This window comes from Paracoccus sp. IB05, from assembly GCF_016405985.1.
GTDB lineage: Bacteria > Pseudomonadota > Alphaproteobacteria > Rhodobacterales > Rhodobacteraceae > Pseudogemmobacter.
Window position 1 is genome coordinate 1 of sequence record NZ_JAEFCF010000024.1, and the last position, 84,762, is coordinate 84,762.

At 64.1% G+C, this 84,762-nt stretch carries 66 protein-coding genes; 37 read left to right on the forward strand and 29 right to left on the reverse strand.

The features are described from left to right. Positions 1-224 precede the first annotated feature (224 nt). On the forward strand, positions 225-665 hold the full coding sequence (locus JC607_RS15640) for a hypothetical protein (RefSeq protein WP_198837836.1): 441 nt from the start codon (positions 225-227) through the stop codon (positions 663-665). A gap of 55 nt (positions 666-720) precedes the next feature. Here JC607_RS15640 and JC607_RS15645 read toward each other — a convergent pair whose 3' ends face one another. Continuing rightward, entirely contained in the window at positions 721-1,710 is a 990-nt protein-coding gene (locus JC607_RS15645; RefSeq protein ID WP_233092939.1) for a phage portal protein, read from the reverse strand. 865 nt (positions 1,711-2,575) lie between these two features. Between JC607_RS15645 and JC607_RS15650 the strand changes: the two genes are divergently transcribed. Continuing rightward, positions 2,576-2,932 (forward strand): roadblock/LC7 domain-containing protein, encoded by a 357-nt coding sequence (locus JC607_RS15650; protein WP_198837837.1) that lies wholly within the window; start codon positions 2,576-2,578, stop codon positions 2,930-2,932. Positions 2,933-3,040: 108 nt separating this feature from the next. On the opposite strand, the gene JC607_RS15655 is transcribed toward JC607_RS15650, so the two are convergent. The 8 genes from JC607_RS15655 to JC607_RS15690 all read right to left on the reverse strand — a co-directional run bounded on the left by JC607_RS15655 (position 3,041) and on the right by JC607_RS15690 (position 10,388). After that, on the reverse strand, positions 3,041-3,712 hold the full coding sequence (locus JC607_RS15655) for a DUF1523 family protein (RefSeq protein ID WP_198837838.1): 672 nt from the start codon (positions 3,710-3,712) through the stop codon (positions 3,041-3,043). 4 nt (positions 3,713-3,716) lie between these two features. Beyond that, positions 3,717-3,986, reverse strand: coding sequence for a hypothetical protein (locus JC607_RS15660; protein WP_233092940.1), 270 nt, complete (start codon positions 3,984-3,986; stop codon positions 3,717-3,719). 115 nt (positions 3,987-4,101) lie between these two features. Next, positions 4,102-5,520 (reverse strand): DUF6638 family protein, encoded by a 1,419-nt coding sequence (locus JC607_RS15665; protein WP_198837839.1) that lies wholly within the window; start codon positions 5,518-5,520, stop codon positions 4,102-4,104. Then, on the reverse strand, positions 5,517-5,867 hold the full coding sequence (locus tag JC607_RS15670; protein WP_198837840.1) for a hypothetical protein: 351 nt from the start codon (positions 5,865-5,867) through the stop codon (positions 5,517-5,519). Before JC607_RS15670 ends, JC607_RS15665 begins: the two co-directional genes overlap by 4 nt. Beyond that, complete coding sequence (locus JC607_RS15675) at positions 5,867-7,795, reverse strand: ATP-binding protein (RefSeq protein ID WP_233092941.1); 1,929 nt, start codon at positions 7,793-7,795, stop codon at positions 5,867-5,869. The genes JC607_RS15670 and JC607_RS15675 overlap by 1 nt, the downstream gene beginning before the upstream one ends. 145 nt (positions 7,796-7,940) lie before the next feature. Further along, on the reverse strand, positions 7,941-9,065 hold the full coding sequence (locus JC607_RS15680; RefSeq protein ID WP_198837842.1) for a hypothetical protein: 1,125 nt from the start codon (positions 9,063-9,065) through the stop codon (positions 7,941-7,943). Further along, on the reverse strand, positions 9,058-9,321 hold the full coding sequence (locus JC607_RS15685; RefSeq protein ID WP_198837843.1) for a hypothetical protein: 264 nt from the start codon (positions 9,319-9,321) through the stop codon (positions 9,058-9,060). Before JC607_RS15685 ends, JC607_RS15680 begins: the two co-directional genes overlap by 8 nt. Beyond that, a complete protein-coding gene (locus tag JC607_RS15690) occupies positions 9,318-10,388 on the reverse strand; it encodes a hypothetical protein (RefSeq protein ID WP_198837844.1) in 1,071 nt (356 codons plus the stop codon). Before JC607_RS15690 ends, JC607_RS15685 begins: the two co-directional genes overlap by 4 nt. A gap of 450 nt (positions 10,389-10,838) precedes the next feature. On the opposite strand from JC607_RS15690, the gene JC607_RS15695 reads away from it, so the two are divergent. The 7 genes from JC607_RS15695 to JC607_RS15725 all read left to right on the forward strand — a co-directional run bounded on the left by JC607_RS15695 (position 10,839) and on the right by JC607_RS15725 (position 18,044). Next, positions 10,839-11,726: a LysR family transcriptional regulator gene (locus JC607_RS15695; RefSeq protein ID WP_198837845.1), complete on the forward strand. Its 888-nt coding sequence runs from the start codon at positions 10,839-10,841 to the stop codon at positions 11,724-11,726. A 128-nt stretch (positions 11,727-11,854) separates the two neighbouring features. Continuing rightward, complete coding sequence (locus JC607_RS15700; RefSeq protein ID WP_198837846.1) at positions 11,855-12,322, forward strand: formate dehydrogenase subunit gamma; 468 nt, start codon at positions 11,855-11,857, stop codon at positions 12,320-12,322. Continuing rightward, positions 12,322-13,857, forward strand: coding sequence for an NADH-quinone oxidoreductase subunit NuoF (locus JC607_RS15705; protein ID WP_198837847.1), 1,536 nt, complete (start codon positions 12,322-12,324; stop codon positions 13,855-13,857). Before JC607_RS15700 ends, JC607_RS15705 begins: the two co-directional genes overlap by 1 nt. Beyond that, complete coding sequence (locus JC607_RS15710; RefSeq protein WP_198837848.1) at positions 13,854-14,078, forward strand: DUF4287 domain-containing protein; 225 nt, start codon at positions 13,854-13,856, stop codon at positions 14,076-14,078. Before JC607_RS15705 ends, JC607_RS15710 begins: the two co-directional genes overlap by 4 nt. Position 14,079: 1 nt before the next feature. Next, on the forward strand, positions 14,080-16,989 hold the full coding sequence (gene fdhF, locus JC607_RS15715; protein ID WP_198837849.1) for a formate dehydrogenase subunit alpha: 2,910 nt from the start codon (positions 14,080-14,082) through the stop codon (positions 16,987-16,989). Positions 16,990-17,008: 19 nt separating this feature from the next. Further along, on the forward strand, positions 17,009-17,821 hold the full coding sequence (fdhD, locus tag JC607_RS15720; RefSeq protein WP_370584829.1) for a formate dehydrogenase accessory sulfurtransferase FdhD: 813 nt from the start codon (positions 17,009-17,011) through the stop codon (positions 17,819-17,821). Further along, positions 17,811-18,044: a formate dehydrogenase subunit delta gene (locus JC607_RS15725; RefSeq protein ID WP_233092942.1), complete on the forward strand. Its 234-nt coding sequence runs from the start codon at positions 17,811-17,813 to the stop codon at positions 18,042-18,044. Before fdhD ends, JC607_RS15725 begins: the two co-directional genes overlap by 11 nt. 6 nt (positions 18,045-18,050) lie before the next feature. Here JC607_RS15725 and JC607_RS15730 read toward each other — a convergent pair whose 3' ends face one another. From JC607_RS15730 to JC607_RS15750, 5 genes are all read right to left on the reverse strand, one after another. After that, positions 18,051-18,575 carry a 4'-phosphopantetheinyl transferase gene (locus tag JC607_RS15730; RefSeq protein ID WP_198837851.1) on the reverse strand — a complete coding sequence of 175 codons (525 nt, stop codon included), beginning with the start codon at positions 18,573-18,575 and terminating at the stop codon, positions 18,051-18,053. Between the two features lie 145 nt (positions 18,576-18,720). Next, on the reverse strand, positions 18,721-23,451 hold the full coding sequence (locus JC607_RS15735) for a MupA/Atu3671 family FMN-dependent luciferase-like monooxygenase (protein ID WP_198837852.1): 4,731 nt from the start codon (positions 23,449-23,451) through the stop codon (positions 18,721-18,723). A gap of 3 nt (positions 23,452-23,454) precedes the next feature. After that, complete coding sequence (locus JC607_RS15740) at positions 23,455-24,477, reverse strand: glycosyltransferase family 2 protein (protein ID WP_198837853.1); 1,023 nt, start codon at positions 24,475-24,477, stop codon at positions 23,455-23,457. Between the two features lie 3 nt (positions 24,478-24,480). Next, a complete protein-coding gene (locus JC607_RS15745) occupies positions 24,481-31,008 on the reverse strand; it encodes a type I polyketide synthase (protein ID WP_198837854.1) in 6,528 nt (2,175 codons plus the stop codon). Between the two features lie 265 nt (positions 31,009-31,273). After that, positions 31,274-32,671 carry a hypothetical protein gene (locus JC607_RS15750; RefSeq protein ID WP_198837855.1) on the reverse strand — a complete coding sequence of 466 codons (1,398 nt, stop codon included), beginning with the start codon at positions 32,669-32,671 and terminating at the stop codon, positions 31,274-31,276. 215 nt (positions 32,672-32,886) lie between these two features. Between JC607_RS15750 and JC607_RS15755 the strand changes: the two genes are divergently transcribed. Then, positions 32,887-33,639 carry a WecB/TagA/CpsF family glycosyltransferase gene (locus JC607_RS15755; protein ID WP_233092943.1) on the forward strand — a complete coding sequence of 251 codons (753 nt, stop codon included), beginning with the start codon at positions 32,887-32,889 and terminating at the stop codon, positions 33,637-33,639. Here JC607_RS15755 and JC607_RS15760 read toward each other — a convergent pair whose 3' ends face one another. Further along, positions 33,640-34,665 (reverse strand): glycosyltransferase family 2 protein, encoded by a 1,026-nt coding sequence (locus JC607_RS15760; RefSeq protein ID WP_198837856.1) that lies wholly within the window; start codon positions 34,663-34,665, stop codon positions 33,640-33,642. 413 nt (positions 34,666-35,078) lie between these two features. Here JC607_RS15760 and JC607_RS15765 point away from each other — a divergent pair, with 413 nt between their 5' ends. Both JC607_RS15765 and JC607_RS15770 read left to right on the forward strand, forming a co-directional pair. Next, on the forward strand, positions 35,079-36,005 hold the full coding sequence (locus tag JC607_RS15765; RefSeq protein WP_198837857.1) for a CpsD/CapB family tyrosine-protein kinase: 927 nt from the start codon (positions 35,079-35,081) through the stop codon (positions 36,003-36,005). Positions 36,006-36,017: 12 nt separating this feature from the next. Beyond that, positions 36,018-37,274, forward strand: coding sequence for a Wzz/FepE/Etk N-terminal domain-containing protein (locus JC607_RS15770; protein ID WP_198837858.1), 1,257 nt, complete (start codon positions 36,018-36,020; stop codon positions 37,272-37,274). A gap of 404 nt (positions 37,275-37,678) precedes the next feature. Here the strand turns inward: JC607_RS15770 and JC607_RS15775 are convergent, their stop codons facing one another. The 7 genes from JC607_RS15775 to JC607_RS15805 all read right to left on the reverse strand — a co-directional run bounded on the left by JC607_RS15775 (position 37,679) and on the right by JC607_RS15805 (position 44,098). Next, entirely contained in the window at positions 37,679-38,338 is a 660-nt protein-coding gene (locus JC607_RS15775; protein ID WP_233092944.1) for a sugar transferase, read from the reverse strand. Positions 38,339-38,861: 523 nt separating this feature from the next. After that, complete coding sequence (locus JC607_RS15780; RefSeq protein ID WP_198837860.1) at positions 38,862-39,050, reverse strand: hypothetical protein; 189 nt, start codon at positions 39,048-39,050, stop codon at positions 38,862-38,864. 194 nt (positions 39,051-39,244) lie between these two features. Continuing rightward, positions 39,245-40,129, reverse strand: coding sequence for a glucose-1-phosphate thymidylyltransferase RfbA (gene rfbA / locus JC607_RS15785; RefSeq protein ID WP_198837861.1), 885 nt, complete (start codon positions 40,127-40,129; stop codon positions 39,245-39,247). Then, positions 40,126-40,980 (reverse strand): dTDP-4-dehydrorhamnose reductase, encoded by an 855-nt coding sequence (rfbD, locus tag JC607_RS15790; RefSeq protein WP_198837862.1) that lies wholly within the window; start codon positions 40,978-40,980, stop codon positions 40,126-40,128. The genes rfbA and rfbD overlap by 4 nt, the downstream gene beginning before the upstream one ends. Further along, complete coding sequence (rfbB, locus tag JC607_RS15795) at positions 40,977-42,026, reverse strand: dTDP-glucose 4,6-dehydratase (protein WP_198837863.1); 1,050 nt, start codon at positions 42,024-42,026, stop codon at positions 40,977-40,979. Before rfbB ends, rfbD begins: the two co-directional genes overlap by 4 nt. Further along, positions 42,023-42,592: a dTDP-4-dehydrorhamnose 3,5-epimerase gene (rfbC, locus tag JC607_RS15800; RefSeq protein WP_198837864.1), complete on the reverse strand. Its 570-nt coding sequence runs from the start codon at positions 42,590-42,592 to the stop codon at positions 42,023-42,025. The genes rfbB and rfbC overlap by 4 nt, the downstream gene beginning before the upstream one ends. A gap of 162 nt (positions 42,593-42,754) precedes the next feature. Next, the gene (locus JC607_RS15805) at positions 42,755-44,098 is read right to left on the reverse strand and encodes an oligosaccharide flippase family protein (protein WP_198837865.1); all 1,344 of its coding nucleotides are present in this window, start codon (positions 44,096-44,098) and stop codon (positions 42,755-42,757) included. 182 nt (positions 44,099-44,280) lie between these two features. Between JC607_RS15805 and JC607_RS15810 the strand changes: the two genes are divergently transcribed. Next, complete coding sequence (locus JC607_RS15810) at positions 44,281-45,543, forward strand: glycosyltransferase family 4 protein (RefSeq protein ID WP_198837866.1); 1,263 nt, start codon at positions 44,281-44,283, stop codon at positions 45,541-45,543. Here JC607_RS15810 and JC607_RS15815 read toward each other — a convergent pair. Genes JC607_RS15815 through JC607_RS15825 form a run of 3 tightly spaced genes read right to left on the reverse strand, consistent with a single transcriptional unit; the run spans position 45,527 to position 49,013 of the window. Beyond that, positions 45,527-46,360 (reverse strand): glycosyltransferase family 2 protein, encoded by an 834-nt coding sequence (locus tag JC607_RS15815; RefSeq protein WP_198837867.1) that lies wholly within the window; start codon positions 46,358-46,360, stop codon positions 45,527-45,529. The genes JC607_RS15810 and JC607_RS15815 overlap by 17 nt on opposite strands. Further along, entirely contained in the window at positions 46,354-48,051 is a 1,698-nt protein-coding gene (locus tag JC607_RS15820; protein ID WP_198837868.1) for a hypothetical protein, read from the reverse strand. The genes JC607_RS15815 and JC607_RS15820 overlap by 7 nt, the downstream gene beginning before the upstream one ends. 2 nt (positions 48,052-48,053) lie before the next feature. Next, positions 48,054-49,013 (reverse strand): hypothetical protein, encoded by a 960-nt coding sequence (locus tag JC607_RS15825; protein WP_198837869.1) that lies wholly within the window; start codon positions 49,011-49,013, stop codon positions 48,054-48,056. A 266-nt stretch (positions 49,014-49,279) separates the two neighbouring features. Here JC607_RS15825 and JC607_RS15830 point away from each other — a divergent pair, with 266 nt between their 5' ends. The 13 genes from JC607_RS15830 (at position 49,280) to JC607_RS15890 (ending at position 65,884) form a co-directional block, all read left to right on the forward strand. After that, positions 49,280-51,040 (forward strand): heparinase II/III family protein, encoded by a 1,761-nt coding sequence (locus JC607_RS15830; RefSeq protein WP_370584826.1) that lies wholly within the window; start codon positions 49,280-49,282, stop codon positions 51,038-51,040. Between the two features lie 21 nt (positions 51,041-51,061). Beyond that, positions 51,062-52,675, forward strand: a complete 1,614-nt coding sequence (gene purH, locus JC607_RS15835) for a bifunctional phosphoribosylaminoimidazolecarboxamide formyltransferase/IMP cyclohydrolase (protein WP_198837870.1) — start codon at positions 51,062-51,064, stop codon at positions 52,673-52,675. A 1-nt stretch (position 52,676) separates the two neighbouring features. Beyond that, complete coding sequence (lspA, locus tag JC607_RS15840; protein WP_198837871.1) at positions 52,677-53,171, forward strand: signal peptidase II; 495 nt, start codon at positions 52,677-52,679, stop codon at positions 53,169-53,171. Between the two features lie 130 nt (positions 53,172-53,301). Beyond that, positions 53,302-53,901, forward strand: coding sequence for a DUF3035 domain-containing protein (locus JC607_RS15845; RefSeq protein WP_198837872.1), 600 nt, complete (start codon positions 53,302-53,304; stop codon positions 53,899-53,901). A gap of 175 nt (positions 53,902-54,076) precedes the next feature. Further along, entirely contained in the window at positions 54,077-55,498 is a 1,422-nt protein-coding gene (locus tag JC607_RS15850) for a pitrilysin family protein (protein WP_198837895.1), read from the forward strand. After that, positions 55,495-56,808: a M16 family metallopeptidase gene (locus JC607_RS15855; protein WP_370584827.1), complete on the forward strand. Its 1,314-nt coding sequence runs from the start codon at positions 55,495-55,497 to the stop codon at positions 56,806-56,808. The genes JC607_RS15850 and JC607_RS15855 overlap by 4 nt, the downstream gene beginning before the upstream one ends. 172 nt (positions 56,809-56,980) lie before the next feature. After that, on the forward strand, positions 56,981-58,891 hold the full coding sequence (gene mutL, locus JC607_RS15860; protein WP_198837873.1) for a DNA mismatch repair endonuclease MutL: 1,911 nt from the start codon (positions 56,981-56,983) through the stop codon (positions 58,889-58,891). Continuing rightward, positions 58,888-60,060, forward strand: a complete 1,173-nt coding sequence (locus JC607_RS15865; RefSeq protein WP_198837874.1) for a DNA recombination protein RmuC — start codon at positions 58,888-58,890, stop codon at positions 60,058-60,060. Before mutL ends, JC607_RS15865 begins: the two co-directional genes overlap by 4 nt. 203 nt (positions 60,061-60,263) lie before the next feature. Continuing rightward, complete coding sequence (locus JC607_RS15870; RefSeq protein WP_198837875.1) at positions 60,264-61,151, forward strand: DMT family transporter; 888 nt, start codon at positions 60,264-60,266, stop codon at positions 61,149-61,151. A 96-nt stretch (positions 61,152-61,247) separates the two neighbouring features. Next, the gene (gpmI, locus tag JC607_RS15875; RefSeq protein WP_198837876.1) at positions 61,248-62,783 is read left to right on the forward strand and encodes a 2,3-bisphosphoglycerate-independent phosphoglycerate mutase; all 1,536 of its coding nucleotides are present in this window, start codon (positions 61,248-61,250) and stop codon (positions 62,781-62,783) included. Further along, entirely contained in the window at positions 62,780-64,030 is a 1,251-nt protein-coding gene (locus JC607_RS15880; RefSeq protein WP_233092945.1) for a murein hydrolase activator EnvC, read from the forward strand. The genes gpmI and JC607_RS15880 overlap by 4 nt, the downstream gene beginning before the upstream one ends. Before the next feature lie 7 nt (positions 64,031-64,037). Continuing rightward, complete coding sequence (locus JC607_RS15885; RefSeq protein WP_198837877.1) at positions 64,038-65,378, forward strand: S41 family peptidase; 1,341 nt, start codon at positions 64,038-64,040, stop codon at positions 65,376-65,378. After that, positions 65,375-65,884, forward strand: coding sequence for an RNA pyrophosphohydrolase (locus JC607_RS15890; protein WP_198837878.1), 510 nt, complete (start codon positions 65,375-65,377; stop codon positions 65,882-65,884). Before JC607_RS15885 ends, JC607_RS15890 begins: the two co-directional genes overlap by 4 nt. Before the next feature lie 159 nt (positions 65,885-66,043). Here the strand turns inward: JC607_RS15890 and JC607_RS15895 are convergent, their stop codons facing one another. Continuing rightward, a complete protein-coding gene (locus JC607_RS15895) occupies positions 66,044-66,994 on the reverse strand; it encodes a 1-phosphofructokinase family hexose kinase (protein WP_198837879.1) in 951 nt (316 codons plus the stop codon). 461 nt (positions 66,995-67,455) lie between these two features. Between JC607_RS15895 and JC607_RS15900 the strand changes: the two genes are divergently transcribed. From JC607_RS15900 to JC607_RS15925, 6 genes are all read left to right on the forward strand, one after another. After that, entirely contained in the window at positions 67,456-69,132 is a 1,677-nt protein-coding gene (locus tag JC607_RS15900) for a formate--tetrahydrofolate ligase (protein WP_198837880.1), read from the forward strand. A 157-nt stretch (positions 69,133-69,289) separates the two neighbouring features. Further along, a complete protein-coding gene (locus tag JC607_RS15905) occupies positions 69,290-69,607 on the forward strand; it encodes a chorismate mutase (protein WP_198837881.1) in 318 nt (105 codons plus the stop codon). Positions 69,608-69,655: 48 nt separating this feature from the next. Beyond that, a complete protein-coding gene (gene folD / locus JC607_RS15910; protein WP_198837882.1) occupies positions 69,656-70,546 on the forward strand; it encodes a bifunctional methylenetetrahydrofolate dehydrogenase/methenyltetrahydrofolate cyclohydrolase FolD in 891 nt (296 codons plus the stop codon). Further along, positions 70,543-71,433 carry a bifunctional 5,10-methylenetetrahydrofolate dehydrogenase/5,10-methenyltetrahydrofolate cyclohydrolase gene (locus JC607_RS15915; RefSeq protein ID WP_198837883.1) on the forward strand — a complete coding sequence of 297 codons (891 nt, stop codon included), beginning with the start codon at positions 70,543-70,545 and terminating at the stop codon, positions 71,431-71,433. Before folD ends, JC607_RS15915 begins: the two co-directional genes overlap by 4 nt. Before the next feature lie 132 nt (positions 71,434-71,565). Then, positions 71,566-73,935: a DUF1989 domain-containing protein gene (locus JC607_RS15920; protein ID WP_198837884.1), complete on the forward strand. Its 2,370-nt coding sequence runs from the start codon at positions 71,566-71,568 to the stop codon at positions 73,933-73,935. Positions 73,936-73,976: 41 nt separating this feature from the next. After that, positions 73,977-74,381, forward strand: coding sequence for a group II truncated hemoglobin (locus JC607_RS15925; protein WP_092896008.1), 405 nt, complete (start codon positions 73,977-73,979; stop codon positions 74,379-74,381). Between the two features lie 3 nt (positions 74,382-74,384). Here JC607_RS15925 and JC607_RS15930 read toward each other — a convergent pair whose 3' ends face one another. The 3 genes from JC607_RS15930 to JC607_RS15940 form a co-directional block, all read right to left on the reverse strand. Next, positions 74,385-75,662, reverse strand: coding sequence for a glycerate kinase (locus tag JC607_RS15930; RefSeq protein ID WP_233092946.1), 1,278 nt, complete (start codon positions 75,660-75,662; stop codon positions 74,385-74,387). Between the two features lie 3 nt (positions 75,663-75,665). Next, positions 75,666-76,640 carry a CoA ester lyase gene (locus tag JC607_RS15935; RefSeq protein WP_198837885.1) on the reverse strand — a complete coding sequence of 325 codons (975 nt, stop codon included), beginning with the start codon at positions 76,638-76,640 and terminating at the stop codon, positions 75,666-75,668. A 73-nt stretch (positions 76,641-76,713) separates the two neighbouring features. Next, positions 76,714-77,388: a response regulator transcription factor gene (locus JC607_RS15940; protein WP_198837886.1), complete on the reverse strand. Its 675-nt coding sequence runs from the start codon at positions 77,386-77,388 to the stop codon at positions 76,714-76,716. Between the two features lie 220 nt (positions 77,389-77,608). On the opposite strand from JC607_RS15940, the gene JC607_RS15945 reads away from it, so the two are divergent. The 5 genes from JC607_RS15945 to JC607_RS15965 all read left to right on the forward strand — a co-directional run bounded on the left by JC607_RS15945 (position 77,609) and on the right by JC607_RS15965 (position 84,643). Beyond that, positions 77,609-78,802 carry an aminotransferase class V-fold PLP-dependent enzyme gene (locus tag JC607_RS15945; RefSeq protein WP_233092947.1) on the forward strand — a complete coding sequence of 398 codons (1,194 nt, stop codon included), beginning with the start codon at positions 77,609-77,611 and terminating at the stop codon, positions 78,800-78,802. A 95-nt stretch (positions 78,803-78,897) separates the two neighbouring features. After that, on the forward strand, positions 78,898-80,097 hold the full coding sequence (locus JC607_RS15950) for a malate--CoA ligase subunit beta (RefSeq protein WP_198837887.1): 1,200 nt from the start codon (positions 78,898-78,900) through the stop codon (positions 80,095-80,097). Further along, positions 80,094-80,981 carry a succinate--CoA ligase subunit alpha gene (gene sucD / locus JC607_RS15955; protein WP_092895998.1) on the forward strand — a complete coding sequence of 296 codons (888 nt, stop codon included), beginning with the start codon at positions 80,094-80,096 and terminating at the stop codon, positions 80,979-80,981. Before JC607_RS15950 ends, sucD begins: the two co-directional genes overlap by 4 nt. A gap of 21 nt (positions 80,982-81,002) precedes the next feature. Continuing rightward, on the forward strand, positions 81,003-81,977 hold the full coding sequence (locus tag JC607_RS15960; protein ID WP_198837888.1) for a D-glycerate dehydrogenase: 975 nt from the start codon (positions 81,003-81,005) through the stop codon (positions 81,975-81,977). Between the two features lie 11 nt (positions 81,978-81,988). Then, positions 81,989-84,643 carry a phosphoenolpyruvate carboxylase gene (locus JC607_RS15965; RefSeq protein ID WP_198837889.1) on the forward strand — a complete coding sequence of 885 codons (2,655 nt, stop codon included), beginning with the start codon at positions 81,989-81,991 and terminating at the stop codon, positions 84,641-84,643. Positions 84,644-84,762: the final 119 nt, after the last annotated feature.

Below are 84,762 nucleotides of genomic sequence, written 5' to 3' on the forward strand. Positions count from 1 at the left end.
ACTAACAGACTGGATTCGTGAGGTGAATCCTACGCTGCATTTGCGCAACAAAGCCCCGAGGCAGCGACAGTAAGCGTTAACACGATAAGGAATATGGAAGCGGCGCCTGCCGAGACAGTTAAGACGCGTTTCGACACACTCAACAAGGCCCGCACTGCCCTGGAACTTGCTGGTATAGAGTTCATTTCCGAAAACGGCGGCGGAGTGGGCGTGAGGCTGCGTAAATGATGGAGTTACTATCCTTCTTTACAAAAATTTTCGAGCTTGGTGGAACACACCGGGCGAAAATTGATGAATGCCGACAGAAGATTTCAGAGCTCAATTCTGAAATATGGATAATTATATCGCGCGTCAGAAACGAAACTAGCGAGGCGCTTGTAGATTTGAGCTTACGGGCATCTGCCATTGACCCGGCGCTTCTACAGACCGAGGCATTCAGGCAGCTTAAAGAATATCGGGAGGCTGTTGATCAAGTTTTGTTCCAAACACAGGAACACCGGCAGCATATGCTGGCCGCAACGGCGTCAGACTTGCAGTCCTGGCGAAAGCTCCATTCGATGATGATGCAAAGGAAATCGCTCGCCGTTCAGGGGCAGGAGTGGACGGCGTCTTTGATTGCACAAATGAACGCGGTCCTAAAGCATGCCGCGAGCGCCAGAGATTAAGCTCTATAGAACGGGTAATGCCCGGCAATATAGATACCGCCGCACACATCCTGCCCTATTCATCCGCCCAGTCGATGAAGGCCAGCGCGTCTTGCAGGGTTGCGCCCTCGATCCCGGCTTCCCGTGCCTGCGCCAGCGCCGCCACCATGGTTGCCAGCGCGCGGGCCTTGCCGCCCGCATCATAGGCCTGCGTCGGGCGCGCAATGTCGATCAGGACACGCCCGCCGAGTTTGGCACTGGCTTCCTCGGCCATCAGCATGGCGATGGGTTGCAGGATCAGTTGCGCCAGATGCCGTTGCGCTTCGCGGACCATGGGGCCTGTCGTGGCGGGATATTGCAGGCCGGGCAGCACTCCGAAGGCGGAAAACACCGCGCCCCTGGCCTCGGTCAGGAATTTATCCGCCATCGTCCTGGACAGATCGGGCGAGAGCTGATCTTGGCTTTTGCCAAGCTGCGGGTGCATCCCTGCGCCAACCGCCTGCGCCACGCCCTCGACAACCTTGGTTGCGCCGCGCTTGCCGACGAAGGCAGAGCGCAAGCTGGCCATATCCTCGGCCGATCCTTCCGGCATGGGAACGATCTGTGACCCAAGCGGCGCATCGCGGAATACATCGCGGATCGCGGTTTCCAGCTCGGCCAGAAGCTGCGCCGAGAGCGAGGCCCGCCGCAGGGGTGCCGATCCGGCCCATGGGGTGTAAGCGTCAGACCCGATCCTGAAATGCAGAACCTCGCCCGCCAGCGCGATTTCAGACCGCCCGCCGCCCGCCTCGGAGATTTGCAGCCGGTATGAGTGCGGGTCGCCATCGCGCGTGGTCAAATCCCAATCGCTGGCCGGGATCAGCCGATCCCGGATCAGGAATACTGCCTCGCCCCGAAGGGCCAGAGAGCGGGCCGTCAGCGCCAGCGCGCGGCGGGTCAGCAGGGCGGTGCCGTTCACATCGGCCAGCGCCAGGCCGCCTTCCCAGAGGGTGACACAGGACTGCACAGCCGAGGTCAATTCCCCGAGGCCCGCCGCGCCGCCAATATAGGACGCGCGGGCCTGCATCACCTGCGCCGCGTAGCCGGTGCCGCGTCGGACAGGCTGATCTCCAATGGCGCCATCCTGCTCATTCCCATGCTTTCCCCTGCGTCATTTCATCTCACAGGGAACCAGACCCCTGCCTGCTGGTTTTCCCCGTGACAGCCGATGAACCCCATCGGATCGTCGTTTTCCCTGTTGGACTTGCGGGGCGCTCAGGGAATGGGGCGCCCCGCTTCTTTTGCGCTGCATCGCTCCCCCTTGCCTGACGGGGGGCACGGGGCGCGTCAGAGATGCCGGGGACGTCGCGCTATGGGCGTGAATGGCGGGCAAGCACCTCACGCCGGCGACCAGCAGCAACCCGACCTGTGCTGCACTGACTGGCCCGGCATGGCTTTTCCTGCCCCGGCGGCGTCCCCTGTGGCATGTCACGCCGGGACGTCCCGGGCTGGCACCGCCTGCGACGGTTCAGATTTCAGACGGCAGCAATCACCAGGCCGGTGCCGTCAGACGGCCACTGACTGAAAGCTCGTGGTGCAGCGCCGCCCCCTGCAAATGCTGTGCGCTGAGCGCCGCAGTCCCCCGGGCAGACGCACGGGCAGACGCACGGGCGGATAAAATAAGTATCATGGTTTCGCCCCCTGCGGCCGGCCCGCGCAAAGCCTCAGACCCCGGGGAGATGCGATGCAACCCCGGGGCGACCCTGGGCTGTGCCATTTCCCTCTGCCCCGGTTCCGCCATCTTTTCCGGAGGTTTCTGCCGTGAAAAACGGATGAAATCACCCCGAAATTCGGATAAAAAGGTCGATTACCTGCCGTTTTTTTGTCTGTTTCCGGGCTCAGATCCTGAGCGTTCACAACAAGTGAGCGTGTACCTTAAAAGGTTAAGAGCAATGGCGACCAATATCTCGGCACTCAAAGACATTTCCGGTTTCATCGGCGGCTGCCTCGTAGACAGCGAAACCGGGCTGATGCTCGTTTCAGAAAAGAAATCGGCGAAATTCGACATCGACACGGCGGCTGCCGCCAATACCGAAGTCGTTCGCGCCAAACACCGGGCGATGCAGGCTCTGGGCCTCGACGACAGCATCGAGGATATTCTTGTGACGCTGGGTGACCAGTTCCACCTGATCCGCCCGCTGGCCTCGAACCCGCTGGTATTCCTTTATGTGGCACTTGACCGCAGCACCGCCAATCTCGGCATGGCGCGGATCGCGGTCAAAGGCGTCGAAAACAAGATCAGGATCTGACAGAGACCACCCTCTGGCCTGGGGCCCGGCATCACGCCGGGCCTTTGTCTGGCCGGCCCCTGCCCGCAGACCCCTGCCCGCAGCCCCGTGCCGGCAGCCCCCTGTCCGTCAGCGTTTCGGCTTTGACCTCCAGCTGTCGCGCCAGGCGCGCAGCCTGCCCCAGATGCCCTTTGCCCCCGCCCGCATGTCATCAACGCCGGCATCGACACGGTCTAACGCCTGTTCCGCCCTGACCATGGCCGGGTCGATCATCCTTTCGCGAAACTGCATCCACATCCGGCGGAGCATGAACAGAAGGAAGGCCAGCACCAGAAGGATCACAATCGAGACCCAGGGGATCACGGTCACATCCGGGCCCGCCACCCGCTTTGCCGAAACGGCATTGGGGAAAATGGTAAAGAATTTGTTGCGCCAGCCGTAATGCGTCACCTCGACCCAGACCGGGTCGGCGGGGGTCGAGACCAGATCCTTTGCCCGCGTCTGCAGCCCGAAACTGTCGATCTTGAAATAGGGCGGCCAGCCCCAGCCGGTATCCTCGTTGCGATATTCCATCGGGCTGCCGCCCGGCGTCACGGCATTGATAAAGAACACATCGCGCGAGGTGGAGTTGGTCATACCGACCTCTGCCCGGCTCCAGAACAGGGAGTTTTCGCCAATATCGACGCGGCGGTTCTCGGTGCCAACGATGCGCACGATGTCATGTTGCGGCAAATTGTAATGCAGGAAGCTGCCCAGCAGAAGAATGACAGCCAGCCAGAGGGTCCATTTGACGTAACGCATAGGGTCAGAACCAGTTCACATAAAAGAAGATCGCGTTAAAGGCGACCATGGGCAGGATATAGATAAGCCATAAAAGCCGCCGTTTCAGCCCCCTTTCATAGGCCTGCATTCCGCGCTCGATAAAAGCGGCGCGGTCGCCTTCCAGCGCGCGCGCCTCCCAGTGCTTTTCAAGTTTTTCGCGCCGGACCGAGCGGGAATAGACGGATGCAAGAAAATAGGCGATCGTCAGGCCGATCAGCATGAAGAAAGCAAGTCTGATCCAGCCGATGATCATGCGGGTTCCCGGTCTCCGTTCTGCATCCTGCGCCTCTTTGTCTGGCCAGACGGCCCGGCCTCAGTGACATGGCGCGGCGCCCCTGTTCCGGAGACCTGCGCCTGGCCTGCCCGGGTCACCGTCTGGCGCCCCCTCCGGAGAGGGATTTGCCCCATGGCCCCGCCGAAATCCGGTTCCCCTGCATCCCCGCGACTTTCCCTGTTCCGGCCCGCGTCCCGGGTTTCATCTCGGGCCGCGCAAGCTCGTCCATTTTCGGCTCTGGTCCGAACAATGTCTCACGCGCGCCCTCCTTGTCGACCATATATTCGCGTGCGAGGAAATCGGCCACATATTGGCGCTTTACCTCGGACCAGCCGCGATATTCCTCATAAAACCGCTCTTTATGGGTGATGAAGAGCTGGCGGATATCCATCACGGAAAGCTCTGAGAGAAGCATATTGACCAGGTCGCGATCCGGGCCGGGCCGGGCGCGGATCGTGTAGAAATAGGCCGCATGCTCGCTGGAAATCCGCGGCCATGGCCCGGCCTCTTCCACCCAGGACAGCATGGCGGCAAGGCCAAGGAATTCCTCGGGCAGCGCCTCACCCAGGCGGTAAGCCAGCTTGCGCAATTCGGTCCGCCGTGCCGCGCCGACCTCGATCCCCAGCTGATCGGCAACGCTGACCAGGATAAAATCCATCTTCTGCCGGAGGATCGCCCCTGCCCCGGCGCCGCCCGGCCCACCGCCCCTCGCCTGCACCACCGGTTCGACCAGCTGATTGCGTTTCAGCCAGTCGGCGATGTGATTGCGATGGCTGAAATCCATCACCTGCGCGATGGGCAGAGTGCCGAATTCCATCATCGGACGCCGGGTAATGGCCGCGGGAAACTTCTGCCCCTGGAAGATATAGATGCCGCCAAACAGGGCCGACCAGAAATCGGGCTGCTCAAAGGTCATCGCCGGCAGATTGATCGGCACCCGCGTCACATCGCCGGTGCGCGCGGCCAGAGCGATCATCTCTGCGATCAGCGCCTCGTCGCGCCAGCCGTCGGGCTCAGCCCGGAACCGCTCGATCAGGGTCGTGAGCTTTTCCGCATCGGCAACATGGCCGCCGATCGTATCGGCCTCGACCGTGACGCGGCGCATGCGGAACAATTGTTCGGGCTTTTCCACCGAAAAGACCGATCCCTGCAATTCACCTGCTACGACATCGCGGGCAGTAAGGGCAAAAAGCTGCGCCTCATTGGCCTCGATGAATTGCACAAGAATGCCGCGCGAGGTCGAGAAGCGGATATTCAGCAAAGGCGCAGATTTTTGCGCCGTGGTCAGCAGGATGAATTGCCGGTTGGCGCCATTCGGGTTGAGATACCAGGGATCATTGAATTCATCGCCGATCTCGGGCGAGAATCCCGACAGATCGATATGAAAATCGGTCAGGCTGGTTTCACGCCCGATCAATGCCTTCAGCGCGCGGTTATAGCGGGCCACAAGCTGGGGCGAGGAAACCTCGATCAGGTTTCCATACATCAGCCCTTTTTCGATGAGGCGCTTCATGGTTGACGCCCCTCAGCCGGGCGTCTTCTGTTCGCAACCGTGCAGATGACGAGGCCGGAGATAATGCCAAGAACAATTCCGGAAACGATGGCTGGCCCGGCAATCCCCACCGGACCTTCCGGCCCGGAGCTGCCCATCGCAAACAGCATCAGCATGACAAAAAACCAGGCCGGAGCCGCTGCTATTGCCGCCATAAATACACCGAGAACATATCCCCCGACCCAAATCCGGCCTTGCATCCCGGGCAGAGCCCGCAAGACTATCCATGTCAAAGCCAGCCAGATCAGAGCGATGATCGCCCAGATCACCATGCTTTCGAATGCGCCGGAATAGGTCTGCCGCTCCATCAGCTCTTGCTCTCAAGATAACGCCGCTTTGCTTCTTCCTGGCGCGAGAAGTCGCGCATCATATTCTGCACCGCGACTTCATCCGAATTATCGGCATAGCGGAATTCGCTGTCGGCATAGCGGTTTATTTCCTGCACCACCATATCAACCGTGATCGGGGTCATAAGCTCCCGTATCATCTTCATCTTTTCGTCATAAGACCTGAAAAGGAAGCGGTCCGGCTCTTCCATCCAGTCATCCGGCAATTCGAAATCCATTGCCCGGACCTTGACGGCATCGGTGATGTTCTTGATCGCGCGACCGGTGAACCGCTCATCCGCCAACTGGATCGCCTTCAGATAGGCGCCGATCTTCGCAATCGTATCAAGCGGCCCCAATTTTGCGCCAACATCTTCCCAGACCTTCACCAGACCAGCCTCATGCGGGCGGGAATGGCCCGCAAAACTGGCCTGCACCGCTTTTTTGATTTCCTGCGCCGCAAAAAGATCATGTTCGCCCAAAGGGATGGAGTGGTTTTTTCCCAGAAGCAGCGACAGAATGTCGATATAGTCCTCACGCGTTTGCGGCCCATCGACCAGAAACCGCGCCCCCGCCCTTTGCCGCAGCGCGTCATCGACATTCTCCGGATAGTTCGAGAACATGCCAAAGGTGCAATTGCCGCGCACCACAGTTCCGGATCCGGCAAAGGCGCCCATGAAAACAGCGGTCACCTCCTGCTGCCCGGCGCTTGACTGCCGGTCGCCACGCTTCCCCGCGACCTGGTCAATATCGTCAATCGTGCCAAAGCCAATGGCCGACGGATCAAGAATAGTGTCGACAAAGGCCTTCGCATTCTGCCCGGATTTGCCCTGATAGGAGTCTATCTGGTCGATCGAGAAATTCTGATAGCGGAACGGATATCCCGCAACCTGACAGTAATCATTCAAAAGCCCCGCCATCATCTGGATCAGGGTGGTTTTCCCGGTGCCGGGCTTGCCATCCCCCATGAAGGTGAAAATAAACCCGCCCAGTTCCGCAAAGGGGTTCAACCGGCGCTCAAAATCATAGGCCATCAGCATCTTTGCAAGGCGCAGGCTCTGATATTTCGCGATATGATTGCCGACCACCTCATATGGCTTTTTAAACGCCATGGTGATCTGACCACCCTTTGCCGCCCGCGCAGGGCGGAAGCCGGCAATCAGCAACCCATCGGCTTCGACCTTCCAGGACCCGCCGGAATAGGCGGCAAGGCGCGGTGCCGTCTCGGCCCGGAGCGCCACTTTCTGCATCAATGCTTCGGCAAAGGCCGAAATCACCGCGACCAGCCGCTGATCGTCCGAGGCCAGAACGGCGATGTCCTGATCCAGCTCCCAGAGCGCGCCCTGCAAGGCGAGCGGCGCATTGTCGCTCAGCACCTCTTCGACCTCGCCGAGTTCGACGGTCTGGCTGCCAAGATGCGGCGCGATCAGAAATGCCGTCGCATTGGCGAATGTGTAAAGCACCGCAAGCGCTTCGGCCTGAAGCAATTCCCCAAATTCCGCGCGCCGCGCCTCGGGAAGCCGGCCTTCGAGATTGGCACGCTTCAGCTCCGCCAGGCCCGATTGCGCCGCAAAGGTCTCGCCCATCGCCAAAGCAACCGCCAAAGCCCGCCGGAGCGCATTCAGCGCCGCCGCCTGCCCCGGAGAGAGCAACCCATCCGAAAGCGCCTCGATCCGGTCAAGGATCCGCACGCCGCCTGGCCGCGCCGCCGGACGCGCCGCCATCCCCGGCACCGTCGAGCGAAACCGGGGCCGCGCCCCGATCCCGGGCGAGCGCTCGGCAAGCGGCGCCGCCTCCAGCGGCTTTGCCAGCCGTGGCGCGTGATCGAACCCGGAAACAAGCCCGAGCGCCGCCTCATACTGGCCCCGGATCGCCTCTTCTTTCAGTTCCATCGTATCGCGCGCAACCATCACTTACCTTCCTGCCGGATCACCCGGCTTCAACCGCTCATGCCTCCGGCGGGGATATTTAAGGACAGAAAATAGCAGCCTCATTTTCTGTCTCTAAATATCCCGGGGGAGCCCACGCCGCAGGCGTGGGCGGGGGCAGCGCCCCCTAGCCCGGGATCAGCCTGCCCCCGGCGCCAACCACGAATTTCCGGATCCCGCGCAGGCCCGGCGGATCCTGTTCGACAAGCACCTGATAGGGCCGCTCCGGCAGCACGATCATCCGTTCAGTCGCCGTCGTCCCCGTATCGGCCCCGATCACCGGCGCGAGACGCCAGATCTGCCCGGGCCGCGTCGAGAACCAGCCGTCTTTCACCGGCTCCTCGCGATCCGAGACCAGATCTTCCAGCGTCCAGACCAGCGCCCAATCCTCGCCTTCCGGGGCGCGCGCATCTTCCAGCACGTTCGAGATCGGGCCCGATTGCAGCGTGAAGCCCGAGGAATACATCGGCCCCAGCGTGATACGGCGCAGCCGTTTCGGACAGGCGTCCTCGAAATCCTTGTCAAAGCCGGTGGCCATGGTCACCAGCTTCAGCCCTCCCATGCTTTGCGCCAGCAGTTTTTGCCGGATCCCGGGCCAGCGCAAGGCGTCCTCGGGCAGCGAGCGGCGACCGGTATCCTCCATCTCCAGCAGATAGACCACCGGCAGGTTCAGCCCGGAATCCCAGACCGCCCAATGGATCAGATAGCGGCGGCGGTCGCCATTTTGCCCCAGCCATTGCGCCTCCGGGTCATTCCTCGCGTGAAACAATCCGCCCGCGCGGACCGCCTCATAGTAAAGCCGCTGGCTCAGCGCGAACTGGAGCTGCACCGGCACTTTGCGCTCGCCCAGAATGGTGCGGATCATGCGGTCGCGCAGCTCGTCTGCAGAGGCCATGCCCGAGAGATGACGTTCGGCCTGCTGGGCATCGACCGCCATCATCATCAGTTCCTGCACCACCGGAAAACCGCTTTCATGGCGGTCGATGGTCAGGCGTGGCGCGCCTTCGGCAAGGCCCGACATCAGGTATTTATGGCTCAGCGCGCTGAATGTGCCGATCACGCCGTTCAGATAGGCGGCCAGCACCCGTGTCTCGACCCGACTGAAGCGGCCTTCTTTCTCGAATTCCGCCGCGACCCTGGCCAGATAGCCGCCGATCCGGCCGAATTTCGTGAAATAGCGCCGCGCTTGGGCGGTATCGTAGATTTCGGCGTGATCGCTGACCAGCGCTTCTTTCACGCTGTTATCAGCCATCCGCGCCTCCATCCTCTCCCGCAGCTGGCCCCGAAATATCGCCATCGCCGCCGCCCATCAGCACAACCAGCACCGCAACAAGCGCGAGAATACTGCCTGCCCCCAGCACAAAGAGGCCGCTTTCGCCGATATACCATTCGGCCCGGGTCATATCGTAGTGGTCAAGCACCGCGCCCAGCCCGATCATGACGATCCCAAGCGCGATCAGGGCAAGTCCTGCCGGGAAGGCCCGACCTGGCAGCCGGCCCCCTCTCATCCCCCGTAACTGCTTTTGTCGTGTTTCTCGACAATAGCGGCAAAGCGGCGGGCGAAACGTTCATCCGCCCTGGCTTTTTCCTCGAGGATCTTACGAGCGAAGACCATATTGCCCTCATGCGCCTCGAGCATATCGGCCATTTTCGCATTGGTGGCCGAGCCGATCGCCGCCATGGCCGCCTGGGCCTCCTGGTCGGTCTTGACCCCGATCTCGTTGATCCGGTGTGCGACATCCTGCTGTTGTGCGGTTTTCAGGGACGAGGTCAGCGCGTCATACAGCACCACGCGCTGGCGGGTATCGGTTTGCAGCTTGTTGATCAGCACCAGCTGGGTTGCGGCCTGGTTGGTCAGACTGTCGACCCAGGTCTTGCCCTTTTCGATATAGCGCTCGAGCGTCTGGCTGCGGGCAAGCTTGACCTGTTCATCCTGGATCAGCGCATTGTGTTTCGCGTTCAGCCCGGCAAGCTCGGTCTCAAGCCGGGTCCGCGCCGCCGCATCCATCTCGACCGAGATGCGGTTCTCCAGCTCGATCAGGCCCGGGTCCATTGCGGCCACCTCACGGCGCACCGCTTCAAGGTCTGCCACAGTCGTTTCGCGATCGGTCAGGGTCGCGGAAAGATTGGTCTCGACCCTCGCCTTCTGCCCGTTCAGAAGCTCCAGCTGGCCTTGCAGCAGCTTTACGATCACATCCGATTTCGAGATCAGATCCTGCAGCTTGTCATCGATGGTGGCCGAGCGCAGCCGCTCCTGGCGCAGGCTTTCCGATTTCCCCGAGGAAAAGATGCCGACAAAGCTTTCCCAGCCGGTCTTGGTCCGCATCTCGTCGAAATCTTTCGAGAATGCGGCGGTCACATCGTCAAGCCCCATGATCAGCTCGGCGATATTGGCGTTCATCACATCGGTATGTTTGTGGACATCTTCCAGCGTGGCATTTTCCACATCGATCTCGATGCCCTGATCGGCCTTGGTCCGCGCGCTTTCAATCACCGATGTGATCGCGGTGATCTTGTCCTGGGCCGCCCGGACCTGTTTTTCACTCTCAAGGATCTGAGCTTCAAAATTCGACAATCTGCCCTCCATCAAACAACCGGACCACTCTGCCCCTGACATTGGAGCCTCGCGCGGATGCTACGCGTATGGACCAGGTTGCGGAAGCAGAAAACAAGTAAGACAAGCCAGCTTTCGCGCGCCTGTGACAGGTCGGAATTCCCCACCTGCCCGACATAGAGAGCTCGGGCACTGGCCTTCCACTAGTCTTGGCTTTCCACGGGCATTGGCATTCGCGCGGTGCTTGCGCAGGGCGGCCGGCAGGACGCGTTTCTTGCCGGACCTGCTGTGCCATTTGGTCAGGATCGGTCCGCCGTGGCGCATGACCACCGGCGCGGCCTTGCGTTTTGGCGATGTTCAGGGTTCTGTATGAAGCGGCGTGTGACGGGGCAAGTGCAGGTCTGCGGACAGACCACAACCCAGCAACCACATGAAAAAATCAGCAAATAAGAATAGTGGCCGGAAACCGGAATGATCGACAAGCTGCAGATGTTCATCGCATTGGCGAAAGAACGGCATTTCGGGCGCGCGGCCGAGGCTTGTGGCGTCACCCAGCCCTCGCTGTCTTCTGCGATCCGCCAGCTGGAAGAGACGCTCGGGGTGCAGCTTGTGCATCGCGGTTCGCGCTTTCAGGGGCTGACGCCCGAAGGCAAACGCGTGCTGGAACGCGCGGTGCAGATCGTCGGCGATGTGCGCGCTTTGCGCGATGAGATGCGGGTGGTGCGCTCTGGCCTTTCGGGGCATCTGCGGATCGGGGTGATCCCGACGGCCCTGCCGATGGTGGCAGAACTGACCCGCCCCTTTCTCACCCGCCATCCCAATGTCACCCTTTCGGTGCTGTCCAGAACATCGACCGAGATCCTGACCGGGATCGAAAGCCTCGATCTCGACGCCGGCATCACCTATCTCGACAATGAGCCGCTGGGGCGCGTGACCCAGGCGCCGCTTTACCCGGAATTCTACCGCTTCATCTGCGCGCCCGGGTCGGAAATGGCGGGGCGCGACCGCATCTCCTGGTCCGAAGCCGCGACACAGCCGCTTTGCCTGCTGACCCAGGACATGCAAAACCGCCGCATTGTCGACCAGAATCTCGCCGCGGCGGGGGGGCTGCGCACGCCAGGCGTTGAAAGCAATTCCTCGATCGTGCTGGTGAGCCATGTCTTGACCGGCAACTGGTGCTCCATCGTCTCGAAACGGCTGGCCGATATCTTTGCCGGCGGCGGCCAGATCGTCACTGTGCCGCTGGTCGAGCCCGAGGTCGAACATATGGTCGGCCTGATCTGCGCGCGGCGCGATCCACAAACGCCCGTCATCGCAGCGCTGATTGACGAGGCGCAGAAGTACCGTTCGCGGCGCTGACATCCGAAAAGCGAAACCAACCAAATCCCTCGGGATTTGATAGAAAAATCCTATCGTATAACGGGCAATATGAATTGATTGACCTATCATAAGGGTTACAAATCAACGGGCCAGCGAAAGGCCCGCATATGCTTGATTCTGTAGACATCGCCGCCCGTGTAGAAGAGATCCTCGCCGCCCATTCGGGCACCGAGGGCGCGCTTTTGCCCATTCTGCATTCGGTGCAGGAAAGCTTTGGTTACGTGCCGGAGGAGGTGCTGCCGCAGATCGCGCAGCATCAGAATATCTCCAAGGCCGAAGCCTATGGAGTGATGACATTCTATCATGATTTCAGGGCGAAACCCGCCGGAACCCATGTGCTGAAACTGTGTCGTGCCGAAAGCTGCCAGACCATGGGTGCGGACCGTGTGGCGGCCCATGCGAAAGAGACGCTGGGCCTCGACTGGCATGAGACGACACCCGACGGAAAGATCACGCTGGAGCCGATCTTCTGCCTTGGCCTTTGTGCCTGCGGCCCGTCGGCGCTGGTCGACGGCAAAGTGGTTGGCCGCCTGACCGAGGCGAAACTTGACGCTATCGTGAAGGGTATGCGCTGATGAGGATCTGGATCCCCCGCGACGCAAGCGCAAAGGCGCTTGGTGCTGAAGAGGTTGTAACGGCTGTGAAGGCCGAGGCAGCGCGCCGTGGTGTTGAGGTGACGATCACCCGCAACGGCTCGCGCGGCATGGTCTGGCTGGAGCCGCTGGTCGAGGTGGAAACGCCTGAAGGCCGCGTGGCCTTTGGCCCGATGACGCCGGAAGACGTGGCGCAGATCTTTGATGGCGGTGAACTGGCGCTTGGCCTCACCGAAGACCTGCCCTGGCTCAGGGCCCAGACCCGGCTGACCTTCGCCCGCTGCGGCATCATCGATCCGGTTTCGCTGGATGAATATCGGGCCCATGGCGGCCTCAAAGGCCTGACCCGGGCGCTGGCAATGACCGGCGCCGAAGTTGTTCAGGAAGTGCTGAATTCCGGCCTGCGTGGCCGGGGCGGCGCGGGCTTCCCCACCGGCATCAAATGGAAGACCGTCCATGATGCGCCCATAAAACCGGAACTGGGCGAGAAGAAATACATCGTCACCAATGCCGACGAAGGCGACTCGGGCACCTTCGCCGACCGCATGATCATGGAAGGCGACCCCTTCACCCTGATCGAAGGCATGATCATCGCCGGGATCGCAGTCGGCGCCACCAAGGGCTTCATCTATTCCCGCTCGGAATATCCGGACGCCAATGAGGTGATGGCGGCGGCGATCGCAGTGGGCCGCGTTGAGGGGCTTCTCGGGCAGAACGTGCTCGGCTCGGGCAAAGTGTTTGAGCTGGAACTGCGCGTCGGCGCCGGCGCCTATGTCTGCGGCGAAGAGACGGCTCTGCTGAACAGCCTTGAAGGCAAGCGCGGCACCGTGCGCGCCAAGCCGCCGCTGCCGGCGCTGCAAGGGTTCATGGGCCGCCCGACGGTGGTGAACAACGTCATTTCGCTGGCCTCGGTGCCGGTGATCCTGGCGGAAGGCGCCGAGCATTATGCCAGTTTCGGCATCGGCCGCTCGAAAGGCACGATCCCGCTGCAGATCGCGGGCAATGTGAAACATGGCGGCCTCTTTGAGATCGCCTTTGGTCTGACGCTTGACAGGATCGTCAATGAGATCGGCGGCGGCACGGCGTCCGGTCGCCCGGTCAAGGCGGTGCAGGTCGGCGGGCCGCTGGGCGCCTGGATCCCGGTCAGCCAGTTTGACACGCCTTTCGGCTATGAGGAATATGCCGGCCAGAATGCGCTGATCGGCCATGCAGGTCTGACGGTTGCCGATGACACCGCCGATATGATGGCGATGGCGCGGTTCGCGATGGAATTCTGCGCGATTGAAAGCTGTGGCAAATGCACGCCCTGCCGGATCGGCGCGGTGCGTGGCGTCGAGACGCTTGACCGTATCGCGCGCGGTGACACAGCGGCGATCCCGCTGCTGACGGATCTGTGCGAGACGATGAAATCCGGCTCGCTCTGCGCGCTTGGCGGCTTCACCCCCTACCCCGTGATGTCGGCCCTGACGCATTTCCCGGATGATTTCACGGGCGCCGCCCGCGAGGCCGCCGAATGAACACCGCCCCGATCAGCGGACAGGTTAAGGGGCCCGCCTCTTACTTTCCCTCGATCGAGGCGAAATATGGCCAGCCAGTGCAACATTGGCTGGACCTTATTGCGACACAAACCGGCCAGCCCCATATGAAGATTGTCGGTTGGCTGAAAGAAACCCACGGTCTTGGCCACGGCCACGCCAATGCGCTTGTTGCTCATGCGCTGAGCCAGAAGGACATATGAGATGAAAGATTTCATCATCCCCGCCCCGATGTTCTCCGACCGCGACATGGGCACGCCCGCGTCGAAGTCGAAGACGCAAGTGACGCTGGAAATCGACGGCTTTGAGGTCACCGTGCCCGAGGGCACCTCGATCATGCGCGCCGCCGCCGAGCTTGGCATCACCGTGCCGAAGCTTTGTGCGACCGACAGCATTGATGCTTTCGGATCCTGCCGGCTTTGTCTGGTCGAGATCGAGGGCCGCAACGGCACCCCCGCCTCCTGCACCACGCCGGTCGCGCCCGGGATCAGGGTCAAGACCCAGACCGGCAAGCTGAAGCAGCTGCGCAAAGGCGTGATGGAGCTTTACATCTCCGACCACCCGCTGGACTGTCTGACCTGCGGCGCCAATGGCGATTGCGAGCTTCAGGATATGGCCGGTGCCGTTGGCCTGCGCGATGTGCGCTATGAGGCGGAAGCCAATCACTTCCTTGCGAAAAACACCTCGGGCGAAGCCAATATCGACTGGCTGCCGAAGGACGACTCGAACCCCTATTTCTCTTATGATCCGTCGAAATGCATCGTCTGCAACCGTTGCGTTCGTGCCTGCGAAGAAGTTCAGGGCACTTTCGCGCTGACCATTGAAGGCCGTGGCTTTGAGAGCCGCATCCATGCCGGCGTCAAGGATGACAGCTTCCTCGCCTCGGATTGCGTCTCCTGCGGCGCCTGCGTCCAGGCCTGCCCGACGGCAACCCTGATTGAGAAATCGGTGCTCGAGATCGGTACGCCGGATAAGTCTGTCGTCACCACCTGCGCCTATTGCGGCGTCGGCTGCCAGTTCAAGGCCGAGATGCGCGGCGACGAGCTGGTGCGTATGGTGCCCTATAAGCATGGCAAGGCGAACCGCGGCCATTCCTGCGTCAAGGGTCGTTTCGCTTACGGCTATGCCAGCCATAAGGACCGGATCCTCAATCCGATGATCCGCGACAGCATCAACGATCCCTGGCAGGAAGTGTCCTGGACCGAAGCGATGGATTTCGCGGCCTCGCGCATGAAGGCGATCCAGGAGAAATATGGCCGTCAGTCGGTCGGCGTGATCACCTCCTCGCGCTGCACCAATGAGGAAACCTACCTCGTTCAGAAACTGACCCGCGCCGTCTTCCAGAACAACAACACCGATACCTGCGCCCGTGTCTGCCATTCGCCGACCGGCTATGGGCTCGGCCAGACCTTCGGCACCTCGGCCGGCACCCAGGATTTCGACTCGGTCGAAGCGGCTGACGTGATCCTGGTGATCGGCGCCAACCCGCATTCCGGCCACCCGGTCTTTGCCAGCCGGATGAAAAAGCGCCTGCGTAAAGGGGCAAAGCTGATCGTCGTCGACCCGCGTCGTACGGAATCGGTCGAAGGCCCGCATTACCGCGCCAAACATCACCTCGCGCTGAAGCCCGGCACCAACGTGGCCGTGGTCACCGCGCTGGCACATGTGATCGTGACCGAGGGTCTTTACAACGAAGAGTTCATCCGCACCCGCTGCGACTGGGATGAATTCCAGGACTATATGGAATTCGTCGCCGACCCGCGTCATTCGCCCGAGGCGATCGAGATGCTGACCGGCGTTCCGGCCGCAGAAGTGCGCGGCGCGGCCCGTCTCTACGCCACCGGCGGCAATGCGGCGATTTACTATGGCCTCGGCGTGACCGAGCACAGCCAGGGCTCGACCACCGTCATCGGCATCGCAAACCTCGCGATGCTGACCGGAAATATCGGCCGCCCCGGCGTTGGCGTGAACCCGCTGCGCGGGCAGAACAACGTGCAAGGCAGCTGCGATATGGGGTCCTTCCCGCATGAACTGCCGGGCTATCGCCACGTCAAGAACCCGGAAGTCCGCGCGATCTATGAGACGCTCTGGGATGTGAAGATCGACCCGGAACCCGGCCTCAGGATCCCGAACATGCTGGACGCGGCGGTCGAGGGCACCTTTAAAGGCCTCTATTGCCAGGGCGAAGACATCCTGCAATCCGACCCGGACACCCATCACGTCGCCTCGGGCCTTGCTGCGATGGAATGCGTCATTGTCCATGACCTCTTCCTGAACGAGACCGCGAATTACGCGCATGTCTTCTTCCCGGGGTCGTCCTTCCTGGAAAAAGACGGCACCTTCACCAATGCCGAGCGCCGCATCAATATGGTCCGCAAGGTGATGGCCCCGAAACAGGGCTATGCCGACTGGGAAATCACCCAGATGTTCGCGAACCGCATGCTGGAAGACCAGGGCCGGGCAAAATGGGGCTACACCCACCCTGCCCAGATCATGGAAGAGATCGCCATGACCACGCCGTCTTTCGCCGGTGTGAGCTATGAGAAGATCGAGACCATGGGCTCGGTGCAATGGCCGGTGAACGATAAGGCACCGGAAGGCACGCCGCTGGTCCATGTCGACGGTTTCGTGCGCGGCAAGGGCAAGTTCATCCGCACCGAATATGTCGCGACCGATGAAAAGACCGGGCCGAAATTCCCGCTCTTGCTGACCACCGGCCGCATCCTCAGCCAGTATAACGTCGGCGCTCAGACACGGCGCACCGACAACACCGCCTGGCACCCCGAGGATCTGCTGGAAATCCACCCGCATGACGCCGAGAACCGCGGCATCCGCAACGGGGACTGGGTGCGGCTTGCATCGCGCGCCGGTGTGACCTCGCTCAGGGCCGACATCACCGACAAGGTCTCGCCGGGCGTGGTCTATACCACCTTCCACCATCCCGACACCCAGGCTAACGTCATCACCACCGATTTCTCGGACTGGGCGACCAACTGCCCGGAATATAAGGTGACAGCGGTGCAGGTCAGCCCCTCGAACGGGCCATCGGACTGGCAGGAAGAGTATAACGCTCAGGCGACCCTGTCGCGCCGCATCCTGCCCGCTGCGGAGTAAGGCGGAGGCTGAAATGACCATGGGTGCAAAGCCCGTTCCGCGCCTCTTCTTCGGGGCGCGGGATGGCACGGAAACAATCGAACAGGGCAATCGCACCCTGCCGCAGGAATTTGCGGTGGCCTTGTCTTTCAATGGCACCACCCAGGCGGTGATGATGGCGACCCCTGCGGATCTGGTTGATTTCGCTTATGGTTTCGCGCTGACCGAAGGTATTGCCCGCCCGCATGAGGTCGAAGAAATCACCGTGGTCGAAGGCGAGCGCGGCATTGACGTGCAGTCCTGGCTGGTGCCTGAGGCCGAGGCGCGGCTGGCCAAACGCCGCCGCACCATGGCCGGCCCGGTCGGCTGCGGGCTCTGCGGTATCGACAGTATCAACGAGGCGCTGCGTGAACTGCCGCCCGTAGCGCCCTCCCCTTTCCGCATGACCCCGGCTGAGGTGCGCGAGGCCATCGCCGCCCTGCCCGCGCATCAGCCGCTGCATGACGTGACGCGCGCCGCCCATTGCGCCGCTTACTGGGTGCCGGGCGGGCTTTTCGCGGCGCGCGAAGATGTCGGGCGGCATAATGCGCTCGACAAACTCGCGGGTCATCTGATCCGCCACGATCATCCCGAAGGCGCGGTCGTCCTGACCAGCCGCGTCTCGACCGATATGGTGCAGAAGGTCGCGGCCATCGGCGCCGGGATGCTGATCGCGGTCTCGGCCCCGACTGCTGACGCCGTGGCGCTGGCCGACCATCTCGGCATTACCGTAATCGCGCTCACCCGCCCGGAGCGGTTCGAGCTTTTCACCCATTCTGACCGCATCGTGACGGAGCAATCCCATGCAAACTGACGGCATCAACCCGAAAATCTCGCGCATGGCAAACCAGATCGCCATGTTCATGGAGAGCAAACCCGAGGCCGAAGGCATCGAGGGTCTTTCCAGCCATATCAACGACTTCTGGGAACCCCGGATGCGCCGCCAGTTCTTTCAGCTGATCGATGCCGGCGGCGAGGGCCTGCGCCCGCTGGTGATCAAGGCCTCTGAAAAGATCCGCCGCCCCGATCCGGCCTGACCCTGCTCAGGCGGTGGCCCGGGTCGCGATCCAGGCCACTGCCAGCACATGCCCGGCACATAGGGTGATGCGCCCTTCGATCCCGGCACCGCTTTCAAAAGGCGCAACCGCCGCGAGAAATCGCGCCCGGAACACCGCGCCTGTGATGGTCACAGCCAGCATCTCGGGCCCAAAAAGCCGGCGCGTCAGCGGATATTGCGCCTTATAAGCCGCCTCCTTTGCACAAAATACCAGCAACCCCGGATCACCCTCTGCAACGACCTGGTCCTGCGGCCCCCGCACCAGCGCCGCAACAGCGGGGTCCAGCGGGCGCAAGGGTTCCAGATCCAGGCCGAGACCGGCGAGACCGGTCGAGACCGCCGCGATACAGGCCAGATCCGAATGGCTGATCGAACCCGCAAGGCCAACAGGCCAGACCGGCGCCCGGTCCGGCGCCTTTGGCACTGCAACCGGCCGCAGCCCTGCCGCCACCATTGCAAGACGCGCCGCATACCGCCCGGCGGAAAATTCCGCCAGGCGCCTCGGAACCATGCCTTTGCCCTCCTCACCCGGCCATAGCGGCCATGTGCGGCGCGGGTCGGCAGAGGCGGTACAACACCCCGCCGGCAACAATTCTGCCGCCCGCGCCGCCAGGGTCTCGCCCGGATCAGGCCTCCCTAGGTCAGGCATCCCCGGATCAGGCATCCAGGCCCCGACGCGCCAGCCGCATCGCCCGGCGCCGCGCCATAGTCTCGTCAAGCCCGGTCGCAAGCGCCACCGGAGCGGGCGAAACCTGAACCGGAGCCACCGGCGCCGCCGCGGCAGAAGCGGGCGCAAAAACCGGCGCCCGCACCGGCATAACCGCAGTAAGTGCACTGCCCGAGATATGCGCAACCAAAGCGTCGAGCACCGGGAAGCGGAAGATATCGGTGATCGAGACCTTCACCTGCGGCAGGCGCTCGCGGATCTCGCGATGGGTCTGAACCGCCAGCAGCGAATGGCCGCCAAGCGCGAAGAAATTGTCCTTCGGCCCGACCCGCGCCACCCCCAGCACCCGCGCCCAGATCTTTGCGATCTCAGTGCCGATCGCCGGGTCATCCCCAGAACCGTTCGTGGGGCCGTTCGCGGGGCCAGTCGCGGGATCAAGGGCGCGATCCCCCACGCCCTGCTCCAGGCCGGGCTGCGACGGCGCGACAGCAGACGCCGCCACAGGCGCCAGGGCCTCCGGCGCTGCTGGCCCGTCCCCGGGCAAGAAGCGCAGCGGCGCCGGCAGCGCCTTACGGTCCACCTTGCGGTTCGGTGTCAGCGGGAAGCGCTCCAGCGCAACATAATGCACAGGCCTCATATGCTCCGGCAGCTCCCGCGCCAGCGCCATCCGCAATTCCGCCTCACCCGCGCCGCCGCCGATATAGGCCACCAGCCGCAGATCGCCCGGCTGATCTTCCCGCACCATCACCACCGCCTGGGTCACCCCCGGCTGCGCCTCAAGCACCGCCTCGATTTCCCCCAGCTCGATCCGGTAGCCGCGCAGCTTCACCTGGGCGTCGGCCCGTCCGATATAATCGACCCGCCCATCCGGGCGCAGCCGGACGAGGTCTCCGGTCTGGTACATCCGCCCCGCCCCGCCTGCTCCAGAATGGAAGGGGTTTTCGACAAAGCGCTCTGCCGTCAGGTCCGGGCGCTGCCAATAGCCCCGGGTCACGCCCTCGCCGCCGATCCAGAGCTCACCCTCGACGCCTGGCGGCACGGGCCGGCGCGCGCCATCCAGCACATAAAGCTGCTGGTTCGCAAGCGGCGTCCCGATATTGACCACCGGCTCCGGCGCAAGAACCTCCTCCACCGAAGACCAGATCGTCGTTTCCGTCGGGCCATACATGTTCAGAAGCCGCCCAACCCCGGCCGCCTTCACCTCCGCTGCCAGCGCGCCCGGCAAGGCCTCACCGCCAACCATCATCGTCCGGATACCCGCAAGCGCGCGGCGGCTTTCATCATCCATCAGGATCATCCGCGCCATCGACGGCGTGCATTGCAGATGCGTGACATCATGGCGATGGATCTGCGCCGCGATCGAGAAATCATCCGGCGCCGGCCCGCCCTGATTGGCCAGCCGCACAACCTCTGCCAAAGGCTTCAGCCCCTCCAGCACCACCTCCGGCGCGATGCCGTAATCGACAAGGCATGCCACCTCGCCCACGCCAATCGCCTTCAGCGCCTCCACCCGGTCCAGCGCATCCTCGATGGTGCCGAAAAGCCCCGAATCCTCGAAATAGCGCTGGAAAGCGAAATCGAGGATCGCGTCATTCTCTTCTGCCGACAAAGCCGCAAGGTCGATATCCATCGGAGTGGCCGCGCCCGCCGGTTTTTTGAAGGCCGGGAAGGCCCAGGCATATTGCTTCACCAGAGCCGCCGCCGAGGCGAGATAGAATTTCATCGGCGCCTCGGCGACAGCCCGCGCCTCCTCCCGCGTGGCCGCGATATAGGAATGCAGCATCAGCGTGACGGTGAATGCAGCCGGATCATGGCCGGCCTCGCGCAGCGCGCCATGATAAAGCGCAATCTTTTCCGCAACTTCGGAAATCGACTGGCCCAGAAGATGGGTCAGCACATTGGCCCCGGCGCGGCCCGCCTCGGCCCAGGTTTCCGGGTTGCCGGCGGTCGTCACCCAGACCGGCAGCTCTGCAGACACCGGGCGCGGCTGGGTCTTTACCGTAAATGTCGTGCCATCCGCTTTGGGGAAATCCACCCCTTCGCCGCGCCACAGCGCCCGCACATCCCTGATCGCCTGGAACATCGCCGCCTTGTTATGCGGCGGCGCATTTTCCGGGCGCAACACGAAATCATCCGGGTGCCAGCCCGAGGCAAAGGCGAGCCCCGCCCGCCCTGCGGTCAGATTGTCGATCACCGCCCATTCCTCGGCGATCCGGGCGGGATGATGCAGCGGCGCCACCACCGACCCCGCCCTGACCCCGATAGTCGAGGTCACCGCCGCCACCGCCGCGCCGGTCACGCTCGGGTTCGGATAGGGGCCGCCAAAGGCGTGGAAATGCCGCTCCGGCGTCCAGACCGCGACAAAGCCATTCTGATCGGCAAAGCGCGCGCCATCCAGCAAAAGCTGGTATTTCTTCGGCCCCGGCCCGTCATCATTGCCCCAGTAATACAGCGAGAAATCCATCGCTCTCGCCGAAGTGATCCGCGCCCCCGAAACCAGCGCCCGGTTCTCATCCGAGGAAATCACCACCTTAAAGCCGCGCGCCAGCGTCCAGAACAGCTCCAGCACCGAGATGTCGAAAGACAGCGAGGTCACCGCGAGCCAGACCCCTGGCTCAGGCCCGATCCGGTGATCCATACCGGTGAAGAAATTCGCGACATTCCTGTGCTCGACCTGCACCCCTTTGGGCCGCCCGGTCGAACCCGAGGTATAGATCATATAGGCGACATCTTCGGGCCGCGCGCCGCTCACCGGATTGGTTCCGGGGGCCAGGGCAAGGCGCGGGTCCTGGTCCAGCACCAGCCTCTCCACGCCTGCGGGCAGACCCGCCGCCAGATCCGATTGCGTCACGATCACCGGGGCGCCGCTGTCTTCCGCGAACAAAGCCAGCCGCTCGGCCGGATAGGCCGGGTCCATCGGCACATAGGCGCCGCCCGCTTTCAGGATCGCCAGCGCGCCTGCCACCAGATCGACGCTGCGCCGGGTGGACAGCCCAACCAGCACGCCGGGTCCGACCCCCATCTCGCGCAGCACATGTGCCGCCCGATTGGCCCGGGCATTCAGCGCGGCATAGCTGAGCTCCTCGCCTTCAAAGGCCAGCGCCGGCGCATCGGGTGTCCGCGCCACCTGGGCCTCAAAAGCCGTGTGAACCATGACGGCGCGGTCATGCTCCACCGCCGTCCGGTTGAAATCCTTGATCACAAGGTCATATTCCGCAGGCGTCAGCGCCGGCAGATCCGCCAGACGCAGATCTTTGGCGGCTGTAACCGCCCGTGCAACCTCCCCCGCCAGCCAGTCGATCCGCAATGCCAGCGCCTGCGCCGCCACCTCGTCCAGACGCGCCGCATCCCAGAGCACTGCCTCCGGCGTCAGCACCAGCCCGGCCCCCTGGACCGGCTCTGCCTCAGACAGTGCGACCGGAGGCACCGCCACGCTCATAAGCGCCGCATCCCGCGCCATCAGATCCAGCGGCCAGCCCGTCGCCGGGCGTGCCAGTGCCGCCTCAACCGACGCCAGCGCCGCCATCACCGTCTCACCGGCTGCCTCGCCCCCCGCGCGCAAAGGCTCCCAGGCCGCGATATATCCGGCACGGCCTTTCGCCGCCCTCGCGAAATCGCCGGCGGTGGTTCCGGTTGCGCGGAGGCCGGCCAGCGCAAGCGCCCCCAGCCCGTGCCGCCGCCCGAACGGAATCCGGCGCCAGTCAGCCATGCCGCCTTGTTCCGCCCGCAACACCATCGGAGACACCACCGGCAGGGCAACCGGATGCAGCGCCAGAAGCGCCGCCCGGAGCCGCGCCTCCTGCGGCACAAGCGCTGCAAGCTCCGCCGTCAGCTCCTCCGCCTCAGCCGCAGCCAACAGAGGCAAGGCAGCCGCCGTCACCGCCTCAGCCGACACCGCCCGGCCCGAGACCTGGCAGCACAGCCGGTCGAGCCGCACCGCCCCCGCGCCGCAGGCCACCACCAGCCCCTCCGGCCCGGCATCAAGCACCGCGCCCGGCACGCCATCGCCCGCCGCCAGTTCAGCCGCACCGACATTCAGAACCTCAGACCCGGTGTCGATTTTCGCCGTTGTCAGCGGATTCCAGTAGCGCCCGTGATCAAGGCCACGGACCAGACGCACCACTTCGGCCGCAGGCCGCGTGAAATCGATCCGCCCCATCGCCGCCGGCCGATCCGCGCCGCGATGCATCACACCGTCCCCCACACTTTGCGCGCGCGGCACCGCGCCACGTTCCAGCGCCGCCATCACCTCGGGGAAACTGTCGAGCCCTGCCTCGAAACAGCGTGTGTTCAGCGTCAGTGCCGTCTCATCGGCGTCGAGGTCAAACCGGCGCTCCGCAAAGATGCGCCCCTGATCAATCCCGCCCTCGATCAGATGCCAGGTCACGCCATGCCGCGTCTCACCCGCAAGGATCGCCCAGACCGGCGCATTCAGCCCGGCATGTTCCGGCAAGGGCCCGTCATGGAAATTCACCGCACCTTTTGACGCCTGCCCCAGCACTTCGGGCGGCAACAGCCGCAGATTGGCGACCGAGAGAATCCAGTCCGCCTCCGGTAAATCGCCCGGATCGCAAAGCATCAGCCCTGCCCCCCGCGCCCAGTCCCGGACCTGCCCCGCCTCACTGACCACCGCGACGATCCGATGCCCGCGCGCCAGCCAGAGCGCGCCACATTCGCGCGTCAGCGTCTCATTGCCGATCAGGATGGCGGTCAGGCTCATATCTCAGGTCTCTTTCCGGGAATGGTCGGTCACGGGCTCCGGGCTCATGCCAAAGCCACGACGAATATCATGTAGAATCAAATCGCGGAGGTAATGTGGCGGATCGATGCGGTCACGCCTGCGCTGCACCAGTAGCCGCGCCCGCCAGATCACACCGCCAAGGGCCGCCAGAACCGTCGCCGCCGCCGCATAGCCGCGCCCATGGTTTTTGGCGAAATAATGCAGCCGCGAATCCAGCCAGAAACCGGGAATCCGCTGCCATTTCCCCATCCCGGTCGAGACCGAACCGATATGCGCCACCCGGCTTTCGGGCACATAATCGGTCGGAAAACCGGCCCGGGCGGCGCGCAGGCAAAGATCGGTTTCCTCGTAATACAGGAAGAACCGCTCATCAAAGAGACCGATCCGGTCCAGCACATCCATCCGCATCATCAGGCTGGCGCCGGCCAGCCAGTCGACCCGCGTCACCCGGTCCGGCAGCGGCATCGCAACCATGCTGTCTTTCATCGCCCGCGAAACCATCCCCAGCCGGATATGGCGTTCAAAATCATTCAGCGCGGTCGGATAGCGAAAGGCGGTGTGGTGCGGGGTGCCATCCTCGCCGTGAATATAGCTGCCGGCAAAGCCGGTTGCAGGTGTCCGCTCCAGATGGTCCAGCAACACCCGGATCGCATCCGGCGCCGGAAAAGCGTCCGAATTCAGCACATAGGCGTAATCCGGTCGTGATCCGCCCGCAAACCCCGCCGCAAACCCCTCCGGCAGGCCCGCCCGGATACCAACGTTATTCCCGGCACCAAAGCCGCCATTGCGCCCCGATTGCAGCACCCGGACCGGGGTTTGCGCGCGGTCCCAGCCGCGCGCCGTGACCCCCGCCTGCATGATCTCGAAGGACCCATCGCCGGAATCATTATCGACAATGGTGATCGCACCCGCGATTCCCCGCATCGCGACCAGCGCCGCCTCGACCGAGCGCAGCGTCATCTCCGGCGAGCGCCAGTTGAGAATGATGGTGAGAACCTTTGCCATCGCCTATTCCGCCGCCGTCGCCACTGTGTCGTCCTGCGCCTCAGCCTCAGCCTCGGCCAGCAGCGCCTTCAGCGCCGCCGCCAGCACACGCACATTCGGCTCCAGCACCATCGAATCATGATCTCCCGGCACTTCGATCACCCGCAGCTTCGGGGCGAAACGGGTCAGATCATTGTCTTCGAACACATATTCCTTCGCCGCCGAGACCCATTTCCCGCCCGAGACCTGCCAGTGCCGATCCAGCTCTGGCCGGAACAGCACCGTCGCGCCGTTGCGCGGGCTCATCTGATAGCGCGGCAGCGCGGCGCGGAACGCCGCCTCGATGGCGCTGTTATGGAAGCCCTCTTCCTCAACCGGGGCGCCTGCACGTTTGCGCCGCTCCCAGTCGAGCCGGTTCTTCGCCCATTCCGCCAGATAGCCGGGCCCCTTGCGCTGCAATTCCGCGAGCTTGATCAGCGCCTTGTCGCGGCGGCTGAGGCCGGGGCGCATCGGCAAAGGCGTATCCAGGAGCACCAGCTGCGCCACCTCTTCCCCCTCAGCCTCCAGCTGGCGCGCCATTTCCCAGGCGATCAGCCCGCCGCCCGAGAAACCGCCCAGCAGGTAGGGCCCCGACGGCTGCACCTGACGGATCTCGGCGATGTAATCGCGCGCAGCCTCGGTGAAATCATCATGCGGCTGATCCTCGCCGTAAAGACCCCGGGCCTGGAGGCCGTAAAACGGCCGGTCCCGCCCTTCAAGCTGCGCCAGATGGCGCAGGTTCAGCACATTGCCGAACATGCCGGACACCAGGAAGAAGGGCGTCTTCGCGCCCGGTGCCGTGCCGGACTTCCCCGCCTCGGGCGTCATCGGCACCAGATGGGTGAAGCGGCGCGGCTGTTTCACGGCCTTCCCCGCCGGCACCTGCCCTGCATCCGCGCCCCCGCTCGCAACCAGGCTCTCACCGGTGATCCCCGCCGCCTCGCGGATCAGGCCCGCACAGGCCGCCACGGTCGGCGCCTCAAAGAGAACCGAGATCGGAAAATCAACCGCCCAGGTCTTTTTCACCATCGCGAAAAGCCGGACCGCGATCAGGCTATGCCCGCCGAGATCGAAGAAATTATCCTCGACCCCCACCTGCGAAACCCCGAGCAGATCCTGCCAGAAGCCGGTCAGGCTGCGCTCGATATCATCTCGCGGCGCGATGTAATCCGTGTCGAGATCGGGGCGTTCAAAGCTCTGCCCCGATTTGCGCGCCTCAGTGACGGCCGCAGTCTGGCGCACCAGCGCCGGCAGATCCAGCGAAGACACAAGGATCTGTGACAGCCCCGTATTCAGCGCGCGGCCGAAGACCCGGGCCCCCTCTTCCGGGCGGATGCCCTGGCGGAACGCCATCATCAGCCGCTCTTCCGCCGGTGACAGCGCCCGTGCGGGGCCACCCTCGGGCGCCTCCAGCAGGCGCGGATCAGGGGCCGGAAAGGACAAAGCCGCATCCAGCCGGCGGATGGTAAAGCCGGTGATCTCAACCAGCACCCGGCCCTCCGGTGTGGCAAGCGTGATGTCAAACACGGCGGTCGGCCGGTCAGCGCGGTTCTCGCCCGCAGTGCAGATATGGCTGACGAGGTCAGCGCTCAGCGGCGCAAGGACCCGCACCGATCCGTAAGACAGCGGCACCCAGAGCCGGTCAGGCTGATACCCCGCGATCAGATCCATCGCCCAGCCGGTGGCCAGATCCATGAGCGCCGGATGCAAAAGCCAGCCCCCCCCCGGCCCGCCCGCAACCGGCTCGCCTCCAACCGGATCGCCCGCGAACACCTCCCGCCGGAAGGCCTCCGGCAGCGACAGCCGCGCCAGCCCTTCCCCCGCGCCATAAGCGCGCGAACGCAACACCCGCCAGCGCGGGCCAAAGGCCAGATGTGCCTCCTGCGGGCTGGGAAGCCAGCCTTCTGCCTCCCCCTCCTGCGGCTGGCCCATCTCGGGCGCGCGAAGCCGCGCCGCGATCCCGCCGGGGTCGATCCCCGGCGGGATCGCGGCCTGTTCTCCGGTCAGCGCAAGCAGCCGCGCCGTGGCATGGGTGGCCCAGCCCTCCCGGCCTCCCGCCCGCATCAGCGTCTGCACCTCGAAATCATAGCCTTCCTCGCTGCGGCTCAGCCGCACCCGCAGGGGTCGCATCTCGCTTTCCGCGAGATCAAGCGCCGCAAAGAAGGTCAGATCACGGATCCCGAACCCGGCGCCAGTCCCCGGCGCCCCGACGGTCCCCTCCTGCAAGGCCCAGGCCTCGGCCGCCAGTTCCAGATAGCCGGTCCCCGGCAGCAAGGCCTGACCCTCGCGGGTGCGATGGCCCTCGAAGATCCACTGCTGACAGGACAGATCACCGGTAAAGATCCGGTTGCCCGCAACGTCAAACCCGGCCGCCGTCAGCATCGGCTGGCGCACCGGCACCGGCGGCGCCGCCTCGCGCCCCATCCGGTCCGCGAGACTCTCGGCCGCCATGCCGACGCCCTGCCAGATCCCCCAGTCGAGCGCGACCACACGCGTAGCCCCCCCGGCCCGCGCCTCGGCAAAGGCGTTCAGATATTCATTCACCGCCACATAATCGACCTGCCCCGCCGGCCCCGTCACCGTCGAAGTCGAGGAAAACAGCACCAGAAGCTTCAGCCTCCCGTCCGGGAACAGCCGGTCAATCACCCCGGTCCCATGCAGCTTCGGCGCGAACACCTCTTCCACACTGCCCGGATCCTTGCCAAGGATCGGCCCATCCGCCACCATCCCCGCCGCATGGATCACCGCATCCACCGGACCCATACGCGCGACCGCAGCCTCAACCACCGCCTGCATCTCGAACAGATTGGCCACATCGGCCCGGGCCAGCGCGATCCCGCCGCCGCTCTCACGCGCCAGCGCCTCGAGCCGCTCCACCGCCATAATCCGCCGCGATACCGCATCTTCGGGCGCATGGGCCCGCAGCCAGGCCGCGCGCGCAGCCCCTTCCGGCAGGCGCGACCGCGCAATCAGCGTGACTTTCGCTGCGCGCGCGCGAATCAGATCTTCGGCCAGCGTCAGCCCGATCCCGCCGAATCCGCCGGTGATCAGCACATGCGCACCCAAAGGCAGCTCGAACCCCGCCTCGGGCAAAGGCGCCGGACGCAGCCCTTCGGCGTAGCGCCGCGCGCCACGCAGGGCGGCCACACCACCCTCAGGGGTGAGCGCCTCTTCGATCACCGCGCCAATCAGCGTGTCGGGCAGGCTTTCGCCGCGCCGCAAGACCGGCAGCTCCAGATCCAGCTGCGCCAGCGCAACGCCTGGCAATTCCTTGCCCGCCACCAGCACCGGCCCGCGCAACAGGGCCTTTTCCGGCCAGCGCAGCACAGAGCCTTTCGCTGCCACCGCGCCATTCGTCAGGAAGGTGACCTTCACCCCCTGAGCAAGGTTTTCGCCCGCCATGGCCTGCAACAGGAACAAGGCCGACCAGAATCCCTGTTCGATCAGCCTTTGCGCGAAACTCGAGCCGGGTCGAAAGCTCTCGTCTTTCGTCACCAGCCAGCCATGCAGCACCTTTGAGGGTGCAATCCCCCGCCCCGCCAGTTCACGGATCAGGGCTTCATACCCTTCCAGCCCGCGCTCGGGCGCAAGGCTGTAGCGATCCTCGCCGAGGGCGCGGAAACTGTCCCCCGGATGCACCAGGATCACCCGATGCCCCGCCGCGCGCAGCCGATCTGCCGCCAACGCACAAAGCCCGGCCTCATCAGCAAAGACCAGCCAGCTTGCAGGTGCCGCCTCGCCCAGATCATCAATGTCAAAGCCTGCCGGCGAAGGGGTCCAGTGCCGTTTCCAGCCCCAGCCGGTCAGGTCTTCCACCCGCGCGGGCAGCTCTGTCGCCAGCGGCGCGGCCTCGCCCGGCGCGATAAAAAACGGTTTGCGCTGAAAGGCATAGGAGGGCAGCGGCACGCGCTGGCGCAGACGCCCGCCCCAGATCTGGCCCCAGTCCACCGCGACGCCGCAAGCCCAGAGCCGCGCGACAGACCCAATAAGCCAGGCATCATCGGCGATCTTCTGTTCGGGGTGACGCAAGGCCGGCACCACCTGACCCGGCCCGACCCCATTGGCCCCCGCAAGCGAAGAAAGCGCGCGGCCCGGCCCCATTTCCATATAGACCCGGCCCGACACCGCGGTCAGTTCCGCCAGCCCGGCCTGGAAGTTCACCGTATTTCTCAGATGCGCGACCCAATAATCCGGGTCCGTCGCCTCGGCATCCGTCAGCACCTTGCCCGAGCGGTTCGAGATGATCGGGATCTGCGGCGCAGAGAGGCGAATGCTGCGCAGGTAATCGCCAAAGGCGGGCAGGATCGGTGCGAGCATCCGGCTGTGCGCGGCGATATTGATCGCAATCTGCTGCGTCTCGACCTCATCTGCGGCCAGCCGTGCAGCCAGCGCATCCAGCGCCGCATCCGGGCCCGAGACCACGCAAAGCCCCGGCGCATTGACCGAAGCCATATCAAGATCATCGGCCCAGTAGCGCGCCAGATCCGCCTCGGGCAGCGGCACCGAAAGCATGCCGCCGGGCGCCACCGTGTCAAACAGCCGGCCGCGCAACAGGACCAGCCCGATGCAATCCTCGAATGACATCACACCGGCCAAAGCAGCCGCCGTATTCTCGCCCATCGAATGACCGATCATCGCGGCGGGGGTGACGCCCCAGCTTTCATAAAGCCTCGCCAGCGCATATTCGGTGATCATGATCAGCGGCAGCTGTACCGAGGGCTTTTTCAGCGCCTGATCCGCCGCAACCTCGGCGCCCTTTTCGGGCAGCCAGAGCGCGCGGATATCGTAATCCAGCTGCGGCTCAAGCACCGCAAGGCCCCGGTCCATCCAGTCTTTGAAAACCGGCTCAGTCTCGTAAAGATCGCGCGCCATGCCGGCAAATTGCGCGCCGCCGCCGGGGAACATGAAGACGACTTCGGGATTGTCGCCCAGATGGTCATGATTGAAGACAAGGCGCGGATTGGCGCCCTCCAGCAGGCCCGCCGCCTCTGTGTGGCTTGCCGCGACAATCACCCGGCGTTTCTCAAAGGCACGGCGGCCCTCTTTCAGCGTGAAAGCCACATCGGCCAGCTTCTGGTCGGGATGCGCGCGCAGATGCGCGGCGAGCCGGGCCGCCTGGCCGTCAAGCGCGGCTTTTGAACGCGCCGAGATCACCAGCGGCTGGAACGGCCAGTCGCTGTCTTCCGATGTGGCGCGCAAAGGCGCCTCTTCCAGCACGGCATGGGCATTGGTGCCGCCGACGCCCAGACTGTTGACGCCCGCGCGCAAGACCGGAGCCTCCCAGGGGGTCAGCCGGTCATTGACGCGGAAAGGTGATGTCTCGAAATCAATCGAGGGATTCGGTGCCTCATAGCCAAGGCTCGGCGGCAATTCGCGGTGATGCAGCGAGAGCGCGACCTTGATCAGGCTCGCCACCCCGGCGGCAGTGTCGAGATGGCCGATATTGGTTTTCACCGAACCAATGCGGCAATGGCCGACCGCATCCGTGGTCTCGCGGAAGGCCCCGGTCAGTGCCGCGACCTCGATCGGGTCGCCGAGATAGGTCCCGGTGCCATGGCATTCGATATAGGTAACGCTATCGGCAGTGACGCCCGCCAGGGCCTGAGCCTCGGCAATACAGGCCGATTGCCCATCGACCGAAGGCGCAAGATAGCCCGCCTTGGCCGCGCCGTCATTGTTGATCGCAGTGCCCTTCAGGATGGCCCAGATATGATCGCCATCGCGGATCGCATCGACCGCGCGGCGCAAGACCACACAGCCCGCGCCCGAGCCGAAGACCGTGCCCTGCGCGCGGTGGTCAAAGGCGTGGCAGTGCCCGTCCGGCGACAGGATCTCGCCCTCCTGGAACAGATAGCCCCGCGCATGGGGCAATTCGATGGTGACGCCGCCCGCCAGCGCCATATCGCATTCGCCGTTCAAGAGCGCCTGCGAGGCGTAATGGATCGCCACCAGCGAGGTTGAACAGGCGGTCTGCACATTGACCGAAGGGCCTTTGAGATCAAGGATATGGCTCGCGCGGGTGGCGAGGAAATCCTTGTCATTGCCGGTATGGCGCAGAAGGAACATGCCGGTCTCTTCAACGAGATCCGGGTTCGAGCAGAGGTTGAAATAGAAATAGGACCCCATGCCGCAGCCGGCCCAGACCCCGATGGCGCCGGGGAATTTCTCCGGTGGATGGCCGGCATTTTCCAGCGCCTCCCAGGCGACCTCAAGAAACTGGCGATGCTGCGGATCAAGGATCGCGGCCTCTTTCGGGGAAAACCCGAAGAAGTCGGCGTCAAAGGTCTCGAACCCATCGAGCACGGCGGCGGCTGGCACGTAATTCGGCCGCGCCATCTTTGTTGCACTCTCGCCCGCAGCCAGCAGTTCCTCGCGCGACAGCACCCGGATCGATTCCACGCCGCCGCGCAGATTGTCCCAAAAGGCGGAAATATCACCCGCGCCCGGCAAATGCGCGGCCATGCCGACAATCGCAATGTCGGTCGCGGCCACACCTGGGGGTCTGCGCGTCATATCATCCATCACTTCGGTTCAGTGGCTCAGGGGATCCGGGGTGGAACAGAAGCGCTCCGGCCCTGACAGACAGCCCCCTGCCAGTCTGTTGATTATCCGCGTTAATCTAGCTCAATTTAAGGCAAACTCATACCCTGCGCGCGGCTGTGACCAGTTCTTATCCCGCAGGGCAACAATGCCATAAGCCCGCCGCATTAATGCCACATTTGCGCCGCATTTGGCGCAGGCCCGGCCGGGTTTCATACAGTCTGATGGCCAGGCCTGCTCAGATAAGGGTGCGGCGGGGCTGGTTTCGCTGCAAATCTGCAAGCGAGGCCTCGCGCAGGGCCCGCAAAGCCTCGGCCTGACCAAGGATCGCGCCCGCCATCAGCCAGCTCAGCGGCGTCAGTGTCGCATTGGGCAAAAGATCAACTAGATTCAGCCCGAGGATCAGCGCCACCCCCGCCGCCGGCAGGCCCACCGATCCGGGTTTCAGCCGCGCCTCGCGCGCAAGGAGCCACAAAGGCAGGCACAAGAGCCCGAATTGCACGAGATAGCCGACCCAGCCGAATGCCCCGATCCGGATGATCCAGGCGCCATCCGCCACCGTCTCGACGATGCCGGTCGCCGGATCATAGAGGAAGCCGCGCCCATAGCCGCCCCAGCCAAAAAGGGGGCGCTCGGCGGCGCGGGCCAGCAGCAGATCCTCATTCATCAGCCGATAGCCAAAGCTCTGGGCGCGGTCCTCGCTCAGATCGCCGGCAAAGCTGGAAATATAGTCAACCGGCACCAGATGGGCGCCGCGCAAAAGCGGATAGAGGATCACCACCACCGCCAGCAGCCCGACAACCCCAAGGATCTGGCGCGGGGTCGCAAGAAAGACCAGCGGCGCGGCGGCCAGCGCATAGGCGATGGGGCCAAAGCTCTTGCACAGAATCAGAAGCGCGCAGGTCAGCAGGAAGACCGGCAGCTGCCAGACCCGCGCCGGCGCCGGGCCCAGCCGCAGCTGCATCCCCGCCGCAATCAGGCAGGAGAGCACGAAAAACGCCACCCAAAGCCCATGCGGCATAAAGACAAAGGGCCGCCAGCCGCCAAACCGCACCGCCTGGGACATGTCATGCTGGAAATAGCCATAGACCCAGATATGCAGCTGCGGCGACATCACCGTCTCGATCAGGATCGGCCCGGTGTAAAGCAGCGCCGCGATCGTCAGCGCCATCAGAAGGTCGCGCATCGCCTCAGGCGTGGCCAGATCGCGCCGCGCAAGGAACAGCGGGAGCAGATACATCGCCTCGGTGCCCGTGATGGCGATGGAATCATAGATCCGCATGCCCTGGATCTCGCGGCCATGGCCAAGGAAAATCGGGTCTGTGTTCAGAAGGGCGGTAAAGACGGGCGAGATCAGAAAACCCGCGACCAGAACCCTGACCATCCTATTGCCGGTGAAAACCGGCAGGCTCCTGCCCAGCATCAGCCAGGAGATCACCGCCGCCGCCAGTGCCGGCAGCATGTGTTTATCGGGGTCCGGCAGCATCGGCAGGTCGATCTTCGCCAGCTCTGGCAAAAACATATAGCCGGCCAGAACCGACCAGATCAGCGCCCGGCCCGGCCCCATCCGGTTGTAGAAAACCCAGACCACGAAGGGCCAGATCAAAAGCGCCAGCAGGGCGATCGTCGATGACATCCGGCCGGGATCCGTTCTGCTCTGGCATGGCTGGGGTGGTGATTTCGGCCCCTACCCTAGCATATGCGGCGCCCGGAGGCGAGGCCGGCCCCTGGCGCAAGGCCCGCCCGGGCTGCGGCGCAACGGGAAACAGAGAGTTGCCGTCAGAGATCTGTCGCCTCTGGCCCGGGCGGGCGTTACACTGCGCAGAGCCCGCCTTTTTCAGGACCAGCCTCTTGCAGTTTACCATCCGTGACACCCGTATCGAGGTGACCCATGCCAGCCGCACCGCGCTCCTGAGCGATGTGGCAAATCTGATGCGCCGGGGCGAAGGCTTTGCGCTGGCCACGATCAATCTCGACCACCTGGTCAAGCTGCGCCGCGACGCCGCCTTTCTTGGCGCCTATGCGCGCCAGGATATGGTGGTGGCCGATGGCAATCCGATCGTCTGGCTGTCAGGGCTCGCGAAAAAGCCGGTCGATCTTATGCCGGGGTCGGACCTTGTGCTGCCGCTGTGCCGCCTGGCGGCCGAGGCCGGACTGCCGGTCTCGATGCTGGGCGCGACCGAAGCCGCGCTGGAAGGCGCGAGCGCGCATCTCGCGCGGGAAATCCCCGGTTATCAAAAAGGGCTGCTGATTGCACCGCCGATGGGGTTTGACCCCGAAGGCCAGGCGGCCCGCGCGGCGCTGGAGGACCTGAACGCGCTTGGGCCCGGCCTGTGCCTGATCGCGCTTGGCGCCCCCAAACAGGAGCGCTTTGCCGCCCTTGGCCGCAGTCTCGCGCCCCGGATGGGCTTTGCCTCGGTTGGTGCGGGGGTGGAGTTTCTCTCGGGCGATCAGGCCCGCGCGCCGGAATGGGTACGGAAGATCGCGATGGAATGGGCCTGGCGGGCCCTGTCTTCGCCGCGCCGGCTGGTGCCGCGCTATGCCGCCTGTTTCGCGATCCTGCCGGGCGAGGTCAGGAAAGCCTGGCGGCTGCGCGCGCAATAGCTACTTATATTCGATCAGCCCGCGTTTGCGACCGCGCGCAAGGTCGCGCAGATAGCCAATCACGCCCAGAGCCTCGGGAAACTTGCCCAATACGGTGAAAATGGCGGCTTCGGCACCGAGGCGCCCCTCGCGGCGCCAGGCCCAGGCCAGCCGGAGCATCTGCAAGGGCCAGATCAGCGCCATGAGCCAGAATGCCGGGTGGATCAGCCCGGCAAGACCCACCACAAGCGGCAGTATCGCGCCCCAGAAAAGTGCGCGCGCCGTCTCGCGCCGCCAGTGGCGGTCGGGCCCGCGCCCATGCAGGGCCGCGCCTTCGGCAAAGGCGTAACCGGCCCGTTTTGTGCGCCGCCACCATTGCGACACCTGCGTCATCGCCGCGTCATGCAGGGTCATCCCGGCCTCGATCCGCCAGATATGCCCGCCCGCCCGGCGCAGCCGCTGGCACAGCTCCGGCTCTTCGCCCGCGATCAGATCCTCGCGGAAGCCGCGCACCGACTGGAAATCCCGCAGCCGCATCAGTGCATCCCCGCCGCAGGCCAGCGCCTCGCCGACAGGCGTGTTCCATTCGCGGTCACAGAGCCGGTTATAGACCGAGGTCTCCGGGTGCCGCTCGCGTCTGCGGCCACAGATCACCACAGCCCCGGGATGGTCGCGAAAGCCCTGCAGCCCGCGTGCCACCCACCCCGGCACCACCTCGCAATCGCCATCGACGAACTGGACGTAATCGGGCTCTGCGCCCTCTACAACCAGAGCAAGCACACCGGCATTGCGCGCCCGCGCCGCTGTGAAGGGGCGCGAAAGGTCAAGCCCGACCACAATCGCCCCCGCCCCCCGCGCCAGCGCCTGCGAACCATCGGTCGAGCCGCTGTCGACATAGACCAGCCGCCGCACCTGGCCTTTGAGCGAAGCAAGACAGGCGGCAAGCCGGCCCCCCTCATTGCGGCCGATCACCACGGCATCAACGACCGGCCCGGGCCGGGCAGACGGATCCCGTCGCGCGGGGATATGAGGAGCATCGGCTGTCATGGCCATCACGCCTAAGCCCGCCCGGTTTCAGAGTCAAAGCCCTGTGCAGAGACCGCGACCGCACCTGCCCCGGCCCGAGCGGCAACGGCGTCCCCGCTGCGCCGCCGCGCGGCCGGTAAAGTGGCTGAGATCACGGCCATTTCCCCCGCGCCGGGGTTTCATTTTTACCCTCCATCTGTTAGGAATGCTCTTCTGGGCGGGGGCCCGGACCCCAGGCTGCATCCTTCAGGCCAGACCGGCCCCGGAGGAGATCTCGCAACTGGGACCGGCATCGCGCCTGCCATCCGGCAGGGGATATTAATTCCGGGTCGCAGTCTTGCTGCCGCCCTTCTGTCGGAACCGGATTACAAATGAGCCGCCACAATATACATGGCCCTTTCGGTTCAAAACCCCTGGATATGGGATTTCCCCTGATGGGCGCAGAAGATGACAACCAGGATCGCAAAGCCGGGGCCGCCGCGCGTGGCACTGCTGTCTCCCTGTTCAAACCCGGCCATCCGCGCATCAATCTGCCCATCGCGCTTGACCAGCGCACCGGGCGCGAGATCTCTATCTCGCCCGCAGTCTTTGCCAGCCCGAACCCGTCGAAAGTCTGGGAATCAATCGGAGAAATCCATGTCGATGCCGCCCGGCTGATCAGAAACGGTTTGTTCCTGAAACCGGAACATCACCAGATCACCCGCTATTTCGACATGCTGCGCACCCGCATCGCCCAGGCGATGACCAAGGAAGGCATGAGCCGGCTCGCCATCACCTCGCCGCGCGCCGGCTGTGGCAAGAGCTATGTCGCCGCCAATCTCGCGCTGTCGCTGGGCCGGCTGCCCTCGTGCCGGACGGTGCTGATGGATCTCGATCTGCGCCAGCCGCGCCTCGCAAGCCTGTTTGCACAAACCCCGTCGCCCCAGCTGCAGGAATTCCTCCAGGGCGAGCAGCCGCTTGAGGGCCAGTTCCGCCGCATCGGCCCGAACCTTGCGCTGGCGCTGAACAGCGAGCCTGTCGCCCGCCCGGCCGAGACGCTGCAGGATCCGCAGACCACCGCCGCGCTGCAATCGGCAAGCGATTTGCTGCAGCCCGATATCCAGCTTTTCGATACGCCGCCTGCGCTGGAATATGACGATATGATTGCGCTGAGCGGCCAGGTCGATGCGGTGCTTCTGGTGGTGGATGGCACCCGTACCACCGCCGCCGATATCACCGCCTGCGAACGGATGTTCGAGGGCCGCGTGCCGCTGCTCGCGGTGGTGCTGAACCGGGCACAGGATCGCGGGCTGCTGGCGGGCCAGGGCCTTGCCGACCGCCTGTTCGGGGGCGCAATCAGCCGCTGGTTCGGGCGCGGCTGAGGAACGATCACAATGGGACATCTGCGCAATATCGAAGATCTTCTGGGCTTTCTGCTGCGGCGCGGCTGGATGATCGCGCTTTGCGCGCTGATCGCGGTCGTGCTGGCCGCGCTTTACGCCAAGGGCCGCCCCGACAATTATACCGCCTGGGCCTCGATCGAAATCCAGACCGCTCAGGTCCGGGTGCCGGTCGCAGGACAGCCGGCCGAGGCCGCTCAGGCCTCCGGCTCGGCGCAGCTGGTGCAATCGCTGCAACACCGGCTGACGACGCGGCAGAACCTGGTCGCGATCATTGAACGGCACGGGCTGTTCAGCGACCTGCCCGCGATGTCGACCGAGGCGAAAGTGACCGCCCTGCGCGCGGCGATCCGCTTTGACACGGTCGAGGTTTCGGGCGACCCCGCCTATGGCCAGCCGACCCAGGTCTCGGCGGTGGTGATCAGCACGACCTTCGGCGATGCCGATAATGCGGCGCGGATCGCCAATGATCTGGCGCAAAGCGTGGTGGATCTCTCTGCTTCGGGCCAGCTGGCGCGGGCACGCGAAAGCTACACCTTCCATTCCGACCGGCTGGCGGTTCTGAACACCGAGATCCAGGCGCAGGAGGCGAAGATCATCTCCTGGCGCAATGCAAATGCCGAAATGCTGCCGCCGGTATCGGCGACGCGGCGCGAAGAACTGACCACCATCGAGACCGATCTGCGCGGGCTCGACCGCGATCTGCTGCTGGTCGATGAGGAGCGCCGCCGCATCTCGGCGCGCGAGACGCTGCGCCCGACCGACCGGCAGCGGCTGCGCGAACTGGATGACCAGACCACGCTGATCGCGGGGCAGCAAGCGGCGCTGAAAACCCGCGCCGCCGGCATCGAAGCCGGGCTCACGGGCGTTGCGGTGGCGGAGCGCGGTCTCGCGGATCTCGAGCGGGACCTTGGTCAGATCCAGCGCAATTTCGACCAGGCCTCGGATGCGCTGGCCGAAGCCGATTCTCAGGTGCGGCTGGCCGAACGCCAGCAGGGCGAACGTTTCGGCATTCTCGACCGCGCCATCACGCCCGAACATCCCGATGGCCCCCGCCGCAAGATGTTCGTGGCGGCGGGGGCGATTGCGGGGCTGCTCGGCGGGCTGATCCTTGCCTTCCTGCTGGACCTGCTGAGGCCGGTGATCCGCACGTCGGCGCAGATGGAACGCGAACTCGGTCTGCGCCCGATCATTGCCTTGCCGGACATCCACCCTAGCGGCCATCACAAGCGGGCCAGCGCATCCGGGTGAGGACGACCTGCAACGACGACAAGGCAACTCCGCCCCGCCGGTTACACCGGCGCTTTGTGTCGCGGGGGGTTTGGGTCGCAGATATATCTGAGCGCAGCGCGAGCCGGCCACGCGGCTGGCCGCGCTTTTGCACCTCGCGGCACAGAACCGGACATCTCCTTCGCCTCTCGGCATAGCCCTGACCAGGCTCCGGAGCGTCAATGTCAGGACGCCGACCATGGAAATGCCACTTGTCCGGGAGGTCCACCGAACTTGCAGCTTCGGCCTTCAGAACCGGTCTGTTCCGGCCCCATGAGATTGACCGCGCTATGGTCTTAATCTGAGGCAGCTGCACCTGCGGTTCACGCGACCGGCAGCAGGCGATTTTTTACGGGGCGAACGCCCCGTAAAAAGGCATCCGTGTGTCAGCAGCCGGTGCCGCGCAGAACCACGCTCACAGTCCGCGCCAGAATGCCAAGGTCAGTCACCAGCGAAAGCTGTTCCTCATAGACCGCATCATATTCCGCCCGCGCCTCAAAGGTCGTGCGGTTGCGGCCGGCGGTCTGCCAGTAGCCGGTCACCCCCGGGCGCAGCGCATAATAGGCGGTGCCGGGATAGAGCTCGCGCTGGTTCAGCATCATCGGCCTTGGGCCGACAAGGCTCATATTGCCGATGAAGACATTCCAGAGCTGCGGCAGTTCATCCAGCGACGAGCGACGCAGGAAATGGCCGAACCGGGTGACGCGCGGGTCGTTGCGCAGCTTTTGGGTGCTGTCCCATTCTGCGCGCGCCGCAGGATTGACCGCAAGCCAGGCCTCCAGCCGCTCATCCGCATCGACCACCATCGAGCGCAGCTTCCACATCCGGAACGAACGCCCGCCTTTGCCGATCCGCATCTGGCTGTAGAAGGGGCTGCCGCCATCGCGCGCCACAAGGATCGCCAGCACGACAATCACCGGCACAATAATCGGCACCGCCGCCAGAATGGCGAACAGATCCAGCGCCCGTTTGAAAGCGCGGCGATAGACGCCGCCACGGGCGGGCAGGTTCAACACCGGCTCGCCTTTGTCAGAAACTTTCCGCAACAATGGCGCCGCGCCCGCTGCCCCGGCGGTTTTTGCTGAAATGATTGACATTGTCAGCGTTCGATCAACAAATTTGGCAAACGAGGCACAGCACAGAACCCCCGGGTGACGATTTTCACCGTCGCCACATCAAAATTTGGCAGAACTTCAAACCACATCTTCAGCACCCGGTCAGAATGCCCCCAAGGACCATTTTACCCGATGCGGAAGGGGCGCGAAAAGCATGATCGCCATGCGTTCACCACAATTCCGACGCAATTCAAAGAATTTTTGCCAGATCCAGGGGATCAGCTCCTGGCTTCGGGCCGAAAATGCCATGATCTGGCCCGGAATGGCCCCGCGAAGGACACAAAGACCCAGGCGCAGCGCGGCGCGATTCGGGCCCGCCTGCCACCGCAATGCTTGCAGGCATTCAGCAAGGCGCGCGAAAACTCCCGAAATATTGTTTCGTATTCTACTACAATCCGCAAGATCTGGCCGTTATCCCTGTGGCAGCAGACGGATCGGATCCCCGCGCGATTTGTCAGGCGCCGCTGGCGTCCGGTTCTTCCTCCCAGCGGCCTGCACGTAAAAAAACCAGCGCCATCAGAGAGGTAGCCCCTGCCCCGGCATAGAAGAGCAGCCAGGCCAGAGGCGGGTGTCCCGCCAGGACCGACAGGCCGAGCGCGAGGCCAGAAACCAGAACCGAGACCGAGAGATATCCTGCTATCATATGTCCCCGCTGCTTACATTTCCTGCAACGCGGCATGTCCCGACCTGGGGCCGCGGTTATTGTCCCCCAGAACAGCGCAGTGTCAGGGGTTTTACAAGGATTGCCGCGCAACAGGTTAACAATGACCTAATGTTGCGCAGAAAAAACACAGGACCGGCCGATCGGCTGCCCGGGACCTTAATCGGAGGGGGACTTCAGTCGGCGGGCAGCTCTGACAGATAGCGGCCATAATCGTTCTTGCCGAAGAGTTTGGCCCGCGCGGCCAGTTGCGCCGCGTCGATCCAGCCCTGGCGGAAGGCGATTTCATCGGGCGAGCCCACTTGCAGACCCTGCCGCAGCGTCAGCGTGCGCACGAAATTCCCCGCATCGAGCAGGCTGCCATGGGTGCCGGTGTCAAGCCAGGCATAGCCGCGCCCCATCCGCTCGACCCGTAGCGTGCCCTCGGCCCGGTAGATCTCCAGCAGATCCGCAATCTCCAGCTCGCCGCGCGCGGATGGCTTCACCCGCGCCGCAAGTTCCGATGCCCGACCGTCGAGGAAATACAGCCCGGTCACCGCGAAATTCGACGGCGGATTGGCCGGTTTTTCGATGATCGCCCGCACATTGCCGTCGCGGTCGAAATCCACCACGCCGTAGCGTTCCGGGTCAGAGACGTGATAGCCGAACACCGTACCGCCGGCCTCGCGCGCAGATGCCGCCGCCAGCACTTCCGGCAGGCCGTGGCCGAAAAAGATATTGTCACCCAGCACCATCGCCGAAGGCGCGCCACCGAGGAAGTCTTCGGCCAGCAGATAGGCCTGAGCCAGGCCATCGGGCGAAGGCTGGGTGATCCAGGTCAGCGACAGCCCCCATTGACTGCCATCGCCCATCAGCCGCTGGAACTGCGTCTGGTCCTCCGGCGTGGTGATGATCGCGATCTCACGGATGCCGCCCAGCATCAGCACCGAGAGCGGATAATAGATCATCGGCTTGTCATAAAGCGGCAGCAGCTGCTTTGAGACGCCCATGGTGATCGGATAGAGCCGCGTGCCCGAACCGCCCGCCAGAATGATACCCTTGCGTTTCACGGCCTGTGTCATACTGCCAGCTCCTTCAGAACCTCATCAAGCCCGGCCCGCCAGTCGGGGCGCGGGATGCCGAATGCCGCCTCCAGCGCCGAACAGTCCAGCCGCGAATTCAGCGGCCGCTGCGCCGGGGTCGGGTAATCGCGGGTCGGGATGCCTTCGATGCGGCAGGACAGACCGGCACGGGTCATGATCTCGCGTGCGAAATCCGCCCAGCTCGCATCTGGCATGCCGGAAAAATGATGCGTGCCGCCCGGGGCACCCGCCTTCATCGCCAAAGCTGCCGTCAAAAGCGCATCAGCAATCGCTGCCGCAGGGGTCGGGCCGCCATGCTGATCGGCCACGACCTTCAGCAGGTCACGCTCACGGCCCAGCCGCAGCATGGTCTTCACGAAATTCGCACCATGGGCCGAGAACACCCAGGAGGTGCGCAGGATCAGATGCTGGCCGCCGGCGGCGCGCACGCCCTCCTCACCTTTCAGCTTTGAGCGACCATAGGCGCCGAGCGGTGCGACCGGATCTTCGGGGCGGAAGGGACGGTCACCCTGGCCCGAAAAGACGTAATCGGTCGAGATATGCAGAAAGGGGATCTGCGCTTTCGCGCAGGCTTCGGCCATTGCGGTGGGCGCGTCCCCATTGACCACGCTCGCCAGCGCCTCCTCGCTTTCGGCCTTGTCGACCGCGGTCCAGGCCGCGGCATTGATCACCGCCTCGGTCCGCCCGTCGGCAATCGCGGCCGCGCAAGAGGCCGGATCCGCGAGATCCGCGTGATCGCGGCCCAGGAACACCGCCTGAACCCCCGCCGGCAGGCGGCGCTGCAATTCCGTCGCGACCTGGCCGGTTTTTCCGAAAACGAGCAGCTTCATGCCTTAACCCCCAGCCGCTCGCCCACGCCCTGCCGCGCCAGCAGCGGCTGCCACCAGGCCTCATTGGCGAGATACCAGTCGACGGTGCGCTCCAGCCCCTCTTCGACGGTGACCGAGGGCCGCCAGCCAAGTTCCTCGCGAATGCGGGAGGGATCAATGGCATAACGCGCATCATGGCCGGGGCGATCGGTCACGAAAGTGATCTGATCGCTGTAAGACCCCGCCCCTTTCGGGCGTTTGCGGTCAAGGATGGCGCAAAGCGTCTGCACCAGTTCCAGATTGGTGCGCTCATTCTCGCCGCCGATATTATAGCTGCGGTTCAGCTGGCCTTTCTCGACAACCAGCAGCAGCGCATCGGCGTGATCCTCGACATAGAGCCAGTCGCGGATATTCGAGCCATCGCCATAGATCGGCAGCGGTTTGCCGGCCAAAGCGTTCAGGATGATCACCGGGATCAGCTTTTCCGGGAAATGGAACGGGCCGTAATTGTTCGAGCAATTGGTCAGTACCACCGGCAGGCCGTAAGTCTCGGCCCAGGCGCGCACCAGATGATCCGAGGCCGCTTTCGATGCCGAATAGGGCGAGCGCGGATCATAGGCGGTCTCTTCGGTGAATTTCACCGCAGGATCGCGCGGCAGCGAGCCGAAGACTTCATCGGTCGAAATATGGTGAAACCGGAAAGACGCAGGCTTGCCGGCGCGCGTCCACCAGGCCCGCGCGGCCTCGAGCATGTTATAGGTGCCGGTGATATTCGTTTCGACGAAATCCCCCGGCCCGTCGATCGAGCGGTCAACATGGCTTTCCGCCGCCAGATGCATCACCGCATCGGGCTGATGCGCGTCGAAAATCCGGTCAAGCGCCGCCCGGTCCCTTATATCGGCCTGTTCAAAGGCATAAAGCGGGCTGTTGCCGACCGAGGCGACATTTTCCAGGCAGGCCGCATAGGTCAGCGCATCGACATTCACGATGCTGTGCCCGCGCGAGACCGCCAGCCGCACCACGGCGGATCCGATGAACCCCGCGCCTCCGGTCACGAGAAGCTTCATGCTTTCACCTCATAGCGGAAGGGGCGGCCCGCATCTTTCAACAGCGGCGCGGCCTGGTCTTTGTCTGACAAAACCGGCGGCGCGCCGTCGAGGCCCCAGTCAATCCCGATCTCCGGATCATCCCAGCGGACGGCGCCGTCGCAGTCGGGCGCGTAGAAATCGGAACATTTATATTGCACCTCGACATCCGGGGTCAGGGTGACAAAGCCATGCAAAAAGCCCTGCGGGATCAGGAGCTGGCGCCCGTTTTCCGCCGACAGCTCTTCGGCAACCCATTGGCCAAAGCGGGGCGAGCCTTCGCGGAAATCCACCGCCACATCAAGGATCGCGCCGCGGGTGCAGCGCACCAGCTTGTCCTGGGCATGGGGGGAGGACTGGTAATGCAGCCCGCGCAAAGTGCCTTTGGCGGCGGAAAAGGAATGGTTGTCCTGCACCCAGTCAATATCGATCCCGGCCTCTTTCATCCGAAGCGCATTGAATGTCTCGGTGAACCAGCCCCGCGCATCGCCAAAACGGCGCGGCGTCAGCAGGAGGACTTCGGGAAGGGCGGTGGCTTCGGTCTGCATCTGGCTGGTCTTCCTCAGGGGTCGCAATCGGGTCGGGTCGCAATCAGGTCCGGGTCGCAATCGGGCGTCGTCATCAACGGGCATTGCCCCTTCATAAGCCCCGCGCCGCCTGTCACAAGTGCCGCAGCTTTCGGGGCGCGGAAAAGCCCGCATCCGTCATATCTATCCAAATAATGTCAGCAATTCGTCACGCCCGGACCAGCAAAGTGTAATTATCAGCACCAGAGCCAGCGCGGCGGCCGTCAGATCATGGCGCGGATCCCAGGCCTTGTGACGCCGCGCCAGCCGGATCAGAAACGGATGTGCCAGCGCCAGCGCCAGCCCCTGGCCCAGAAGGGCACCGCCAAGCCCGCCCCAGCCTGCGCCGATGATCAGCGCCGTGGTCTGCAACGCCGCCCTTATCGCCTGGACGAAGAAAAAGCCCCGCCCGTCTCCGGCCGCCAGCGCTGCCTGGTCATAGGTCAGCCCGATCAGCATCGGCATCTGCGCCATCGCCACCGCCGCGATGATCACGCCCACATCCTGGTAGCGCGCATCGTATAAAACGCCCGCGATCAGGTCGCCGCCCGCCGCCATGGCGCCCATCACCAAAAGCATCGGGATCGTCAGGCCAAAGCGCAAATGACGCAGTTTGCGCGCGCCCGCCGGATCGGCATGGGGGCCCAGCTCGCGGTAGATCGGGATCATGATCCGCGTCACCACCAGCCCCGCCAGCAGCACCGGGAAGGAGGCGAGGAAAAAGCCGATATTATAGTGCCCGAGATCGGCCATGCTGAGCCAGGATCCCAGCACCGCCTTATCGCCCTGGGTCAGCAGGAAGCCGGCGGCCGTCGAGGCAAGGATCCATTTCCCCAAATGCACCAGTTCGCGCGCGGCATCGGGCTCCCAGCGGAAACGGTTGGCGGGCCCGGGCAGGAAGACCGAAGTGAGGCACAGTTTCAGCAGCACCTGCGCCACCGCCCCCACCACCAGCGCCCAAATCGAGCCGGTGATCCAGGCGAAAACCACCATCACCACGATGCCGCCGATCTGCGCGGCGAGATCAAGAAGCGTCACCCGCACCAGAAGCAGATGTCGGTTTGCCGTGTCGATCCGCGTCGGGTTGAAGCCGCCGATCAGCAGCGTCAGCCCCGCGACCGGCACCATAAGCGCAAGCTCCGGCACGCCGTAAAACCAGGCGGCGGGCCAGGCGACAAGGCAGGTCAGCACCCAGAGCCCCGCGCCGCGAAACACATTCAGCGTCCAGGCGGTGTTCAGGAAATCCGGGTCATCGCCGCGCGCAGAACGCGAAATGGCCGGGCCGATGCCGACATCGGAAAACATCTGCAGGCCGACCAGCACAACCATGACCAGCGCCATGACCCCGAAGGCCTCGGGATATAAAAGCCGCGTCAGAACCAGGTTCGACAACAGCCGGGCGAATTGCGCGAAAACGTAAGACCCCGCGACAAAGGCCCCGCCGCCAAGCGCTCGCCGGAAAAGGCTCTTGCCTCCGGTCAGTTCCATGATCTGCCCTTTTCTGCCCTGCCCCGCTCGGTCATCCGGTCGGTCACACCGTCGGCAGGGTCGCCATCAGTGCCCCTGTGCAACGCTTTGCCACCTTCCCTTTGGCCCGGGCGCTTTACGCTTGCAAGCGGCACGGCCGCACCCGATCCTGGCCTTTGCTGCCGCTGCCATGAATTCGGATCATGAAACTCGCCTATCTGGTCAACAGCTATCCGCTGCCCTCGCAGACCTTCATCCGCCGCGAGATTCACGCGCTGGAGCGGATGGGCTGGCAGGTGCATCGTTTCGCCATGCGCTCGGAACGGGCGGGTCTGGTCGAGGCCGCCGATATCGCCGAAGACAGCCGCACCGAACATCTGCTGGAACACGGGCTGTTGCGCCTGATCCGCAGCGCCCTGCCCTTCGCCCTGCGCCGTCCGGGCGCGGCCTGGCGCAGCCTCAGACTGGCGCTGAAATGCGGCGTCAATGGTGCCGGCGGCGCGCCCGGAACCGGCGGCAGGCTGCGTCACCTGGTCTACTGGATCGAAGGGGCCGAGGTCGCACGGCGCTGCCATCTGGCCCGTCTGCCGCATATCCACGCGCATTTCGGCACCAATTCCACCACGGTCGCCATGCTGGCGGCGGAAATCGGCGGTCTGGGTTTCTCCTTCACCACGCATGGGCCCGAAGAATTCGACGCCCCCCGCGCCCATAATCTCGGTGAGAAAACCGCGCGCGCCGATTTCTCGGTGGCGATTTCCTCCTTCGGGCGCGCGCAGCTCTGCCGCTGGGCCGGCGTGCAGGACTGGCCAACGATCGAGGTCGTGCATTGCGGCATCGAGACCTGGCGCTTCCCCGAGCCCGCGCCGATGCGCGATACCGGACCGCGCCGGCTTGTGGCCATCGGCCGCATGTCGGAACAAAAGGGCTTTCCGCTGCTGATCGAGGCAATGGCGCAGGTGAAGACCGATCTGCCCGATCTGCGCCTGACCCTGATCGGCGAGGGCGAGCTGCGCCCGATGATCGAATCGCAGATCCGCGCGGCGGGGCTTGAGGATCGCATCACCCTGACCGGCTGGCTGGATGAGGCCGGGGTCCGCGATGAACTCGCGCGCGCCCATGCGCTGGTGTTGCCCTCTTTCGCCGAGGGCCTGCCGATGGTGCTGATGGAGGCTTTCGCCGCCGGGCGCCCCGCGATTGCCAGCGCCATTGCCGGCATTCCGGAACTGGTCACGCCCGGCACCGGCTGGCTGGTGCCCGCAGGCGATGCCGATGCGCTGGCAGATGCGATGCGCGGCTTTGCCGCTGTGCCGGTCGGGGTTCTGGCCCGGATGGGGCGCGAGGCGCGGGCCGATGTCTTTGCCCGCCATGACATCAATATCGAGGCCGGAAAGCTCGCCCGCCATTTCCGCGCCGCGATGCGTCTGCCGGCGGAAGGGCCGGATCCGGTCAGCGACCACGGGTGAATTCCGCCCCGCCCTGCCTGCGCCGCACCGCCAGAGCAACCGCCGCATAGGCCGCGAAGCCCAGCGGATCGCGCGCCGCAAGTCGTATCAGCCCGCCCGCGCCTAAGGAGGCCTTGCCCTCGCGTTCCAGAATGCCGGGAAAGGTCGCGGCAAGCTCACGCACGCCAAGATCCTGACGGCGGCGCACCCTGACCAGGGCAGCAAAGCCTTCGACCATCGGCCAGGCATAGGGCGCGGCGATCTGCACCCGCTCCTCAGGTTCGAAACGCAGCCGCACGAAAGTGTCATCCGAGATCAGCCGGGGAAATTCGCCCCATCGCGCGCGGCCCTCCGGGTTGGTGGCGTAAAGCCCGTAGCCCGGCGCAGTGCTTTGCGCGAAAGGCAGCTGCTGCCAGAACCGCGCATAGGCGCGGGTAAACCAGGATTTCGCCCGCGGGATCTGCGGCGTGGCCCCGGCATAAAGCGCGCGAGGGCCGGCCAGCGCCGCCACCAGCCCCGCCATCACCCCCGGCGACACCAGGCAATCGGCATCAAGCCAGGCGAGAACGCGGCCCCGCGCCACCGCCCCGCCCGCATTCAGTGCGCCGGGTTTCGAGCCCTCGGCGAGATCAAGCACGGTCATCTCCCACCCCGCCGGCACCGGAACTGCCCGGGCGATCTCGGCTGTGCGGTCGCGGCAGCCATTGGCAACCACGATCACCTCAGCGCCGCCTGGCACAGGATCTGAGGCAAAGACCGCCGCGAGGCAGGGGCCGATCCAGGCCGCCTCATTCGAGGCCGGGATGATGACGCTGAGTGCAGGCGGCGGGTTCAGCATGCGCCACAGGCCCGCATCAGCGCCCGCCAGCGCGGATTGTCATCCGAGAGATGCCTGAGCGCGCCCCAGCTGCCATGCCGCCCCGGGGTCGCCACAAAGCCGTAATGGGTGAAAGGCGCATCACTCAGCTCCGCCCAGGAGGCGAGCAGGTCCTCATAAAGCACGCCCATTCCGTCCGAATAGTTCAGCGCGGTGAAAAACGCGGTGACCTCGGCGTCATCGGCGACCGGGCCGATCCCGGTCACATGGGTGCCGCCCTCATACATCACCAGCCGCAGCCCGTGTTTTTTTGCAATTTCAGCCTGATAGGGCCAGATCACTCCGGTCAGATGCGCCAGGGTATCATCGGGCTTCCCCGAGACAGAACCATCGCGCAATTCCGCAACGGCGCGCCCGATTGCCTGATCGAGCCCGTATTTCTCACCCCAGGCCTCCAGCGACCGGCCCTCAAGCCCCAGCCCCGCGGCTTGATCCTTTGCAGCCGCCTTGCTCTCGCCAAGCCAGGCGCGGATCATCGGCAGCCGATCCTCATGGCCCAGCGCGCCCGAGAAATAGCCGGTTACCGCCCAGGCATCAAAGCTGGTCACAGGTGCGGGCCGTCCCTCATCCGTCACCTGCTTTGGCGCAAGGAGATGCTCTTCCAGCCCCAGCCAGCCGGTCTGGGTCGACAGGACCCGCACCAGCCGCGCCGGATCGGCGATTTCCTCCGCCCAGATCGCCATGACCTCGGCCGCGCGCAGCGCGTAAAAGGCGAGCCAGCCGCCATCCCCGCCCCAGCGGGCCCTGGCCTGCTGATCCGCCCAGACGGCCTGGGAAAACTGCCAGTTCCAGACCTCGTTGGAATATTCCACCCATGCCACGCGGCCCGGCGCCAGACCTGTCGCCACAATCTGCGCCATCTCGGCCACCAGCGCGTCTGACGCCATATGCGGCAGCGTGATCCAGGGATCGGCCCCCAGCCGGTTCGCAAGCTCCACCACGACCTCAACCGGCACGCCGCGCCGCGTCCAGGTGTAATCCCCGGGCCGGGGTCGGTCTTCGGGCGTGATCAGCGGCGAATCGTTGGTCTGCAGCCAGTCCATGAACCGCAAAAGCCCGATGCCTTTAAGGCGCGCGAGGAAATCGGGATTGAAGACCTCGCCCGCCGCCATGAGCGCCTCACGGTCTTCGCGCAGGACGCGGATCTCACGGATCGGATCGGCGGGATCGCTGGCGGTGATCCGCAGATCGACAAGACCCGGCCCGGGCGTATAATCAAAGCTGATCCGGCGGCCATCCCGGCGCGGATTGCGCGCCAGACCGCCAACCGCGACATCACCGGTGCCGCTCCAAGTCACCAGATAGCGGCCGGCCAGATCGCGCGCATCAGAAGGCATATCGGTCAAAAGCACGGTGCCGATGGCGTCGAGCCCCTCCGGGATATGCTTCGGCCAGCCGTGATCGCCCAGCACGCCCGCCGCTGCCAGCGCGTCATGGTCCAGGCCGCCCCATTGCCCCGGCAGATGCCCGATCCAGTCACGCGCCGATTTCATCACATCAAGGAAGGGCTGCTCCGGCGACCAGTCGCGCCCGCCCAATAGCCCCATGCCGAGGCGCTGCGCCCTCGCCTCTGCCCAGGCGGCGCCGGGCAGCAGCGGCACAGCCATCGCACCCGCAACGGTTTTGCCAAAAGCCCGGCGGGTCAGCGCCACCCTCACGGCACCGACCTTTGCACGACACCGCTTGGCGGATAGGCGGTCACGACATCCCAGGCGATTTCCTGCATCCGCCTTGCCGCCACCGGATCAATATTGATGCGGCCACCATCGGCGCGGGCGACGTCTGCGGGCAACCCCAGCGGCGAGCGGCCATAGATTACTGCATAATGCGTCACTGCCATCAGCCAGGCGCCGGTATCGTTGAAATGGATGTCATCGCTCAGGAAATCCTCGACACCGCGAAGCCCGGGCAGCTCGCCCGCCTCAGCCGCGCGCACCGCCGCTGCCATCACCTGGCCGCCGGGGATGACATGGATCGTGCCGACGCCCTCCGCCGCCATGGCCGGGCGGAGCAGCGCGCCCTCCCACAAGGCGGGCAGGTCCTGGCCGATCCGCCCCAGCCAGTCGCCGGGGTCATTCGAGGTATCGTTCAGCGAATGCCAGGTCTCGTAAAGATAGACCCGCGCATCGGGGCGCGCCTTGCGGATCTCAGCCGCCCAGAAGGCCAGCGCGCCCGGCGCATCATGCCAGCGGATCGCATCTTCCAGCGCCACCATCTCGGTCAGCACCACCACCGGATAGTCACCGCTGGCCAAGGCCTCCCCCACCGGACGAAAGGCGGGTGTCGCGTTTTCCTCTGCCATTCCCGCGACTTCGCCCTTGCGATGCGCGTTCAGGCTTGCCCCCCAGCCGAGCTGGCTGTTCCAGTCATGCCCGGCGAAGCCCGCGAGAATCGCCGGCATATCGCGCCCGGTCAGCGAATGACCCAGATGGTAGACCGCAACCGGCCCGGCCGGGGGTGGCAGCGGAACCTCATAACGGGCGGCAAATTCCTCCTGCGACAATTCGCGCCCCAGCGCCGCGCCGGGCAGCACCAATGGCAGGCTCAGCACCGCACCCAGAAGAACGACGCAGGCCAGAATGGCGCCCGCCAGCAGAAGAATCGGCTTTTTCACAGCTTGTTCCCTGGCTGCCACAGAAGGATCACCGGATGATTTTGCCCTTAATTCTTCGCAGTTACCACAGCGGGGCAGAAAAAGCTGCGTTTCCAGCCTGAAAACGATGCGAATACCGGCCCCTGCCCGCCACCTCGCCGCGTGATGCCGGCAGTTTCACGCGCCCGCCCGCCGACAGTCCGGTGACATTCCGTCAGGCTGTGGCTATTCTCCACGCCGCCTCCGGGGGACAATCGGAGGGCGTATGGCAGGAAGGGCAGAACCGGGTGACACGCGCCAGTGACCGCGTCAGTGAGATGGGCTTCGAGGCGCCGGGCCGGCGTGAGCGGCTGGCAAATCGCTATGCCGCCTGGGCCGCGCGCCATGCCAAACCGGCCGAAGGCTTTTCGCTGCGCCCCGAGCCGCGCTCCATCGGGCTTTATGCGCGCGGCAAGCAGATCATGGCCGGGAATATCGTGCTTGCCGGCCATCTGGTCGAGACCGGGGACGCAACTGCCGAAGCCGAGATCTGGGATCTGACCGCGCCCGACCCCGCCTTTACCGATGAGGCGCATGGCTTCACCTGGCTTGATGATCTGGCCGCACTTGGCACATCGCGGGCGCGCGACCGGGCCCGTGCCTGGACCTGGAGCTGGATCCGGCGATTCGGCGATGGCACCCGACCGGGCTGGACCCCGGCGCTGACCGGCAGGCGGCTGATCCGCTGGATCCATCATTCCGACTTCCTGCTCGAGGGCGAAGCCCCTTCAGACCGCGCCCGATTCTTCGCCTCTCTGGCGCGGCAGGCGGGGTTTCTGGCGCGCCGCGCGGCGTCGGCCCGGCCTGGCCTTGCCCGGATCGAGGCGCTGACCGGCCTGATCTACACCCATCTCTCGCTGGAGGAAGAGGCGCCAAAACTTGGCCAGGCGCTGACCGCACTGGCGAAGGAATGCGACGAGCGCATCGACCGCAGCGGCGCGATCAACAGCCGCAACCCAGAAGAATTGCTGGAGATTTTCACCCTGCTCGGCTGGGCGGTGCAAAGCCTCTCGGATACGGGGCACACGGTTCCGGCGGCGCTTTCGGCGACCCTGGACCGGGTCGCGCCCTGTCTGCGCGCGCTGCGCCATTCCGATGGCGGGCTGGCGCGCTTCCATTCCGGCGGCACCGGGCCTGAGGGGCGGCTTGACCAGGCACTCGCCGCCTCACGGGCGCTGCCAGCGGCGGGGCATGTTACTCTGGCGATGGGCTATGCACGGCTCTCTGCCGCCCGCACCACCGTCATTCTTGATGTCGCGGACCCGCCCGGCGGGGCTGCGGCGCTACATGCACATGCCTCGACCGCCGCGTTTGAGCTGAGTTCCGGTCGGCGTCCGCTGATCGTCAATTGCGGCCCGGGTCAGAGCGCCGGGCCGGAATGGCGGCTCGCGGCACGGGCGACGCAGTCGCATTCGGCCCTGTCACTGACCGGGTTTTCCTCATCCCGCTTTGGCGCCTCGACCAGCCATCTGAGCGAGAGCGCCCATGTATCGGACCTGCATTTCGCCGGGTCTGACGGCGCTTTCGTCCGGCTCAGCCATGATGGCTGGCAGGCGGGTCACGGGCTGATTGCCACCCGCGAGCTGCATCTCTCGCCTGACGGGCGGCGGCTGAGCGGCACGGATCTTCTGTCCTCGACCACACCGGAAGCCCGCGCGCAGTTCGACCGGATGGTCGAACGCTCGCCACTCGGGGGGCTGCCCTTCACCATCCGCTTCCATCTGCATCCCGATGTCGATGCCTCGCTGGATATGGGCGGGGCGGCGGTGTCGATGCAGCTGCGCTCTGGCGAGATCTGGGTTTTCCGTCATGACAGCGGCGCCGATCTGTCGCTGGAGCCCTCGGCCTGGCTCGAACGTGGCCGGCTTGCGCCGCGCCATGCACAACAGATCGTGTTGATGGGCTTTGCCCAGCACTATGACAACCGTATCGGCTGGACGCTTGCGAAAGCCCAGGATACTCCGCTCGCGATCCGCGATCTGGACCGGGATGACCCGGTTCCCATCTGAATTCCCCGTCAGAGAGGCCCCATGTCGATTTCCGCGCCCCGCTCCGCCGCCCCTGCGACACCCGTCCGCCCGCGCCGCGCCCTTTTGTCGGTATCGGACAAGACCGGGCTGATCGGGTTCGCGCGCGCGCTGCACGGCCACGGGGTTGAACTGCTCTCGACCGGCGGCACAGCCAAGGCGCTGCGCGAGGCGGATCTGCCGGTGAAAGACGTGGCCGAAATCACCGGCTTCCCCGAGATGATGGATGGTCGCGTCAAGACGCTGCATCCGATGGTGCATGGCGGGCTGCTGGCTTTGCGCGACAATAAAGATCATGTCGCGGCGATGGAGGATCACGGGATCGGCGCAATCGATATCCTGGTCGTGAACCTCTACCCGTTTGAAGAGACAGTGGCGAAGGGTGCCGATTATGCCACCGCAGTCGAGAATATCGACATTGGCGGCCCGGCGATGATCCGGGCGGCGGCCAAGAACCACGCCTTTGTCGCGGTGGTGACCGATACCGAAGACTATGCCGGCGTGATTGCAGAAATCGAACAGAATGGCGGCACGAGCTATGCCTTCCGTCAGCGGCTCGCCCTGACCGCTTATGCCCGCACTGCGGCCTATGACACTGCCGTGTCGACCTGGATGGCGGCGGCGATTGCGGAACCCGCGCCGCGTTACCGCGCCATGGCCGGAAAACTTGCACAAACCCTGCGTTATGGCGAGAATCCGCACCAGAAAGCGGCCTTCTACCTGGACGGATCGAACAGGCCCGGCGTGGCCACCGCAAAACAGTGGCAGGGCAAGGAACTCAGCTACAATAATATCAACGACACCGATGCCGCGTTCGAGCTGGTGGCAGAGTTTGCGGGCCAGGGCCCGGCGGTTGCCATTATCAAACATGCGAACCCCTGCGGCGTCGGCAAAGGCTCTTCGCTGCTCGAAGCTTACCAGCGCGCCTATAGCTGCGACACCACCTCGGCTTTCGGCGGCATTGTCGCGCTGAACCAGGAGCTGGACGCCGCCACCGCCGAAGAGATCGTGAAGATCTTCACCGAAGTCGTCATTGCGCCTTCGGCCAGCGATGCGGCGAAGGCGGTTTTCGCGGCGAAAAAGAACCTCCGCCTGCTGACCACCGGCGCGCTGCCGGATGCGTCGCAAGGTGCGCTCTCGTTCCGCCAGGTCGCGGGCGGTTTCCTTGTCCAGGATTCGGATGTCGACACCATCACGCTATCTGATCTGAAAGTGGTGACGAAACGCGCCCCTTCGGGCCAGGAGCTGGAAGACCTGTTCTTCGCCTGGAAAGTCGCGAAACATGTCAAATCAAACGCCATCGTCTATGTGAAAGACGGGGCGACGGTCGGCATCGGCGCGGGCCAGATGAGCCGCGTCGACAGCACCATGATCGGCGCGAGGAAAGCCGGCGAGATCGCCGGGGCCCTTGGGCTGAGCGAAAGCCCGGCGGTTGGTTCGGTCGCCGCCTCGGACGCCTTCTTCCCCTTTGCCGACGGGATCGAAGTTCTGGCGGGCAATGGTGTGAAAGCCGTGATCCAGCCCGGTGGCTCGATGAAAGATGCCGATGTGATCGAAGCCGCAGACCGGCTTGGCCTTGCCATGGTCTTCACCGGCCAGCGCCATTTCCGGCACTGACATGCGCGCAGCCTGGCTTTCCGCCCTCATCACCTTCGGCCTCGACCAGGCGTCCAAACTGGCGGTGGTCCAGGGCCTTGATCTGATCAACCGGGGCGAGATCGACGTCTGGCCCCCGTTCCTCGTCTTCCGTATGGCCTGGAATCGCGGCATCAATTTCGGCCTCTTTGCCGGGGATGCCGAGGCAGTGCGGTGGGGAATCGTTCTGGTCTCGCTGGTGATCTCAGTCTGGGTCTGGATCTGGGTGCGGCGCTCGCGCCCCGGCCCCCTTGCGCAGATTTCCGCCGGTCTGCTGGTCGGTGGTGCGCTTGGCAATGTGATCGACCGGATCTGGTACGGCGCGGTGGCGGATTTCCTCAATACCTCCTGCTGCGGATTCGAGAATCCCTATGCGTTCAACGTCGCCGATATCGCAATCTTTGCCGGGGCCTTTGGCCTGGTGCTCTTTACCGGCAGGCCGGCTGCGGGCAGGAAATCGGGGGCAAAAAAGGGCTGAGCCGGATTTCTGACGGTGCCGGGCCGGCGCCCTGGCCGAAAGACCCCGTGACGCGACCAATCCCATAGGCTAAGAGACTTCAAAGGCCGAAGGGCAGCATAAGACGGAAAGACGAATGCCGGGGAACAGGATGCAGGCAAGATCGGGCGCAAGGTCGGGCAAGGGCATGATCGCGCTGACGATTGCGCTGGTGCTGTCCGGATGTGCCGCCGACAAGGGCGATTCAACCGATCTGATGCGGCTGCGTTCGAAAGACGGGCCGGATGAATTCGCGGTCCTGCCGCCGAAGGCGCTGGAAATGCCCGGAAGCCTCAGGGATCTGCCCGCGCCGACGCCGGGCGGCGGCAACCGCACCGATCAGCGCCCGCTTGATGATGCTGTGGTGGCGCTTGGCGGCAAGCCCGGCGCCTCGGGTGGCATCCCCGCCGCCGATGCCGCGCTTTATGCCCATGCCGCGCGCAATGGCACCCAGGCCGATATCCGCAGCCAGCTGGCCTCGGAAGATCTGCAATGGCGCCGCGACAACAAGGGCCGCATTCTTGAGCGCATGTTCAGCGTCAACACCTATTACCGCGCCTATAAAGACCAGTCGCTCAATCAGTATCGTGAACTGGAATACTGGCGTTCTCGCGGTCTTTTGACCCCATCTGCTCCGCCGGAAGGCTATGACAAGCAGAAGGAAGAAAAGGAACGCCAGAAGAAGAAGCGCGGCGGCCTCCAGCTGTTCTGATGTCAGGGATGCGTCCTTAACCCGTATCCCGATCCTCAGCCGCCAGGAGCCCGTTCAACCTGCCCCCAGCCGGGCAGCGCCCGGAACACAGCGGAAACCCATCGGAGGACGGATGCGTCTTGTGACCCGACTTGCCCGCAAAGCCAGGGGGAAAACCCGCGGCTTTGCGAGGATCATGCCTGCTTTGCCGCTGCTTGCGGCATTTTCTGCCTTTGCCGCCCAGGCCGAGACGGTTTCGGCCTTCCGGCTGGAAAACGGCCTTGATGTGGTGGTGATCGAGGATCACCGTGCCCCGGTCGTCGTCCAGATGATCTGGTATCGCGCCGGCGCCGCCGATGAGCCTGCGGGCAAATCCGGCATCGCGCATTTTCTGGAACATCTGATGTTCAAGGGCACCGACAAAGTGCCCGCCGGCCAGTTCTCGGCCACGGTCGAGGCGCATGGCGGCGATGACAATGCCTTCACCTCCTGGGATTACACCGCCTATTTCCAGCGCATTGCCGCTGATAAGCTGGAAATGGTGATGGAGATGGAGGCCGACCGGATGCGGGGGCTGAAGCTCGACCCCGCCGTGGTGCTGACCGAACGCCAGGTGATCCTTGAGGAACGGGCACAGCGCACCGATTCCGATCCGGGCGCGCTTCTGGGCGAACAGATGCGGGCGGCCCTGTTCATGAACCACCGCTACGGCGTTCCGATCATTGGCTGGCGCCATGAAATTGCCGACCTGACCCGCGAGGATGCGCTGGCCTGGTATGAGCAATATTACGCCCCGAACAATGCGACGCTGATCATCGCGGGCGATGTGACCCCCGATCAGGTGAAGGATCTGGCCGAGAAATATTACGGCCCCATTGCGCCCTCGGAAGGCATAAAGCCGCGTATCCGCCCGCAAGAGCCGCCGCACCTGGCGGAACGCCGGCTGACCTATGCCGATGAGCGGGTCTCTGACCCCTATGTCTACCGCTCTTACCTGGCGCCGGAACGCAATCCCGGCGATCAGAAGACCGCAGCCGCCTTGTCGATCCTGGCCGAGCTCCTCGGCGGCAATGGCCAGACGGCGATCCTGCCGCGCGCGCTGCAGTTCGATGCCCAGGTCGCGGTCTGGTCTTCGGCCTTTTACGATGGCACCGCGCTCGATGACGCGACTTTCGGGCTTTATGTTGTGCCGGCGCCCGGGGTGAGCCTTGGCGAGGCCGAGGCGGCGATGGATGAGGTTCTGGCGAAATTCCTTCAGGAAGGCCCCGATCCGGAGGCGTTTGACCGGATCAAGACCCAGATCCGCGCCTCGGACATCTATGCCAAAGACGATGCGATGGGGCTGGCAAAGCTTTACGGCGAGGAGCTTTCGGTCGGCCTCGGGCTTGAGGATATCCAAAGCTATACGGCGGTGCTGGATGAGGTGACCATCGCGGATGTGATGCAGGCCGCGCACCAGGTGCTGAACCGCAACAATGCGGTGACCGGCTGGCTGGAGCGCCCGCTGGAAGCGTCGCCGGAAGTGTCGCCGGAACAGGCGCCGGAACAATCCGCCGCCCCGGCTGAGGCAGCCCCCCGGACGGAACCGGCCACAAGTGAAACGGAGGCCGCAGAATGATGTTTCGTGCTCTGGTCGCAGCTGTTGCGATCCTTATCCCGGGTCTCGCCTGCGCCGATATTCCGATCAAAGAGGTGAAAAGCCCCGGCGGGCTGACCGCCTGGCTGGTTGAAGATCACAATATCCCCTTCACCGCGCTGGAGATCCGCTTTCGCGGCGGCACTTCGCTGGATGACCCGGCCAGACGCGGCGCGATTTACCTGATGTCGGGGCTGATCGAGGAAGGGGCCGGCGATCTCGACAGCAAGGGCTTTGCCGAGGCGCGAGACAGCCTTGCGGCCTCGTTTTCCTTCGCGGCCTCGACCGATACTTTTTCGGTCTCGGCCCGGTTTCTGAGCGAGAACCGCGATGAGGCGGTGGATCTGCTGGCTCTGGCGCTGAACAGGCCGCGCTTTGATGAAGATGCGGTGGTCAGGGTGCGCGAACAGGTGCTCTCGGGGCTGCGTTCCGAATTGCGCGATCCTTCGGCGATTGCCTCGCAGACCTTTGATCAGCTGGCTTATGGCGAGCATCCCTATGGCAGCACCGGGCGCGGCACGCTTGCATCGGTTGCGGCCCTGAGCCGCGCCGATATCGTCGAGGCCTGGAAGACCGCTCTTGCGCGTGAGAATGTCTATATCTCGGCCGCAGGTGACATCACCACCGAAGAGCTGGGGCTGATCATCGACCGCGTGCTGGGCGGTCTGCCGGAAACCGGCGCCCCCCTGCCCGGGGCCGCCCCCTGGCTGCTGCCACCGGGGGTGAGCGTGATCGACTTCCCCTCGCCGCAATCGGTGGTGGTGTTTGGCCAGTCGGGGATTTCGCAGAAGGACCCGGATTTCTTTGCGGCCTTCGTCCTGAATGAGGTGATGGGCGGCGGGCGGTTTTCGGCCCGGCTGATGACCGAGGTGCGCGACAAGCGCGGGTTGACCTATGGGATCGGGACCTATCTTGTCGGGATGGATCATTCGGACAGCTATCTCGGGCAGTTCCAGGCCTCGAATGACAAGGTCGCCGAGGCGATCAGCGTGATCCGCGCGCAATGGGCAAAGATCGCGACCGAAGGGATCAGCGAGAAAGAGCTGACGGATGCGAAGACCTATCTGACCGGCGCCTATCCGTTGCGCTTTGACGGCAATGCGCCGATTGCCTCGATCCTTGTGGGCATGCAGATGCAGGGGATGCCGATTGACTATCCGAACACCCGTAATGCGAAGGTCGATGCGGTCACGATGGCGGATGTGAAACGGGTGGCGGCACGGCTTTATCAGCCCGAGGCCCTGCGTTTCGTGGTGGTGGGCCAGCCGGTGGATGTGACGCCGTCGCCGTGACGCGCGGCTCAGCGCCTGACAGACCGTTGTTTTCCTGAACAAAGCAGGGGAGGGCAACCCTCCCCTGCCCCCACCCCGCCGCGCGCGGGGGGATCTGTGCGGAGAGACCGGCAGGCCGGGCGGGCTCTGGCGGGCCTTTCGCGACTCGCCATCCGCTGCTAGATATTGCGGCATGAGCCAGTTCGCCCCCAACCTCTCGCAAGAAGCCGCGCGTCCTGTGATCCGTCAGCTGGACGAGGCCGCGATCAACCGCATTGCCGCTGGTGAAGTGGTGGAACGGCCCGCATCCGCCGTGAAAGAGCTGGTCGAAAACGCACTGGATGCCGGCGCGACGCGGATTCGCGTCGAATATACCGATGGCGGCAAGACGCTGATCCGGGTCAGCGATGATGGCTGCGGCATGGCGCCCGGGGATCTGCCGCTGGCGCTGAGCCGCCATGCCACCTCGAAAATCGACGGCAGTGATCTGCTGAACATCCGGTCCTTCGGGTTTCGCGGCGAGGCGCTGCCCTCCTTAGGCGCCGTCGGGCGGCTGGCGATCACCTCGCGCGCGGCGGGGTTTGATGCTGCCCTGATCACCTGCACCGGCGGGCGGCTTGACGGGCCGCGCCCGGCCGCGCTGACCTCGGGCACCGTGGTCGAGCTGCGCGATCTGTTCCATGCAACGCCCGCGCGGCTGAAATTCATGCGTTCAGACCGGGCCGAGGCCCAGGCGATCCATGAAGTGATCAAACGCCTCGCCATGGCCGAGCCGGCAGTGGGCTTTACCCTCTCCGAGGTGACCGCCGATGGGCCAAGGGTGATCCTGCGGCTCGATCCTGAACAGGGCGATCTGTTTGACGCGCTCCAGGGGCGGCTGACGCGGATCATCGGGGCGGATTTCACCGCCAATGCCATGGCGATTGATTCCAGCCGTGATGGTCTCGCTTTGCTGGGCTATGCCGCGCTGCCGACCTATTCGCGCGGCTCTTCCACCCAGCAATATCTCTTCGTCAATGGCCGCCCGGTGAATGACCGCCTGCTGCTCGGTGCGCTGCGGGCCGCCTATTTCGACGTGTTGTCGCGCGACCGCCATCCGGCGGCGGTGCTGAATCTGATTGTCGATCCCGAACGGGTCGACGTGAATGTGCATCCGGCGAAATCCGAAGTACGGTTTCGCGAACCCGATGCCGCGCGCGCGCTGATCATCACCGCGATCCGGACGGCCCTGACCGGAGCGGGCCACCGCGCCTCGACCACGGTGGGGGCCGAGACGATCGGGGCGTTCCGGCCGGGCCAGAGCCTGGCGCCCCAGCCGATGCGGCCGACATATGCGCATGACCTGCCGCACCGTCCTGCACAAAGCACCCTCGCCCAGGCCTTTGCCTTCCAGGCCCCCCACCTCCAGGCTGCGGTGCCCGCCTCCGGCTTCGCCGAAGCCCCCCAGGCCAACATGGGCGCGGGACTGGCCGGGACGCTGACGCAGGAACAGGATCAGGCGGGCGTCGGGGCCGCGCCACAGCACTTCCCCCTCGGGGCCGCCCGCGCCCAGTTGCATGAGAACTGGATCATCGCCCAGACCCCGGACGGCATCGTCATCGTTGACCAGCATGCCGCGCATGAACGCCTCGTCTATGAACGGCTGAAGGCGCAGATGGCCAGCCGCGAGATCCCGCGCCAGGTGCTGCTGATCCCGGAAATCATCACCCTCTCGCCCCCGGATGCGAGCCTGATCCTCTCGGCGGCGGAAAGCCTCGCCGGGGCGGGCCTTGTGATCGAGCCCTTTGGCGGCTCGGCAATCTCGGTGACCGAGACCCCGGCGATCCTTGGCGAGGTCAATGCGGCCGCGCTGATCCGCGACATTCTCGACGAGCTGGCGGATCAGGGCGACAGCCAGCTGACGCGCGCGAAAATCGATGCGGTGCTGTCGCGCATGGCCTGCCATGGCTCGGTCCGCTCTGGCCGGCAGATGCGCCCGGAAGAGATGAACGCGCTCTTGCGCGAGATGGAGGTCACGCCGAATTCCGGTCAGTGCAATCATGGCCGCCCCACCTGGGTCGAGCTGAAGCTCCATGATATCGAACGGCTTTTCGGGCGCCGATGATCACGGTTTTCGGCCAGAGCTATGCCTGGAATGCACCTGAGATCCTGATCATCGGGGCGGCGGGCGTTACCCTCATCGCGCTGCTGATCCTGATCCTGCGCGCGGCCAATCGCGCGGGCAATTCCGCGCAGCCCGTGATGAACGAGATCGCCTGGATGAGCCACCGCGTCCAGGCGCTGTCAGAGGGGCAGGAGCGGCTCTCGGGCGGGCTGAGCCATGTGTCCGAGGCGCAGGCGGCCAGCCAGGTCTCGATGCTGAAGCTGATGGAAGCCCGCCTCGCCGATGTGCAGCGCCAGATGACCGAGGCGCTGCATGGCTCATCGACCCGCACGGCGCGATCTTTGGGCGAATTGCACCAGCGGCTGGAAACCATCGACAAAGCCCAGGAAAATATCGAGAATCTTTCGGGCAACATCCTGTCTTTGCAGGACATTCTGGCCAATAAGCAAACACGCGGCGCCTTTGGCGAGATCCAGCTGCATGACATCGTCTCGAAGGCGCTGCCCGCCGACAGCTATACGATGCAGGCGACACTTTCGAATGGCCGCCGCGCGGATTGCCTCGTGCATCTGCCAAAGCCCCCCGGCCCCATCGTGATCGATGCGAAATTCCCGCTGGAATCCTACGAGGCGCTGCGCCGCGCCGACACCCCGCGCCAGAGCCATGAGGCCGCACAGCTGTTGCGTCAGGCGTTGCGCGCCCATATCCGCGCCATCTCGGAGCGCTATATCCTCGAGGGCGAAACTGCCGATGGCGCGCTGATGTTCCTGCCCTCGGAAGCGGTATATGCCGAGTTGCATGCGAATTTCCCCGAGCTGGTGCGCGAGGGATTTGCCGCCCGGGTCTGGATCGTCTCTCCGACCACCTGCATGGCGACGCTGAACACCATGCGCGCAGTGCTGAAAGACGCAAGAATGCGCGAACAGGCCGGCGCCATCCGCAAGGAGCTCTCGCTTTTGTCGCAGGATGTGGATCGGCTTGGCGCGCGGGTCGTCAATCTTGACCGCCATTTCCAGATGGCGGCGCGGGATATCGAAGAGATCCGCATCTCCTCGGACAAGGCCGGCAAACGGGCGCGCCGCCTGGATAATTTCGACTTCGAGGAGCTGGCGCCGGATGCGGCCGTAACCGCGCCTGCCTTGCCGGTCGGGGATGCCGGGCAGAGCTGAGCCGGCGGAAATGAGCCATCCGCCGCGTCGCAGAAGATGAGTATTTGGATCAAGAGGAAAGGCCGCTCATATTCCCCCTGGCACAAATACTCCCGCCGGAGGCGAAGGTTGCCAGAAATGTCACGCCGGAGCAGTCACGTGGCAAGGAGCGCGTCCCTCGCCCCTGTTGCAGCCCGGATCTCCATGATAGCGGTTATGGCATCATGAGCGCCCCCCAGAACACCCGACTCGGTATCCTGTTGATGATCGCCACCTCGGCGATTTTTGCCATACAGGATGGATTGTCGCGCCATCTCGGCGAGTCGGTGAACATCTATATGGTGGTGATGATCCGCTTCTGGTTCATGACCGTCTTCGTGCTGGCGCTGGCGGCGCGCAGCCCGGGCGGGCTGAAAGCGGCGGCAAAGAGCCGTTATCCCCTGTTGCAGATCCTGCGCGGCTTTCTGCTGGTGGCAGAAATCTGCGTCATGGTTGTGGCCTTTATCAGACTGGGCCTGATCGAGACCCATGCGGTTTTCGTGGTCTATCCGCTGCTGGTGACACTGTTTTCAGGGCCCATCCTTGGCGAAAAGGTCGGCTGGCGGCGCTGGCTGGCGGTGCTGGTCGGTTTTATCGGTGTGATTATCATCCTCAACCCGGGCGGCGGCGTTTTCACCCCCTGGGCGCTTTTGCCGCTTTCGGCTGCGGCCATGTTTGCGCTTTACGGGCTTTTGACCCGCTATGTGGCGCGCGAAGACAGCGCCTCGACCAGTTTCTTCTGGACCGGGATCTCGGGGGCCGTTTTCATCACGCCGTTTGGCCTGATGCACTGGCAGAACATGTCCGGCTTTGACTGGGGTCTGATGGCCATTCTGTGCTGCACTGCCGTGCTGGGGCATTGGCTGCTGATCAAGGCCTATGACGTGGCCGAGGCCTCGGATATCCAGCCCTTCGCCTATTTCCAGCTGCCGTTTGTGTCATTCCTCGGGCTGGTTTTCCTCAATGAGAATCTGCGCATCAATGTGGTGATCGGGGCGGTGATCGTGGTGGCGGCCGGGCTTTTTACGCTCTGGCGGCAGCGGGTTCGCGCAAGGCACAACAAAGCTCTGTGACAGAGGCCCCGGCGGGCGGGAATGGCGGCTTTCTGCGGTTGCCCTGCCCCCGGGCCGCGCGTAAAACTTGGCCCGTTACTGCCTGAGAGGTCGCGCATGTCTGTTCCCAAACCCGTCGTTTTATGTATCCTCGACGGATGGGGGATCGGGCCGGATCCGGCGACCTCGGCCCCGGCCCAGGCCCATATTCCGACCTTTCGCAGCCTTATGGCCACGCGGCCCAGTTCCACCCTTGTGACCTTTGGCCCCGATGTCGGGCTGCCGAGCGGGCAGATGGGAAATTCCGAGGTCGGCCATACCAATATCGGCGCGGGCCGCGTGGTGGCGATGGATCTGGGACAGATCGACCTGGCCATCGAGACCGGCTCTTTCGGCGCTGAACCGGCGCTCAGGCAGTTCATTGCGGCGCTTGAGGCCTCTGGCGGCACCGCGCATCTGGCGGGGCTTTGCTCGCCCGGCGGTGTCCATGCCCATCAGGCGCATCTGATCGAGGCCGCGAAGATCATCGCAGCGGAAGGCGTCAGGGTCGTGATCCATGCGATCACCGACGGGCGCGATGTGGCGCCCTCTTCCGCCGCGAGCCAGATTGCTGAGATCGAGGCCGCGCTGCCGCCTTCGGTGAAGATCGTCACCGTCACCGGGCGCTATTTCGCGATGGACCGCGACAATCGCTGGGAGCGTGTGCAGACCGCCTATGAGGCGATGGTGCATGGCAAGGGTGTGGCGGGGACAAGCGCCGGTCAGGCGATTGCCCAGGCCTATGCTGCGGGCGTCACCGATGAATTTATCCCCGCGACCGTGATCGGCGATTACCAGGGGATGAAAGACGGCGACGGGCTCTTTTTCCTGAACTTCCGCGCCGACCGCGCGCGAGAGATCCTCGCCGCCATCGGCCAGCCGGATTTCGACGGCTTTGACCCCGGCGCGCGCCCGCAGCTGGTCGCCCGTCTCGGCATGGTCGATTATTCCGAGGCCCATAACCACTATATGACCACGATGTTTCCCAAACAGGATATCGTGAACACGCTGGGCGAATGGGTGGCGAAACAGGGCAAGACCCAGTTCCGCCTCGCGGAAACCGAGAAATATCCGCATGTGACCTTCTTCCTCAATGGGGGCCGCGAAGAGCCCTTCCCCGGCGAAGACCGTTTCATGCCGCAATCGCCGAAAGTGGCGACCTATGATCTGCAACCCGAGATGTCGGCGCCGGAGGTGACTGCGAAATTCGTCGAAGCCATTGAAAAAGGCTATGACCTGATCGTGGTGAATTACGCCAATCCCGATATGGTCGGCCATACCGGCAAGATCGAGGCCGCGATAAAGGCCTGCGAGGCGGTAGATCAGGGCCTGACGGCGGCCCTTGCCGCGCTGGAAAAGGCCGGTGGCGCCATGGTGATCTGTGCCGATCACGGCAATTGCGATGTGATGACTGATCCGGTCACCCATCAGCCCCATACTGCCCATACGCTGAACCCGGTACCGGTGATCCTGGTCGGCGGGCCAACCGGCATTCAGGGCGGTGCGCATCTGCGGGCGGGCGGACGGCTGGCGGATCTCGCGCCGACGCTGCTGGATCTGATGGGGCTGGAAAAACCGGCCGAGATGACCGGCGAAAGCCTGATCCTGCGATGACGTCCGCGCGCGGCTCTTTTGTCTCAGGCGGTCTCGTGCTCGCGCTGATGCTGGCGCCGGCGATGACCCGCGCCCAGGAGGCAGAGCCGGACGAGACGGCAGCCGCGCTGCCGGTGGCAGAGCCTGCGGTGACGACCGATGCCGGGCTGACGGTTTCCGACCAGGCGGCGCGCGCCTCTGGCCAGCTGCGCGACGCGGTGGCGGCAATGGAGGCGGCGACCACGGGCCGCACCCAGGTGGCGGCGCTGACCCAGACCGTGCGCGCCTATGAGGAAGGCCTCGCCGCGCTGCGCGAAGCCCTGCGTCAGGCGGAACTGCGCGAGGAAGTGCTGAAACTGCGTTTCAACGCCAGGCGCGACCGCGTGGGGCAGCTGGTCTCGGCGCTGGCGCAGATGGAACAGAACCGCGGGCCCCTGTTGCTGATCCACCCGGCAGGGCCGCTTGGCACTGCCCGCTCGGGCATGCTGGTGGCCGAAGTCACGCCGCTGATCCAGGCCGAGGCCGATCAGCTGCGCCGCGAACTTCAGGAACTGGCCGATCTCAGGGCGCTGCAGGTCTCGGCCGGGCAGCATCTGACCGACGGGCTCGCCTCGGCCCAGGCGGCACGTACCGCGCTGTCAAAGGCAATCTCGGCGCGCACCGATCTGCCCAAACGCTTCACCGACGATCCGGTGATCCTGCGCGCTTTGCTGGAAAGCGCCGATACGCTGGACAGTTTCGCCGCCGGGCTGATCGAGACCTCGACCGATGGCGCGGCACCGCGCCCCTTTGTCACCGCGATGGGCGTCTTGCCTTTGCCGGTGGTGGGCAGCCTGATCCGGCGCCCCGATGAGGCCGATGGCGCCGGCGTGCGCCGCCCCGGCATGACGCTTGCCACAAGGCCCCGCGCGCTGGTCACCGCCCCCTGGCCCGGCACCATCCGCTATCTCGGGCCGCTGCTCGACTACGGAAATGTGATCATCCTCGAGCTCGGTGACGGCTATCTTCTGGTTCTGGGCGGGCTCGGGACGGTTTATGGCGAAGTGGGCGAAGTTGTCGCAACCGGCGCGCCGCTTGGCCTGATGGGCGGCAGTGACGGCAGCGGATCCGCGCCGGAACCCACCGAACAGGCGCCGCTTGCGCCGAACGGATCGAAAAGCGGGGCTGGTGCAGAAGCCACGGAAACGCTTTACTTGGAACTGAGAATGGGGGCCACTGCGGTCGATCCGACCGAATGGTTCGCCGCCACTGCCTCGACAGGAGACTGAGGTCCTTATGAAGAAACTCGTGCTTGCCGCCGTGGGCGGTGCCGTCGCCGGTGTGGTCCTGACCTCTCAGGTCGGTCCCCTGATCGCCGAGCAGGCCTCCCGCGACAGTTCGGTCTATGAGCAGCTCGATCTGTTCGGCACCATTTTCGACCGTGTGCGCGCGCAATATGTCGAGCCTGTCGATACCGAGAAGCTGGTCGAGGCCGCGATCAACGGCATGCTGACCTCGCTTGACCCGCATTCGTCATATCTTTCCGCGAAAGATTTCGAGGATATGCGCGTCCAGACCAAGGGCGAATTCGGCGGGCTTGGGATCGAGGTCACCCAGGAAGAGGGCTTCATCAAGGTGATCTCGCCGATGGATGGCACGCCCGCCGACAAGGCCGGCATCCAGGCGGGCGATTACATCACCCATGTGAACGGGGAATCGATCCTCGGGCTTAACCTGAACCAGGCGGTGGATCTGATGCGCGGGCCGGTTGGCTCCGAGATCATCATCACCGTCGTGCGGGTCGGCACCGATCAGCCCTTCGACGTCTCGGTCATCCGCGATACGATCAAGGTTGACGCGGTCAAGGGCCGCACTGTCGGCAAGGCGGTGGTCCTGCGCGTGACAACCTTCAATGACCAGACCACCAGCGATCTGAAAACGGCGCTTGAAAAGGGCATTGCAGAGCTTGGCGGCGTTGAGAATATCGATGGCGTGGTGCTTGATCTGAGGAACAATCCGGGCGGGCTTCTGAACGAGGCGATCACGGTCTCGGATGCCTTCCTGAATTCGGGCGAGATCGTCTCGACCCGCGGCCGCACCCCCGAAGATGGCGAGCGTTTCAACGCCAAAGCCGGCGATCTGGCCGAAGGCAAGCCGATGGTCGTGCTGATCAATGGCGGCTCGGCCTCGGCCTCCGAAATCGTGGCCGGCGCATTGCAGGACCACCGCCGCGCGGTGGTGGTCGGCACCAAGAGCTTCGGCAAGGGTTCGGTCCAGTCGCTGATCCCGCTGCGCGACGAAGGCGCGATGCGGCTGACCACGGCGCGCTATTACACGCCCTCGGGCCGTTCGATCCAGGCGCTCGGCATCTCGCCCGATATTGTGGTGCAGCAGCCGGCCCGCCCCAATCCGGCGACCGACACCCCCGCGGAAGAGCCGAAAACGGCGATCCAGCCCCGGACCGAAGCCGGGCTGCGCGGTGCGATCACCAATGATTCGATGACCGAGGATGAGAAAAAGCTCTATCTCGAAGAGCAGGAACATGCGGAAGAGACCGCCAAACTGCGCGATGAGGATTATCAGCTCGCTTATGCAGTGGATATCCTGAAGGGGCTGAACACCCTCAGGGAAGAATGACCGCGATGGCCAAGGCCGCAGATCTGCCCTACCGGCCCTGCGTCGGTATCGTGCTGGTGAACAGCGAAGGCCTGATTTTTGCCGGGCAGCGGATTGACGGGGGCCGGGCCACCAGCCCCCCCGACCGGCTGGCCTGGCAGATGCCCCAGGGCGGGATTGACGAGGGCGAGACACCAAAGGCCGCGGCGCTGCGCGAGCTGTGGGAAGAGACCGGCGTGACCGCCGATCTCGTCGAAAAGATCGCGAAGACGGAAGACTGGCTGACCTATGACCTGCCGGCAGAGCTGGTCGGCAAGGTCTGGGGCGGCAAATATCGCGGTCAGCGCCAGAAATGGTTTTTGCTGCGCTATCTTGGCACCGATGAGCAGATCCGGATCGAGACCGGTCACCCTGAATTTTCATCCTGGTGCTGGATCCGGGCTGATGAGATGGTCGCGGCCATCGTGCCGTTCAAACGCGCGGTCTATGAGCAGGTGGTGACAGCGTTCCGCCCATATCTTGCCTGAGCTCAGGTTGCAGCCGCGTGAGGGGGCACTGCCCCCTCGCCGCTTTGCGGCTCACCCCCGGGATATTTAAGGACAGAAAATGTCGCTCTCCCAGCTTATTTTCTGTCTCTAAATATCCCCGCCGGAGGCATTGCCGTCGTCAGACGGCAAGGTCTTTCTTCAGATTTCCACCACCGTGACGCCGGGCCGCAGACGCATAACATCTGCCGGGCGGCAGAGCTGTGTCGCATCGGTCGAGACAGCCGCAGCCGCAGCGGCAGCCGCGAGGGCCAGCGCCTCATCATCGTTCTGCCCGCGCGCGAACGAGAGGACGAGGCCCGCGACGAAGCTGTCCCCTGCCCCGACCGCCGATTTCACCTTAACCTTTGGGGCATTGGCGAAGAGGCGGCGCTCAGCGGTGGCGAGGATATTGCCTTCGGCCCCGCGCGCGACCACCACCTTTTGCGCCACGCCGCGCCGGACGAGGTCTTGCGCAAAATCTGCCGTCGCCTCGCGGCTTTCCAGCGCGTGCCCCGTCAGGCTTTCGGCCTCTTCCGCATCCATCCGCAGGACTTCGAGCCCGGGGATCGGCGCGCGCACCGCCTCGGTCAGGGGGGTGCCGGATGTATCCAGCACCACCCGGCAGCCCGGCATCGCGGCGGCAAGCTGAGCCGGGAAATCCGCCGGAACGCCGGGTGGCTGGCTGCCGGAGATGACCGAATAGCCGCCGGGGCGCGAGGTTGCGCGCAAAAGCGTGAAAACCCGGTTGCGCTCAGCCTCGCCCCAGAGCGGGCCGGGCAGCATGAAGCGAAACTGCTGGCCACTGGTCGCTTCGGTAACGGTCAGGGATTGCCGCGTCTCACCCGGGCCGGGCAGCGAGAGGAAGGTCACCCCCGCCTCGCGGATCAGGCCCGAGAGCCGGTCGCCGGTCAGCCCTCCGATCGCCACCAAAGCCAGGCTGTCACCTCCAAGCGCGAGAATCGCCCGGCTGACATTCAGCCCGCCGCCCCCGGGATCAAGCATCGGCTCGGAGCAGCGCAGCTTGCAGCCCGGGAGCATCTCGGCCACATCCGTTGCCATATCCAGCGCCGGATTGAGGGTCAGGGTCAGGATCGGGGCCTGGTCGCTCATCGGCGAAATTCCTTGTTTTGGTCTGCTGCTGCGGCGCCACTGCTATTGTTTGCGCTACCACCTGTTTGAAGGCAAGAGAATCGCGCATCTGCGGACTCTGTCTGCGGGCTACGGAAATTTACACTGAATTGCCGGTTTCAGCCGCACAGAACAAATAAACATCATGTTCTCTGGCCCGTGCGATATTTGCAGGCAGGGACACCGCCCCCGGCACCAGGGGGTTGCGCCAGATGGGAGAGAAATCGCGCGAAACTGGGTTTGTGACCCTGTCACTTGTTGACCGTCAGGAATATCTATTTATTATCGAGAATAATAGCGCGTCAGCCCGAGCTGTCGCGCCCGCCGCCCGGGTGACGAGCCCGGTGGGACGGGCCTGCCGGGGCCGGACGCGTTAAGGGAATCTGGTGCCATCCGCGACAAGGATGCATCAGCGGGAAAAGTGCCAACGGGAGAGAGCCACAATGGCGTTTAAGTCTGATATCGAGATTGCACGGGAAGCCAGGAAAAAGCCGATCATGGAGATCGGCTCGAAGCTGGGGATCCCGTCTGAGCATCTGCTGCCTTATGGCCATGACAAGGCCAAGGTCGGCCAGGAGTTCATCCGTTCGCTGGAAGGCAAGCCTGATGGCAAGCTGATCCTCGTGACCGCGATCAACCCGACCCCGGCGGGCGAAGGCAAGACCACCACCACCGTGGGTCTGGGCGATGGCCTGAACCGCATCGGCAAAAAAGCGGTGATCTGTATCCGCGAGGCCTCGCTTGGCCCGAATTTCGGCATGAAGGGTGGCGCAGCCGGTGGCGGCATGGCCCAGGTCGTGCCGATGGAGGAGATGAACCTCCACTTCACCGGCGACTTCCACGCGATCACCGCGGCGCATAACCTGCTGTCCTGCATGATCGACAACCATATCTACTGGGGCAATGAGCTCGACATCGACGAGCGCCGCATCGCATGGCGCCGCGTGATGGATATGAACGACCGCGCATTGCGCGATGCGGTCATCTCGCTTGGCGGCGTCTCGAACGGCTTCCCGCGTCAGACCGGCTTTGACATCACCGTGGCTTCCGAAGTCATGGCGATTCTTTGCCTGTCGAAAGATCTTGAAGACCTGCAAAAGCGCCTCGGTGACATCATCGTCGCCTATACCCGCGAGAAAAAGCCGGTCTATTGCCGCGACATCAAGGCCGATGGCGCGATGACCGTGCTGCTGAAAGACGCGATGCAGCCGAACCTGGTGCAGACGCTGGAAAACAACCCGGCCTTTGTCCATGGCGGCCCGTTCGCGAATATCGCGCATGGCTGTAACTCGGTGATCGCGACCCGCACCGCGCTGAAGCTTGGCGAATATGTGGTGACGGAAGCCGGTTTCGGGGCTGACCTTGGTGCCGAGAAGTTCTTCGACATCAAATGCCGCAAGGCCGGGCTGAAGCCTTCGGCTGCCGTGATCGTGGCCACCGTGCGCGCGATGAAGATGAATGGCGGCGTGGCGAAAGCCGATCTCGGCGCTGAAAACGTTGATGCGGTGAAGAAGGGCTGTCCGAACCTCGGCCGTCACATCGCCAATGTCAAAGGCTTTGGCGTGCCGGTGGTGGTTGCCATCAACCACTTCTATTCGGACACCGATGCCGAGGTCGCAGCGGTGAAAGCCTATGTCGCGGAACAGGGCGCTGAAGCGATCCTGTGCAAGCACTGGGCCCAGGGCTCTGCCGGGATCGAGGATCTGGCGAAGAAAGTCGTCGAGCTGGCCGAAGGCGGCAAGTCCAATTTCGCTCCGCTCTACCCGGATGATATGGGGCTTTTCGCCAAGATCGAGACCATTGCCAAGCGCATCTATCACGCGGGCGAAGTCATTGCCGACAAGTCGGTGCGTGACCAGCTGAAGGCCTGGGAAGCTGCCGGTTACGGCAATCTGCCGGTCTGCATGGCGAAAACCCAGTACAGCTTCTCGACCGATCCGAATCTGCGCGGCGCGCCCGAAGGCCATACGATCCCGGTCCGCGAAGTGCGTCTCTCGGCCGGTGCCGGTTTCGTCGTGGCGATCTGCGGTGAGATCATGACCATGCCGGGCCTGCCGCGCGTGCCGGCAGCTGAGACCATCCGCCTCAATGAAGCGGGCCAGGTTGAAGGTCTGTTCTGATCACGGGTCTGTTCTGAGCTTTCGCTCAGTATGATACCGGGACGGGGGGCTTTGCGCCCCCCGCACCCCCCGCAGAGTATTTACGTCAAGAGGAAGAGGGCTTTTCGCTAAGGGCGTGCTGGCATAAGTCAGGGGCGATGTTTGCGGAGGGCATGAGATGCAAAAGCCGGAAGACTGCTCGACCATGGCGGAAATTCGTGCCGGGATTGATGCGCTGGATCAGGACCTGGTCCGGCTGTTCGCTCTGAGGGCGCGGTTTATCGACCGGGCGGCGTCGATCAAGGCCGGGGTGGATCTGCCTGCACGGATCCCTTCCCGGGTTGAGGAAGTGGTGGCCAATGTGCGCGCCCATGCCGCGCGGGAAGGCCTGCCCCCCGACCTGGTGGAGAAGCTCTGGCGGCGGCTGATCGACTGGTCGATCGCGCGTGAGGAAAGCCACCTGGGGCCGGACAGCCTCAGGGACAGGAACGGATAAACCTGCCCGCTCAGACAGGGTCAGGCGTCACACAGGAAGGATTATCGGATGGCGGCGAAGGTGATCGACGGCAAGGCTTTTGCCGAAAAGGTGCGGGATCAGGTCGCGGCACATGTCGCCCGGCTGAAGGCGGAAAAGGGCCTTGTCCCCGGTCTGGCCGTGGTGCTGGTGGGTCAGGATCCGGCCTCGGCGGTCTATGTCAAAAACAAGGGCATCCAGACCAAAGCCTCGGGGATGAATTCCTTCGAGCACAAGCTGGAGGCCGATACCTCCGAGGCCGATCTGCTGGCTTTGATCGACAGGCTGAACGCTGACCCGGCGGTGCATGGCATCCTCGTGCAGCTGCCGCTGCCCGGCCATCTGAATTCCGAGCTGGTGATCAACCGGATCGATCCGGCGAAGGATGTCGACGGGTTCCATATCTCGAATGTGGGTCTTCTGGGCACCGGTCAGAAGTCGATGGTGCCCTGCACGCCGCTGGGCTGCCTGATGATGCTGCGTGATCACCATGGCAAACTCGCGGGGCTGAATGCGGTTGTGGTCGGGCGCTCGAATATTGTCGGCAAGCCGATGGCACAGCTTTTGCTGGGCGACAGCTGCACTGTGACGATCGCGCATAGCCGCACCAAAGACCTCGCGGAAGTCTGCCGCGGCGCGGATATCCTTGTGGCCGCTGTTGGCCGCCCCGAGATGATCACCGGCGATATGGTGAAACCGGGTGCGACCGTTATCGATGTCGGCATCAACCGGATCGAGCGCGATGGCAAGGCAAAGCTTGTCGGTGACGTGCATTATGAAAGCGCTGCCGCCGTGGCCGGTGCCATCACCCCGGTGCCGGGCGGCGTGGGCCCGATGACCATTGCCTGCCTGCTGGCAAACACCCTGACGGCGGCTTGCCGCGCCAATAATCTCCCCGAGCCCGAAGGTCTGACCGCGTGACTGTAAGCGATCACCGTTTCATCGACGGCAAGGCGGTGCAACAGCGCCTCCTTGCCGAGGTTCGGGCCAAAGTGCAGGAGGCTTCGGCCACCCGTCCCGTAGGGCGGCTGGTCTCAGTTTCGATTGGCCCCTCGCCCGAGGTGGCGGTCTATGTGCGCAACCAGGCGCGGGGCGCTGCGGCAGCGGGGATCCCGTTCGACCAGCAGCTCTGGCCGTCCGAGATCACCCAGGAAGAGGCCAAGCGCCTGATCGTCGAGATGAATGACCGCGACGATGTGCTGGGGATCATCCTGCAGCGTCCGGTGCCGGCACATATCAATGTGCGCTCGCTGCAATCGGCGATCCATCCGCTGAAGGATGTCGAGGGGATGAACCCCGCCTCGATCGGCAATATCGTCTATAATGACGTGGCCATGGCGCCCTGTACAGCCGCAGCCGCGGTCGAACTGCTTCGTGAAACCGGCCTCGAGATGAAGGGGCTGGAGGTCGTGATGATCGGCCATTCCGAGATCGTCGGCAAACCGGCGGCGTTTCTTCTGATGGCCGAAGGTGCGACGGTAACGATCTGCCACCATATGACGCGCAACCTTGCCATGCATTCGCGTCGCGCTGATGCGGTGGTGGTCGCCGTCGGCAAGGCGCATCTGATCGGGCCGGATATGATCAAGCCCGGAGCGGCCGTCATTGATATCGGCATCAACCAGGTGACCGATCCCGATGGCACCGTGCGGATCGTCGGCGATGTCGACACCGACCGTGTCAAAGAGGTCGCGGGCTGGATCACGCCGGTTCCCGGCGGCGTCGGTCCGGTCACCGTGGCGATCCTGATGCGCAATGCCGTGACCGCGCATCAACGCCAGATCGCGGCGGGCTGGCTGCAAAGCTGAGCCCCCGCCCCTTCAGTCGCTTTATCAGTAAAAGAGCCTGTGGTTTCCGTTGACTTGCGCTTGCCCGGGCCTAGAATATTCCTCAGCGTAAACTTATTTTCTGCATACGCCAATGGCGTGATGGAGGATGCGATGCTCGACCAGGCTTATCCCGATGTAATCCCGGGTCCGCCCAGACCCAGCCAGATCATCCGCCCCGCCGGGCTGATGCTGCCCAAAGGCACCGAGCGCTATTCGGTGCCGGGCGCCGGCGCGATGATGATCCGGATTGGCACCGGCGACCGGATCACGGTGATCAATGACGAGGGCGGCCAGCCCTGCGAGGTGCTGGCGGCAGGCCAGGACGGGCGGATCGATCCGGCCCTGCTGGGGCTTGGCGGCGACAGTGATGCCAGCGGGCTGAAAGCGCTGCTGGCCTCGGGCGAGCCGAGCCTTGCGCGGATGCGCCAGGGCCTTGAGCGCCTGGGCCTCGATCTTGCCGGGGCGAAGGCCAGCCGCTTTTTTGCCGCCGATACACCGGCGCGCACCTCGGTCGATTTCACCGCCAGCCGCGAGGGCTATCTGGTCGTCGCCGCGCCTGGAAGTGATATGGTCCCCGAAAGCCAGGACACGGCGACGCCTCTGACCGTCTATGTCAAACGCGCCGAGGCGAATTTCGCGCTGAAATCCGAACTTCCCGACCCGCTGGCCGATCCGTTGCAGGATCTGCGGGTCCATTCTGCCACTGCCGAGGCCTTTGTGGTCAAAGCCGGCGAATATATCCAGATCATTGATGTGAGCGGCAGGCAATGCACGGATTTCCAGTGTTTCGACGCCCGCAAGCTGGATCGCGGCATCGAACATCCGCTGGATGTCACCGCCACCCGGTCATTCATGGGGCATGCCTATCCGATGCCGGGCCTGCATGCGAAATATTACGACCAGGAATTTGTGCCGCTGGTCGAGGTGATTCAGGATACCTGCGGACGCCATGATGCTTTCGCCAATGCCTGCTACGCGAAATATTACGACGATATCGGCTATCCGGGCCATGTGAACTGCACCGACAATTTCAACGGTGCGCTTGCCGCGCATGGCGTGGCACCGCGCGGCGGCTGGATGGCTGCCAACTTCTTCTTCAATACCGGCGTTGATGACCATGGGGTGATGTTCTCTGACGAGCCCTGGTCGCGACCGGGGGATTATGTCCTGCTGCGCGCTATGACCGACCTGGTCTGCGTCAACTCGGCCTGCCCCGATGACACTTCCGCCGCCAATGGCTGGAACCCTACCGATATCCATGTGCGCACCTATGCGCCCACACAGAAATTCAGCCGTGCGGTGGCTTTCCGTGCGACCCCAGATTCGGAGCCGAAAATGTCCAGAGAAACCGGTTTCCATGACCGTTTGAAGGGAATGACCCGCAACTTTGTCGAGTATAAAGGTTTCTGGCTGGTGAACTCCTTCGCCGAAGCCGGCCCGACCGAGGAATATCTCGCCGCGCGGCAGAAATCGGTCATCATGGACCTCTCGGCACTGCGGAAATATGAGATCACCGGCCCAGATTCCGAGGCGCTGATGCAGTATACGCTGACGCGCGATGTGAAAAAGCTGACCCAGGGCCAGATCGTCTATTCTGCGATGTGCTATCCGCATGGCGGCATGATCGACGATGGCACTATCTTTAAGCTGGGAATGAACAATTTCCGCTGGGTCTGCGGTGACGAATATTCCGGCACCTGGCTGCGCGAGCAGGCCGAGAAGCTGGGCCTGAAAGTGCTGATCCGCGATTCCACCGATCAGCTGCATAACCTCGCCGTGCAGGGGCCAGAGAGCCGCGATCTGCTCGATAAGGTGATCTGGACGCCGCCGCATCAGCCGACGATCCAGGAACTGGCCTGGTTCCGCTTTACCGTCGGGCGGATTGGCCACGAACATGGCGTCCCGGTCGTGGTCTCGCGCACCGGCTATACGGGCGAGCTGGGCTATGAGGTCTGGTGCCATCCGAAACATGCAGGCGAGGTCTTTGACGCCATTTGGGAGAAGGGTCCGGAACATGGTCTGCGCCCGATGGGGCTGCTTGCGCTCGACATGCTCCGGATCGAGGCCGGGCTGATCTTCGCGGGCTATGATTTCACCGATCAGACCGACCCATTCGAGGCCGGGATCGGCTTTACCGTGCCGCTGAAAGGCAAGACGGATGATTTCATCGGGCGTGATGCGCTGATCCGGCGCAAGGAAAACCCGATGCATAAATTCGTCGGCCTCGACATCGATTCGAATGTCTGCGTCGGGCATGGCGATTGCATCCATATTGGTCGTGCGCAGATCGGGGTGGTCACCTCGTCGATGCGCTCGCCGCTCCTGAAGAAGAATATCGCGCTGGCCCGCGTCGATATCTCGCATTCGGAGCCGGGCACCGAGGTTGAGGTCGGCAAGCTTGACGGACAGCAAAAGCGCCTGCCCGCGAAGATCGTGACGCTGTCGCATTACGATCCGAAGAAGACGCGCCCCCAGTCGTGAGGTCGCAATCGTGAGGCCGCAATCGTGAGGTCGCAGTCGCAATGACCAGCATCCTCGACCAGATCGGCGGAGAGGAGGCGCTCAGGCGCCTCGTCAACCGTTTCTATGATCTGGTCGAGACCGATCCGCGCGGCCGGCAGATCCTGCATCTGCATTTCCGCGGTCATGGGCTGAGCCATGTGCGGGAAGAACAGTTCAACTTTCTTTCGGGTTTTCTGGGCGGCAGACGCTATTACCTTGAAAAACATGGAAATATGGACGTGAAGACAATGCACGCCCATATCCCGATCCGGGCAGGCGATGCCGATGACTGGCTGGCGCTGATGGATCAGGCAATCCTCGATTGTGGGCTCAGCGGCCCGCATGTCGACAGAATGCGCGCGACCTTTACCCGGGTCGCGCATGTGCTGGTCAATGATCTTCCCGCCTCGGGGATTCCCGCCTGAGGCTCAGCCGATCAGCAGGATCTGCACATCGGCCACATTGGTGCCACTGGCGCCGGTGATCAGCAGATCACCCGAGGCCGCCAGCGCCTTGTTGGAATCATTATTCGCAAGCAAAGCCTCGGGGTCGACGCCTCCGCGCATCCGCGCGGCCGAGCCCGCATCGACCAGCCCGCCCGCCGCATCGGTTGGCCCATCGCGCCCGTCAGTGCCGCCAGACAGAAAGACCCAGGGGCCGGTGACGCCTGTGGCCCCAAGCGCCACGCGAAGTGCAAGCTCTTGATTTCGACCGCCTTTACCGTCTCCGCGCAGCGTCACTGTGGTCTCACCACCCCAGATCAGGCAGGCCCCGGGCGCGGCCTGTTCCGCCGCCGCGAGAATCGTCTCTGCCGCAGCCCCCACATCACCGGTCAGCGGCTGATCCATGATCACCACCGGATGGCCCGCGCCATCGCGGATCGCTTCCAGGCTTTGCCGGTTCGACCCGATCAGCCGGTTCAGCGCAGCCATGGGTGGCGGGGATTCGTCTTCCGCAGCACTCAGATGCGCCCGGGCCGATGCGGGCAAGGCCTCCCACAGACCGGCCCTGCGCAGGATGTCGCCCGCCGCCGCCCGCCCGCCCAGAGGCGCCACGGTTGGTCCGCTCGCGATCGTGCGCAGATCATCGCCGATCACATCGGAAAGGATCCAGGCCGAAACCGGCGCCGGTGCCGCCAGCCGCAGCATGCCCCCGCCTTTCAGCTGCGACAGGTTCTGCCGAATCAGGTTCATCTGAGTGATATCAAGCCCGCCCGCGAGCAAAAGCCGGTTCACTTCGGCCTTGTCCGCAAGGCTGACGCCCTCGACCGGCGCCGGCAACAGCGCCGAGCCACCGCCCGAGATCAGTGCGATCACCCGGTCATCCGCCCCTGCCCCGTGCAACGCCGCCATCACCGCCTGACCGGCGCGCAGCCCATTCTCATCGGGCACCGGATGACCCGAGGCAAAAACCTGCACGCGCCCGAACCCATCGGGCAGGGACGCGGCATTTTCGTAATTCGTCACCAGAATGACCTCAGCCTCCGGCGACAGATGCCGCAGCGCTTCGGCCACCATCGGCACCGCCGCCTTTCCGACGGCGATGACGATCTGGCGCCCGGGCGCCAAAGGAAAGGGCGCAGTTTCCAGCGCACGCCTGAGCGCCAATGCCGGATCCGCCGCCTGAACCGCACGCGCGAACAACGCCCGCGCCTCTTCGCGCAGCCCCGAAATCTCAGCCCGGGCCGCGCCCTCTCCCCTGGTCATATCTTACCCTGCGATTTGTTTGGCTTTTTCCACCAGAACTTCTGCCTGACGGATCGACGCATAGTCAATCAGGCGCCCATCGAGCGAGACTGCCCCCTTGCCTTCGGTCGCCGCCTTGGCCATCGCCTCGAGGATGCGTTTCGCGCGGGTGACCTCGGCTTCGGACGGGCTCATCACCTCATTGGCAAGATCGACCTGGCTCGGATGGATCGCCCATTTGCCCTCACAGCCCAGCACCGCCGCGCGCTTTGCCGCCGCACGATAGCCGTCGGGGTCCGAGAAATCGCCAAACGGCCCATCCACCGGGCGAAGCCCGTTCGCGCGCGCCGCAACCACCATCCGCGCCAGCGCGTAATGCCACATATCGCCCCAATGGACGGCGCGGGTGCCGTCTTCCAGCGGGTCGGTCAGCACCGAATAATCCGGGTTCACACCGCCGATGATCGTGGTCCGCGCCCGGGTCGAGGCCGCGTAATCCGCCACACCGAAATGCAGGCTCTCATTGCGTTTGGACGCACCTGCGATCTCGGTCACGTTCTGCATGCCAAGCGCGGTCTCGATGATATGTTCAAAGCCGATTCGTTTTTTGTAACCCCTGGCATCCTCGATCTGCGTCACCAGCATATCGACGGCATAGACATCGGCAGCGGTGCCCACTTTCGGGATCATGATCAGGTCGAGCCGCTCGCCCGCCTGCTCCACCACATCGACAACATCGCGATACATGTAATGCGTATCGAGCCCGTTGATTCGCACCGACATGGTTTTCTTGCCCCAGTCCATCTCGTTCAGGGCCTTGATGATATTCTTGCGGGCCTGGGCTTTGTCATCGGGCGCCACCGCATCCTCGAGATCGAGGAACACGACATCCGCATCAGATTGTGCAGCCTTTTCAAAGAGTTGTGGCTGGCTGCCCGGAACTGCCAATTCGCTGCGATTCAGCCGTGCCGGTGCCTGTTCGATGGGGTGAAAGCTCATTGTGGATCCTCCTCAGGATGTGATCTGTGCTGATCCAATGCGAGAAAGAAAATTACTTTCCTGTCAAGAAATATTATTTCTGCGCTGTAAATGCGAGCCGCGCGGCCCCGGCATCTCCGCTCTGCTGATGCGAGTAAAACCACGCGATTGCCTGAGCACGGCTATGGACGCCGAGCTTTTCATAAAGGTTCGACAAGTGAAATTTCACCGTATTGGCCGAGATGCCGAAATCGCCCGCCAGGTCGCGATTCGTCAGCCCGCGTGCCAATGCCTCCAGCAGCGATTTTTCGCGTCGCGTCAGCTGGTGGATCGGGTCGGTCTGCAGCTCGCGCACGTCGAGAAACGGGAAAACCATCTGGCCCGAAGCCACCGCGAGACAGGTATCGACCAGCTTCTCGACCGAGGTGGAGCGCGCGACAAACCCGGCAGCACCGGCGATCATCGACTTGCGGGGCAATTCGCCGTTCTGGTCATCGCCATAGACGATCAGCCGGGGCGCATTGGGCTGATCGCGCAACACCTCGATCAGCTTCTGGCCGCCGAGCGCGGGGATCCGCCAGTCGATAATCCCCAGTTCCACCGGCACCCGCATCACGGCGCCAAGAAACCCCTCGGCGCTTGAACTGGTGGCGACCAGAGAGAATCGGGGATCACGGTCGAAAATCTCAGACATCGCGCCCAGAACCAGCGGATTGCTGTCCGCAAGCGCGAGCGAGATCTGTCGGGACGCTGGGCTAAGCGCTTGCATTCACAACCCTTCCGCTAGAAAACCTACCCGTATGGATAGGTAAATTTTCGGTATACATCCGCATATCAAGACATTCTGGCAGGTTTTTTCCTACCCAAACAGAAGCCCAAAAGCAGGAGGTAGTTCCGTTGTGAAACTTTCATAACAAGTATTCCCTGAGGTCAACGATTATTCACGGCGAGCAGGGAATAACCCGACGCCGCCCCATGGGAGGACTGTTATGCAAGGTATCCGCGGCCTTTTCGTCCCCGGCCCAACCAATGTGCCCGAGGCGATTCGCAAAGCGATCGACGTGCCGATGGAGGATCATCGTTCGCCCGATGTGCCTGCACTGGTGCTGCCGCTGTTCCAGGATCTGAAGAAGGTCTTCCACACTGAAACCGGTCAGGTCTTCGTGTTCCCGGCGACCGGGACCGGCGGCTGGGAAGCCTCGATCACCAATACATTGTCGCCCGGCGACAAGGTTCTGGCGCCGCGTTTCGGACAATTCTCGGTGCTCTGGGTTGATCTCTGCCAGCGCCTTGGCCTCGATGTTGAAACCATCGACTGCGAATGGGGCACCGGCGTGCCGCTCGACAAGCTGGCCGAGCGCCTCAGCGCTGATAAAAAGCGCGAGATCAAGGCGATCCTCGCCTGCCATAACGAGACCGCGACCGGGGTGACCTCGGATATCGCCGGTGTTCGAAAAGTGATGGATCAGTGCGATCACCCGGCTTTGCTTTACGTAGACGGCATCTCCTCCATCGGGTCGATCGAGTTCCGCATGGATGACTGGGGTGTCGACCTCGCGGTGGCCGGCTCGCAAAAGGGCTTCATGATGCCGGCGGGTCTGGCAATCATCGGCGTCAGCCAGAAAGCGCTGGAGGCCTCGAAAACCAACGGGCTGCGCCGTTGCTACTTTGACTTCAAGGATATGACCGCGACCAACGCGACCGGTTACTTCCCCTATACGCCGCCGATGAATATGCTGCGCGGGTTGCGCGCCTCGCTCGACCGCATCAATGCGGAAGGGATCGAGAATATCTGGGCGCGGCATAAATTCCTTGCCGAAGGCGTGCGTCGCGCAGTCTCCGCCTGGGATATGACGCTCTGCGCGAAAGAGCCGAAATGGCATTCCGACACCGTCAGCGCCATCGTCGTGCCCGAAGGCCATGACGCCCGCAAGGTGATCGCGCGCGCCTATGACCGTTACGGCCTGTCGCTTGGTGCCGGGCTGTCGGTCGTGGCCGGCAAGGTCTTCCGCATCGGCCATCTCGGCGATCTGAACGAGCTGATGCTGATGATGGCGCTTGGCGGTGCCGAGATGTCGATGCGCGATGTGGGCATCCCGATCGAGGCGGGCTCCGGCGTCGCGGCGGCCGAGGAATTCTGGCGTAAATCCAATTCGCGCTCGATGGCGCTGGCGGCAGAATAAGCCGTTTCCCTGGCTGCGGCATCGCCCGCAGCCAGACACCAACCGCGAAAAAAACGCGGAAATTCACAACCATAACCGGTCAGGGAGGGCCGCGCATGGACATTCATGAATATCAGGCGAAAGAGATTCTTCACCGTTTCGGTGTTGCAATTCCGGATGGGGCGCTGGCCTACAGCCCCGAACAGGCGGCCTACCGCGCAAGGGAAATGGGGGGCACACGCTGGATCGTGAAGGCCCAGGTCCATGCCGGCGGGCGTGGCAAGGCCGGCGGCGTCAAGATCTGTTCCTCGGAACATGAGATCCAGGACGCCACCAATGAGATGTTCGGCCGCCGTCTGGTCACGCATCAGACCGGCGCCGAAGGCAAGGGCATTTACCGCATCTATGTCGAGGCGGCAGTGCCGTTCGAGCGCGAGATCTATCTCGGCTTCGTGCTTGACCGTTCGTCGCAGCGGGTGATGATCGTCGCCTCTTCGGAAGGCGGGATGGAGATCGAAGAAATCTCGGCCACCCGGCCGGAAAGCATCGTGCGCTCGACGGTCGAGCCGGCGGTGGGCCTTCAGGAATTCCAGGCGCGGGAAATCGCGTTTGCACTGAAGATCCCGACCGACATGATCCAGCAGATGGTGCGCACGCTGCAGGGCTGCTACCGCGCCTTCACCGAGCTTGACGCGACCATGGTCGAGATCAACCCGCTGGTGATCACCGCCGACCGCCGCATCCTGGCGCTCGACGCGAAAATGACCTTTGATACCAATGCCTTGTTCCGTCACCCGGCCATTGCCGAGCTGCGCGACAAAAGCCAGGAAGACCCGCGCGAAAGCCGCGCGGCGGATCGTGGCCTCTCTTACATCGGCCTGTCCGGCAATATCGGCTGCATCGTGAACGGCGCCGGGCTTGCCATGGCGACGATGGATACGATCAAGCTGGCGGGTGGCGAGCCCGCGAACTTCCTCGATATCGGCGGCGGCGCGACGCCCGAGCGGGTGGCGAAGGCGTTTCGCCTCGTGAATTCGGATGAAAACGTTCAGGCGATCCTTGTGAACATCTTCGCCGGCATCAACCGCTGCGACTGGGTGGCCGAAGGTGTGGTCCAGGCGCTTCAGGCCAATCCGGTCGATGTGCCGGTCGTGGTGCGGCTCGCGGGCACCAATGTCGAGGAAGGGCTGAAGATCCTTGCGAAAAGCGGACTGCCGATCATCCGCGCGACCTCGCTGATGGAGGCAGCAGATCGCGCTGTTTCGGCCTGGAAAAACGACAAAACCCAGAACACCCGGATGAGGATCGTGAAATGAGCATCTTTCTCGACAGAAACACCCCCGTCATCATCCAGGGCATTACTGGCCGCATGGCGCAGTTCCACGCCAAGGAAATGCTGGATTACGGCACCAACCTCGTCGGCGGCGTCGTGCCTGGCAAGGCGGGCGAGACCGTCCACGGCGTCCCGGTTTTCGACACGGTAAAGCAAGCGGTCGAGGCCACCGGCGCCGAGGCGAGCCTTGTCTTCGTGCCCCCGCCCTTCGCCGCTGACAGCATCATGGAGGCCGCAGATGGCGGCATCCGCTATTGCGTCTGCATCACCGACGGCATCCCGGCCCAGGATATGATCCGCGTCAAACGCTATATGATGCGTTACCCCAAGGAAAAGCGCATGGTCCTGACCGGGCCGAACTGCGCCGGCACCATTTCTCCCGGGAAATCGCTGGTCGGCATCATGCCCGGGCATATCTATCTGCCCGGTCATGTGGGGATTGTCGGGCGCTCCGGCACGCTGGGCTATGAGGCGGCGCAGCAGCTGAAAGATCGCGGCATCGGGGTTTCGACCAGTGTCGGCATCGGCGGCGATCCGATCAACGGCTCGTCCTTCCGCGATATACTTGAGCAGTTCGAGAAGGATCCCGACACCCATATCGTCTGTCTGATCGGTGAAATCGGCGGCCCGCAAGAGGCCGAAGCCGCCGCCTGGATCCAGGAAAACATGACGAAACCGGTGGTCGCCTATATCGCCGGCCTCACCGCACCGAAGGGCCGCACGATGGGTCATGCCGGCGCGATCATCTCGGCCTTTGGCGAAAGCGCCAGCGAAAAGGTCGAGATCCTCACTGCCGCCGGCGTCACCGTGGCCGAGAACCCCTCGGTCATCGGTGAGACCATCGCCCGCGTGCTGAACGCCGCCTGAACCGCAAGGGGGGAACGCATCATGGCTGCAAAACCAAAGGTTCTTGTCACCCGCCGCTGGCCCGCTGCGGTCGAGGCGAAAATGTCGGAGATCTTCGACACCGATCTGAACCGGGCCGACCGGCCTCTGGGGCTCGCAGAGTTCCGGGACGCCTTTCGCAGCTATGATGCTGTTCTTCCGACGGTGACTGACAAACTCCCTGCCGAGGCCTTTTGCGAGGCCCCGGCGCGGGTGAAAATCCTTGCAAATTATGGGGTTGGATTTTCCCATATCGACACCGGATCTGCGAAGGATCGCGGCATCATGGTGACGAATACGCCTGATGTGCTGTCAGAATGCACCGCTGATATCGCTATGACGCTGATGCTGATGGTGGCGCGGCGCGCCGGTGAAGGCGAGCGCGAGGTCCGGGACGGCAAATGGACCGGCTGGCGGCCGACCCATATGATCGGCACGCGGGTCTCGGGCGCAACGCTCGGCATCATCGGCTTTGGCCGTATCGGCCAGGCGATGGCGCAGCGCGCGCATCACGGATTTGGCATGAAAATCCTGGTGCAAAACCGCTCGGCAATCGCGCCGGAGGTGCTCGCCCGCTATAATGCGGTGCAGGTGGAAACCATCGAAGACCTGTTGCCGGCCTGCGATTTCGTCTCGCTTCACTGCCCCGGGGGCGCGGCAAACCGGCATCTGATCAATGCGCGGCGCCTCGACCTGATGCGGCCCGGTGCCTTCCTGATCAATACAGCGCGCGGCGAAGTGGTTGATGAACATGCGCTTTCCCGTGCGCTCTGGTATGGCACCATCGGTGGCGCCGGGCTTGATGTGTTTGAGCGCGAACCACAGATCCCGGCAGATCTTCTCAACAGCGACAACCTTGTGCTGCTGCCGCATCTGGGATCGGCAACCCGCGAAACCCGTGAGGCCATGGGGTTCCGCGTCTTTGAAAACCTGGTCGATTTCTTTGAGGGCCGCGCTCCTCGCGACAGGGTGGCATGATGAACCGGGTGATGCCTGATCCGGGCCTGCCCGCAGACAGCGATGCGGCCGCGCTGCGCCACCTGTTGCATGACCTGCTGGCGGAAGTGGTGACCCAGCGTGCGCCTGAAGTCGCCACCTGGCTTGCCACTGGCGCGACCGCCCCGATCCCCGCCGATGACCGCGCTATCCCCTATCTCCAGGCGCTGAACATCCGCTTTCAGCTGTCGCGGATCGCCGAGGAAAATGACGCGATGCGTCAGCGCCGCCGGATCGAGGCGCGAGAGGGGGCAGAGAATGTTCCCGGCTCTTTTGCGGCGGCCTTCGCAGGCCTCGCCCAGCAGGGGATGGACTCCGCCGCAATTGACGCGGCAGTCGCAAAACTCGCGGTGGTGCCGACGATGACCGCGCATCCGACCGAGGCGAAACGGGTCACCATTCTTGAAATTCACCGCCGCATCTATCGCCGCCTTGTCGAGCTTGAGACCCAACGCTGGACCCCGCGCGAGCGCGAAGCCCTCTATATAGAGATCCGCTGCGAGATCGAGCTTCTGTGGCTGACCGGGGAATTGCGGCTGGAACGCCCCAGCCTCACCGATGAGATCAATTGGGGCCTGCAATTTTTCCGCAACAGCCTCTTTGACGCGGTTCCCCAGCTTTATGAACGCTTTATCGATGCGCGCACCGCATTCGCCCCGCAATCGGCGGCATCGGAACGTCCCTGTCTGCGGTTCAACACCTGGATTGGCGGCGACCGCGACGGCAATCCCAATGTGACGGCCGAGGTGACGCGGGCCGCGATCAGCGCCGGAAGACTGGCCGCGCTTGCCTGCCATATCGAAGGGGTCGAGCGCGCCGCGCGGCGGCTCAGCATTTCCTGCCGCATCGTGCCGGTCCCCGAGACCAATATGGCCGCGCTGGCCGCCGTCATCGTGCAAAGCCGGAGCGGCACGCCACATAACCAACGCAATCCTAATGAGATTTTCCGCCAGGCGCTGAGCGCGATCCTCGCCCGGCTGATCGCAAGCCGGGATGGCACTGCGACCGCCTATCGCGGTCCGCATGAACTGGTCGGCGATCTGAACAGTGTCGAAGCCGCCCTGCTCGCCATCGGCGCCGGCGATCTCGCAAGGGCCTGGATCCGCCCGGTGCGCTGGCGGGCCGAGGTTTTCGGGTTTCGCACCGCCGCGCTGGATCTGCGGCAAAATTCGACCATTATCAACGCGGTCCTGGATGAGATCTGGGCCGCGCAAGGGATCAGCGCCCGCAGTGGCACCCCTGCCGGAGCCGCGGAAATCCGGCGCGCCCTCGCCGACCCCGAACTGCCCCAAATGCAGGATACTGACCTCGGGCCGGTCGCGCAGGATCTGCTCGCGCTGCTGCGGCTTACCCGCGAAAGCGGGCATGACCCCGAGGCGTTTGGCCCTTTCATCGTGTCAATGGCGCGCTCTGCCGAGGATATTCTGGCGGTACATCTGCTGGCGCGCTATGCCGCCGGTGCCTGCCCCGGCGCCCCTGCGCTGGTCGTCGTGCCGCTGTTCGAAACCATCGCCGACCTGCGCGCTGGCCCGGAAATTCTGGAAGAGCTGTTGAAAAACAACGCCTTTCGCGCGGGCCTTCGGGAAAAACGCGGCCATGTCGAGGTTATGCTGGGCTATTCCGATTCCGGGAAAGACGGTGGCTTCCTCTGTTCGACCTGGGAATTGCACCGCGCCCAGCGGCGGATCACGGCAACACTGGCCGCGCATGGGTTCCGTCCCAGTTTCTTTCACGGTCGCGGTGGTTCAGCCAGCCGGGGTGGTGCGCCCACAGAACGCGCCATTGCGGCCCAGCCCGGCGGCACCATTGGCGGCGCATTGAAACTCACCGAGCAAGGTGAGGTGGTTTCCGCAAAATATGCCAATCGCGGCACAGCTCTCTACAATATGGAGTTGCTCACCGCCGCGGTTCTGACCCATACCGCCAGCTCGGGGTCGCAGGGATCGCTGGTCCATCCTGACCAGGACGAAGCCCTTGTCGCCCTTTCCGGCATGTCGCAGGCGGTCTGGTCACGCTTGGTCGAAAGCCCGGATTTCGTGCGCTATTTCGAAGAGGCGAGCCCGGTCGGCGAATTATCCGCGTTGAAACTGGGCTCGCGGCCGGCGCGGCGCCACGGGGCAAAGACGCTCGCTGATCTGCGTGCCATCCCCTGGGTCTTCGCCTGGTCCCAGAACCGGCATATGCTGACCGGCTGGTATGGTTTCGGATCCGCGATCACCTCCTTCCTTTCGGTGCGCGGCGAAAGCGGCAGGCTGCTCCTGTCGCGGATGTTCTCCTCTAACCCCCTGTTTCGCATGGTGGTTGACGAGATCGAGAAGAGCCTGGTGCAGGCGGATATGGATGTCGCCGCCGGTTATGCCAGCCTTGTCACCGACCGCGATCTGGCCAACACTCTGTTTGGGATGATCCGCGAGGAGTACCAGCTGACCTGCGCGGCGATCCTGCAGATCACCAGCCAGGATGCGCTCGCCGCGCGGTTCCCGATGTTCCGCGAGGGGTTCGAACGCAACCGGGTCGCCCTTGACCAGCTCAATCGCCTGCAGATTGACCTCTTGCGCCAGGCGCGCCAAAGCGAACGGCAGGCGCTTTCCGTGCCGCTCTTGCAAAGCATGAACTGCATCGCAGCCGGCCTCGGTTGGACCGGCTGACCCCCCTTTCCGCAGATCCAGGACCAGAAAGAGGCCCGACATGCCCGATACACGTTTCCAAAGCTCCGGCTTTTTCACCGAATCTCTTTCCTCGCGCGACCCCGAGCTTTTCGGGGCGA

Coding starts and splice junctions, on each gene's coding strand:
- lspA (WP_198837871.1), top strand. CDS start 52,677: ATGCGCGCAGCCTGGCTTTCCGCCCTCATCACCTTCGGCCTCGACCAG.
- JC607_RS15900 (WP_198837880.1), top strand. CDS start 67,456: ATGGCGTTTAAGTCTGATATCGAGATTGCACGGGAAGCCAGGAAAAAG.
- JC607_RS15765 (WP_198837857.1), top strand. CDS start 35,079: ATGGGCGCAGAAGATGACAACCAGGATCGCAAAGCCGGGGCCGCCGCG.
- JC607_RS15895 (WP_198837879.1), bottom strand. CDS start 66,994: ATGAGCGACCAGGCCCCGATCCTGACCCTGACCCTCAATCCGGCGCTG.
- JC607_RS15700 (WP_198837846.1), top strand. CDS start 11,855: ATGCTTGATTCTGTAGACATCGCCGCCCGTGTAGAAGAGATCCTCGCC.
- sucD (WP_092895998.1), top strand. CDS start 80,094: ATGAGCATCTTTCTCGACAGAAACACCCCCGTCATCATCCAGGGCATT.
- JC607_RS15740 (WP_198837853.1), bottom strand. CDS start 24,477: ATGGCAAAGGTTCTCACCATCATTCTCAACTGGCGCTCGCCGGAGATG.
- JC607_RS15655 (WP_198837838.1), bottom strand. CDS start 3,712: ATGCGTTACGTCAAATGGACCCTCTGGCTGGCTGTCATTCTTCTGCTG.
- JC607_RS15665 (WP_198837839.1), bottom strand. CDS start 5,520: ATGAAGCGCCTCATCGAAAAAGGGCTGATGTATGGAAACCTGATCGAG.
- rfbD (WP_198837862.1), bottom strand. CDS start 40,980: ATGAAGCTGCTCGTTTTCGGAAAAACCGGCCAGGTCGCGACGGAATTG.
- JC607_RS15940 (WP_198837886.1), bottom strand. CDS start 77,388: ATGCAAGCGCTTAGCCCAGCGTCCCGACAGATCTCGCTCGCGCTTGCG.
- purH (WP_198837870.1), top strand. CDS start 51,062: ATGTCGATTTCCGCGCCCCGCTCCGCCGCCCCTGCGACACCCGTCCGC.
- JC607_RS15870 (WP_198837875.1), top strand. CDS start 60,264: ATGAGCGCCCCCCAGAACACCCGACTCGGTATCCTGTTGATGATCGCC.
- JC607_RS15855 (WP_370584827.1), top strand. CDS start 55,495: ATGATGTTTCGTGCTCTGGTCGCAGCTGTTGCGATCCTTATCCCGGGT.
- JC607_RS15710 (WP_198837848.1), top strand. CDS start 13,854: ATGAACACCGCCCCGATCAGCGGACAGGTTAAGGGGCCCGCCTCTTAC.
- JC607_RS15695 (WP_198837845.1), top strand. CDS start 10,839: ATGATCGACAAGCTGCAGATGTTCATCGCATTGGCGAAAGAACGGCAT.
- JC607_RS15640 (WP_198837836.1), top strand. CDS start 225: ATGATGGAGTTACTATCCTTCTTTACAAAAATTTTCGAGCTTGGTGGA.
- JC607_RS15780 (WP_198837860.1), bottom strand. CDS start 39,050: ATGATAGCAGGATATCTCTCGGTCTCGGTTCTGGTTTCTGGCCTCGCG.
- JC607_RS15675 (WP_233092941.1), bottom strand. CDS start 7,795: ATGGTTGCGCGCGATACGATGGAACTGAAAGAAGAGGCGATCCGGGGC.
- JC607_RS15670 (WP_198837840.1), bottom strand. CDS start 5,867: ATGGAGCGGCAGACCTATTCCGGCGCATTCGAAAGCATGGTGATCTGG.
- JC607_RS15760 (WP_198837856.1), bottom strand. CDS start 34,665: ATGACAGCCGATGCTCCTCATATCCCCGCGCGACGGGATCCGTCTGCC.
- JC607_RS15770 (WP_198837858.1), top strand. CDS start 36,018: ATGGGACATCTGCGCAATATCGAAGATCTTCTGGGCTTTCTGCTGCGG.
- JC607_RS15845 (WP_198837872.1), top strand. CDS start 53,302: ATGCAGGCAAGATCGGGCGCAAGGTCGGGCAAGGGCATGATCGCGCTG.
- JC607_RS15685 (WP_198837843.1), bottom strand. CDS start 9,321: ATGAGAGGGGGCCGGCTGCCAGGTCGGGCCTTCCCGGCAGGACTTGCC.
- JC607_RS15680 (WP_198837842.1), bottom strand. CDS start 9,065: ATGGCTGATAACAGCGTGAAAGAAGCGCTGGTCAGCGATCACGCCGAA.
- JC607_RS15865 (WP_198837874.1), top strand. CDS start 58,888: ATGATCACGGTTTTCGGCCAGAGCTATGCCTGGAATGCACCTGAGATC.
- JC607_RS15735 (WP_198837852.1), bottom strand. CDS start 23,451: ATGAGCCTGACCGCCATCCTGATCGGCAATGAGACGCTGACGCGCGAA.
- rfbC (WP_198837864.1), bottom strand. CDS start 42,592: ATGCAGACCGAAGCCACCGCCCTTCCCGAAGTCCTCCTGCTGACGCCG.
- JC607_RS15890 (WP_198837878.1), top strand. CDS start 65,375: ATGACCGCGATGGCCAAGGCCGCAGATCTGCCCTACCGGCCCTGCGTC.
- JC607_RS15660 (WP_233092940.1), bottom strand. CDS start 3,986: ATGATCATCGGCTGGATCAGACTTGCTTTCTTCATGCTGATCGGCCTG.
- JC607_RS15745 (WP_198837854.1), bottom strand. CDS start 31,008: ATGACGCGCAGACCCCCAGGTGTGGCCGCGACCGACATTGCGATTGTC.
- JC607_RS15725 (WP_233092942.1), top strand. CDS start 17,811: ATGCAAACTGACGGCATCAACCCGAAAATCTCGCGCATGGCAAACCAG.
- JC607_RS15925 (WP_092896008.1), top strand. CDS start 73,977: ATGACCAGCATCCTCGACCAGATCGGCGGAGAGGAGGCGCTCAGGCGC.
- JC607_RS15880 (WP_233092945.1), top strand. CDS start 62,780: ATGACGTCCGCGCGCGGCTCTTTTGTCTCAGGCGGTCTCGTGCTCGCG.
- JC607_RS15945 (WP_233092947.1), top strand. CDS start 77,609: ATGCAAGGTATCCGCGGCCTTTTCGTCCCCGGCCCAACCAATGTGCCC.
- JC607_RS15960 (WP_198837888.1), top strand. CDS start 81,003: ATGGCTGCAAAACCAAAGGTTCTTGTCACCCGCCGCTGGCCCGCTGCG.
- JC607_RS15885 (WP_198837877.1), top strand. CDS start 64,038: ATGAAGAAACTCGTGCTTGCCGCCGTGGGCGGTGCCGTCGCCGGTGTG.
- mutL (WP_198837873.1), top strand. CDS start 56,981: ATGAGCCAGTTCGCCCCCAACCTCTCGCAAGAAGCCGCGCGTCCTGTG.
- JC607_RS15645 (WP_233092939.1), bottom strand. CDS start 1,710: ATGCAGGCCCGCGCGTCCTATATTGGCGGCGCGGCGGGCCTCGGGGAA.
- JC607_RS15950 (WP_198837887.1), top strand. CDS start 78,898: ATGGACATTCATGAATATCAGGCGAAAGAGATTCTTCACCGTTTCGGT.
- JC607_RS15930 (WP_233092946.1), bottom strand. CDS start 75,662: ATGACCAGGGGAGAGGGCGCGGCCCGGGCTGAGATTTCGGGGCTGCGC.
- JC607_RS15750 (WP_198837855.1), bottom strand. CDS start 32,671: ATGTCATCGACGATCGCCCTGCTGGCGCTTTTGATCTGGCCCTTCGTG.
- JC607_RS15815 (WP_198837867.1), bottom strand. CDS start 46,360: ATGCTGAACCCGCCGCCTGCACTCAGCGTCATCATCCCGGCCTCGAAT.
- JC607_RS15805 (WP_198837865.1), bottom strand. CDS start 44,098: ATGGAACTGACCGGAGGCAAGAGCCTTTTCCGGCGAGCGCTTGGCGGC.
- JC607_RS15810 (WP_198837866.1), top strand. CDS start 44,281: ATGAAACTCGCCTATCTGGTCAACAGCTATCCGCTGCCCTCGCAGACC.
- fdhD (WP_370584829.1), top strand. CDS start 17,009: ATGGGTGCAAAGCCCGTTCCGCGCCTCTTCTTCGGGGCGCGGGATGGC.
- rfbA (WP_198837861.1), bottom strand. CDS start 40,129: ATGACACAGGCCGTGAAACGCAAGGGTATCATTCTGGCGGGCGGTTCG.
- gpmI (WP_198837876.1), top strand. CDS start 61,248: ATGTCTGTTCCCAAACCCGTCGTTTTATGTATCCTCGACGGATGGGGG.
- JC607_RS15905 (WP_198837881.1), top strand. CDS start 69,290: ATGCAAAAGCCGGAAGACTGCTCGACCATGGCGGAAATTCGTGCCGGG.
- JC607_RS15705 (WP_198837847.1), top strand. CDS start 12,322: ATGAGGATCTGGATCCCCCGCGACGCAAGCGCAAAGGCGCTTGGTGCT.
- rfbB (WP_198837863.1), bottom strand. CDS start 42,026: ATGAAGCTTCTCGTGACCGGAGGCGCGGGGTTCATCGGATCCGCCGTG.
- JC607_RS15730 (WP_198837851.1), bottom strand. CDS start 18,575: ATGGTTCCGAGGCGCCTGGCGGAATTTTCCGCCGGGCGGTATGCGGCG.
- folD (WP_198837882.1), top strand. CDS start 69,656: ATGGCGGCGAAGGTGATCGACGGCAAGGCTTTTGCCGAAAAGGTGCGG.
- JC607_RS15935 (WP_198837885.1), bottom strand. CDS start 76,640: ATGAGCTTTCACCCCATCGAACAGGCACCGGCACGGCTGAATCGCAGC.
- JC607_RS15650 (WP_198837837.1), top strand. CDS start 2,576: ATGGCGACCAATATCTCGGCACTCAAAGACATTTCCGGTTTCATCGGC.
- fdhF (WP_198837849.1), top strand. CDS start 14,080: ATGAAAGATTTCATCATCCCCGCCCCGATGTTCTCCGACCGCGACATG.
- JC607_RS15965 (WP_198837889.1), top strand. CDS start 81,989: ATGCCTGATCCGGGCCTGCCCGCAGACAGCGATGCGGCCGCGCTGCGC.
- JC607_RS15920 (WP_198837884.1), top strand. CDS start 71,566: ATGCTCGACCAGGCTTATCCCGATGTAATCCCGGGTCCGCCCAGACCC.
- JC607_RS15850 (WP_198837895.1), top strand. CDS start 54,077: ATGCCTGCTTTGCCGCTGCTTGCGGCATTTTCTGCCTTTGCCGCCCAG.